The organism is Glutamicibacter sp. NPDC087344 (genome assembly GCF_044744225.1).
In the GTDB taxonomy this organism is placed as follows: Bacteria; Actinomycetota; Actinomycetes; order Actinomycetales; family Micrococcaceae; genus Glutamicibacter.
In genome coordinates, this window is the sequence record NZ_JBIUXY010000003.1 from 97,556 (window position 1) to 212,898 (window position 115,343).

Annotated in this window: 102 protein-coding genes and 1 tRNA gene (2 of these 103 running past the window's edge); 56 read left to right on the forward strand and 47 right to left on the reverse strand. The window is 59.5% G+C overall.

The annotated features are described in order from the left end of the window. Positions 1–327 carry the 3' end of a DUF5719 family protein gene (locus tag ACIOWL_RS05715; RefSeq protein ID WP_400382560.1) on the forward strand. The gene continues 2,049 nt to the left of window position 1, outside the view, so only the last 327 of its 2,376 coding nucleotides appear in the window; the start codon falls outside the window, past its left edge; its stop codon occupies positions 325–327. Positions 328–485: 158 nt separating this feature from the next. Here the strand turns inward: ACIOWL_RS05715 and ACIOWL_RS05720 are convergent, their stop codons facing one another. Continuing rightward, the gene (locus tag ACIOWL_RS05720) at positions 486–944 is read right to left on the reverse strand and encodes a metallopeptidase family protein (protein ID WP_400382562.1); all 459 of its coding nucleotides are present in this window, start codon (positions 942–944) and stop codon (positions 486–488) included. 82 nt (positions 945–1,026) lie between these two features. Here ACIOWL_RS05720 and ACIOWL_RS05725 point away from each other — a divergent pair, with 82 nt between their 5' ends. Then, positions 1,027–1,404: a DUF3499 domain-containing protein gene (locus tag ACIOWL_RS05725; protein WP_400382563.1), complete on the forward strand. Its 378-nt coding sequence runs from the start codon at positions 1,027–1,029 to the stop codon at positions 1,402–1,404. Between the two features lie 270 nt (positions 1,405–1,674). Then, positions 1,675–3,057: a TIGR01906 family membrane protein gene (locus ACIOWL_RS05730; RefSeq protein ID WP_400382565.1), complete on the forward strand. Its 1,383-nt coding sequence runs from the start codon at positions 1,675–1,677 to the stop codon at positions 3,055–3,057. An 83-nt stretch (positions 3,058–3,140) separates the two neighbouring features. On the opposite strand, the gene ACIOWL_RS05735 is transcribed toward ACIOWL_RS05730, so the two are convergent. Together ACIOWL_RS05735 and ACIOWL_RS05740 are read right to left on the reverse strand one after the other, a co-directional pair. Further along, positions 3,141–4,982, reverse strand: coding sequence for an AMP-dependent synthetase/ligase (locus tag ACIOWL_RS05735; protein WP_400382567.1), 1,842 nt, complete (start codon positions 4,980–4,982; stop codon positions 3,141–3,143). A 91-nt stretch (positions 4,983–5,073) separates the two neighbouring features. Then, on the reverse strand, positions 5,074–6,645 hold the full coding sequence (locus tag ACIOWL_RS05740) for a dolichyl-phosphate-mannose--protein mannosyltransferase (protein ID WP_400382569.1): 1,572 nt from the start codon (positions 6,643–6,645) through the stop codon (positions 5,074–5,076). Positions 6,646–6,751: 106 nt separating this feature from the next. Between ACIOWL_RS05740 and rsmI the strand changes: the two genes are divergently transcribed. Both rsmI and ACIOWL_RS05750 read left to right on the forward strand, forming a co-directional pair. Further along, positions 6,752–7,612: a 16S rRNA (cytidine(1402)-2'-O)-methyltransferase gene (rsmI, locus tag ACIOWL_RS05745; RefSeq protein ID WP_400382570.1), complete on the forward strand. Its 861-nt coding sequence runs from the start codon at positions 6,752–6,754 to the stop codon at positions 7,610–7,612. A 136-nt stretch (positions 7,613–7,748) separates the two neighbouring features. After that, entirely contained in the window at positions 7,749–9,233 is a 1,485-nt protein-coding gene (locus ACIOWL_RS05750; protein ID WP_400382572.1) for an NAD-dependent succinate-semialdehyde dehydrogenase, read from the forward strand. 62 nt (positions 9,234–9,295) lie between these two features. Here ACIOWL_RS05750 and ACIOWL_RS05755 read toward each other — a convergent pair whose 3' ends face one another. From ACIOWL_RS05755 to ACIOWL_RS05765, 3 genes are read right to left on the reverse strand one after another with little or no spacing between them, the layout of a single operon-like run. Next, positions 9,296–11,725 (reverse strand): transglutaminaseTgpA domain-containing protein, encoded by a 2,430-nt coding sequence (locus tag ACIOWL_RS05755; RefSeq protein ID WP_400382574.1) that lies wholly within the window; start codon positions 11,723–11,725, stop codon positions 9,296–9,298. Further along, positions 11,722–13,044, reverse strand: a complete 1,323-nt coding sequence (locus ACIOWL_RS05760; RefSeq protein WP_400382576.1) for a DUF58 domain-containing protein — start codon at positions 13,042–13,044, stop codon at positions 11,722–11,724. The genes ACIOWL_RS05755 and ACIOWL_RS05760 overlap by 4 nt, the downstream gene beginning before the upstream one ends. Before the next feature lie 13 nt (positions 13,045–13,057). Next, positions 13,058–14,020, reverse strand: coding sequence for an AAA family ATPase (locus ACIOWL_RS05765; RefSeq protein WP_400382578.1), 963 nt, complete (start codon positions 14,018–14,020; stop codon positions 13,058–13,060). 213 nt (positions 14,021–14,233) lie between these two features. On the opposite strand from ACIOWL_RS05765, the gene ACIOWL_RS05770 reads away from it, so the two are divergent. From ACIOWL_RS05770 to ACIOWL_RS05790, 5 genes are all read left to right on the forward strand, one after another. After that, a complete protein-coding gene (locus ACIOWL_RS05770) occupies positions 14,234–15,205 on the forward strand; it encodes a TatD family hydrolase (protein ID WP_400382580.1) in 972 nt (323 codons plus the stop codon). 254 nt (positions 15,206–15,459) lie between these two features. Further along, positions 15,460–16,656 carry a transglycosylase family protein gene (locus ACIOWL_RS05775; RefSeq protein WP_400382582.1) on the forward strand — a complete coding sequence of 399 codons (1,197 nt, stop codon included), beginning with the start codon at positions 15,460–15,462 and terminating at the stop codon, positions 16,654–16,656. Positions 16,657–16,760: 104 nt separating this feature from the next. Further along, positions 16,761–17,642, forward strand: coding sequence for a 16S rRNA (adenine(1518)-N(6)/adenine(1519)-N(6))-dimethyltransferase RsmA (gene rsmA, locus ACIOWL_RS05780; RefSeq protein ID WP_400383253.1), 882 nt, complete (start codon positions 16,761–16,763; stop codon positions 17,640–17,642). A 4-nt stretch (positions 17,643–17,646) separates the two neighbouring features. Beyond that, on the forward strand, positions 17,647–18,579 hold the full coding sequence (locus ACIOWL_RS05785) for a 4-(cytidine 5'-diphospho)-2-C-methyl-D-erythritol kinase (protein WP_400382584.1): 933 nt from the start codon (positions 17,647–17,649) through the stop codon (positions 18,577–18,579). Positions 18,580–18,692: 113 nt separating this feature from the next. Continuing rightward, the gene (locus ACIOWL_RS05790; RefSeq protein ID WP_400382586.1) at positions 18,693–20,063 is read left to right on the forward strand and encodes an NAD(P)/FAD-dependent oxidoreductase; all 1,371 of its coding nucleotides are present in this window, start codon (positions 18,693–18,695) and stop codon (positions 20,061–20,063) included. A gap of 19 nt (positions 20,064–20,082) precedes the next feature. On the opposite strand, the gene ACIOWL_RS05795 is transcribed toward ACIOWL_RS05790, so the two are convergent. Next, positions 20,083–21,285 carry a DNA alkylation repair protein gene (locus ACIOWL_RS05795; protein ID WP_400382588.1) on the reverse strand — a complete coding sequence of 401 codons (1,203 nt, stop codon included), beginning with the start codon at positions 21,283–21,285 and terminating at the stop codon, positions 20,083–20,085. Between the two features lie 180 nt (positions 21,286–21,465). Between ACIOWL_RS05795 and ACIOWL_RS05800 the strand changes: the two genes are divergently transcribed. The 3 genes from ACIOWL_RS05800 (at position 21,466) to ACIOWL_RS05810 (ending at position 23,933) form a co-directional block, all read left to right on the forward strand. Next, complete coding sequence (locus tag ACIOWL_RS05800; protein ID WP_400382590.1) at positions 21,466–21,891, forward strand: MarR family winged helix-turn-helix transcriptional regulator; 426 nt, start codon at positions 21,466–21,468, stop codon at positions 21,889–21,891. Between the two features lie 96 nt (positions 21,892–21,987). Continuing rightward, the gene (locus ACIOWL_RS05805) at positions 21,988–23,421 is read left to right on the forward strand and encodes an MATE family efflux transporter (protein WP_400382592.1); all 1,434 of its coding nucleotides are present in this window, start codon (positions 21,988–21,990) and stop codon (positions 23,419–23,421) included. Between the two features lie 188 nt (positions 23,422–23,609). Beyond that, positions 23,610–23,933: an HNH endonuclease gene (locus ACIOWL_RS05810; protein ID WP_400382594.1), complete on the forward strand. Its 324-nt coding sequence runs from the start codon at positions 23,610–23,612 to the stop codon at positions 23,931–23,933. A 380-nt stretch (positions 23,934–24,313) separates the two neighbouring features. On the opposite strand, the gene ACIOWL_RS05815 is transcribed toward ACIOWL_RS05810, so the two are convergent. After that, entirely contained in the window at positions 24,314–26,104 is a 1,791-nt protein-coding gene (locus tag ACIOWL_RS05815) for an ABC-F family ATP-binding cassette domain-containing protein (protein ID WP_400382596.1), read from the reverse strand. 199 nt (positions 26,105–26,303) lie between these two features. Here ACIOWL_RS05815 and ACIOWL_RS05820 point away from each other — a divergent pair. The 3 genes from ACIOWL_RS05820 (at position 26,304) to ACIOWL_RS05830 (ending at position 29,010) form a co-directional block, all read left to right on the forward strand. Beyond that, a tRNA-Gln gene (locus ACIOWL_RS05820) sits at positions 26,304–26,378 on the forward strand. A gap of 131 nt (positions 26,379–26,509) precedes the next feature. Then, positions 26,510–27,961 (forward strand): bifunctional UDP-N-acetylglucosamine diphosphorylase/glucosamine-1-phosphate N-acetyltransferase GlmU, encoded by a 1,452-nt coding sequence (gene glmU / locus ACIOWL_RS05825; RefSeq protein ID WP_400382598.1) that lies wholly within the window; start codon positions 26,510–26,512, stop codon positions 27,959–27,961. 68 nt (positions 27,962–28,029) lie between these two features. After that, complete coding sequence (locus tag ACIOWL_RS05830) at positions 28,030–29,010, forward strand: ribose-phosphate diphosphokinase (protein WP_400382600.1); 981 nt, start codon at positions 28,030–28,032, stop codon at positions 29,008–29,010. A 66-nt stretch (positions 29,011–29,076) separates the two neighbouring features. Here the strand turns inward: ACIOWL_RS05830 and ACIOWL_RS05835 are convergent, their stop codons facing one another. Beyond that, positions 29,077–29,502: a DUF1801 domain-containing protein gene (locus ACIOWL_RS05835; protein WP_400382602.1), complete on the reverse strand. Its 426-nt coding sequence runs from the start codon at positions 29,500–29,502 to the stop codon at positions 29,077–29,079. A 281-nt stretch (positions 29,503–29,783) separates the two neighbouring features. Between ACIOWL_RS05835 and ACIOWL_RS05840 the strand changes: the two genes are divergently transcribed. Continuing rightward, positions 29,784–30,068 (forward strand): 50S ribosomal protein L25, encoded by a 285-nt coding sequence (locus ACIOWL_RS05840; protein ID WP_400382604.1) that lies wholly within the window; start codon positions 29,784–29,786, stop codon positions 30,066–30,068. 30 nt (positions 30,069–30,098) lie between these two features. Further along, on the forward strand, positions 30,099–30,680 hold the full coding sequence (gene pth / locus ACIOWL_RS05845; RefSeq protein WP_400382606.1) for an aminoacyl-tRNA hydrolase: 582 nt from the start codon (positions 30,099–30,101) through the stop codon (positions 30,678–30,680). 121 nt (positions 30,681–30,801) lie between these two features. Here pth and ACIOWL_RS05850 read toward each other — a convergent pair whose 3' ends face one another. After that, positions 30,802–31,557 (reverse strand): DeoR/GlpR family DNA-binding transcription regulator, encoded by a 756-nt coding sequence (locus ACIOWL_RS05850; RefSeq protein ID WP_400382608.1) that lies wholly within the window; start codon positions 31,555–31,557, stop codon positions 30,802–30,804. A 29-nt stretch (positions 31,558–31,586) separates the two neighbouring features. Here ACIOWL_RS05850 and ACIOWL_RS05855 point away from each other — a divergent pair, with 29 nt between their 5' ends. The 3 genes from ACIOWL_RS05855 (at position 31,587) to sufU (ending at position 34,977) form a co-directional block, all read left to right on the forward strand. Further along, positions 31,587–32,804, forward strand: coding sequence for an MFS transporter (locus tag ACIOWL_RS05855; RefSeq protein ID WP_400382610.1), 1,218 nt, complete (start codon positions 31,587–31,589; stop codon positions 32,802–32,804). A 432-nt stretch (positions 32,805–33,236) separates the two neighbouring features. Continuing rightward, entirely contained in the window at positions 33,237–34,529 is a 1,293-nt protein-coding gene (locus ACIOWL_RS05860) for a SufS family cysteine desulfurase (protein ID WP_400382612.1), read from the forward strand. 1 nt (position 34,530) lies between these two features. Next, a complete protein-coding gene (sufU, locus tag ACIOWL_RS05865; protein ID WP_400382614.1) occupies positions 34,531–34,977 on the forward strand; it encodes a Fe-S cluster assembly sulfur transfer protein SufU in 447 nt (148 codons plus the stop codon). 73 nt (positions 34,978–35,050) lie between these two features. Here sufU and nhaA read toward each other — a convergent pair whose 3' ends face one another. Together nhaA and ACIOWL_RS05875 are read right to left on the reverse strand one after the other, a co-directional pair. After that, positions 35,051–36,397 carry a Na+/H+ antiporter NhaA gene (gene nhaA / locus ACIOWL_RS05870; RefSeq protein ID WP_400382616.1) on the reverse strand — a complete coding sequence of 449 codons (1,347 nt, stop codon included), beginning with the start codon at positions 36,395–36,397 and terminating at the stop codon, positions 35,051–35,053. Between the two features lie 171 nt (positions 36,398–36,568). Further along, on the reverse strand, positions 36,569–37,063 hold the full coding sequence (locus ACIOWL_RS05875) for a DUF2505 domain-containing protein (RefSeq protein WP_400382617.1): 495 nt from the start codon (positions 37,061–37,063) through the stop codon (positions 36,569–36,571). A 245-nt stretch (positions 37,064–37,308) separates the two neighbouring features. On the opposite strand from ACIOWL_RS05875, the gene mfd reads away from it, so the two are divergent. Further along, a complete protein-coding gene (gene mfd, locus ACIOWL_RS05880; protein ID WP_400382619.1) occupies positions 37,309–40,923 on the forward strand; it encodes a transcription-repair coupling factor in 3,615 nt (1,204 codons plus the stop codon). Between the two features lie 129 nt (positions 40,924–41,052). Here the strand turns inward: mfd and ACIOWL_RS05885 are convergent, their stop codons facing one another. Then, positions 41,053–42,114 (reverse strand): NAD(P)-dependent alcohol dehydrogenase, encoded by a 1,062-nt coding sequence (locus ACIOWL_RS05885; protein WP_400382621.1) that lies wholly within the window; start codon positions 42,112–42,114, stop codon positions 41,053–41,055. A gap of 31 nt (positions 42,115–42,145) precedes the next feature. Next, positions 42,146–43,396 carry an MFS transporter gene (locus ACIOWL_RS05890; protein ID WP_400382623.1) on the reverse strand — a complete coding sequence of 417 codons (1,251 nt, stop codon included), beginning with the start codon at positions 43,394–43,396 and terminating at the stop codon, positions 42,146–42,148. A gap of 134 nt (positions 43,397–43,530) precedes the next feature. On the opposite strand from ACIOWL_RS05890, the gene ACIOWL_RS05895 reads away from it, so the two are divergent. Then, entirely contained in the window at positions 43,531–44,415 is an 885-nt protein-coding gene (locus ACIOWL_RS05895; protein WP_400382624.1) for a helix-turn-helix transcriptional regulator, read from the forward strand. 115 nt (positions 44,416–44,530) lie between these two features. Here the strand turns inward: ACIOWL_RS05895 and ACIOWL_RS05900 are convergent, their stop codons facing one another. The 4 genes from ACIOWL_RS05900 to ACIOWL_RS05915 form a co-directional block, all read right to left on the reverse strand. Further along, a complete protein-coding gene (locus tag ACIOWL_RS05900) occupies positions 44,531–44,788 on the reverse strand; it encodes a hypothetical protein (RefSeq protein WP_400382626.1) in 258 nt (85 codons plus the stop codon). A gap of 34 nt (positions 44,789–44,822) precedes the next feature. After that, positions 44,823–45,509 carry a deoxyribose-phosphate aldolase gene (deoC, locus tag ACIOWL_RS05905; RefSeq protein WP_400382627.1) on the reverse strand — a complete coding sequence of 229 codons (687 nt, stop codon included), beginning with the start codon at positions 45,507–45,509 and terminating at the stop codon, positions 44,823–44,825. Positions 45,510–45,565: 56 nt separating this feature from the next. Then, on the reverse strand, positions 45,566–47,284 hold the full coding sequence (locus ACIOWL_RS05910) for a phospho-sugar mutase (protein ID WP_400382629.1): 1,719 nt from the start codon (positions 47,282–47,284) through the stop codon (positions 45,566–45,568). Positions 47,285–47,362: 78 nt separating this feature from the next. Beyond that, positions 47,363–48,172: a purine-nucleoside phosphorylase gene (locus tag ACIOWL_RS05915; protein WP_400382631.1), complete on the reverse strand. Its 810-nt coding sequence runs from the start codon at positions 48,170–48,172 to the stop codon at positions 47,363–47,365. Positions 48,173–48,297: 125 nt separating this feature from the next. Here ACIOWL_RS05915 and ACIOWL_RS05920 point away from each other — a divergent pair, with 125 nt between their 5' ends. The 3 genes from ACIOWL_RS05920 (at position 48,298) to ACIOWL_RS05930 (ending at position 52,355) form a co-directional block, all read left to right on the forward strand. Next, positions 48,298–49,701 (forward strand): NAD(P)H-quinone dehydrogenase, encoded by a 1,404-nt coding sequence (locus ACIOWL_RS05920; RefSeq protein ID WP_400382633.1) that lies wholly within the window; start codon positions 48,298–48,300, stop codon positions 49,699–49,701. Positions 49,702–50,028: 327 nt separating this feature from the next. After that, the gene (locus ACIOWL_RS05925) at positions 50,029–51,417 is read left to right on the forward strand and encodes an MFS transporter (RefSeq protein WP_400382635.1); all 1,389 of its coding nucleotides are present in this window, start codon (positions 50,029–50,031) and stop codon (positions 51,415–51,417) included. Positions 51,418–51,614: 197 nt separating this feature from the next. Beyond that, positions 51,615–52,355: an SDR family oxidoreductase gene (locus ACIOWL_RS05930; protein ID WP_400382637.1), complete on the forward strand. Its 741-nt coding sequence runs from the start codon at positions 51,615–51,617 to the stop codon at positions 52,353–52,355. Here the strand turns inward: ACIOWL_RS05930 and ACIOWL_RS05935 are convergent. Beyond that, entirely contained in the window at positions 52,349–52,843 is a 495-nt protein-coding gene (locus ACIOWL_RS05935) for a hypothetical protein (protein ID WP_400382639.1), read from the reverse strand. The genes ACIOWL_RS05930 and ACIOWL_RS05935 overlap by 7 nt on opposite strands. A gap of 339 nt (positions 52,844–53,182) precedes the next feature. Between ACIOWL_RS05935 and ACIOWL_RS05940 the strand changes: the two genes are divergently transcribed. Next, positions 53,183–53,530, forward strand: a complete 348-nt coding sequence (locus tag ACIOWL_RS05940) for a hypothetical protein (RefSeq protein WP_400382641.1) — start codon at positions 53,183–53,185, stop codon at positions 53,528–53,530. An 84-nt stretch (positions 53,531–53,614) separates the two neighbouring features. Here ACIOWL_RS05940 and ACIOWL_RS05945 read toward each other — a convergent pair whose 3' ends face one another. Then, positions 53,615–55,402 (reverse strand): acetyl/propionyl/methylcrotonyl-CoA carboxylase subunit alpha, encoded by a 1,788-nt coding sequence (locus ACIOWL_RS05945; RefSeq protein ID WP_400382643.1) that lies wholly within the window; start codon positions 55,400–55,402, stop codon positions 53,615–53,617. Positions 55,403–55,698: 296 nt separating this feature from the next. On the opposite strand from ACIOWL_RS05945, the gene ACIOWL_RS05950 reads away from it, so the two are divergent. Beyond that, the gene (locus ACIOWL_RS05950; protein WP_400382644.1) at positions 55,699–56,142 is read left to right on the forward strand and encodes a hypothetical protein; all 444 of its coding nucleotides are present in this window, start codon (positions 55,699–55,701) and stop codon (positions 56,140–56,142) included. Between the two features lie 11 nt (positions 56,143–56,153). Here ACIOWL_RS05950 and ACIOWL_RS05955 read toward each other — a convergent pair whose 3' ends face one another. Continuing rightward, complete coding sequence (locus tag ACIOWL_RS05955) at positions 56,154–56,669, reverse strand: CGNR zinc finger domain-containing protein (protein ID WP_400382646.1); 516 nt, start codon at positions 56,667–56,669, stop codon at positions 56,154–56,156. A gap of 25 nt (positions 56,670–56,694) precedes the next feature. Between ACIOWL_RS05955 and ACIOWL_RS05960 the strand changes: the two genes are divergently transcribed. Next, entirely contained in the window at positions 56,695–56,904 is a 210-nt protein-coding gene (locus ACIOWL_RS05960; RefSeq protein ID WP_400382648.1) for a hypothetical protein, read from the forward strand. Between the two features lie 64 nt (positions 56,905–56,968). Here the strand turns inward: ACIOWL_RS05960 and ACIOWL_RS05965 are convergent, their stop codons facing one another. Continuing rightward, a complete protein-coding gene (locus tag ACIOWL_RS05965) occupies positions 56,969–57,871 on the reverse strand; it encodes a PaaX family transcriptional regulator C-terminal domain-containing protein (RefSeq protein WP_400382650.1) in 903 nt (300 codons plus the stop codon). A 181-nt stretch (positions 57,872–58,052) separates the two neighbouring features. Between ACIOWL_RS05965 and ACIOWL_RS05970 the strand changes: the two genes are divergently transcribed. Both ACIOWL_RS05970 and ACIOWL_RS05975 read left to right on the forward strand, forming a co-directional pair. Continuing rightward, on the forward strand, positions 58,053–59,423 hold the full coding sequence (locus tag ACIOWL_RS05970) for an MFS transporter (protein WP_400382652.1): 1,371 nt from the start codon (positions 58,053–58,055) through the stop codon (positions 59,421–59,423). A 49-nt stretch (positions 59,424–59,472) separates the two neighbouring features. Further along, complete coding sequence (locus tag ACIOWL_RS05975; protein ID WP_400382653.1) at positions 59,473–61,224, forward strand: CocE/NonD family hydrolase; 1,752 nt, start codon at positions 59,473–59,475, stop codon at positions 61,222–61,224. 115 nt (positions 61,225–61,339) lie between these two features. Here ACIOWL_RS05975 and ACIOWL_RS05980 read toward each other — a convergent pair whose 3' ends face one another. The 5 genes from ACIOWL_RS05980 to ACIOWL_RS06000 form a co-directional block, all read right to left on the reverse strand. Continuing rightward, the gene (locus tag ACIOWL_RS05980) at positions 61,340–61,975 is read right to left on the reverse strand and encodes a Maf family protein (protein ID WP_400382654.1); all 636 of its coding nucleotides are present in this window, start codon (positions 61,973–61,975) and stop codon (positions 61,340–61,342) included. Then, on the reverse strand, positions 61,972–65,466 hold the full coding sequence (locus ACIOWL_RS05985; protein ID WP_400382655.1) for an MMPL family transporter: 3,495 nt from the start codon (positions 65,464–65,466) through the stop codon (positions 61,972–61,974). The genes ACIOWL_RS05980 and ACIOWL_RS05985 overlap by 4 nt, the downstream gene beginning before the upstream one ends. Before the next feature lie 5 nt (positions 65,467–65,471). Next, positions 65,472–66,140 carry a TetR family transcriptional regulator gene (locus ACIOWL_RS05990; RefSeq protein WP_400382657.1) on the reverse strand — a complete coding sequence of 223 codons (669 nt, stop codon included), beginning with the start codon at positions 66,138–66,140 and terminating at the stop codon, positions 65,472–65,474. Between the two features lie 117 nt (positions 66,141–66,257). After that, entirely contained in the window at positions 66,258–67,658 is a 1,401-nt protein-coding gene (locus ACIOWL_RS05995; protein WP_400382659.1) for a heparan-alpha-glucosaminide N-acetyltransferase domain-containing protein, read from the reverse strand. Between the two features lie 155 nt (positions 67,659–67,813). Further along, on the reverse strand, positions 67,814–69,178 hold the full coding sequence (locus tag ACIOWL_RS06000) for a dicarboxylate/amino acid:cation symporter (RefSeq protein ID WP_400382661.1): 1,365 nt from the start codon (positions 69,176–69,178) through the stop codon (positions 67,814–67,816). Between the two features lie 529 nt (positions 69,179–69,707). On the opposite strand from ACIOWL_RS06000, the gene ACIOWL_RS06005 reads away from it, so the two are divergent. Further along, a complete protein-coding gene (locus ACIOWL_RS06005; RefSeq protein WP_400382663.1) occupies positions 69,708–70,097 on the forward strand; it encodes a VOC family protein in 390 nt (129 codons plus the stop codon). Between the two features lie 84 nt (positions 70,098–70,181). On the opposite strand, the gene ACIOWL_RS06010 is transcribed toward ACIOWL_RS06005, so the two are convergent. Next, positions 70,182–71,852: a DUF885 domain-containing protein gene (locus ACIOWL_RS06010; RefSeq protein WP_400382665.1), complete on the reverse strand. Its 1,671-nt coding sequence runs from the start codon at positions 71,850–71,852 to the stop codon at positions 70,182–70,184. Between the two features lie 204 nt (positions 71,853–72,056). Between ACIOWL_RS06010 and ACIOWL_RS06015 the strand changes: the two genes are divergently transcribed. Both ACIOWL_RS06015 and ACIOWL_RS06020 read left to right on the forward strand, forming a co-directional pair. Further along, positions 72,057–73,277 (forward strand): multidrug effflux MFS transporter, encoded by a 1,221-nt coding sequence (locus ACIOWL_RS06015; RefSeq protein ID WP_400382667.1) that lies wholly within the window; start codon positions 72,057–72,059, stop codon positions 73,275–73,277. A 39-nt stretch (positions 73,278–73,316) separates the two neighbouring features. Then, a complete protein-coding gene (locus tag ACIOWL_RS06020; RefSeq protein WP_400382668.1) occupies positions 73,317–73,904 on the forward strand; it encodes a TetR/AcrR family transcriptional regulator in 588 nt (195 codons plus the stop codon). 168 nt (positions 73,905–74,072) lie between these two features. Here ACIOWL_RS06020 and ACIOWL_RS06025 read toward each other — a convergent pair whose 3' ends face one another. After that, positions 74,073–74,294: an acyl-CoA carboxylase subunit epsilon gene (locus ACIOWL_RS06025; protein WP_400382670.1), complete on the reverse strand. Its 222-nt coding sequence runs from the start codon at positions 74,292–74,294 to the stop codon at positions 74,073–74,075. Between the two features lie 46 nt (positions 74,295–74,340). After that, the gene (locus ACIOWL_RS06030; RefSeq protein WP_400382672.1) at positions 74,341–75,951 is read right to left on the reverse strand and encodes an acyl-CoA carboxylase subunit beta; all 1,611 of its coding nucleotides are present in this window, start codon (positions 75,949–75,951) and stop codon (positions 74,341–74,343) included. A 195-nt stretch (positions 75,952–76,146) separates the two neighbouring features. Here ACIOWL_RS06030 and ACIOWL_RS06035 point away from each other — a divergent pair, with 195 nt between their 5' ends. The 8 genes from ACIOWL_RS06035 to ACIOWL_RS06070 all read left to right on the forward strand — a co-directional run bounded on the left by ACIOWL_RS06035 (position 76,147) and on the right by ACIOWL_RS06070 (position 84,429). Beyond that, positions 76,147–77,004 carry an SDR family oxidoreductase gene (locus ACIOWL_RS06035; RefSeq protein WP_400382674.1) on the forward strand — a complete coding sequence of 286 codons (858 nt, stop codon included), beginning with the start codon at positions 76,147–76,149 and terminating at the stop codon, positions 77,002–77,004. 41 nt (positions 77,005–77,045) lie between these two features. After that, complete coding sequence (locus ACIOWL_RS06040) at positions 77,046–77,912, forward strand: biotin--[acetyl-CoA-carboxylase] ligase (protein WP_400382676.1); 867 nt, start codon at positions 77,046–77,048, stop codon at positions 77,910–77,912. Between the two features lie 87 nt (positions 77,913–77,999). Then, a complete protein-coding gene (locus tag ACIOWL_RS06045; protein WP_400382678.1) occupies positions 78,000–78,548 on the forward strand; it encodes a hypothetical protein in 549 nt (182 codons plus the stop codon). Beyond that, positions 78,545–79,753 (forward strand): adenylate/guanylate cyclase domain-containing protein, encoded by a 1,209-nt coding sequence (locus ACIOWL_RS06050; protein WP_400382680.1) that lies wholly within the window; start codon positions 78,545–78,547, stop codon positions 79,751–79,753. The genes ACIOWL_RS06045 and ACIOWL_RS06050 overlap by 4 nt, the downstream gene beginning before the upstream one ends. 20 nt (positions 79,754–79,773) lie before the next feature. Further along, on the forward strand, positions 79,774–80,697 hold the full coding sequence (locus tag ACIOWL_RS06055; protein WP_400382682.1) for a PP2C family protein-serine/threonine phosphatase: 924 nt from the start codon (positions 79,774–79,776) through the stop codon (positions 80,695–80,697). 206 nt (positions 80,698–80,903) lie between these two features. Next, a complete protein-coding gene (ligA, locus tag ACIOWL_RS06060) occupies positions 80,904–83,174 on the forward strand; it encodes an NAD-dependent DNA ligase LigA (protein WP_400382684.1) in 2,271 nt (756 codons plus the stop codon). Between the two features lie 4 nt (positions 83,175–83,178). Next, entirely contained in the window at positions 83,179–83,976 is a 798-nt protein-coding gene (locus ACIOWL_RS06065) for an inositol monophosphatase family protein (RefSeq protein WP_400382686.1), read from the forward strand. 198 nt (positions 83,977–84,174) lie between these two features. Further along, a complete protein-coding gene (locus ACIOWL_RS06070) occupies positions 84,175–84,429 on the forward strand; it encodes an addiction module protein (protein WP_400382688.1) in 255 nt (84 codons plus the stop codon). 374 nt (positions 84,430–84,803) lie between these two features. Here the strand turns inward: ACIOWL_RS06070 and ACIOWL_RS06075 are convergent, their stop codons facing one another. After that, positions 84,804–85,415, reverse strand: a complete 612-nt coding sequence (locus ACIOWL_RS06075; RefSeq protein ID WP_400382690.1) for a hypothetical protein — start codon at positions 85,413–85,415, stop codon at positions 84,804–84,806. Between the two features lie 29 nt (positions 85,416–85,444). Between ACIOWL_RS06075 and ACIOWL_RS06080 the strand changes: the two genes are divergently transcribed. Both ACIOWL_RS06080 and ACIOWL_RS06085 read left to right on the forward strand, forming a co-directional pair. Further along, positions 85,445–85,999, forward strand: a complete 555-nt coding sequence (locus tag ACIOWL_RS06080; RefSeq protein ID WP_400382692.1) for a hypothetical protein — start codon at positions 85,445–85,447, stop codon at positions 85,997–85,999. A gap of 479 nt (positions 86,000–86,478) precedes the next feature. Next, complete coding sequence (locus ACIOWL_RS06085) at positions 86,479–86,796, forward strand: hypothetical protein (protein ID WP_400382694.1); 318 nt, start codon at positions 86,479–86,481, stop codon at positions 86,794–86,796. Positions 86,797–86,854: 58 nt separating this feature from the next. Here ACIOWL_RS06085 and ACIOWL_RS06090 read toward each other — a convergent pair whose 3' ends face one another. From ACIOWL_RS06090 to ACIOWL_RS06125, 8 genes are all read right to left on the reverse strand, one after another. Next, positions 86,855–87,085: a hypothetical protein gene (locus tag ACIOWL_RS06090; RefSeq protein WP_400382696.1), complete on the reverse strand. Its 231-nt coding sequence runs from the start codon at positions 87,083–87,085 to the stop codon at positions 86,855–86,857. Beyond that, positions 87,082–87,546 (reverse strand): cyclase, encoded by a 465-nt coding sequence (locus ACIOWL_RS06095; RefSeq protein WP_400382698.1) that lies wholly within the window; start codon positions 87,544–87,546, stop codon positions 87,082–87,084. Before ACIOWL_RS06095 ends, ACIOWL_RS06090 begins: the two co-directional genes overlap by 4 nt. A gap of 9 nt (positions 87,547–87,555) precedes the next feature. Beyond that, on the reverse strand, positions 87,556–88,362 hold the full coding sequence (locus tag ACIOWL_RS06100) for a glucosamine-6-phosphate deaminase (RefSeq protein ID WP_400382700.1): 807 nt from the start codon (positions 88,360–88,362) through the stop codon (positions 87,556–87,558). A 58-nt stretch (positions 88,363–88,420) separates the two neighbouring features. Then, positions 88,421–89,854: a glycoside hydrolase family 3 protein gene (locus ACIOWL_RS06105; protein ID WP_400382702.1), complete on the reverse strand. Its 1,434-nt coding sequence runs from the start codon at positions 89,852–89,854 to the stop codon at positions 88,421–88,423. A gap of 4 nt (positions 89,855–89,858) precedes the next feature. Beyond that, complete coding sequence (locus ACIOWL_RS06110; protein ID WP_400382704.1) at positions 89,859–90,695, reverse strand: carbohydrate ABC transporter permease; 837 nt, start codon at positions 90,693–90,695, stop codon at positions 89,859–89,861. Then, complete coding sequence (locus ACIOWL_RS06115; protein WP_400382706.1) at positions 90,695–91,645, reverse strand: carbohydrate ABC transporter permease; 951 nt, start codon at positions 91,643–91,645, stop codon at positions 90,695–90,697. Before ACIOWL_RS06115 ends, ACIOWL_RS06110 begins: the two co-directional genes overlap by 1 nt. Before the next feature lie 102 nt (positions 91,646–91,747). Then, a complete protein-coding gene (locus ACIOWL_RS06120) occupies positions 91,748–93,112 on the reverse strand; it encodes an extracellular solute-binding protein (RefSeq protein WP_400382708.1) in 1,365 nt (454 codons plus the stop codon). A 78-nt stretch (positions 93,113–93,190) separates the two neighbouring features. Further along, positions 93,191–94,342, reverse strand: a complete 1,152-nt coding sequence (locus ACIOWL_RS06125; protein ID WP_400382710.1) for an ROK family transcriptional regulator — start codon at positions 94,340–94,342, stop codon at positions 93,191–93,193. Positions 94,343–94,592: 250 nt separating this feature from the next. Between ACIOWL_RS06125 and ACIOWL_RS06130 the strand changes: the two genes are divergently transcribed. Together ACIOWL_RS06130 and ACIOWL_RS06135 are read left to right on the forward strand one after the other, a co-directional pair. After that, on the forward strand, positions 94,593–95,126 hold the full coding sequence (locus tag ACIOWL_RS06130) for a GNAT family N-acetyltransferase (protein ID WP_400382712.1): 534 nt from the start codon (positions 94,593–94,595) through the stop codon (positions 95,124–95,126). Positions 95,127–95,173: 47 nt separating this feature from the next. Then, entirely contained in the window at positions 95,174–97,084 is a 1,911-nt protein-coding gene (locus ACIOWL_RS06135; protein WP_400382714.1) for a penicillin-binding transpeptidase domain-containing protein, read from the forward strand. Between the two features lie 163 nt (positions 97,085–97,247). Here the strand turns inward: ACIOWL_RS06135 and ACIOWL_RS06140 are convergent, their stop codons facing one another. After that, on the reverse strand, positions 97,248–97,538 hold the full coding sequence (locus tag ACIOWL_RS06140; protein ID WP_400382716.1) for a hypothetical protein: 291 nt from the start codon (positions 97,536–97,538) through the stop codon (positions 97,248–97,250). A gap of 462 nt (positions 97,539–98,000) precedes the next feature. On the opposite strand from ACIOWL_RS06140, the gene ACIOWL_RS06145 reads away from it, so the two are divergent. From ACIOWL_RS06145 to gatB, 4 genes are all read left to right on the forward strand, one after another. Continuing rightward, positions 98,001–98,552, forward strand: a complete 552-nt coding sequence (locus tag ACIOWL_RS06145; protein WP_400382718.1) for a hypothetical protein — start codon at positions 98,001–98,003, stop codon at positions 98,550–98,552. A gap of 85 nt (positions 98,553–98,637) precedes the next feature. Beyond that, entirely contained in the window at positions 98,638–98,934 is a 297-nt protein-coding gene (gatC, locus tag ACIOWL_RS06150; RefSeq protein ID WP_400382720.1) for an Asp-tRNA(Asn)/Glu-tRNA(Gln) amidotransferase subunit GatC, read from the forward strand. A 5-nt stretch (positions 98,935–98,939) separates the two neighbouring features. Further along, the gene (gatA, locus tag ACIOWL_RS06155; RefSeq protein WP_400382722.1) at positions 98,940–100,478 is read left to right on the forward strand and encodes an Asp-tRNA(Asn)/Glu-tRNA(Gln) amidotransferase subunit GatA; all 1,539 of its coding nucleotides are present in this window, start codon (positions 98,940–98,942) and stop codon (positions 100,476–100,478) included. A 6-nt stretch (positions 100,479–100,484) separates the two neighbouring features. Then, positions 100,485–101,993 carry an Asp-tRNA(Asn)/Glu-tRNA(Gln) amidotransferase subunit GatB gene (gatB, locus tag ACIOWL_RS06160; protein ID WP_400382724.1) on the forward strand — a complete coding sequence of 503 codons (1,509 nt, stop codon included), beginning with the start codon at positions 100,485–100,487 and terminating at the stop codon, positions 101,991–101,993. A 74-nt stretch (positions 101,994–102,067) separates the two neighbouring features. Here the strand turns inward: gatB and ACIOWL_RS06165 are convergent, their stop codons facing one another. Continuing rightward, positions 102,068–103,174, reverse strand: a complete 1,107-nt coding sequence (locus ACIOWL_RS06165) for a hypothetical protein (protein WP_400382726.1) — start codon at positions 103,172–103,174, stop codon at positions 102,068–102,070. After that, complete coding sequence (locus ACIOWL_RS06170; protein WP_400382728.1) at positions 103,164–103,703, reverse strand: RNA polymerase sigma factor; 540 nt, start codon at positions 103,701–103,703, stop codon at positions 103,164–103,166. Before ACIOWL_RS06170 ends, ACIOWL_RS06165 begins: the two co-directional genes overlap by 11 nt. Before the next feature lie 172 nt (positions 103,704–103,875). Here ACIOWL_RS06170 and ACIOWL_RS06175 point away from each other — a divergent pair, with 172 nt between their 5' ends. After that, positions 103,876–104,367 carry a hypothetical protein gene (locus tag ACIOWL_RS06175; protein ID WP_400382730.1) on the forward strand — a complete coding sequence of 164 codons (492 nt, stop codon included), beginning with the start codon at positions 103,876–103,878 and terminating at the stop codon, positions 104,365–104,367. A 220-nt stretch (positions 104,368–104,587) separates the two neighbouring features. Here the strand turns inward: ACIOWL_RS06175 and ACIOWL_RS06180 are convergent, their stop codons facing one another. Next, positions 104,588–105,115: a GNAT family N-acetyltransferase gene (locus ACIOWL_RS06180; protein WP_400382732.1), complete on the reverse strand. Its 528-nt coding sequence runs from the start codon at positions 105,113–105,115 to the stop codon at positions 104,588–104,590. Positions 105,116–105,476: 361 nt separating this feature from the next. Here ACIOWL_RS06180 and ACIOWL_RS06185 point away from each other — a divergent pair, with 361 nt between their 5' ends. Genes ACIOWL_RS06185 through ACIOWL_RS06195 form a run of 3 tightly spaced genes read left to right on the forward strand, consistent with a single transcriptional unit; the run spans position 105,477 to position 109,764 of the window. Next, positions 105,477–106,064 (forward strand): PadR family transcriptional regulator, encoded by a 588-nt coding sequence (locus tag ACIOWL_RS06185; protein WP_400382734.1) that lies wholly within the window; start codon positions 105,477–105,479, stop codon positions 106,062–106,064. Positions 106,065–106,108: 44 nt separating this feature from the next. Beyond that, on the forward strand, positions 106,109–106,810 hold the full coding sequence (locus tag ACIOWL_RS06190; RefSeq protein WP_400382736.1) for an ABC transporter ATP-binding protein: 702 nt from the start codon (positions 106,109–106,111) through the stop codon (positions 106,808–106,810). After that, on the forward strand, positions 106,807–109,764 hold the full coding sequence (locus ACIOWL_RS06195; RefSeq protein ID WP_400382739.1) for an ABC transporter permease: 2,958 nt from the start codon (positions 106,807–106,809) through the stop codon (positions 109,762–109,764). Before ACIOWL_RS06190 ends, ACIOWL_RS06195 begins: the two co-directional genes overlap by 4 nt. A 177-nt stretch (positions 109,765–109,941) precedes the next feature. Here the strand turns inward: ACIOWL_RS06195 and ACIOWL_RS06200 are convergent, their stop codons facing one another. Beyond that, entirely contained in the window at positions 109,942–110,346 is a 405-nt protein-coding gene (locus ACIOWL_RS06200; RefSeq protein WP_400382741.1) for an NUDIX domain-containing protein, read from the reverse strand. 386 nt (positions 110,347–110,732) lie between these two features. After that, a complete protein-coding gene (locus tag ACIOWL_RS06205) occupies positions 110,733–111,017 on the reverse strand; it encodes a putative quinol monooxygenase (RefSeq protein WP_400382743.1) in 285 nt (94 codons plus the stop codon). A 965-nt stretch (positions 111,018–111,982) separates the two neighbouring features. Here ACIOWL_RS06205 and ACIOWL_RS06210 point away from each other — a divergent pair. Continuing rightward, a complete protein-coding gene (locus ACIOWL_RS06210; RefSeq protein WP_400382745.1) occupies positions 111,983–112,918 on the forward strand; it encodes a phosphotransferase in 936 nt (311 codons plus the stop codon). Positions 112,919–112,949: 31 nt separating this feature from the next. On the opposite strand, the gene ACIOWL_RS06215 is transcribed toward ACIOWL_RS06210, so the two are convergent. Further along, entirely contained in the window at positions 112,950–113,627 is a 678-nt protein-coding gene (locus ACIOWL_RS06215; protein WP_400382747.1) for an HAD family hydrolase, read from the reverse strand. A 33-nt stretch (positions 113,628–113,660) separates the two neighbouring features. Continuing rightward, positions 113,661–114,107: a MarR family winged helix-turn-helix transcriptional regulator gene (locus ACIOWL_RS06220; RefSeq protein ID WP_400382748.1), complete on the reverse strand. Its 447-nt coding sequence runs from the start codon at positions 114,105–114,107 to the stop codon at positions 113,661–113,663. A gap of 118 nt (positions 114,108–114,225) precedes the next feature. On the opposite strand from ACIOWL_RS06220, the gene ACIOWL_RS06225 reads away from it, so the two are divergent. After that, positions 114,226–115,343, forward strand: partial view of an MFS transporter gene (locus tag ACIOWL_RS06225; protein WP_400382750.1) — the 5' portion only. The gene runs 70 nt beyond the window's last position; the window shows 1,118 of its 1,188 coding nt (coding positions 1–1,118); the start codon lies at positions 114,226–114,228; its stop codon lies beyond the right edge, outside the window.

A 115,343-nucleotide genomic window follows, 5' to 3' on the forward strand; every position in this document is an offset into this window, starting at 1 on the left:
GCAGGCAATCAGGTGATGCCTTTGTCCGCTAACGGCACCGGAAAATTTGTGATTGCGGCGACCGACGCGGATTCATCCTTGGACGCTATCGTGGTGGACAAAAACGGCAAGCTTCAAGATACCCAGAAACTCAGCGTGAAGGCCGGGCAAAGCCTGGTGTTTGATCCGCGCGAAACCAGCGAAGACGCGCAGGCGGTGATCTTCTCTTCGGACGCGAACGCGTATATTGCGCAGGTGATCCTGGGCTCTGAACAGTCGCTGGGTTGGGCCGCCATGCCAGCGGCCAACGCTGGCCGTGACGGCATTGTGGTCAACGTGGCGGGATAAACGTTCATCAAACACCGCTCAGGGTCTGAAACCATCACCGGTTTCAGACCCTGAAATGTTTAAACTCAAAACTACGAGCGTCGGTGAGGTGGACACCGCCCATCGCCAGGAACCCCGGTGATTCAACCGAACCACAACATGCCTGGAGACAGGTGGCGCTAAAAATCTGGATCTTCGGGAAAATATTCCGGATCGACCTCGGTGACCGGAATCATCCAGAGCTCGGACACCTCATGCACAATGCATTGATGCACCAGATCCACAAGCTCCACCGGGCTGCTGGCGAGTTGTTCCAGCGGTAAACGGTAGATAGTGATTTGGGCCCGGGCATGAGCCAGCGCTGAGCGTGAGGATGACAGCGGGACCCGTTCTCCGGCACCCTCGGCCCGTGAAAGCAAGGTATCGGAGGGGACCGGTTCAATCAAGAAATCGATTTTCATCATTCGGGATTCCCAGCGTTCGGCTAAACGCTGAGCGCTGGCCATCACCGCGTCATCAAAACGTTCGGGGCGTGAACGGTAGGCCGGAAGATGCATCGGAATCAGCGGCCCGCGCCTTCCCCTGCCGTGGCGGTTGCGGCGTGGTCCGCTAGGTGGCTCCGGCGGTTTGTCGTTCATGCCTCCAGACTACCTCCGCGGTGTCAATTACCGGTCAACCGTCGCCGACGCGAGTAGACTAAAGAACGTGGATGGTCTTCGTATGTGCTCTCGCCCAGCCTGCCGTGAAACGGCGCGTGCAACCCTCACCTACGTCTATGCGGATTCAACCGCGGTGCTGGGGCCGCTGGCGACCTATCCGGAACCGCATTGTTATGACCTGTGTGCCCGGCACGCCAACCGGCTGACGGTGCCCAGCGGGTGGAACCTGATCCGCGGAACGATTCCCGATGTGATTGAGCCCGAAGATGAACTGAACGCGTTGGTTGAAGCCGTTCGGGAGCCGAGGCCCCGGGACCGGAGCCCACGCCATGCGGCCACAACCGAAGCTGATGCCACCGGGTCAGGTGAGCCGCGAGTCTCGCGTTTTGACGCCAGGGTTCGGTTAGCCATGTTGCCCGACACCTCACAGGACAAGTAGCGTCCGGCGCTGCACCCCATCGTTTTCACATTCCTGCCGCTGTAGCAAACCACCTCGTTGAGGGGTTCGCGATAGCGGCGGTGTTGTAGTTGAGACGTTTCGGTGCGACCGCAGAATCGGGTCTCCGACCGACCCTATGAGCAAAACAGGTGTGGCTATCCGCAGCCTGCGAGTTTCTGCTGGATATGCTAAAAGCGCGAGGCCTGTCACTATGCTGGCACGCCACCCCAAAATCATCACTTGATCGTGCAATGTGCAGGAGGACTCCTCATGGCTGAGGCTGCGAAAGACCCCGTAGGGGCCCCGGATCCCGGAACAACGCAGATGCCCAAGGCCTCGTTGAGCCAGAAAGCGGACGAGTTGGCCGCCCGCCTTGAAGCGCACAAAAACAAGGCACAGGCAGATGCCGCTGCCAAGGCAGACGAGCAGCGCCGCGCCGCGGCCAAAGCCGCGATCAAGGGCGAGCCGTCCGCGACGGCGACTGCCGAGGTAGGAAAAAAGGCGGCGACGCAGCCTGCACCCACGAAGCCAGCCGCGACAGCACCTGCTGGCACCACACCGGCCGCCAGCAAACCCACGCCCGCCGCGGCCCCGGCGCAACGTGTAGCCAAAACCTCCGCCCAGCCCGCGGCGAAAGCAAAGCCGGCCGCTGAAGCTGCTGCAGCGCCAGCCCCGGTAGAAGACGTGATCCGGGCGATTAAGTTGCCTCATGAAATTGCGGCGGAGAAAACCGAGCAGGCACCGGCCAGCCCGGCTCCGGCGCCGGTAGCAACTGCAACAGTTCCACCGGTCTCCGTTGCACCCCAAGAGGAAACCAACGCCTCCACCGCCGCGGCTGTGGCCCAAGCCCGTTCGAGGGTGCTCGGGCATTCCGGCCCAGAAGAGGGCCCCAGCGAAGCTGCGCTGAAGCGACGTGTGGCACGCGAACGCGCGTTGAACTCGAAACCCGCAATGGCCCGCCCAGCACAGATTCTGGTTGCCGTGATTTTCCCGGTTCTAACTCTTATTGCGGCTATTCGTTTGGTCGCGACCCCCGGATTCCTTGCGTTTTCGTACGGACGTCCCGGGTTCCCCGCCGATCTCTTCGGATTCAGCGCAGCCGAACGTCTAACCTACGGAAGTTACGGCGTTGACTACCTGAACAACTTTGCAGGCCCCGAATACCTTTCGGGACTGGTGTTGCCCACCGGCTCAAGCATGTTTACCGCGAGCGAAGTACAGCACATGGTGGATGTTAAGAACCTGATTGGTTTTGCCTACATCCTGGGCACCTGCCTCGCGGTGTTGATGATCATCGGCATCTGGTATCTGGCCAAACGTTATGCCGGAGGGGTGCGCCGTGCCCTGTTCTCCGGTGCTGTGGCCACTCTGGTACTGATTGCCGGCTTGGTTGTGTTGGCAATGATGGGCTGGCAAACATTCTTCAGCGATTTCCACGCCTTGTTCTTCTCCGAAGGAACGTGGACCTTCAGCATTTCCGACACCTTGATCCGCCTGTATCCAGAGCAGTTCTGGATCGACTCTGCGGCTGCCGTTGCCGGATTGATCTTGCTGACGGTAATTGTTGTGCTGATTTCTTGTTGGCCGACCGGACGGCGCCGAGAGGCTGCCCGCCTGCGTCAAGAAGCCCGTGCCTTTGGACTCGGGAACTAGCACTAAACGATCCTGAACAAAGGGTGAGGCTGTGTCACCGCCACCGGCGGTGAACAGCCTCACCCTTTGTTTTAGGTCGAAAATCAGCGCTGGTAGAGTGCATCCGTGTTTGCTGCGAAGTCTCGAAGCACGTCCTGGCGTTTCAGCTTCAGGGTGCTGGTCAGGTGTCCCGACTCTTCGGTGAACTCCACCGGAAGCACCACGAACTTGCGGATCGATTCGGCTTTGGAAACCGTGGAGTTGGCCAGGTCCAGGTAGGACTGCACTTCCTGAAGCACCTGCGGGTTCACCGCGGCCTCTGCAAGCGATAATGGTCCAAGTCCCTTGGCCTTGGCCCACAACACCAGTTCTTCGGGATCCAGCGACACCATAGCCGCGATAAACGGGCGATTCTCGCCAACCAGAACACACTGCGCCACGATACGTCCCGCGCGAACCATTTCTTCAAGCGGCCCCGGCGAAACATTTTTCCCGCCAGCGGTGACAATGAGTTCCTTCTTGCGTCCGGTGACCTTCAGGTATCCTGCGTCATCCAGGATTCCGGTATCACCGGTTTTGAAATACCCGTCCTGGTCGAAGGCCTCGGCGGTGGCCCGGGGGTTCTCATGGTATCCGGCGAATACACCGATCCCCTTGATCAGGATTTCACCGTCGTCGGCCAGGCGAACGCTGGTGCCCGGGATCGGGCGTCCTACCGTACCCACCCGGGTGCGTGCGGCTTGGTTGACCGTGGCCGGTGCGGTAGTTTCGGTCAGCCCGTAGCCTTCAACCAACTGGATGCCGGCGCCACGGAAGAAATGCGCCAGATCTTCATTCAGTGCGCTGGCCCCGGAAATCGCGTAGCCGCATTCCCCGCCGAAAACCGCACGAAGTTTCGGATAAAGCACCCTGTTGAACAGGGTGTACCGAGCCAGCAAGCCCAAGGGCATCCGCACCCGGTGGCCCCGGGCCTTGGCATCACGGATCTTGGAGACCTCAATGGCGCAACGTTCGGCCTTCAGGAACAGTTCGCCCTTGCCGCCGGCTTCCGCCGTGGCCAGCGCCGTGGTGCGGATCTTTTCAAAAACGCGGGGGACCGCCAGCAGGAACCCCGGCTTGACCGCGGCCATGTCCTCAACCAGGGTCGCGGTGGAGTTTGAATGCGCAATAATGGTGCCGCCGTGGATGCATGTCTGTTGAACGGCCCGGGCCAGCACGTGGGCCAGCGGCAAGAACATCAGTGTGCGACGCCGATCGCCGAGGACGTCGCTCATGTGCGCGGCCAGGTTGTGGGCGACCAAGGCGAAATTCGCGTGGGTCATATTGCAGCCCTTGGGGCGACCGGTCGTGCCGGAGGTGTAGACCATGGTTGCCACGTCGGCGAGCTTCATCGTGCCACGGCGTTGTTCGATGAGCTGCTCATCCACCGTGTGACGCTCCACCAGCAGTTTGTACAGCCCAACCGAGGGGATAAGTTCCTTGTTTGAATCGGCAGAGCCTTCAAACATGTGGGTGGTGACCGGTTCCCCGAGCTGGGCAGCGGCCTGACGCACGTGTGATCGCAACTCGTGGTCCTCGGCGAAAACTACTCGGGCCCCCGAGTCGCGCAGGATCCACTCAATCTGAAACGGGCTTGAGGTTTCGTAGATCGGCACCGAAACTCCGCCGGCGAACCAGATGGCCTCTTCGGCTAGCGCCCACTCATACCGGGTGCGGGAAATAATGGCGACCTTATCCCCGGGCTGCAGCCCGTCGGAAATCAGTTTCATGGCCAAACGCTTCACATCGGTGAGGAAATCCGTGGCGCTCACCGCGTGCCAGGCGGCACCACGCTGGACCATAAACAGGTCCTGCTCGCCGGATGCCGCGACGCGGTCGACCAGCAGGTTGGTGACGTTCACCTCGGGCGCCAGTTGGGTTAGCGGCTCGACGTGCACTTCTTGCATAAAAGACTTGTCCTTTGACGTGTTCGGCAGGTGCGTTCAAGGCGGTGGGGAGACCAGGTTCATGGCCGGGCCATGGTTTGTGCAGGGAGTTTTAACCCCAGTTCGGGATCCAGCGCAACGAGCGCCAGTAATCATCCGGGACCATCTCTCCGCTCCAGACGGGCCAGAACAACGCGGAAACCAGAAGAAGCACCGCCAAAAATACGGAGACCACAAGGATCCTTGAGCGCGTCACCGCGCCGCTGCGCTGGTTGGTGGAAATGAACTTCCCAATCATATACGTCAGCGCCAGCATCATGGCGGGAACCATTGGCAGGGTGTAGAAGAAGTACATGGTGCGTTCGGGATACATCAGCCACGGCAGGAATCCTGCGGCGCCCGCGGCCAGGATTGCTCCCGCGCGCCAGTCGCGAGCACCGATCCACCAGAGGAACAACAGCAACATGCTCAGCGAGCAGGCCCACCACATGATCGGATTGGGCAGGTCGGTAATGACTTCGGTGCACCGCGAGATGTCGCACCCATTAGTGCCCTGGTCGTAGCCCTCGATATAAAACATCACCGGGCGTCCGGCGAAGGGCCAGGTCCAGGGGGAAGACTGCCAGCCATGGGAGGAACCAAGCCCGGTGTGGAACGTGTAGCCTGCCTGATGGTATTCCCACAGCGAACGCAGGGTATCGGGCAACCAGGTAACTCCTTCGCCCGGGTGCTCCTGCGCCCAGTGACGGTAGCGTCCGCCACTGGTTATCAGCCACCCTGTCCACGTTGACAGGTACGTCAAAAGCACCACAGGCATCATGGTGATAAAGGAATACACCCCATCACGGGTCAGTGCGGAACTCCACCATTTATGAATTCCCGCGGTGCGTCGTGCAGAAAAATCCCACAGGACCGCCATGACACAAAATACCGCGATAAATGAAAGCGCGGACCACTTCACACCCACCGCACCGCCGAGCATCACCGCGGCGATCAACCGCCACGGCCGCCACCAGATCATTGGGCCGTGCGTGAGCAGGAACTCGTCGGGTCTGTTGCCGGAGGGCACCGCGAGTTTTTTGGCCAAGGACAATCTTCCGTGGGCCCGGTCCTTGAGCAATGCATAGAACGCGGCGGCCACAAAAAACATCAAAAAGATGTCAAGCAATGCGGTGCGGGACATCACGATTGAATGACCGTCGATGGCCATCAACAGTCCGGCGACAGCTGCCAGGTAGTGCGAACCGAACAGCAGACGTGCACTGAGGGTGACCAGAAGCACCGCAAGGGTTCCGAAGAGCGCCGTGGAGAAACGCCAGCCGAGTCCGTTGAAGTCGCCAAAAAGCAGCATTCCCAGGCCGATCAGCCATTTGCCCAGGGGCGGGTGCACCACGAAGGACGGGTCGGCGGTGAGCCGCGGGTCGCCGGCGATATATTGATCATTAACATCTTCTTCCCATTCACGTTCATATCCGCTTTGCAGCAGTGAATAGGCGTCTTTGACGTAATACGTTTCGTCAAAGATGAGCATGTGGGGGTGGGAGAGGTTGATAAAACGCAGCAGCGCGGCCAGCAGCGTGACCGCCAACGGGATGATCCACATCAAGGGTCCGCGGGGAGCCGTGGCTGTCAGCAGCCTCGATTTCAGGCTCTCCAAGGTGAAGGCCTGTCGCGCTGATTGCACGTGACCAGTGTCCGGGGTTTGCAAGGCAGTGAGGCTCATCAACTGTCATGCTACCGGCGTAGCGTTCAGAATGTGTGCTTTTCGTAGTTCGCGTAGGCTAAAGAATGTGCAGAACTCAGAGAATGAGGGCGTCATCGTCCTGGGAGCCACCCCTATTGGCAATTTGTCCGACGCGTCACCACGACTGAAGGAAATCATGGTGAGCGCCGATATCATCGCCGCGGAAGACACCAGAAACTTTCATCACCTGGCCCACGCCCTTGGCCTGAAAATCAGCGCCCGGGTCATGAGCTTGCACGAGCACAACGAGGCTCACAAGCTGTCCGAGGTCCTTGAACTGGCTAAGAGCGGGTCAACCATCCTGGTGGTCTCAGATGCTGGAATGCCGGCTGTTTCCGACCCCGGTTATCCCCTGGTGGCCGCGGCACTCGATGAGGGGATTCGGGTGACCGCGGTTCCCGGCCCGTCGGCGGTACTGACCGCGCTGGCCCTCTCCGGCCTTCCCACCGGGCGTTTCACCTTTGAGGGCTTCCTGCCCCGCAAGGCCGGCGAACGCCGCAAACGTTTGGACGCGCTGCTGAGCGAAGAACGCACCATGGTGTTTTTTGAGGCACCGCATCGTGTCGCGGACTTTCTTGAAGCAGCCATCGAAGCTTTCGGGGCGGACCGTCAAGCGGCCGTAGCGCGAGAACTGACCAAAAAGTTTGAAGAGGTCCGCCGGGACAGCCTCGGAGAACTGCACCGCTGGGCGGCGCAGGGGCTTCGCGGTGAAATAGTTGTGGTGGTTTCCGGGGCGCCGGAACCCGAGACGGCCTCCATCCACGATTTGCTGCCGCAGGTCGCAGACCTGGTGGCCGGCGGAACCCGGATGAAGCAGGCGGTTGCGGATGTTGCCGAGAAGTTCGGGGTGAAAAAACGAGACCTGTACGAGGCAGTTCTTGCCGAACGTAAGGAACGTGAAATATAAACACTTTGGCGTAGTCTGAATGCACAATGAATCTGCGCTTTCATAGTGCAACGGGCGATTTACAGCGCCCTCGTGCCAAGAATAGCGTTGGGATCAACGAAGATTAGCTTCATTAAAAGTTTCAGGAGATGTGCGTATGTCGATTACTGCTCAGCGCGAAGCCGAGTTGCTCGCCAAGGTGCCAACCGGCCTATTGATCAATGGTGAATGGCGCGATGCCTCTGACGGTGGCACCTTCGACGTGCTTGATCCAGCCACCGGCGAAAAGCTTCTGACCCTTGCCAGCGCCACCAGCGAAGACGCCATGGCGGCCCTGGACGCAGCCGACGCAGTCCAGGCCGAATGGGCGCTGACCGCTCCCCGGACCCGCGCAGAGATCCTGCGTCGCGCTTTTGATCTGGTCACCGAGCGCAAAGACGACTTTGCGTTGCTGATGAGCCTGGAAATGGGCAAGCCACTGGCCGAGGCCCAGGGTGAAGTGACCTACGGTGCAGAATTCCTGCGCTGGTTCTCCGAAGAGACCGTGCGCCACTACGGCCGCTACCTGACCACACCCGAAGGCAAAAACAAGGTTCTGGTCCAGCACAAGCCGGTGGGCCCGTGCTTGCTGATCACCCCGTGGAACTTCCCGCTGGCCATGGCAACCCGCAAGGTCGGCCCGGCCATCGCCGCAGGCTGCACCATGGTCCTCAAGCCAGCCAAGCTGACCCCGCTGACCAGCCAGCTGTTTGCCGCCACCATGATGGAAGCAGGCCTGCCAGCAGGTGTGCTGAACGTGGTCTCCGGCGCCTCGGCCTCCAAGATCTCCGGCCCGCTGATGGCTGACGACCGTCTGCGCAAGGTTTCGTTCACCGGTTCCACCCCGGTGGGCAAGCAGCTCATGAAGGACGCTGCGGACAAGGTGCTGCGTACCTCCATGGAACTGGGCGGCAACGCACCGTTCATCGTGTTCGAGGATGCCGACCTGGATGCAGCCGTTGAGGGTGCCATGGCCGCCAAGATGCGCAACATGGGCGAGGCCTGCACCGCAGCGAACCGATTCCTGGTGCACCAGGACGTCGCCGAGGAGTTCACCGCCAAGTTCGCCGAAGCCATGAAGGCGCTGAAGCCAGGACGCGGCACCGAAGCCGACTCCACGGTTGGACCGCTGGTTGAAGAGAAGGCCCGCGACGAGGTCCACGCACTGGTTCAGGCGGCCGTGGCCAACGGCGCCACCGCCATCGTCGGCGGCGCACCGGTTGAGGGCCCTGGCTACTTCTACCAGCCAACCGTGCTGGCCAACGTGGCCAACGACGCCCAGATCCTGGGTCAGGAAATCTTCGGCCCGGTGGCACCAATCACCACCTTCACCTCCGAAGAGCACGCCATCAAGCTTGCCAACGCCTCGGAGTACGGCCTGGCGTCCTACATCTACTCCAAGGATTTCAGCCGCCTGTTCCGTGTGGCAGAGCAGATCGAATTCGGTCTGGTCGGCTTCAACGCCGGGGTGATCTCCAACGCGGCGGCGCCGTTCGGCGGAGTGAAGCAGTCGGGACTGGGCCGTGAAGGCGGCGCCGAAGGCCTGGCCGAATACACCACGGTGCAGTACATCGGCATTGCCGATCCGTACGCTGCGAAGTAGCACCTGACGCGGCTGAGGGGGCATTCCATATCGGAATGCCCCCTCAGCCGCGTTTTCGGGTCTTAGCCCCGTGAACCTTGCACAGCAACCAGCTGCCGCAGCTTGGCCACCCGCAATGATGCAGGGAATATGCTCCCCGCCAGGCGCACCCGGACCGGCAAGGACTGCACCAGCTGCATCCGGACAGTATTAAGGTCGTTGATCAGCTGCTGTGCTGAATCAGCCTGAAGATGCCGCGAGGCGTAGAAGCTGGATTCAATCGCCGTCTCCAGACGTTGCAATGGGGCATCGAGCTTCGGGAAGTCGTCGGCGAGCCTGCGTGTGTAGTCGCTGACGGATTCCTGGTCTCCGGCCCGGCGTCCGGCATCCGCGCCGATTGCCTGCAACTCCACCCACAACGCCTCGGCCGCTGGTTCCCCGCCGGCGGTGATCACGCTGCGCCGTTGACGTTCAATGTGCTTGCGACGCAAGGGAGCGGCGGACAATGCACCGGCCAGGGCGATCGCCAGAACCAGCAAGGCCCACCAGTTATTGGCAGGTTCTCCCGGTGGCGTTTGCACCGCGGCCGACGGCTCGCTGGCCTGCGCCGAGGCCGAGGGGGACGCGGTGGCCCGATCCGTGGGAACTTCCTCATCCCCGAACTCCACGGGAGCCGCGGTACTGGTTTCCTGAGGTGCATAGCTTGGCGGCTGCCCCTGGCCAGGGGTTGGCTCGAACGGCACCCAACCCAGACCCTGAAGATATAATTCCGGCCAGGCATGCGACTGCTGGCCGGTGACCGAATAACCGGTCAGCGTGGTCCCGGGTGCAAGTTGTGCTTCGAGTTCACCGCGGGCTGAGTCTTCGGTGATCTGAATCGTCTGCCCATTGGCCTTGCCCGGGGCGTAACCCACGGCGATCCGCGACGGGATTCCAGCTTCCCTGGCCATCAGCGCCATGGTCGAGGCAAAGTGCACACAGTATCCTTGCCGGCGTTCCAAAAATGCTTCAACCACACGTTGGTTCGCTCCGTCATAACCCTCGCGCAGCGGGGTGCGTTCGGAGTACACAAATTTGCGTGAACGTAAGAAGTCTTGGATCGCCACCGCCCGTTCAAAGTCGCTCCCCGACGAATCGGCGTCCCCGTAGGCCTCACGCAAGGCCGAATCCAGGGCCGTGCGCAAACCGTTTTCCGGGTCTTGGGGCAACTGGCGATACACCTCACCGGGTTCGTCCTGCGACAAGCCGCCGAAGAATCCCAGATTGCGAGCCATTTGGGGACTCAGATCCAGTTCGGAATAGGCAACCGAAACGCTCTCGGTCTGCGTCACCGCATCTCCGCTGAGCCGGGCCACCGACGATTCGGGAACCCAGGTCCAATTGCCTACGATTCCCTCAATAAGGTAACTGCGATCCGGCAGCGGCAGCACCGGGGAAGAGATGCCGTTGGCCCATTCCAACCGAGCCACCTGCTCATTGGCGTTGAAGGTGGTGAAATCGTCCTGGACGGCGGTGGTGCCGAAGTAGGTGTCCTTGGGCAACGACTCATTGGGTTCCCACCGGGATTGGGAGAGGTCCTCGATGACCGCGGTGCGCAAATACGGCGCCTGATCCGAACTGGTGTAATAGTCCAAGATGGTGCTGCCGTTGTTCGCCCGCAGATCACGCCCCAAGGTGAGCAAAGGGTCCACATTGCTGGCCAACAGGTCGCCGGAGGGACGGATCCCTTCCGGGAACATGCCCTTGCGGAATCCCGGCATCCAATAGCTGGCCGCGAGCATCGCAGCGATGCACACCAGTGCGGTGGCGCCAAGGAAACCCAGCTGGCGGGGGACCGGGAAGCGGGGGTGGGCCAAAGGCCTGGCATCACGGAACACATAGGGCAACAGCGCGACGTAACCCAGCACCGCGGCGATGAGCACCACCAGGTTCCAAATGCCGGCGCCCTCTTGCTTAAACAGCGAGGCAATAACCGGGGCGAAACACAGCGGCGCGATGACCAGCAGGGCGACCCTGCGGAAGCTGGCGAGCAGCTCGACGATCAGGCTGATCGTGAGGGCACACACCAAGATGGCAAAGGCCACGTAGCGCGAGTGGGCGACGGGTGGGACCTGCGTGGAGAACTGGAGCGCCGCCTCGGCAAGCACCGCGTTGAACCATTGGAACCCGGTGAGTGTATACCCGGTGGACAGCATCGCTTCGTGTTGAACTATCGACACCAAGGCCACCAGCAAGGCCACCGGATAGGCGAGCCAGCGCAATCCGTAGATTCCCCGCAGCACCCCGGCGCTCAGGTGGATTGCCAAGAGCGGAAAAATCAGGGCGGCAAACCACACCCGTCCTTCAACAACCCCGGTCAGGGAGGAGAAACCGGCGAGCACGGCCACGGCCAGGCATAGCGCGGCGAGAGTGCGGGCTAAAAGATTGTGGATGATTTTCTGGGTTGGCGCAGGCGGCTCCGGCTCCGCGTGCGGCGCAGGAGCGGCGGGAGTAGCATCTAGGGTTGTGCTCACTGTGCACCTCTGGCATCGTCCAAGGTCCCGTTGCCGTGCAACAGGTGAATATTCCACCCGGTGCGGGCCATCAACTGATGGATCTGAGTGTACCGCTCTGGGTGGGCTGCCAGCAGATAAAGTTCCACATGGCGTACCGTGCGGGACAGGGCGGCTAACGCCGCGGCCTGGTCGGGGTTGAGCTCTCCGAGAATCATGATCACCGGCTCTTCGCGCAGGCTCAGCAGCTCACGGTGCAGGTTCGCCCCGATCAGGTCCTTTCCCGCATGCTGGTCCGCACCGTTGAGCGGCCCCAACTCGGCGCTAGCCAGATGGAAGTCTTCAAAACTTGCGCGGGCCGCTTGCTCGGAGAGCTGCAGGGTATCCCCGCCGACCAGCGGACTGCCGTCAACATTCCGGAACAGGATCTGGTATCCGCTCTCGGCATAGCGTTGGCCGATGCTGCAGGCCAGGGACAGTGCATTTTCAAAACGGCGGCTGCTGACAAGCTCCGGAGCTTGGCCTTGCGGGATATTCACCCGCAGGTCCGCCCCGCCGGTGTGCCAATGCTCGGCGGTGAGATCCAAGACCAGCAGCGCTTGGGCGGTGGCCACATGATTCTCCTGACGCACCATCAGTTTTCCGTGCCGCGCGGTGGCTTTCCAGTGCACCTGGCGAATTGAATCACCCTGCTGATAATCGCGGGTGGCGACGTCGTAGTAGTCCGCAGTGGTGCTGCGAGAGAAGCGTGCGTCGCCGGTGAGCATTCGTTCACCCAGGGATGCAAAGCGGGCCAACGGGTGGATTTGGGCGCGCACCGGAACCGGCTGTGTTTCCCCCACGGACACCATGCCGCGAATAAGTCCTAACGGGTCGGAGATGACCTGCCGTGCCGGGCCCAACAGGTGAATTCCGCGCGAACGGAAAACCAGTTCGTAGTCCACCGAGCCGGGTCCAACCAGCTCCGGCCCGGGCCCAAACCCATCGGGCAGCGTTTCGCGAAGACGCACCTCATCGGCGCATTCGAGGGTAATCCCGGTTGGTTCAGCCACGGTCGCCGCGGGTGAGTGCAGCGCGCGGCGCAAGCTGGTGGTCCGACGGGCCCGCAGCACAATGAGCCAGCTGGCAACGGCCAGCGCGCACAGGCCCACACCCAGAGCCATCAACTCATGGCGTCCGAGCACGTAGGCCAGGGCAATCAAGGCCGCCCCGGAACCGAGGGTGTACCAACCGCGCGGGGTGAACAGGTCCAGGTGCCACCGCCGCAACGCCTCCGGAGCTTCATCCGAGCGTACCCATGAGAGGGTATTGCGCGAGTCGAAGCGCTGTGGTTTCTCCATGAGACCGCCTGCCCTAACTTACCGGGGTGCTGGCCAGTAGTTCTTGGACGATGCCGGCTGGGTCCACGCCGTCGGCCAGTGCACGGCGGGTGAGAATCAGGCGATGGCTCAGCACCATCTCTGCCACAGCGCGCACGTCTTCGGGCAGCACATGGTCTCGCCCAGAGATCGCCGCGTGCGACTTCGCGGCGCGCACCCATTGCAGCAGGGCCCGTGGCGAGGCCCCCAGCTGCACCTGCGGGTGTTCGCGGGTCGCCCGACCGAGATCTACCACGTAGGAGTTGAGCCGGTCGGTCACGGTGACGAGTTTAACCTGGTCAATCATCTGCGTCAGCTCGGAAATCCGCAGCACCGGAACCAGCGAGTCAAGCGGTTCGGCACGGTGGTGGCTTCCGAGCATGGCAAGCTCGTCCTCCCGCTGGGGGTAGCCCATGGAGATTCTGCCCATGAAGCGGTCGCGCTGGGCCTCGGGCAAGGCAAAGGTGCCTTCGGAATCGATGGGATTCTGGGTGGCGACAACCATAAACGGGCGCTGCAGCGGGTGGGTGATGGAATCGACCGTGACCTGCTGCTCTTCCATGCACTCAAGCAGTGCGGACTGGGTTTTGGCGTTGGCGCGGTTAATCTCATCGGCAATAACGATATTGGCGAAAATGGGGCCGGGATGGAAAGTGAATTCGTGGGTCTGCGGAGAATACACCGAGACCCCGGTGACGTCGCTTGGCAGAAGGTCGGGGGTGAACTGGATACGGTGCACCGAGCCGTCCACACTGCGCGCCAGCGACTTGGCCAGCATGGTTTTGCCGACCCCCGGAACGTCCTCAACCAGCAAATGCCCCTGGGCCAGGAGCACCACCATGGCATTGGTGATGGCCTCTGATTTGCCGCTGATAACCGTTTGAATGGCCTCGAACACACGTTGGCAGTTGTGCCTGAACGTTGAATCAAGCGAAGGCAACGTTGGGTTTGCGCTCATGCGCATCCTCCTGACAGGTTCTGCCTGCTCACAAGGTCGTTGCGCGCAGGCGAATCCAGATAGCTGTTGCACCTATCGTATGGGGTTCTTTTATCCAGTAACAGACTCTAATTGCTGGGCATCGCCCCTAAAGCCACGGGTGGCGGGGGAAGCAATGAGAGAATGGATGGCGGGCTCAGTTCCCGCATAACCAGCAAATACTAAGGACCAGCGGTGCCAGCAAAAAACCAGACAGAGAACTCCGAGGCGATCTATGCAGGCATCCCTGCGGCCTACCGCCCCGACGCGCAGGGTGCCCTGGCCGCAGACGGTGGCCGCGGGCGCTCCGAGACCAATGAAAAAGGCGGCTCCAAACGAAACCTGCGATACCCCGAAGCGCCGGATGCGCTTCCGGTGTCGGTGGTCGACAACCATACTCACCTGGATTTCCTAGACGGCGAGGTCAAGGTCCAGGCAGCCGATGCGCTGGCCGCCGCCGCCGCGGTGGGGGTTAAGGGCCTGATTCAGGTTGGGTGCGACGTGCCGTCTTCCGAATACGCGGTCAAGGCCGCCAACGAGTTCCCCAACGTCTTAGCCGCGGTGGCAATCCACCCAAACGATGCGGCCAGGTTGGCCGAACACCACGCACTTGATGAGGCGATCTCTCAGATTGAGCGTCTGGCCGCCAACGACCGGGTGCGCGCGATCGGTGAGACCGGGCTGGATTATTTTCGCACCGGACCCGAAGGGCACCAGGCCCAAGAATATTCATTCCGCGAACACCTGCGGATTGCGGTGGAGCACCACAAAGCGCTGCAGATTCATGACCGTGACGCACACGACGATGTGGTGCGAATCCTGAAGGATTCTCCGTTGCCCGAACGTGTAGTGTTCCATTGTTTCTCCGGAGGAGCCGAGCTGGCCCGGATCTGCAATGAGAACGGCTGGTATATGTCTTTTGCCGGAACGGTCACCTTCAAAAACTCGCACGACCTGCGCGAAGCATTAAGCCTTGCCAACCCAGAATTATTGCTGGTTGAAACCGATGCACCGTTCCTCACCCCGCACCCGTTTCGCGGCCGGCCCAATGCCAGCTACATGATTCCCTACACCGTACGTTTTATGGCCGAAGCCCGCGGGGTGGAGCTGGCCGAATTCTGCACGCAGCTGGAGGCGAACACCCAAGAAGTTTATGGAGCATTTTAGACCCGCAGCGTGTGTTGAGGGCCATATGACTATTGCTTGAAATATAACAATTCGGTTACGGTAGAAGCAGATGTGTTGCACGGTGGTGCCCAATTGAGGGGTACCTCGCTGAGGCGCAGCCTGATCCTGGTTCTCAAAGCCTGGGAAACACGGCGCAGAAACTGAATGATAGACAGGCGGCCAAGCCGCCGGGCCAGATAGTTGTTCCGGAAGTTTCCGGAGTCCGGCCTACAAACGATGGGGATCTCACTACCGTGACTCACTTGCTCAAGAACCGCTGGGCTAAATACCTGGTCCAGGCGCTCGCCGTGGCCCTGGTGATTGCAGGCACCGTTTTTTATATTGCCGGACAGAAATCAATCACCATCTCCGTGGACGGTGAGAGCCAGGTGGTCACCACCCGCGCTGCCACGGTAGCTTCGGTACTTGAGCAGCAGGAGATCACGCTCGATCCGCGTGATGAAATTTCGGTGGCACCCGATGCTCCGGTTGTTGATGCTCAGAACATTGAGATCAAACGCAACAAGTCGGTTCAGGTTAATCTGGATGGCACGGAACGGGTCGTTCACACCACCGGCATGACCGTTGCCGATTTGGTGGAAGAACTGGATCTGGAAAAGGGCACCGAAGTTTCCCTCGACGAAACCCAGAACCTTGCCGCCGTCTCCAGCGATATCCAGATCATCACCCCCAAGGCTGTCACCCTTGTCGTGGAGAAGAAAAAGACTAAGGTCTCAACCACCGCGCAGACCGTCAAGGAATTGTTGGCTGACGAAGAAATCTCCCTGGGCGATGACGATGAGATCAACGTCAAGGTTGAGGACGACACCGAGAAAAACGTCGAGTCCAACGTCAAGATTGCCGATGGCCAGCAGGTAGAGGTCATCAAGGTCAGCATCAAGACGTGGGATGAAACCCGTGCGATCGACTTTGAAACCGAAAAGGTTGACGACAAGTCCCTTGCCAAGGGCAAAACCAAGGTTGAGACCAAGGGTGAAAAGGGCGAACGTGAGCTGACCCTGCGCCAAGAGACTCGCAACGGCAAAAAGGGCGAGGAAGAAGTCCTGAAGGCCAAGGTCACCAAGAAGCCTGTTGTTGAAGTAATCAAGGTCGGCACCAAGGAAGAAGAGAAAAAGGAGAAGGAAGAGAGCAAGGATTCCTCGTCTTCCTCCTCGAAGAGCACCAAGGCCCCGACCGGTAGCGTTTCGGCAACCTGGGCCGCCTTGGCCAAGTGCGAATCCGGTGGCAACTGGTCGATCAACACCGGCAACGGCTACTACGGCGGCCTGCAGTTCTCCGCCTCGTCATGGCGCGCAGTCGGCGGTACCCAGTACGCACCATTGCCACACCAGGCAACTCCGGCGCAGCAGGTTGCCGCGGCAGAGAAGCTGCGTGCAAACGGCGGCTGGGGCCACTGGCCAGCCTGCTCCTCCAAGTTGGGTCTGCGATAAACACCTCCCCAAAAAACTTATAGTGCGCAACGCGTCGGTTTCTTCAACCGGCGCGTTGCGCCTTTTCTTCGCCCGACTCAGGCTGAACTAGAATTGAGAACGTGATGTCTAAGGAATCTTTGCCGCTGCTTGGGGCCACCGAAATCCGTCGACTGGCTGATGAGCTGGGAATCCGACCTACCAAGACGCTGGGCCAAAACTTTGTGATTGATGGAAACACCATCCGTCGAATTGTCGCGGCCGCCAATGTCTCCCCGGAGGAGACGGTATTGGAAGTCGGACCGGGGTTGGGCTCGTTGACGTTGGGCATCATGGATGCGGCGGCCAAGGTTGTCGCCGTGGAGATCGACCCTCCGCTGGCTAAACGACTGCCGCAGACCATGGCCGAGTTCCGTCCGGGGCGTGAGAAGGACCTGACGGTGATCCTGTCGGACGCCATGAAGGTGACCGAACTTCCCGGCGAGCCAACTGCCCTGGTGGCGAATCTTCCCTACAACGTCGCGGTTCCCGTGGTGTTGCACCTGCTGGAGCATGTCCCCTCAATCCGCCACGGTCTGGTGATGGTGCAGGACGAAGTTGCCGACCGCATGAGCGCTGGACCAGGCAGCAAAATCTACGGTGTTCCTTCAGTTAAGGGCGCCTGGTATGGAACCATGCGCAAGGCCGGGGTCATCGGCATGAACGTTTTCTGGCCCGCGCCAAAGATCCATTCCGGCCTCGTGGGGTTCACCCGTGATCAGGACCGCAGCGGTGCCCCGGCGCGCCAAGAGGTTTTCGCGATCATTGACGCCGCGTTTGCCCAGCGACGGAAAACCTTGCGGGCCGCCTTGTCTGGCTGGGCCGGATCCGGTGCCCGGGCCGAGGAAATTCTCACCCTGGCAGGAATTGATTCCAAGGAACGTGGCGAGAAGCTGGACATCGACGCCTACATCGCTATCGCCCGGGCCGCCGCGCAGGTTCCGGCCGACCCGAAACCAGGGCTGTAGCTCCATGGCCAAACAGCGTGTGGTCGCAACCGCTCCGGGAAAAATTAATGTGTATTTCCGTGTCGGTCCGCCTCGGGAGGACGGTTATCACGAGGTCGCCAGCCTCTACGTCGCGGTGTCGTTGCTGGAGCAGATCGACGCTACCCTGCGTGAAGACGGTGCGCTGCAATTAAGCCTGGAACCAGGCTCATCGGTGGTTTCCGACCCGGAGAATTTCCCGCTGGGCGAGCACAATTTGGTGTACCAGGCCGCGCAATTGCTGCGTGAGCATACCGGCTGTTCCTTGGGCGCCAACCTTCACATCACCAAACGTGTGCCGATTGCCGGGGGCATGGGTGGTGGTTCGGCAGACGCCGCGGCTACCTTGGTGGCCTGCAACGAGTTATGGGGCACTGGATTGGACCGTGAAGAACTTGGCCGGCTCGGTGCCCGGCTGGGTGCCGATGTTCCCTTTGCCCTGATGGGCGGCGCGGCCATTGGGCTGGGAGTGGGGGACCAGCTGGCCCCGCTGCTGACCCGCGCCAAAACTCAATGGGTGTTGATTCCAGCTAGTTATGGGCTTTCCACACCAAGGGTGTACGCCATGCTTGACCGGTTGCGCAGTGGACAGCAGGTGGCGGTACCTCAAGAGGTGGATCCGGATGTGATCGCGGCGTTAATGCATTCAGATGCGCAAGCGCTCTCCCAGGTCCTGGTCAACGACCTGACTCAAGCGTCCTTGGCTCTTGCCCCGGAGTTGGGAACCGTGCGCGACCTGGCCGAAGGTGCCGGAGCATTACGTGCAATGGTTTCCGGTTCCGGGCCCACCCTGGCGTTGCTGGTAAATGATGCTGAACATGCCGAACAGGTTCGAGCCCAGCTGGGAGACGAAGTTGGGGTGGCAACCTTGGCGGTCAGCGCGCCTGCCCCCGGGGCCAAGGTCGAATTCTCCGAGTAGCAGTACATCGTCTTCTTGTTGCGCTCTTGAAAGAAGGCAGGCTAGATCATAGGGTGAATCCCAAACGCATAAAGTGAAATGCATTCATTTGTGTCACGGTATGAAGGATTCTCATGCTCAATGGTCACGTGTCCCATTGGTGGGAGCAGATCGGACTGCCTGAACCGCGCCCCTCCCTCGCCGGCCACCACACCGCCGATGTGGTGATCGTCGGTGCCGGCTTCACCGGGCTGTGGAGCGCCTACTATTTGGCCAAGGCGCAGCCGGGGCTTCAAATCTGTGTGCTTGAAGCACACCATGTGGGGTATGGAGCCTCCGGCCGCAATGGCGGTTGGCTCACGAATACCGTAACCGGTGGTCGCGAACGCTACCTCAAGACGTCGGGGTACCACGCGGCTCAAGCATTTCAGCTGGCCATGAATGCTACGGTGGCCGAGGTTATTACCGTGTGCCAGGTTGAAGGCATCAGCGCCGACATCCAACAGGGTGGTGAGTTCGAAGTTGCCTACACCGAGGCGCAGGAAAACCGTTTGCGCGACCAGGCCCGCGCCGAGGCCCAATGGCTGGGGACGGACTGCCAGCTTTTGGAGCGGGAGCAGGCCACCGCGAAAATTCGAGTTGCCGGAACCCGCGCGGCCTTATGGCACCCGCACGCGGCACGCATCCACCCGGCCAAACTCGTCAAGGCTTTGGCTGAGGTTGTCGAAAAACTTGGTGTCAAGATCTATGAAAACACCAGGGTCAATGTCATCCGACCACGCCAAGTTGAAGCAAGCGCAGGGACGGTTAACGCCGAATATATCCTTCGGGCCACGGAGGGATTCACCGCAGGAATCAAGGGACATAAAAGATTATGGCTTTCCATGAACTCTTCGATGATAGCTACCGAACCGCTGAGCCAAGGCCTGTGGGATGAGGTGAACTGGAGCCAAGGAGAGGTGTTGGGTGATTTCGCCCATGTGTACATGTATGCCCAGCGCACCGCGGATGACCGTATAGCCATCGGCGGGCGCGGGGTGCCGTACAAATTCGGTTCACGCACGGACATCGACGGCCAGACTCCTCAGGTTACCGTCGATAAACTGCGTGATGTTCTGCATCGGATGTTTCCGCAGACGGTTTCGGCGCGTATTGATCATGCCTGGTCTGGGGTCTTGGGAGTGCCGCGCGACTGGGCGGCCACCGTAGGGCTGGATCCGGCTACCGGGCTTGGGTGGGCCGGAGGTTATGTCGGTACCGGGGTCGCCACCACAAACTTGGCCGGACGCACCCTGCGGGATTTGGTATTGGGAGAATCCACCGCTCTGACAGCCTTGCCATGGGTGAATCATCGAGCGCGCAGGTGGGAACCGGAGCCGCTACGGTGGATTGCCACCAAGGCTCTGTACGCAGCGTACGGCCAGGCTGATCGCCAAGAGGCAAACGGTCGTTCCGCTACGTCGCCGATAGCGCACCTCGCGGACCTGCTCACTGGAAAACCGTAGCGCAATCGGCTGATCAGGATTAGGCGAGTCCCTCCGGTTCGCCGCTCAAGATGAAGTCGGCTTGCTCGGATTTTAGGCCGTTGGCCTGCACGGTCACCGTATGAACTCCGGGATAGTACCTGCGTGTGGTGATGGGCCTGAACGAGTGGGATTTGCGCAATGTGACGGTGCCACCCGGCTCGATTTTTCGGGTGGCGAGCTTAAAAGTTTTGGTGCCGAGGGTGCCGTTGGCGCGCTGGAAACCGATGTTGTAGTCGATGGCGACGTTTGCCTCGCTGCGGCCATGGTTGGTCACGTGTGCGGTGAATTCGACCAGCCCATGCCATTCAATGCGGTGATGGGCCAGCTCTGGGACGGTAATCGACAAGTTCTCTCCGGAGAACCCCAAAAGGCTCAGGGCTTGGCTGTTGCCTTGTTTGGTGAGGGTCCGCAGCCCGTGCCTGAGGATCCAAGCGGTGTTGTGATCTGCTTTGCCAGCCCAGGCGGTAGCGGTCTGAAGCAGCGCGTCCGGATCGACTCGGCTCAGGTCATTGAGGTGATTGGCCACGGAGCGGCGTACATACTCGGCGGGATCTTGATAGCTCCCATCGAGAATTGAACGTGTTGCCCGCGGGTGGGCAACGAGCCAGGGGACTCGTTTGGCCCAGGGGAGGAAGGCCCGGGTACCTTCGGTGGCTAAGCGCCGGACGTGTTCGTCGTGGTGGTCTGTCCATTCGTTGGCGTGGTCCAGCGCGCGTTCTGGCCGTGCGATGATCAAATCGCGAATCGCGAATTCACAGGTCAGCCTGCCGGTGAGCAGAGCAAGTGTGTCCATCGCCGCGTCGAAATCTTCGCTGGTTCCGGAGGCCAATGCCCGGGTGGTGATCAGTTCCGAGACCGGCCAGATCATCCACCCGGTGAGCTGCGGGTCATTCAGCGCCTCGTGGATCAGCCTGCGGGTCGCGGTGAAGTCCTCGGGAAGGTCGGCGGCTAACGCATCCCGGACAACATTAACCCGGTCCCGCAGGCGCATTCCTGCCAGTCCGCTGGCCGAAAGCTTGAGTTGGGTTAGTTCTTGAGAAGCGCTCACGGCATGCAACGACGCGCCTAGTTGCGCAATGACCTCGGAGTTGATGAGCTCATCCATGGCTCCCATAAGGTTGTCCTCCAGGTCTTGGTGAATTGGCCGTTGGCGGCAATGTCGCAGGGGTTGCTGGCGCACGTTTGCGCGGTACGTAGTCATTTGGATTTTAGCCATTCACGGGGTGAAGAGATGCTCCGGCGCACGTGACCAGGTGGCGATAATACCGAGCGGTCGACATTGCAGTCGCCGATAGACTCTGTTTTTTCGGTTGGGACTATCCAAGACTTGATAGTTAGAGTTCTAACCATTAGAGTTCTAAGTATGAAGGATTTTGATGAAATGACAGCAAGCAGCCTCAACCTGTTTCGATGGGTTGGTTGGGCGTTGACCAAGGGCGGGGAAGACTGGATTCGCGAACGCGAGCTCAGCCACGCGCAGAGTTTTGTGTTGGGGTATCTGGTGCAAAACCCGGGGGCGATCCAGCGTGATATCGCCATGGCCTCGCGAACCACGGCAGCCAGCGTGACGAGCCTGCTCAAAGGGCTCGAAGCCCGCGGGCTGATTGAACGCCGCAGTGAATCCGGCAATGAACGCAGTAAAAATGTTTACGCTACGCCGGAGGGGGCGGCCCTGATTAGCGGGTTTGAATCCGCCATGCTGGCCGTTGAGGAATCGATTTTAGCGCCGCTGGATGAGACGGAGAGGACTACCCTTCACGAACTCCTGAGCAAAATCACCGCAGAACTGCCCCGCCCAACCCGCTAGCACTCCAGGGAAAACCACCCGCAAAATCCAAGAGAAAACTTTTTCGCGCCGGCACCTGCCGGCGCGCGCTTCACCCTGCCCAGAAAGGGGCCACCGATGAACAACACAACAATCGAAGAACCACCGGCTGGAAGCATCGAACGGGACCGCTGGTTCCTTTCTTCGGCACCCATCGTTCGGTCTCTGGTGCATTTATGCATCCCCATGGCCGCGGCGATGATTGTCGGTGCCATCTACAACCTGATCAACGCCGGGGTGATCGGTTCGCTACATGTCACCGCCTTTCTGGCCGCGGTGACCCTAGGCTCGCCCATCTTGGGGCTCATCATGGCGATCGGCAACGTTTTTGGTGTTGGTGGCGGAGCCATGATTTCTCGCCTGCTTGGCGCCACCGAACACGGCCCCGCGAGGGCCCAAGACATCAAACGTGTCTCAGCGTTCTCCTTCTGGGGCGCCCTCCTGACCGGAGCGGTTGTTGGCGGGGCAGGGCTGTTGTTTCTGGATCCGATCGTGTCGCTGCTGGGTGCCACCGATGACGTAGTGAGTGCAACACGAACATTCGTCGGCATTCTATTGGCATTTGTGCCGGTTCTCGCCGCCGCGGTCTGCCTCGAACAGCTAGTGCGCGCCGAAGGGGCGGCCCGCCAGGTCATGATCGGACTGATTATCTCCACCGTTATGAACCTCCTCTTTGATCTGTGGTTCATTCTGGGGCTGGGATGGGGAGTCGCCGGCGCGGCCCTGGCCACCGGAACGGCGAACCTGGTCCTGGTACTGTATTTCGCGCTGTGGCTGTCGAAGAACAGTGAATACGCCAGTCTCGCACCGCGGTGGCTGACCCTGTCTGCTTCCGTGACCAAGCCGGTGCTCGGCGTTGGTGTGGGAACGCTGCTGCAGTCGGCATTTCTCATTCTCACTGCGCTAGTTTTGAACAACCTGGCGGCAACGTATGGTGATGGTCCCTTGGCGGCTATGGGAGTCGCCGTACGAATCGCTCAAATCCCAGAGTTTCTTTTAATGGGTATCACCATGGGGGTCCTTCCGCTCTTGGCCTACTCCTATGGCAAGGGCGACGCCGGTCGGCTGGCCGAAGCCGTGCGCAAATCAGCGCTCGCAGTGGGTGTCATCGCGGGTGTTTCCTCTGTTGCGGTATTCATTTTCCGTGACCAAGTTTTTGCGTCATTCATTTCAGATCCTTCGGTGTTATCCATGGGAGTGGTAGTTCTTACCGCCCAGCTCGTGGCGATGATTGCCAACGCCTTGACCGGGCTGATCACCTCGCTCTTCCAAGCGACGGGGCGTGCGCTGGCGGCAACAACCATGTCGATGATGCAAGGAATCTTGTTCATCCCAGTGGTGTTTGCGGGCAATTTATGGTTTGGGCTGAACGGAATTATTTGGGCGCTAACGGCCACCGAAATTTCGGTTCTTGCCACCGGGCTGGTACTTGCCCTTGCTTCCCGTCAGGCAATCCGCAAAGGACTCAGCGAAGGTACCGAGGAACGCGCCGAGGCAACACTTGCGGCCTGAGTTCCACGGGCTTCGGCCCTTTCGCTCAGCTCAAAACGGTCTCCTGTCAAAGGCGTCCGGTGAAACACTGATCCACTTGATGGCATGGGCATGGATATAGTGGATAGGTGCCTCCTCGCCGAAAGTTTCCAGCCGCTAAACGGTCTGCCGCGGCTCGCGCGAGATACACACAACGCAGGAAACGCAGGTTGGCAGCCGTTGAGAACGACCTCACGCCGGAGCAGTGGGAAGCGCTTCGCGGGGCTTGGGGAGGATGCGCCTACTGCCAAAGCTCGGCTACTGCCATGCAGCGCGACTGCGTTCAGCCGATCTCGCGTGGAGGCCGCTATACGTTGGCAAATGTGGTTCCAGCCTGCGCCTCATGCAACGCGAGCAAACACAATGATGAAGTCACCGCGTGGCTGCGACGCAAGAAGCTTGATGAACGAGTGTTCCTCTTACGGCACGCAACTATTCTCGGCGCCCTGCTTCCGGCGGAAGACAATGGGTCTGAGCCGGCAGACCTGACGTAATTCCTTGGGAAACGGCAGGTGATGTCAGCATCATTCCCGCCGTGCGGCTGGATTTCTCCAGTTCCTTCAAGCTAATGATGAGACTGCCGGGGTATCGGTGTACGAACACCATCTGCTTCATCGAATCCAGGGTCGGCTTGTGGCTCGGCGCCGGACGAGGTGGACAAAAACTGATCAAAATTTTTGTTCAGCCATGGATCTTCTCACCGCCTGCCAGAATGCGGCATTCGTCGTGGCACCAGAGCACGGTGACAACACACCAAAAACTCTGGGCACCGCCAGTAGGATGCCGAACTTCGTAGAGTCCATGGCCATCCAGTTCTGACGGTGCCCACAATTTCTATTCTGCGGCAAACGCTGAGCCTGAAACGCGAGGGGTCTTAGCCAACGATTTCTGAAAGCTCAAGCCAGCGTTCTTCCAACTCGTCAACCTGATCTTGCAGTTCGTTGATCTGTGCGGTGAGCTTGCCCAGGCCCTCATAATCCGACTGGTCGTGAGAAGCCATTTGTGTGTGGATTTTGGAGATCTTTTCCTGCAGCTGACCAACCTTGCGTTCGTTGGCATTGAGCTCCTTCTGCGCGGCACGTAGCTCGGCTCCGCTTGGCCCCGATGTCTTGGGGGATTGGGTGCCGGAAGACTGCGTGGGGTTGGAGCCTGAACTAGAGCTCTTGGCACTGCGAAGTTCAAGGTACTCGTCCACGCCTCCCGGAACATGCCGGAACGTGCCATCCAGAATTGCATATTGCTGATCGGTCACACGCTCCAGCAGGTAACGGTCGTGGGAAACCACAATGAGTGTTCCTGGCCAGGAATCCAATAAGTCTTCCAAAGCAGCGAGCATGTCGGTATCAACATCGTTGGTCGGCTCATCGAGGATCATGACGTTCGGTTCATTCATCAAGATCATCAGCAGTTGCAGTCGGCGGCGCTGGCCGCCGGAGAGCTCACGGACCTTCGTTGACAAGTGCGCCGAGGAGAAACCCAAACGCTCAAGCAGCTGTGCGGGGGTCAGGTCCTTGCCGTCCACGTTAAACGTTGTCCGGAAACGCCCCAGGACTTCGCGGACCATGTCCTCGCCGATCTGGTCCAGCTCTCGGAATTGCTGGTCCAGCACCGCAAGTTTTACCGTTTTGCCGCGTTTGATCTTGCCGCTGGTTGGTTCAACGGTTCCGGCAATCAGGCCCAGCAAGGTGGACTTGCCGGCGCCATTGGCGCCAAGCAAGCCGGTGCGTTCGCCGGGGCCAATGCGCCAGGTGAAGGGTTTGAGGATTTGTCTTGAGCCGAATGACACCGAAGTGTCCAGCAAATCGATCACATCTTTGCCCAGGCGGCTGGTGGCCATCTGCTTGAGTTCCAGCGGGTTGCGTACCGGGGGAACATCGGCAATCAGCTGGTTGGCCGCTTCGATGCGGAACTTTGGTTTGGCGGTTCGTGCTGGTGCTCCGCGGCGCAGCCAAGCGAGTTCCTTTTTCATCATGTTCTGGCGTTTGGATTCCGTGACCGCGGCGATGCGGTCGCGCTCTACACGCTGCAGGACGTAGGCGGCGTAACCGCCCTCGAATGGCTCAACAATTCCGTCGTGCACCTCCCAGGTGGTGGTGCAGACCGCATCGAGGAACCAACGGTCGTGAGTGACAACCATCAACCCGCCGGAATTTTTCGACCAGCGATTATTAACGTGCTCGGCAAGCCAGGAAATACCCTCCACGTCCAGGTGGTTGGTTGGTTCGTCGAGGATCACAACATCCCACTCCTGCACCAGGAGTGCGGCCAAGGCAACACGACGGCGTTGGCCACCGGATAACGTGCCTACCGTCGATTCCCAATCAAGATCGGCGACCAGCCCCGAGATGATGTCACGGGTGCGCGCGTCACCAGCCCATTCGTGGTCAGCCATCTCGCCGACCACCGCGAAATGGATGGTTGAATCCGAGTCCAAGGTATCGCTCTGGTCAAGCACACCTACACGCAGGCCGTTGCGTTGGGTCATGCGTCCCGAGCTTGGTTCGATTTTGCCCGAGAGCATACCGAGTAAGGAGGACTTGCCCTCGCCGTTGCGTCCAACCAGGCCAATACGGTCCCCGTCGGAGATGCCGATGGTGACCGAGTCGAAAACGACGTGGGTAGGGTATTCCAGATGCAGGGCTTCGCCCCCGAGTAAATGTGCCACGCCTCTAGTTTACTTTCCGGTGCAAATCGAGCCGCCATGGGTGCGTCACTTGGCCACCGTGATGGCGGGAGGGATTTTCGGCCGGTTCGCCTTGGGATCTAAAACGAGTCTCAATACGGCGTTCGGCGATTTCACACAGCACCGCCGGTCATGGCAGAATAATGAACGTGCTGAGTGGGATTACCCACTGATCACATTTTCCGCCCTGGTGTAATGGCAACACGCCAGCCTTTGGAGCTGTGCATTCTAGGTTCGAATCCTAGGGGCGGAACCACTTTCCAAGCGTCGCTGTTGCGACGCTTTCTTGGTATTAAAGTTCGGATGCTCCCGGTGCGCGCGATAGACTGTCGTAGGGGTTTTCTTCACTGCCCAAAACCCCGAAGCGACCCGCAGGAGAAAAGCAACTTGAGCGATCAGGTCAACGCACCCGTAGCCGTTATCGTCCTCGCCGCCGGCGCAGGCACCCGAATGAAATCGGCTAAACCTAAAATCATGCATGAAATTGCAGGTCGCTCCATGGTTTCCCATGCGTTGCATGCGGCCTCGGCGCTCGAACCGCAAAACCTTGTTGCCGTTGTCCGCCACCAGCGCGACCTGGTTGCCGAGCATATCCTGAACCAGTTCCCCAGCGTCACCATCGCGGATCAAGATGAGATCCCGGGGACCGGCCGTGCGGTGCAGCAGGGTCTTGAGGTCATTGATCCGCAGCTTGAGGGAACCGTCGTAGTGACCTATGGCGATGTGCCATTGCTCACCAGCGCGGTGTTGTTGGATCTGGTGGCCACCCATGAGGCCAAGGGCAATTCGGTGACCGTGCTGACCACCGAGCTGGATGACCCTTCCGGTTACGGCCGGATCCTGCGTGATGCCAACGGAGATGTTTCCGGGATCCGCGAGCAGAAGGACGCTTCGCCAGCGGAGCTGGCCATCAAGGAAATCAACTCAGGTATCTACGCTTTCGACGCACAGCTGCTGCGCGCGGCGCTGAGTGAAGTCACCACCGAGAACGCGCAGGGCGAAATGTACCTGACCGACGTGTTGGCGATCTCCCGCTCGCACGGGGGCCGTGTGGCTTCCTCCCGGATTGATGACCGTTGGCAGATCGAAGGCGCCAACGACCGGGTGCAGATCTCCAACCTTGCCCGCATCTACAACCAGCGCCACAACGAATTCTGGATGCGCCAGGGTGTCACCATTGTGGACCCGGCCACCACCTGGATCGACGCTGAGGTCATGATCGGCCAGGATGCCACCATCAAGCCAGGCACCCAGCTTCACGGTGAAACCATCATTGGCTCCAACGCGGTAGTCGGCCCGGACACCACCTTGACTAACGTCGTGGTGGGCCAGGGTGCAACGATCAAACGCAGCGACGCCACCGATTCGCGGATTGCCGACGGAGCCTCGGTGGGTCCGTTCGCGTACCTGCGTCCGGGCACCGATTTGGGCGCCGACGGCAAGATCGGCGCCTTCTATGAAACCAAAAACGTGACCATTGGTCGCGGTTCCAAACTCTCGCACCTTGGATATGCCGGGGATGCTGAAATCGGTGAGTTCACCAACATTGGTTGTGGAAACATCACCGCGAATTACGACGGCGAAAAGAAACATCGGACCAAGATCGGTTCGCATGTGCGCACCAGTTCGAATACCGTGTTTGTCGCCCCGGTGGAAATCGGGGACGGCGCCTACACCGGTGCCGGCGCAGTCGTCCGCAAAAACGTCCCGGCCGGTGCCTTGGCACTGTCCGTGGCTCCGCAGCGCAACACCGAGGGCTGGACGCTGGAAAAACGTCCCGGTACTTCTTCGGCTGACGCCGCGTTCAAATCCTCGCTGAACTCCTCGGTTTCCGAGTAGTCCGGTACGGATACATTTTCCTCAGTACACCTCATTTGTGATAGCGAAGCGAGCGAGAAGACATAACCATGAGTGAACTCAGCCATAACGTCGACCGAAAGCTGGTTCTGGCGTCCGGACGCGCACACCCGGAGCTGGCGGTCGAAGTGGCCAAGGCCCTGAACACCGAACTGCTTCCACTGAACGCGTATGACTTCGCCAACGGCGAGATCTACGTACGTTCGGACGAGTCGGTGCGCGGCAAGGACGTGTTCCTGATCCAGTCCTACCCGGCCCCGCTGAACAACTGGCTGATGGAACAGTTGATCATGATTGATTCGATGAAGCGCGCCAGCGCCCAGCGCATCACCGTGGTTGCACCGTTCTACCCGTATGCGCGCCAGGACAAAAAGGGCCGTGGCCGCGAGCCGATCTCGGCACGTCTGGTTGCCGACCTGTTCAAGACCGCTGGCGCGGACCGCGTGATCACCTGCGACCTGCACACCGCGCAGATCCAGGGCTTCTTTGACGGCCCGGTTGACCACCTGTTCGGTTTCCCGCTGCTTGCCGATTACATCAAGACCAAGGTTGATGTGGACGAAGTCACCGTGGTGTCCCCTGATACCGGACGCGTCCGCGTGGCTGAACAGTGGGCCGAGCGTTTGGGCGGTGCGCCGCTGGCATTTGTGCACAAGTCCCGCGACCTCACCGTGCCGAACCAGGCTGAATCCAAGACCGTGGTGGGTCAGGTTGAAGGCCGCACCGCGATCCTGATTGATGACATGATCGACACCGGCGGAACCATCGCCGGAGCCGTGCGTGTGCTGAAGGAAGCCGGCGCCAAAGACGTGATCATCGCCGCGACCCACGCAGTCTTCTCCGATCCTGCCGCGCAGCGTCTGGCTGAATGCGGTGCCCGCGAGGTTGTTGTCACCAACACCCTGCCGATTCCGGAAGACAAACGATTCGAGAACCTCACCGTGCTTTCGATCGCCCCGATGCTCGCTCGCGCGATCTCCGAGGTGTTCCACGACGGTTCGGTCACGAACCTCTTCGACGGCCGCGCCTAGCAGCCCTCGTTTCGCAAAGCCGTTGGCCGGTACCCCTTGGGGGTGCCGGCCAACGGCCGTTAAACCCTAGAGTGCACTCTCGGATAGCGTCTCCTGCTGCGAACGAAAAATGAGTTCGCGCAGGATTTTTTGATCCACCAAGGACAACCTGGTCAGATAGAGGCACACTTTGCTGCTGCGGTGTTTTCCAAGCTGTTGCATCAGTTCGGGCCAGCGCTCGGCGAAGTCGGTGACCAGGTAAATGGTGTGGTTGCTTGGGCCCGGCGCAAACGCCAGAAGCGGCGCAATACCACCGCGTCCGGAGTCATAGCGGTACTCGTATTGCCCGAATCCTAGGATTCGTCCCGCCCAGACGACCGGCTCAGCGCCTGAAAGCTCGCGAAAAAGCTCAACTAGTTGATCCACCTCGGCACGCCGGGGACCGGAGGCGCGATCCAGCACCGGCCCAAGGGGAAGATCGGACGGCGACATTGCAGGTGCTTTGGAGGCCATGGGATTTCCTTTCCGCCTGGCGTGGCGGTTGATCCTGATTGCTGGTTGCACTCAACGCTACCGTGAGGAGCCAACCAGTGCCTGTGTTCTGCGCAACAGGTTTTTGTGCTGGTGCGGGGAACTGCTAAAATTATTGATTGTGCCCAGGCGAGGGAAACACCAGTGATGGTGGGACCGTTATCGACAAGGCCGGAAAAGCTCTTGCATCTCTTAGATGTTGGTTGCTTCCCGAGTCCACGCAAGGGCCTAAACGAAGCAATTATTCCCTAAGGAGAACCATCATGGCATCTGTCAACCTTGACGCCGTTGTACGCACCGATTTCGGTAAGGGCGCTTCCCGCCAGGCACGCCGCGCCGGCCAGATCCCTGCAGTAATTTACGGTGCAGGCTCCGAGCCGCAGCACGTTCTGCTGCCAGGCCGCGAAACCACCCTGGCCGTTCGCGACCGCGGTGTTGAGCTGGTCCTGAACATCGAGGGCACCGAAGTTAAGGCAACCATCAAGGAAATCCAGATCCACGCGCTTAACCGCACCGTTGATCACCTGGACCTGCTGGTCGCTGCCTAAGCATTGTCAACAGGCATTTAGCTAAGCATCATGAGTAGTGACAATTGGCTCGTAGCCGGGCTCGGGAATCCCGGGCCCGGCTACGCTGGCAACAGGCACAATGTCGGGCAGATGGTGCTCGATGAGCTGGCCAAACGCGCCGGTTCGAAATTCAAGACCCATGCCTCCCGGGCCCAAGTTATCCAGGGGCGACTGGGGGTGGGCGGTCCGCGTGTGGTGCTGGCCAAACCGATGACCTACATGAACCTTTCCGGTGGTCCGGTGGGCAACCTGGCGAAGTTCTTCGGTCTTGGCGTTGAGAACCTCATTGTGGTCCATGATGAGATCGACATACCCTTCGACACCATCAAACTCAAACGCGGTGGGGGAGAAGGCGGCCACAACGGGCTGCGCGATATCTCCAAGGCCATGGGTTCCAAAGACTATCTGCGGGTACGCACCGGCGTCGGGCGACCTCCTGGCAGGATGGACACGGCTGACTGGGTGCTCCAAGACTTTTCTAAGTCAGAAAAGCAGGCATTGCCATTCTTGATCGACAATGCGGCTGACGCCGTTGAACTGTTGATGGCCCAGGGGCTGGAAGCAGCTCAAGGCAAGTTCCACACCGCCTAAGTGTTTCAGGCTCGCCCCGGACTCCGGTTCCGGGGCGATTTCTTAGAAGTGTGTGAAAAATGTCTTCCCCTCATGTTGCGAGGCCAGCTTCGATTCCACCGGTCGCTGTCGCGGCAGCCCTCTAAACGAGCAGCACTTCGATGCCTTGCGTGCGCGCTTCATACAGAACAGCTGGTGGGGCGTCGGCAGTTGTGATGATCATGTCCACATCGGACAGTTCACCGAATCGATGCGCCGCGGTGCGGGTGAACTTGTCTGCCGTCGCCACCAAAATAATTCGCCGGGAGGCCTTGAGGATCGCGCGTTTCATGTGCGCGTCATTCCACTGCGCAACGGTTAACCCATTCTCTGGATCCGCCGCGCAGGCTCCAATGATTGCCGTATCGAATCGCATGGCGGTCACGGCGTCCGCCACTGATGCACCGGTGAAAGACAGATCGTCGTAGCCGATGGTGCCGCCGGGAACGATTACTTCGTTGCCAGGTGTACGATTGAGCGCCGCGGCGGCCCGCAGGGAGAGAGCCATTGCCGTAATGCCGGTCCCGGCCAGTTCATGGGCGACAGCCAGCGCGGTGGTGCCACTATCAATAACAACGCAGTCGCCCGCAGTGATCTGTGCTGCGGCAAGTTGCGCAAGCGCCCGTTTTGTTTCCGTGGACTCTGCCTGACGAAGGTCGAAGGGATACTCCGACCCTCGTGCGACGGCAGGTGCGGCGCCGCCGCGCACACGACGCAGCGCTCCCTGTTCGGCGAGTTCCATGAGATCCCTGCGAATGGTGATCGCTGAAGATCCGGTTAACTCGACAAGATCACCAACACTTCGCGCACCGGCGTCAACGATCCTAATGATCATTCGGAGCCGTTCTGATCGTTGCATGTGATCATTTTGATACATAAATTGCTCATATGGCAACTCAGATCAAATCAAAACTTCGGGCGCCCTTCGGCGTCGGCATGATGTTTGCAAGTAATGGAGCGATTTTCGCAGCACTGCTCCCGTGGTATCCGCTGGTCGCTGAACGGTTAGGGTTGAGCTCTATCGAGTTTGGGTTCATCGTTGCGTCATTTGCCGTCGGCGCGCTCCTCTCCTCAGCGCTTCCAGCGCCACTGATTGCCCGGTTCGGGGCGATTAAGGTGGCGATTGCCGGAACCCTCTTGCTGGCTCTGGCTATTGCTGGTGCAGCTTGGGCTGGCACCGGATGGGCTTTCGCACTGTGTATTTTCCTTGCGGGGTTTTTCGACGCGATCGTTGATGTCGCGCAAAACGTTGCGGGAATTCGTGTACAAGACACGGTCCAACGATCCATCTTGTCCTCAATGCACGCACTGTGGAGTTTGGGAGCACTGTTAAGTGGACTGCTCGCCACTGCAGTGGCCGCGTCAGGATTCATGGATATGCGCAGTTATCTCGCTCTCGTCGCTGTGACTTGTGTCGTTTTGGTTACCGCCGGCGGATTATTGGTTGGCCAGTCAGCAAGCCGCCAGGACCTTGAGACAAAAAACAATGCCGGGTCACACTCCCGCCGGCAACTTTTCCGTTTGGTTTTCCTAGCTTCACTTCCGCTGATCGTGATTGCGATCTGCGGAACCGTTGTCGAGGATATTGCGAACAACTGGGCCGCCATGGCTGGAGTTCAAATTGGCGGGTTAACTCCGCAAACCGCTGGTGTGGTGTACTCGGTTATGGTGGGCAGTCAATGTGTTGGGCGCTTCACCGGGGATCTGCTGATCCAGCGTTACGGATCATCACTTGTTGCACGTCTTGGGGGACTGCTCACGGCGACCGGTGGGATCTTGGTGGTCGCCACAACCGGAAACACCCTCTTGCTCTTCCTGGGGCTTGCATTGGCCGGGTATGGTTCGGCGACCCTCGTGCCAAGTGCGCTGAGTGCCGCGGCAAAAATTCCCGGGGTGACTGAAGGCGCTGGGGTCACGCTTGTCAGCTGGCTCATGCGGGTGGGGTTCTTGGCGACAAGCCCAATCATTGGCACCGTCACCAACAGCATCGGTTTACGTTGGGGCTTGGGTGCGCTGATGATCGTTGGTGTCGCTACCTTCTTGCTCGCGCCGTCGTTGAGAACTGCGGGGGAGCCGATTGCCGCCGATACCGAATCGCTTACTTGAGAGTCACAGGTGTTTTCGTCACAGAACGCAACAATTTTTGAGAGGTTCTCCACGTAGCCCGGTGGCCGTTCGGGGATGCATCCCCGCATCGTTGACGATGTCCTTCCCGCGTGTTCACGTTCAAGGATCTGTTCACCGCAACGCGGTTGAAGACGTATCAGCGCACGCACCTCGGAAAAATCCGCTGGATGCGGGTTACTGTCACCACCCTTAGTGACCTGCACGTCGAGTCGCAGGGGTTGCCTGCAGGTTGTTTTCGAACTCCGCGTCAGCAACCTTAAGGCAGAACTTACTAAGGACTAGCTTAGGTGTGTATCGAGTAGCGGAGTGGAATAATTACCTAATGTACCTATTGCCTAATCGCATAGAAGCTGGTCTGACGGCTGAGTGCGGGGTGATTCACGACGATAACTCGGAGGACCTGTGCACACCATGACTGGTCAAACTGGAGCGACTGAAGCGCTCACCGCCAAAGAGGTAGCACGGATCAAGGCGGACTTCGAGATCCTTGAGCGCCAGGTCAACGGCACCGATGTCGTCTACCTGGACTCCGGTGCCACAAGCCAGAAGCCCCGGTGCGTTTATGAAGCAGAACAGCACTACTACGAGAACGCCAATGCGGCGGTGCACCGCGGTGCACACACTCTTGCTGTTGAAGCCACGGACATTTTTGAACAAGGCCGCGAAACTGTGGCGAAGTTTATCGGAGCCAATACGAACGAGCTCGTGTGGACTTCCAACGCGACCGAAGCGCTCAACCTGATCAGCTACTCGATTTCCAATGCGTCGCTGGGACGTGGGGGAGAAGCAGCCGCGCGCTTCCGAATCGGTCCGGGTGACGAAATCCTCACCACCGAACTCGAGCACCACGCAAACTTGATTCCGTGGCAGGAACTCGCGTTCCGTACCGGTGCCACCTTGCGCTATGTCCCGATCGCCGAAGACGGCTCGCTGCGATACGACCTGATTGATTCCTTGGTTACCGAGCGCACCAAGCTCGTGGCCTTTACCCATGTCTCAAACGTCTTGGGGACCATCACCGACACCAAACGATTTGTGGATGCTGCCCGCAAGGTTGGCGCATTAACGGTCTTGGACGGTTGCCAGTCAGTTCCACACCTGCCGGTGGACGTCAAGGCCCTAGACGTGGACTTCATGGCATTCTCCGGGCATAAGATGCTCGGTCCCACTGGGATCGGCGCACTCTACGGCCGAGAAGAACTGCTGAACACGATGCCGCCGTTCCTTACCGGCGGCTCCATGATCACCGTGGTGGATATGGAGCATGCCGAGTACCTCCCAGCCCCGCAACGCTTTGAAGCCGGCACCCAACGGACCTCCCAGGTTCACGGCCTGGCCACCGCAGCCAGCTACTTGGACGAAATCGGCATGGACCGCATCGCCGTGTGGGAAGAGCACCTTGGAAGCATGCTGTACCAGGGGCTATCGCAGCTGGAAGGGGTCCGCGTTTTCGGACCGGTTGATGCCAAACGTATCGGTACCGTGCCATTCGAAGTTATTGGAGTGCATCCCCACGACGTTGGGCAGTTCCTCGATTCACGAGGCATTGCGGTACGTGTTGGCCACCACTGTGCACAGCCGCTGCACCGCGCACTGGGAGTCACTGCAACCACCCGTGCCAGCACCTATCTGTATAACACCGAAGAAGATATCAAAGCCTTGATCGAGGCAGTGGCTTCGGTGCGCGAATATTTTGGAGTCTAAAGTGAACGAACTCGATCAGCTTTACCAGCAGGTCATACTTGACCATTCCAAGCGCCGCATTGGCTCGCCTCTTGTTGATCCTGCTGACGGCCACCGCCACGGTGAATCGCACCAGCATAATCCCATCTGCGGCGACCAGATTCGCGTGCGTGTGGAGTTGGATGGCGAACAATTCACCTCGATGAGCTGGGAAGGTGAAGGCTGTTCAATTTCCATGGCCTCTGCCTCAGTCCTTAGTGAAATGCTGCCAGAGCTCACCCGTGAACAGTTCCTGGACAAGCTCGAAGTCTTTCGCGAAATGATGCGTTCCAAAGGCGCCATGACACCTGATGAAGAGGTCTTGGAGGACGCTGTGGCCTTTGTCGGGGTCTCTAAGTTCCCAGCGCGCGTCAAATGCGCCATGCTCGCCTGGGTGGCCACCGAAGTCGCCATGCTGCAAGCGGCGTAACGTCAAAAGTACAACAAAACGTCACCGGCTCCAGAGGAACGGGTGACGTTTTGATTCAACAGGCGATCAGTAGTTAGTTGTTGTCATCCTGTTGGTAAACATCCGGGATGCCGTCATGATTATCATCGCGACTCTCGCGGGCGGCGATCTGCTTGTAACGGCGATTGCGAGGAACTAGCCATAGGGCACCGAGGATCGCAGCAACAAAGGAGCCTGCCAGGATGGCAACCTTCGCATGTTCGTAGTGTGCGGATTCCAGGCCAAAGGAAAGCTCCGAAACCAACAGCGAAACGGTAAAACCGATACCTGCCAACAGCGTGACTCCAAAGAGATCACCCCACTTGGCATCCTTGTCCAAGGACGCTTTGGTGAATTTCGTCAGCACCCAGGTGGAGCCCATGATACCGATCGGCTTGCCCAGCACCAGACCCAGCACGATTCCCCAGAAGACCGGATCCGAGAGCAAACCGCCACTGCCGGAATCGGGGGCAATGACAGTCACGCCAGCGGCGAAGAACGCGAAGACCGGAATACAGAAACCTGAAGACAACGGGCGGAAACGGTGTTCGAACTGCTCGGCTAGACCGACACCCTCACGTCCGTCGGTGCGTTTTACCGGAACACAGAAACCTAAGACCACGCCGGCAATCGTTGCATGGATACCTGAACCGAAAACGAAGATCCAAGTGATGACGCCCAGCGGCAACAAGATGACCCAGGCGGCCCACAAACGGGTGGCAAAAAATTTGCCCAGGGTGCGTGCCAGCACAGTGAACAAGATGATTGGGATCAATGACAGGGCCAAATAACCCAGTTTGAGGTCGTCGGTGAAAACAACTGCGATGATGACAATCGCGATCAGGTCATCAACGACGGCCAAGGTCAGCAAAAAAATGCGTAATGCGGTTGGCAAGGACGAGCCGATCACCGCTAAGACCGCCACCGCAAAAGCAATGTCTGTGGCTGTCGGGATGGCCCAACCTTGCATCAGTTCACCGCCACCGGAGAGCGAGGCGATGGCGACAAAAATTAATGCCGGGACTGCAACGCCGCCAAAAGCAGCGGCCACAGGTACCGCTGCGGTTTTGAGGTTGTGGAGATCGCCGATGACAAATTCTTTTTTCAACTCCAAACCGGTGAGGAAAAAGAACACCGCCAGCAGCGCGTCTGCCGCCCAATGTCCAACGGACAGATTCAGATCAACACCGAACAACGTGGGACCAAAATGGAAATCACGTAACGCAAAATAGGACTCGCGGATTGGTGTATTGGCCCAGATCAGGGCGAGTAGCGCACCGACAATCAGTACTAGACCGCCGACGGTCTCCTTACGCAGGATATCTCCAATACGTACGGATTCGCTGTAGCTAGGTCGGGAAAACAGGTTCTTAGATGAACCCGACGTTGGGGTGTTGGGCATGTGTTGCACTCGCTTTTTCGTTAAATGAACATGTCACGCCGACCAGACTTCCCGGCACACCTATACCAACCCTAACGCATGAAACGGCCCTAAACACTGATCCCCGGATAACCGCTGCAAACCAGCGGGTCCGGGGATCGGTGTTCAGACGTTTCGACTACCGTCGGATTCCTACTTTGAAAGCCAGGCGTTAACCTGAGAAGCCTGCAAGTTCAGGGCCTTGCCGAGGTACGGTTCAGCTGCCGAGGCCAGCTTGCCACCAATGAATGGGATCGACGAGGAGACTTTCCCCTCAATGGCGAATTCGGTGGTCTCGCCCTGAGCGGTCAGCTTTTCGCTTCCCGAGACCGATACAGGTACACCGGCTACATCGATCTTCACCGTTGCCGAACGGTTACCTGCCGCATCCGGAGCGCTCCACTGCTCAACCTGGGTCACCTGGATCGAGGCACCGACAAACTTGCGGGCAATGTCCGGCACACGGTCGGTGGGCATGGCGCGAACGGTGGTCAGGGTGAAAGCTCCGGCGGTATCACCACTGACGGTGAAGTCCTGCAGGGTGCCGTTGGCCAGCGAGGTCAGGTGCTCAGCGAAGCCGCGGTCTGCCAAGGTGGCGATTACCTGATCGGCTGGGTGTGCGATCTGAGTGCTTGCGTTCAATGCCATGAATGAATATCCCAATCTAGAAATCTGGGCGGCCCGGGCAGCCGGCGATTACCGGTCCCAGGTAATGGACACTCCTAACCCTATCCGTTCACCTCGATTAGGTAGGCTAGGAAAGCACCAAAACAAAATATTGGCATCGTGTCCGGCCGCTTAGTAGCTAAGCGGTCGGTGTTCGTGGTGTCATACCGGGCTCAACACCTTTGGCGTGTTGACCCATAACTTGCCCGAGAGGACACGAAAGCCGCATGAGCCTAGTTGGACTTCATGATTTCCTGCGCGAAGAATCATCATTCCGCCGTATCCGTCAGGGCGCGTCGCAAAGTTTTTCAACGCGGAGCGAAGAGCTGGAGATCGCCGCTCCGCAAGGCATGCGTCCCATTCTCGGCGCGCACATTAGCCAAGGTCTTTCTCAGGGGCATGAGCGAGCGGTCACCTTGATTGTCACTGCCACCGGACGCGAAGCCGAAGATGTTTCGGCCTCGCTGGCTGCCTACCTTCCGCCACAACACATTGCCGAATTCCCGTCATGGGAAACCCTTCCTCACGAGCGTCTTTCCCCACGCAGCGACACCGTCGGCCGGCGCTTGGAAGTGCTGCGCCGCCTGCATGATGGCGATCCGGACCTGAAGGTCATCATTGCGCCGATTCGTGCAGTGCTGCAGCCATTGGTTGCTGGTCTGGGTGAACTGCGCCCGGTCAGTTTGGAACTAGACGCCGAGCCCGGTTTTGATACAGTCATTCGTGAGCTGGCAGGTGCCGCCTACGCGCGCGTGGATATGGTGACCCACCGTGGTGAATTTGCGGTGCGTGGCGGAATCATCGATGTTTTCCCACCAACCTTGGAACATCCGGTCCGTGTAGATTTCTTCGGAGATCAAATCGATTCGATGCGGTACTTCTCCATCGCTGACCAGCGCTCCCACGATGGCGCCGGACCAACCTCGATCATCGCGACACCCTGCCGCGAAATGCTGATCACCCCGAAGGTCATGAGCCGGGCAGCGAATCTCAAGTCAAACTTTCCTGCCGCCACCGAGATGCTCACCAAGATAGCTGGCGGCATCGCGGTAGAAGGAATGGAATCACTGGCTCCACTGCTGGTTGATGAAATGGTGCCACTGCTCTCGCTCCTTCCCGAATCCTCCATTGCCCTAGTCATGGAACCAGAACGGGTGCGTGCGCGCGCCCACGATCTGAATGAAACCAACGCCGAGTTCTTGGCCGCTGCGTGGGCTTCGGCCTCCGACGGAGCCAACGCGCCCTTGGACCTGAGCACCGCAGAGTCCGGGCGCAAACTAGAGTCAGGCGATTTTGCCTCACTGGCCCAGACCGTTGAGCACGCACGCCAAGCCAAGGTGTCATGGTGGGCGGTTACCTCGCTGGGAGCCGATGAAGAACTGGCGCTCGGCGCCGCTACGATCCGTGTGCCGGCCCGCGAGCCGCACGGCTACCAGGGCGACATCGAGTCAATGATGGAATTTATCGCGTCTCGAGTAGCGGATGGGTGGCGTCTGGTGGTGGCCACCGAGGGACCCGGCCCCGCTGCTCGCCTCTCGGAGCTGTTTGGGGAATACAAGATTCCGGCGCATCGGGTTGAGAACCTCACTGAGGAACCAACCGCTGGACTCATTGAGATCACCCAGGCCGCTGCCGGTCGTGGTTTCGTTTTTGACGAGTTGAAAACCGGGCTGCTGACCGAAGCCGACCTCCTGGGCCGTTCCAGCGCCTACCCGAATCGCAAGTCTCGCAAGCTTACGGTCAAACGCAAACGAAATGCCGTGGACCCCCTGAGCCTTCAGGCAGGGGACTTCATAGTGCATGAGCAGCACGGTATCGGTAAGTTTGTTGAATTGGTATCGCGCAAGGTCAATGGTGCTGGTGCGGACGCGAAACGTGAATACCTGGTGGTTGAATACGCTTCCTCCAAACGCGGTGCGCCGGGGGACAGGCTTTTTGTTCCCATGGATCAACTTCATATGATCACCCGCTACGTGGGTGGCGAGGCCCCGACCCTGTCCAAGATGGGTGGCTCGGATTGGGCCAGTACCAAGTCCAAAGCACGCAAGGCCGTCAAAGAAATTGCCGGAGATCTGATCAAACTTTATTCCGCGCGAATGGCCAGCCGTGGACACGCATTCGCCGGTGACACCCCATGGCAGGGTGAACTTGAAGAGGCCTTTGCCTTTATTGAAACCCCTGACCAGCTCACAGCGATCAATGAGGTCAAAGCCGACATGGAGAAGGAGATCCCGATGGATCGCCTCATCTCCGGTGACGTGGGCTTCGGCAAAACAGAAATTGCCGTACGCGCGGCTTTCAAGGCGGTTCAGGATTCCAAACAGGTCGCGGTGCTGGTGCCCACCACACTGCTGGCTTCCCAGCATTACCAGACCTTCACCGAGCGTTACTCGGGCTTCCCTGTTCGAGTGAAAACACTCTCACGATTCCAAACCGCCAAGGAATCCAAGGATATCTTGGCCGGGCTCAAAGAAGGCAGCGTAGATATCGTTATCGGCACCCACCGGTTGTTGTCCAAATCCGTTGAGTTCAAAAATTTGGGTTTGGTGATCATCGACGAGGAACAGCGTTTCGGTGTGGAGCATAAGGAAGAGCTAAAGAAGATGCGCACCAACGTGGACGTGCTGGCGATGAGTGCGACCCCGATTCCACGAACCTTGGAGATGTCGCTAACCGGTATCCGCGAAACTTCAACGCTCGCGACCCCTCCCGAAGAACGTCACCCGGTGCTGACCTACGTAGGGCCGCGCAGCGACAAGCAGATTAGCGCCGCGATCAAGCGAGAGCTCATGCGCGACGGCCAGGTCTTTTTTGTGCATAACAGGGTCTCTTCCATCGACCGGGTGGCTGCGGAGCTACGCGAGTTGGTTCCGGAAGCACGGGTTGAAGTTGCCCATGGAAAGATGAGCGAATCGCGCCTTGAACGGATCATTCAGGACTTCTGGGAAAAGAAATTCGACGTATTGGTCTCCACGACCATCATTGAAACTGGCCTAGATATTTCTAACGCCAATACCCTGATTGTGGATCGGGCCAATAACTACGGCCTCTCGCAGCTTCACCAGTTGCGCGGTCGCGTGGGCCGTGGACGTGAACGCGCCTACGCCTACTTCCTCTGGGACGCCGAAAAACCGTTGGGTGAGGTAGCTTTGGAGCGGCTCAAGGCCGTGGCCGCGCACAACGAACTGGGCTCGGGCTATCAGTTGGCAATGAAGGATTTGGAACTGCGCGGGGCAGGCAACCTGCTCGGTGGCGAGCAGTCAGGTCACATTGCCGGTGTCGGTTTTGATTTGTACCTTCGCTTGGTTGGTGAGGCAGTTGCCGATTACAAGGGTGAAGGTGAAGAAGAAGCCACCGAAATGAAAATTGACCTACCGGTCAACGCGCACCTGCCGCACGATTACGTTCCGGGGGAGCGGCTGCGCCTCGAAGCGTACCGAAACATCGCCTCTGCAGAGAGTAATGAAGCGTTGGCTGAGGTCCGCGAAGAACTGGAAGACCGCTACGGCAAACTTCCGCTGCCGGTAGAAAACCTCTTGCGTGTTGCGGCCCTGCGGATTCGCGCCCGCGCGGCGGGACTGCACGATATTCAGCAAGTGGGCAACCACATCAAGGTGGCACCGGCGAAGATCGAGGATTTGCCGGCCAGCCGCCAGGTACGTTTGGAACGGTTGTATCCGGGCTCCGCCAACAAACCTGCCCTGAACTCAATCTTCATTCCGAAACCGAAAACTTCTCCGGTGGGGGGCCGCGATCTTGCCGATGAGGCGATCTTGGAATGGGCCGAGAAGCTGCTCTACGCGATCTTTGAACCAACCCCGCCGGCAGAAGGTAAGAAGTAATTGCCCTGCGGCTCACGAACTTCGGTGAGTTCGTGAGCCGCAGGTGGCTGAAAGGTTAAACACCGCAGGCCGGACCGGCAACGTCAAAAGTTCATTGCCGGCCCGACCTGCATACTCGGTGCCCTGGCTTTAGGCCATGGTCGCGGTGTCGATCACAAAACGGTAGCGTACGTCAGATGACAGTACCCGTTCGTAGGCTTCATTGATCTGCTCGGCGGAGATGAGCTCGATATCAGCGCTCAGCGAGTGTGCCGCACAGAAATCCAGCATCTCTTGAGTTTCGGCAATGCCGCCAATCATGGAGCCGGCAAATGAGCGACGTCCACCAATCAGTGCCATGGCATTAACCGGCAGTGGTTCGGCCGGTGCGCCGACATTCACCATGGCTCCATCCACCCGCAACAGTCCAAGATAGGAACTGATCTCCAAGGGAGCGCTGACGGTGTTCAAGATGAGGTCGAAACTTCCGGCCAGCTCTTTGAAGGTCTCCGGGTTTGAGGTTGCGTAGTAGTGGGTTGCACCCAGTCGAAGCCCGTCTTCCTGCTTGCTGAGGGTTTGTGAGAGCACGGTGACCTCAGCGCCCATGGCAGCTGCGATTTTCACTGCCATGTGCCCCAAACCGCCCAGCCCAACGATTGCAACTTTTCGGCCAGCTCCTGCGCCCCAGCGTTTGAGCGGGGAATAGGTGGTGATCCCGGCGCACAGCAGCGGGGCCGCGTTCTGAAGGTTGATGCCTTCCGGAATGCTCAGCACAAAATCTTCCGTGACCACCACGTGGGTCGAATACCCGCCTTGGGTGGTGCTGCCGTCCCGGTCAACGGCTCCGTAGGTTCCCACCATGCCCTGGCGGCAGTACTGCTGGTCGCCTGCCAGGCAATAGTCGCACTCCCCGCAGGAATTGACCATGCAGCCTACGCCTACGGTGTCACCGATCTGGTGTCGGGTGACCTCTGCTCCGATTTCGGTGACAACTCCAACAATTTCATGTCCTGGAGCCAAGGGAAAAGACTGTTCACCCCATTCACCGCGAACGGTATGGATGTCCGAGTGGCAGATTCCCGAGTACTTGATTTCTATCAGTACATCGTGCGCACCGACGGCGCGTCGTTCAATTTGTGTGGCAACCAAGGGCGCGGCCGCAGCGGGCGCTGCGTAGGCAGTGACAAGACGGGTGCTGACAAGTTGTGTCATGATTTCCTTTTTCAATCGAGATATTGAGAATTTAGCTTGCGGAGGTGTCTGCGGCATTCGGTTGCCGCAGATAAGCAGTTCGCGCGCGCCAGGCCAAGACGGACACTGGAATGAGTGTCAACACCGAGCTGGCGATGCCCAAAACGATCGGGCCGAGCATTCCGAGCGGTGATTCAAGGCTTCGGCCACCGAACCACGAGGCTGCCATGGTTCCGAGGTTGAACGCGGCGACGCTGAGGGCCGACCCCAGGGTCGGTGCATTTTTGGCGTAGCGCAGGGCCAGGGAGATCAGCACGGGGTTCGCGCTGAGTCCCACAAGGCCCAGACCCGTCAGGGCCAGCACCAGGACTAGCGGACTATGAGCGGTGAGCAGCATCGTGGTCAGGAACAGCACCGTGAATGTCGGGACAATGACGGTCAGCATGTGGGGGTGCCTGTCGCCGACCCGTCCGCCTAGGAGGGTTCCGATAAAGGAGCCGATTCCGAAAACAGCTAGGATCCAGGGAACGGTTCCGGCATGGAAACCGGCGGTCTGTGTCAGCAACGGCGAAACGTAGGAGTACGCGGCCAGCACACCACCGGTGGTGGTTGCGCAGGCGGCTAAAGCCAGCCAGAGCCGTTTTGAGCGCAGCGCCGCAAATTCTGCACGCAGTGGGACGTGATGCTTACTTGTGTGAATTTCGGGTAACCCGCGCCAGATGAGGATTGCGGCCACCAGGGCCAGCAGACCCAGTGCGCCAAAGGAGCCGCGCCAACCTGCCAGCTGAGCGAAAAATGCTCCGAGTGGAACACCCAACACGGTGGCCAGCATGCCTCCCGCGGTAACAACACCCAGCGAACGGGAAGTCATTCCGGCCGGTGCTAACCGCGCGGCCACAACACTGGCCACCGCCCAAAAAGCACCGGTAGCCAGCGCGGTCACAAATCTTGCGGCGAGCAACACCGTGAAGTTGGCGCATAACGCGACAATCGCGTGGCCTGCCGCGAAGATCAGCAGTGCCAGGATCAGGGTCAACCGTGGCGAGATTCGTCGTGTGGCCATGGCCATGGTGGGGGCTCCCACCACCATTCCGGCGGCGAATACGGTGATCAGCGTTCCCGCGTCAGCCAGGGAGATCTTTAGATCGGCGGCGATATCCGGCAGTATGCCGGCAACAATGAATTCCGTGGTGAGCATCAAAAAGGTCCCCACAGCCAAAAGGTAGACCGGCACCGGGAGCCGTGCCGGCCCCTGGGAATCAACGGCCTGACGGTTTTGGTCGTGGATGGAAGATAAGGTCAAAAGCTTCTTTCTGAGGTGGTGCTAGTAGTTCCGTATTCAAGTAGACCGTCATCGAAGACGGCAAAGAAGGCTGAGTTTATAGGGGGTAGATGTTCTACCCCCTTAAATCAGCTTTAAAGGTTTACCGTGGTCTTATGAACGAGTCCAGCAATGACCGCGCCAACATCAGGGAATTCCTCACGAGCCGGCGCTCACGTATTACCCCGGGCCAGGTCGGACTACCCGAAGGCAGCCGACGCCGAGTCCCGGGTTTACGGCGCGAGGAAGTTGCCGTCCTAGCTGGTGTCAGCCCCGAGTGGTACACCAGGCTGGAAAAAGGGAACATTGCCGGGGTCTCGGTTGAAGTTCTCCAGGCGGTAGCCACCGCCTTGCAGCTCAGCGAGGAAGAACGAACCTACCTCTTGGAACTCGCCCAGTCGGCGCGGGGAACCTACCGCCGCAGCACCCGCAAGAAGTCGCAGGAGCAGCCTGCCGAACACCGTCAGTGGCTGCTTGACTCAATGACCGGCTCGGCGGCGCTGATCCGCAACGGGAGACTGGACATGCTCGCGTCCAACCACCTCAGCCGGGCCCTGCTGCGACCGATGTTCGACAGCGACACGTCCAAAGCCCACGGCTATGTGAATTTCGCGCGGTTCCACTTTCTTGATCCCGCAGCCAAAGAATTTTTCGCCGACTGGGAAGGCGGCGCGCATGCCACGGCGGCCCTGCTGCGGGTGGAAGCCAGCCGGGAACCGCATGATGCCGCCCTGCGTGAACTCATTGGTGAACTCTCCACCGTGAGCCGGGAATTCGGCGAGCTCTGGGCCAAACACGACATTCGATTCATCCATGAAGGGCTCAAGAACCTGAACCACCCGGAGGTTGGGCCACTGGAGCTTTATTATCAAACGCTGAGCACCCCGACCCAGCGCGGTTCAGAAATGCAGCTCACCACCTATACAGCCCGCCCCGGCAGCGCCGACGCGGACAAGCTTGCGTTGTTGTCCAGCCTCGCGGGAAACCATATACAAGCCTGAGCGCTTACGAATCGTTTGGGCAAAAAAGCTGCTTGGATAAAACTGCTTGGATAAAACATCAGGTTAAAACAACAGCGGGCAGGCCCGAAGGCCCGCCCGCTGCAATAGAAAACTATTACTTCTGGAACTGGGAAGCGGCTGCAACCAGTTCTTCAGCCTTGGTGCTCCGGGTCATCAGGTGCATTGGGACCGCGAAGGCAACCAGGATCAGCGCGAAGCATACGATGGTTGGAAGCCATGCGTTCTCAAGGGTCCAGAACGAGAGTGAGTACAACGCGCCAACGAAGGCTACGAAGAAGATTACGAAGGCGACCAGGTTGCCAACCAGGCGACCTTCACCGGAATGGGCAGTGTTCTTGCCGTTCGAGTACACTTTTGCTCCTTGTTGAACTTTTCGGTGCGGTTGCTCAGTAGCTGGAACCGCTTTGCTCTCCTTCTAGGATAGCAACTCCTGAGCTGGAACCTAGCCGTGTTGCACCCGCGGCGATCATCGCCCGCGCGGTTTCCACGCTGCGCACCCCGCCCGAAGCCTTGACACCCATCTCGGGCCCCACGGTGCGGCGCATCAACGCGACATCTTCCACGGTCGCCCCGCCGGTGGAGAAACCGGTGGAGGTCTTAACGAAGTCCGCGCCCGCGGCCTTGGCCGCTTCGCACGCCAGCACCTTGGCTTCTTCGGTGAGCAAGCAGGTCTCGATGATGACCTTCAAGATCGCACCGCCGTCGTGGGCGGCCTGGGCGATGGCGAAGATCTCGTTCACCAAGGCATCGCGGTCACCGCGCAGGGCGGCCGCAATATCGATCACCATATCGATTTCGTTCGCTCCATCGGCAACCGCCGTGGTGGTTTCGAATACCTTGGTTGCGGTGGCCGAAGCACCCAGCGGAAAGCCGATCACCGAACAGGTCAGCACCCCCGAATCAGCCAATTCACGGGCGACGGTTGAGGTCCACAGCGGGTTCACGCAGACCGATTTGAATTCGTACTTTTTTGCTTCAGCGCAGATCTCTACGATCTGCTCACGCGATGCGTTCGCGGCCAGCAGGGTGTGGTCAATGTAGCCAGCGATCTCGCGGGCGCTTAGTTCAGTCATGTTGTCCTCAAATTGGTGGTGCCGCAACGGCTGCGGCACCAATGCTGCAGGAAAAGTCAGTTGGTGTTCAGATACGCGGCCAATTGCTCCTTGATGGCCAGAACCTGGGTGGTGGCATCGAGGCGAGCCTGCGGGACCTCGGAAATCTCGGTCACCGGTTCAATGGTTTCCAGATAACACTTCAGTTTTGGTTCGGTTCCCGAAGGGCGGATGATAATTCGCGCCCCGGAGAAGGTGTGCAGGACCATTGCATCGGTGGCGGGGAGCTTGTCTGAGCCCTGGGAGAGGTCGCTCACCTCGCTGACCGCGGAGCCGCCCAAATTCGCCGGGGGATTGGTGCGGATCTTGTCCATCAGCACCGGGATCTGCGCCAGATCGGTGAAACGCAACGACAACTGGTCGGTCACATGCACCCCATGGCGGGCGGCCAACTCATCAAGGCGCTGCGGGATGCTGCTGCCAGCAGACTTCAACTGGGAAGCTAGATCTGCAAGCATCACCCCGGCGGAAATTCCATCCTTATCCCGCACCAGATCCGGGGCGACACAATAACCCAGCGCTTCCTCGTAGCCGAACCCCAGGTTTTCCACGCGGGAGATCCACTTGAATCCCGTGAGGGTTTCTTCGTGTTCACGTCCGGCATCCTTGGCGATGGCCGCCAGCATGCGGGAAGAAACGATGGAGTTACCCATTTTGCGCCCCTCGGGCAGGGCAGTGGCCAGGTGGTCGCCCAGAAGCCAGCCCACCTCATCCCCGCGCAGCATCCGCCACACACCTTGGTCCTGGATGGCGGCGGCGCAACGGTCAGCATCTGGATCATTGGCGATCACCAGGTCGGCGGACAGCTCGCGAGCCAGCTCCAAGGAGAGGTCGATGGCTCCTGGCTCCTCCGGATTGGGGAACTTGACCGTGGGGAAATCCGGATCCGGATGTTCCTGGGCCGCAACCATGTGCACGTCGCTGAATCCTGCATTCAGCAACGCCTGGCGCATGGTGTGTCCACCCACCCCATGCATGGCGCTGACCACCACCCGAAGCTCATCGCGCTGGGGCTGCGGTGCAACAACCGGGCCGATCGCCGCCAAGTACTCGGCTTCGATATCTGCGGTGGTTCCCGGCGCCGGGAGCACCTGCCACCCTGAGGCGGCCTGCGCAATGGCGGAGACGGGCTGCTCATGGTCAATGAGCTCGGCGATCTGGGTGTCAACAGGGGAGACGATCTGTGCACCGCGCCCGGTGTCATCGGCGGCCCGGCCACCGATGTAGACCTTGTAGCCGTTATCGCGCGGTGGATTGTGGCTTGCGGTGACCATTACCCCGGCTTCCGCGGCGAACCGGCGTACCGCCCAGGCAAGCACCGGGGTCGGCAGCGGTGCCGGCATCAGCAGGACCTCGAAACCGGCAGCGGTGAAGACTGCGGCTGAATCACGGGCGAAGACATCCGAGTTGTAGCGGGCGTCAAAACCGATCACAACCTTCGGGGTGTACTCGCCAGCGGACTGCCGTTCAAGGAAACGGGCAATCCCGGCGGCGGTACGCAGCACCACCACGCGGTTCATCCTCATCGGCCCGGCACCCAGCTCGGCGCGCAGCCCGGCCGTGCCAAACTCAAGGACACCGCTGAAACGATCCGCCAGATCCTCCAGCGCCGCCGGCTCGTTGGCCGCCCGAGAAATCAGTTGCCGCAGCTCACCGCGGGTCGCCTCATCCGGGTCGGCGCTCGCCCAAGCCGCCGCGGTCTCCAACAGCTGATTCGCTCCGGAATTGTTCACCATGCTTCTCCCTGCTTCGATTGTTCACGCATCTCTTGACTTTTTGGGGCAGCCAGCGGATTCGGGCCGCCCCGCAGAGGGTTAGAGTCGAGCGATGATCTGCGCCAGAAGCTTGGAGATCCGCGGGCCGGCAGCCTGGCCTGCCTCGATCACTTCTTCGTGGCTCAAAGGCACCGGGCTGATGCCGGCGGCCAAGTTGGTGACCAGCGACATGCCGAAGATTTCCATGCCCGCATGGCGTGCGGCGATGGCTTCCAGCGCGGTGGACATACCCACCAGATCGGCACCGATACGTTTGGCCATCTGCACCTCGGCCGGGGTCTCATAATGAGGTCCGGTGAACTGGGCGTACACACCCTCGTCCAGGCTGGCGTCAACCTCCCGAGCGATACCCCGGATGCGTGAGGAATACAGGTCGGTCAAATCAACAAAGGTTGCACCCTCCAAAGGGGAGGACGCGGTGAGGTTGATGTGGTCGGAAATCATCACCGGGGTACCCGGGGTCCAATTTTCATTCAGGCCACCGCAACCGTTGGTGAGCACCAACTGAGTGCAGCCGGTGGCCGCCGCGGTACGGATTGGGTGCACCACTGCACGCACACCGCGGCCTTCGTAGAAGTGGGTGCGGGCGCCAAGGACCAGCACACGTTTGCCGGTCTCGGTCAGGATCGAAGAGATGGTGCCCTTGTGTCCCGGCACCGCAGCCGCATGGAAGCCCGGAATGGTGGTGGCATCCAGGGTATGGGTAGTCTCACCGACCAGCTCGGCTGCCTGCCCCCAACCGGAGCCCAGAACCAGAGCGATGTCGTGTTTTGCTACGCCGGTCTGCTCAGCGATTGCCGCGGCAGCTTGGGCCGCGAGAACTTGTGGGTCATTATCGATATCAGTCACGTGAAATACGCTACCTTCCGCGGGGCGCTTTGTCAGGTGAAACTAGTGCTTCACAACCAAAATCACGCCCGAACGCCTCCATCGAGGATGTGCGCATTATCCGCCCATGGTGAACAATAGAATGCGTGAGCGCAGAACGTAGGAATGAAGCAACCCGATTGGTAATTCTCGGCGGCGGCCCCGGCGGATATGAGGCTGCCATGGGCGCGGCCCAGCTGGGCGCTAATGTCACCGTGGTGGAACGTGCGGGCATGGGCGGTTCAGCCGTGTTGACCGACGTGGTGCCGTCCAAGACCCTGATTGCCACCGCAGACGCGGTGCGTCGCGTGAAGCACGCCGAGACCTTCGGTGTCCACGTGGATGGACTGGATTCGGCGGTGACCGACTTCTCGGTGGTCAACCACCGATTGCTGGACTTGGCCAAGGAACAGTCCGGTGACATTCGTACCACGCTGGAACGCGCGGGCGTGCGCATCATCATCGGCGAGGGCCGTTTGACCGACAACCGCACGGTGCTGGTCTCCCGCCCCGACGGATCCGAACAGACCGTTGAAGCCGACGCGATCCTGCTTTCGGTTGGCGCCCACCCACGCGAACTACCCACCGCGAAGCCAGATGGCGAACGAATTTTCAACTGGACCCAGATTTACAACATGAACGAGGTGCCAGAGCACCTGATCGTGATCGGTTCCGGTGTGACCGGTGCCGAGTTCGCTTCGGCCTATAACCTGCTCGGAGCCAAGGTGACCTTGGTCTCCTCGCGCGACCGTGTGCTGCCGGGCGAGGACGCGGACGCCGCCGGTGTGCTGGAAGACGTCTTCAAATCCAACGGGGTCAACGTAGTTGCCCAGGCACGCGCCGAGGGCGTGGAGCGCAAGGGGGAGAAGGTCTTCGTAACCCTTGCCGACGGCCGGGTGCTGGAAGGCAGCCACTGCCTGGTGGCTGTCGGCTCCATCCCCAACACCGAGGGTCTGGGGCTGGAAGAAGCTGGCGTGCAGCTGACCAGTTCCGGGCACATCCAGGTTGACGGGGTATCCCGTACCACCGCAACCAACATCTACGCCGCAGGCGACTGCACCGGAGTATTCGCCCTGGCCTCGGTGGCGGCCATGCAGGGACGTATCGCGGTTGCGCACCTGCTCGGTGATTCGGTGAAACCGCTGAACCTCGACCTGGTGGCTTCCAACATCTTCACCTCGCCGGAGATCGCAACCGTTGGCGTGACCCAGCGGGCTGTGGCCGAGGGGCGCTACCAGGCAAATATCATCAAGGTTGACCTGAATACCAACGCTCGCGCCAAGATGATGAACGTTGACCAGGGTTTCGTGAAGATCGTCTCGCGCAAGGGGTCGGGCACCGTGATCGGCGGTGTCGTTGTGGCTCCGCGAGCCAGCGAGTTGATTTTCTCGCTGGCGCTCGCCGTACAGAATTCTTTGCACGTGGATGATGTCGCGGAGACCTTCACCGTTTACCCGTCGCTGTCAGGCTCGCTGGCTGAGGCCGCGCGCCGTTTGCACCGGCACGGCTAATAACCGAACGCAACAGGTAAAACCGCCAGCTTTCCGATGCCCGGAAAGCTGGCGGTTTTTCTCATTTGTGACGCGAATGAAATCTGACTTGTTGGCAGGCTCTTCACAGGATGATTAGATTCTGATAAAAGGAGATTAGAGTCACTGTGCCCGCCGCTCATAGTCTCGGGCGAACATAATCGACGCAAGTCGTAGGCTAAAGCGAACTTGAGTAATTGAGGAAACCGAATCTGATGTCCAAATAGTGGACATCGAAATCCGCATGCTGGTCACGCGGGTTTAGGATTGTTACATTCATTTCTTGTTCATCTCAAAGGAGGCGCCTCCATGTCGAAGGCTAACCCCACGGCAGCGCCAAAGGAGAATACCCGTGGCCGGGTGCTGTTCGCCAGCATGATCGGCACAACGGTAGAGTTCTTCGATTTCTACGCGTATGCCACCGCATCGGTGCTGGTGTTCCCGCAGCTGTTCTTCCCGAACGCTTCAACCATCAACGCAATCCTCTCTTCGTTTGCCATCTTCGGGGTGGCCTTCCTGGCCCGCCCCCTGGGTTCCATTGTTTTCGGGCACTACGGAGACAAGCTGGGCCGTAAGGGAACCCTGGTGGCCTCGTTGCTGCTGATGGGTATCTCCACGGTCCTGATCGGTTTCCTTCCTCCGGCGGCCGGCATGTGGACCGTGCTGGCTCCGCTGGCGCTGGTGCTGTTGCGCTTCGCCCAGGGACTTGCCTTGGGTGGCGAGTGGTCCGGGGCCGCGCTGCTGGCCACCGAGAACGCACCGAAAAACAGGCGCGCCGTTTATGGAACCTTCCCGCAGCTTGGTGCACCGGTCGGTTTCATCATTGCCAACGTCATGTTTGTGGTCCTTCAGACCTCGCTGACCGCGGAGCAATTCCAGGACTGGGGCTGGCGCATCCCGTTCTACTTCTCCGCCGTGATGGTCGTTATCGGCCTGTGGGTTCGCCTGAAACTGGTTGAATCGCTGTCCTTCCAGAAGGTTGTTTCGCAGGACAAGGTCCTCAAGTCGCCGTTCAAGGCGACCATGAAATACCACTGGCGCCCGGTTGTCGCTGGAACCTTCATCATGGTGGCCACCTACGTGCTGTTCTACCTGATGACTTCCTTCACGCTGACCTATGGCACGGCTCCGGCCACCGAGGAAGCCGCCCGTGCGGCGGCCGAGGCCAAGGGCAAGGTTTTTGATGCGGCTGGCTTCGTCCCCGGTCTGGGAATCGACCGCCCGGTCTTCCTGACAATGCTGATCATCGGTGTGGTGTTCTTCGGTATCTTCACCGTCGTCTCCGGGCCGTTGGCCGAGAAGTTCGGGCGCCGCAAATTCTTGATCTGGGTTACCTCTGGAATCCTAGTTTTCGGTGCCGCCTGGACGCTGTTCTTCGGCCCGGGCCAGGGCGCGGCCATGGCCGGCCTGATTGTTGGATTCACCCTGATGGGTCTGACCTTCGGTCCGATGGCTGCCTACCTGCCGGAGCTGTTCCCGTCGAACGTGCGTTACACCGGCTCGGCAGTTGCCTACAACATGTCTTCGGTGATTGGTGCGGCACCGGCTTCCTTTGTGGCCATCGCGCTGTGGAATGCCGGTGGCGGCAACACCGTGGGTGTTGGCATCTACCTTGCCATCGGTGCGGTATTGACGCTGATTGCACTGTTCATGACCCGTGACACTACGGATGTGGACATGGAAGAGTTCGTTTCCTAACTCGTTCCTGCGTCACTCACACAATACTTCGGAAAGGCTCGCATCAACTGTCACGGTTGATGTGGGCCTTTCCTCTTGCCCGGTGGGTTCGCACGAAGAAAACTTAAGCGATCAATACGCCGATGCCCTTACAAACAACTGCAGAGCATGGAAGCATGGCACGTAGGAACCAATCGTCAAAAGGGTGAGGAACCAGTATGAAAATCGCGGTCGCTGGCGGTACCGGAGTCATTGGCAAACAGGTTGTCCAGAAGGTTGGCGACGCGGGACACGAGGCGGTGGTTTTGTCGCGTTCGGCGGGTTGCGACCTGACCAACGAGCATTCGGTGCGTCAGTGGCTGGTTGACTGCCAGGCGGTCATTGACGTGTCCGGCTCGTCGACAACCAGCGCTTCAACGTCCATGCGATACTTCACCCAATCCACCGCGAATCTTTTGATCGCCGGCCGCGAGGCAGGGGTGGAGAACCATGTGGCCCTGTCCATTGTGGGCGCCGCCCAAATCGATTCAGGCTACTACGCTGGGAAAGCGGCGCAGGAACGGATGTTGCGTGTTTTGCCTGGTGGATACACGTTGCTGCGCACCACCCAGTTTCACGAATTTGTGGGCCAGAATATCAACCGGCTTTCTGCGGGACCGGTGCAGATGGCACCTAAAATGCGCCTGCAGCCCATCGCTGGCAGCGAGGTGGCCCGGGCCCTGGTCGACCTGGCGACGCAGCCGGCGGCGGGCGTTGTTGACGATTTGGCGGGCCCCCGTGAAGAGTGGATGCCCGAGCTTTTCGCACAGTATCTGGCCAAACACAACCAATCACCCAAGGTCATCGAGATTCCTCTGCCAGGTGCCATGGGCAAGGCGATGCGTGATGGCGGAATACTCCCAGGACCCTCAGCGAAACGCGGGATTGAAACCTTTAGCGACTGGCTTGAGCGTCAATGACCGTCTGGCAGGCTTCCTAGACGTGTCCTGGGCCGCAGCAGGCCAAGGAGCAGAGCGCCTCCCGCGAGCACTAGCGCCAGGCCGCTGACGATATACAGCGGCATTCCCACGGCGAAGGCGGCTTCGGAATTCCAATCGTAGAACGTGTCGCCAACGTTGTTCAGGTTAGCGAAGGACGCGAAAAAGTAGGCTGGGGCACCCAGCATGATGATGGCTCCCCATGTGGCGACAGCAGCCCACGGCCGGATCTTCAGGCGTTGAGATGAAACGAAGTAACCCCAAGCGAGCGCCAGCAAGATACCCAGCACGGCAAAAATGATGCCGCCGCTCGTCGAGTAATTTTGTCCGGCCCGGTTCATTTCGGCGATCGTCGTGTCCAGGGGCAACCTGCTTGCAGCGGTCACGGCCCAATCATTCACGCTGATTGCGCCGTAAACCGCGTAAATACAGATGGTGACTACACCAAAAATCATCCCAACGATTCTCATTAGGCCAGCATACTTGCCCGGTGGTGTCGTCAGACCGTTTGTGGAACCCTGCCGTGTCGTGGTGGATGACCGGTGATGGGCGGGTAGGCCAGCTGACAAAAACTCGCAGTGATGTGCCGCTATCACCGGTAGCGGTGCGCCAAGTGCACCGCCGAGGTCTTGGATGCGCGAGGACTGCGACGGGCGTATTGCCTGCGTGGCTGACCGTTTAGGCGACGCAGGTTCCCTGGCCGATTACGGGTCCAAAGTTTTGTTTCATCACTGCCGCCAAACCAGGCTTCCGGTGAGGCGGTTGCACCAACTTTCGCTGCCATTGAGCTGAGCAGCTAGGGTGGAATCATGGACTACCGCGCACCACACCAGTTGCAGTGCGACTTTCTGAACATGATTGTTGCGGCTTCTGAGCCGGAGCTGGCGAGGGCCTTGGAAAGCCAATTTCAGGGTGCCTTGGTGGCCCCGGAGGATCACTGTTCGATCTGTTTCACCCTTGAATTAGTGAATCGAACCCTCCGCCTTCCATCAGGATGTGGCAAACCGCTGATTTACGGCGTCTGGGACTCGAACTTCGAATCGCAGGCAACGGAAGTGCTGTTGTGGCATGAACACGGTTTTGTTGACGCAGTGGAAATCAGCTGGGTGGGTGATGAGCACCCTGAGTTGAACAAAATTTTTGTTCAACACCGGTGACGGATGATGGCCACCCCCTCTGCGTAAACAGGTGGGATGGCCATCACTAGATTGTTGGCATCAGCAGCAAGGCTGCGGCCGCGGCTACTTTTCGTCGTTGATCGAAGCGATCACGGCACCCGAGGACAGGGTTTCGCCCGGAGCGACGTCTAGTCCGGCGACAATACCGTCACGGTGGGCGGTGATTGGCTGTTCCATCTTCATGGCTTCGAGCACCACAATCAGATCGCCTTCGGACACGGCAGCCCCGTTCTCCACGGCGACCTTGACGATTGTGCCCTGCATGGGGGAGCGAAGCTCTGCGCTGTTGCCCCCGGCAGCGCCGGCGGCCTTGCGGCCTGGCTTGCGCTTCTTCTTCGCGGCGCTGCCCTTGTCCGCACCGTTGGAGGAGAGCGAGCCCAGCGAGGCCGGAAGGGTGACCTCCAAACGCTTTCCACCGACCTCAACGGTCACGGAGGTACGCTCGGTGTCCTGTTCCTCTGCCTGTTCGGTTGGGAACGGGTGAGGCGCGATAAAGGTGTCGAATTCGGTTTCAATCCAACGGGTGTGCACCCGGAACGGACCCTCGGCGGGGACGAAGGCTTGATCGCTCATGACCGCGCGGTGGAACGGCAAGACGGTGGCCATGCCCTCGATCTGGAATTCCTCCAGGGCGCGGCGGGCGCGGGCGGCGGCGATTTCGCGGGTCGGCCCGGTGACGATCAGTTTTGAAATCATTGAGTCAAAATTGCCGGAGACGCTTTCACCCTGTTCAATACCGGAATCAACACGCACACCCGGGCCGGCTGGCAGGGTCATTTTGGTGATGGTGCCGGGGGTGGGCATAAAACCGCGTCCGGCGTCTTCGCCATTGATGCGGAACTCAAAGGAGTGCCCGCGTAGTTCAGGATCGCCGTAACCCAGTTCCTCTCCACGGGCAATACGGAACTGCTCACGGACCAGGTCGATGCCGGCAACTTCTTCGGAGACCGGGTGCTCAACTTGAAGGCGGGTGTTGACCTCAAGGAAGGAAATGACTCCGTCTTGGCCTACCAAAAATTCGCAGGTTCCGGCGCCGGAATAGTTGGCCTCGCGCAAGATAGCCTTGGAGGACTCATAGAGGCGGGTGATCTGCTCTTGGCTCAGGTAAGGAGCTGGAGCCTCTTCCACCAGCTTCTGGTTGCGGCGCTGCAGCGAGCAGTCGCGGGTGGAGACAACCACCACGTTGCCGTGCACGTCGGCCAGGCACTGGGTCTCCACGTGGCGTGGTGCGTCGAGGAAACGCTCAACAAAACATTCGCCGCGGCCAAACGCAGCCACCGCTTCGCGAACGGCAGAGTCGTAGAGCTCACCGATGTCCTCGCGGTTGCGAACCACCTTGATGCCTCGTCCGCCGCCGCCGTAGGCCGCCTTGATGGCCAGCGGCAGGCCGTGGGCATCGGCGAAGGCGTACACTTCCTCGGCTGACGCCACCGGATCTTTGGTCCCGGGGACCAGCGGGGCTCCAACCTTTTCCGCGATATGGCGGGCCTTGACCTTGTCGCCCAGCTTGTCGATCGCTTCAGGAGCTGGGCCGATCCACGTCAGTCCAGCATCGATGACAGCCTGGGCGAATTCTGCGTTTTCGGAAAGGAAACCGTAGCCCGGGTGGATCGCGTCCGCTCCGGAGCGTTCTGCGGCGTCGAGGATCTTTTCAATACGAAGGTAGGATTCAGCCGCGGTGGTTCCGCCCAGTGCATAGGCTTCATCGGCCAAACGCACATGCAAAGCGTCGCGATCGGAGTCGGCGTAGACGGCAACCGACTCGATTCCTTCATCGCGGGCCGCACGGATAATGCGCACTGCAATTTCACCGCGGTTGGCGATAAGTACCTTCGTCAATGGATTCATCATGAACCTTGTCTTCAAAAATTAGGGATTCTCACCTAGGAGCCTATCGTTTTTGTGGGAACTATCTGTAATTCACCGCTCAAGCCGGGGTGTTTGGCCCAAAACTTTGGAGGATTCCTACAAAAAATGATCCGGTGGTTCCATTGGGCGCCAGGCGTGGTGGCCAGCAGCGTGCGGTGCCACGATGCTGGCCGAGCTGTTTAGTTGTCTGCGCGCTGACGTGGGGGATTTTCGGTTTAGGTGCTTGCGGTTTTTCTTTTTGTCGATAGGCTTTGGATAACTTCAGCTCAGGGGGTTTGATGCGAGACGAACTCAAGTTCACGTCAAGGTTAGGGATGGTGCTGGTGGGAACCGCGCTGGCGCTCACGGGGTGCTCAGCTGGATCTCCCATTGCCGCGTTGGAGCGTGACGCGCAACCAAGCGATGCTTGGCCCGGTGACACATCGATGCTTGAAGGATTTGATCCGGCATCGGTTCGAAATCTGGGAACCCATGAGGGAACGGATTACTTTGTGCTTGCTTCCGAAGACCGGAAGAGCGCATGTATTTACCGCTTTAGCGGAGATGGCTCCGCCGAGGATGGCATGGGTGGTTGCGGTGGCCTGGAAGGCGGCCAGGTGATCGTCACCGTTGGCGCTCTGGATACAAGGATGTCCTTGGTGGCTGACGATGCGATGGTTGATGATTTGTTGGACACCGGATGGATCAGGATCAACCAGAATGTCCTGATTCCCGCGTCGTAGCAGGCAGGAGGTCAGTAGCGGGCGCGGTGCCGGCGAACTGCGGCGCGATTGGCGCAGCGCACCGAGCAGTAGCGTTGACGCCCATTGCGTGTCACATCGACAACAACATGTGTGCAGGGTTCAGCCTCGCAACGCCGTAGTCGCTGCATGCCGCGTGTGGTCAGGTGCAGTGCGGTTCCTACGCAGATGACCGAACGCAGCACCTGCGGCATGCTTTGTCCGTTGTCACGGTAGTGCAGGTGCCATCCCTCGGCGTCGTGGTCAACCAGCCTGGGATAAGCGGCGGCCCGCGCCATCTGGAGGTTCAGCAGGGTTGCGCGTTCCGGATCTGTTGGGGCATCGACGATGGCCAACCAGTCCTGGATGACTGCCCGGGTGTCGGAATGGTCTGTGGCCAGCGTGGGAAAAGGCATGGTCATGCCAAAGTCCCGGGTCCGTTCTTCGATCCCGTCCCGGTCCTCGGGCCACTCATTAGCCAGGGACGCGGCGAGCAAAACCGCATATTCTCCGTAAGGGTTGAGTTGCATATGGTCATTACATCATGCTGAAGTCATGACACAGAAGACCGGTTCCATGCGGACAGAAGAATTTATCCAGGCAGCAAAACACACCCATGAATGGGGGATCGAATCAAGCCATTCAACCTCGGCTGGGCAGGTTGAATACCTGCGGTGCCTAGTGTGCGCCTCGCGCCGTGTTGAGCTAAAAACCACTGCGGAACAAGCCGTCCTTCAAAGCAGGGCCATGGGAGGTTGGAACTAGGATCTTAGATCCGGACACTGGCCTGGTCGAAAACCATCGCCGGGCCGGGGAAGGTCGGCAACTCCTAGAGCGAATGAAGTTTGATGCCCTCGATGAGTTCCGGGCAAAACTTTTCGAAGATCGTTTCCAGATGCGAATGAGTTGCGCGGGCCAAGCTCGTGTGCAGATCAACAAAAATCTCACGGGCCGGTGCCAACGGCCAATGCTCGGGAAGCATTTCCGCCGGTAAATCCGGATCATCCCAAGGAAAAGCACGCCACAGATCCATGGATTGGACCCTGATCTTAAAGGCCTCGCTATCTGAGTATTCATGATTTTTGACCCGCTCAAGTACGGGTTTGTAGGTCTCGATGAAATCCAGGTATCGTTTCGGAGCCTCGTCGAGATCCCAGGCATCGCCGGGATATCTGCCGTGCCGCTGACTCTCGTCCATTCGGAAAACCATGTAGTCCTCCAAACCGAATCCGCGACAGGCCGCCAGGACCTCGGAGGTGCGGTCGTGGGGGCTGACCCAGAGCGCGCCATAGAGCGGGGCAAAACCAAGCCAACGAAGTCGTGAGCGAAAGGACTCACGCAGATCCCGAGAAGTCTCCGGGATGGTGAAAGCCGTGGCGGTCCATCTTTTATCCCAGTGGCGCGCGGGGTCGCCGAAGGTGGAGAACTGCTCAAAACCCGCTTCGAGTCGGGCCAGGGCATCGGAAGTGAAGCGGTAGGTTGAGCTGCGCGCACTGCCTGACTGTTCCAGCACGCCGCGGGAAGCCAGGCGACTCAGCGCGGTGGTTGTTGCCGGCTGGCTCAACCCGAGATCGGCGGCCAAGGACTTGACCACCTTGGTGGGGAGCCACAGGTTTGTGTGCCTCCAGAATTCGCCAAGCATGGTCGCCAAGAGGTGTTGGGTGTTTCCGCCCTTTTGCGGGCGAGGGAAATCTACAACGTGTTCATCGGTCTGACTGGTGCTTAAGCGCATGATGCATTATCCCCGGAAATGAATTGGGCGAGCAAGCCGAAAAATATCGTTGCACTTATCTTGACGTACGTTGAAAATCTCTCGTACGATTGATTTCTGCCGGTGACGGACACCACAACACCACGTGGTTCACGCCACCGCCTCACCTCTTCGCCCTCATTTTTTGCCCAGGAGAACACCGATGTCTTCGCACCACACCGCACCCGAAACGGATGCTTCAACACAGCCACCAGAAGGTGGTGCCCCTGTGCCAGCGGAAGGAACTCACGCTCGCAAGGCGGCCACCGCTGCATTTATCGGAAGTACGCTGGAGTACTACGACTTTTTCATCTACGGCTCCGCCTCGGCCTTGGTCTTCAACCGGATATTCTTCCCGGACATTGATCCGTTTATCGGCACCATTTTGTCCATGGCCACCATCGGTATCGGCTACGTGGTCCGGCCCATTGCCGCAGCGGTCATTGGTCACTTCGGCGACAAGGTGGGTCGCAAACAGATGCTGGTGCTCACCCTGATCATGATGGGTGCCTCGACATTCCTCATCGGATGCCTGCCCCCAACGGCCGCGATTGGGGTGCTCGCCCCCATCCTGTTGGTCGCCTTGCGTGTGGTCCAGGGGATTTCGGCCGCCGGTGAGTCGGTCGGAGCGGTGACCATCTCGTTGGAACATGCACCGAGCAATAAACGGGCGTTTTACGCCAGCTGGGTGAATACCGGCGCCGTGGCTGGAATCCTGCTTGCTTCCCTCGCTTTTATGCTGGTCGCCATGATGCCAGATGAGCAGCTGCTGAGCTGGGGCTGGCGCATCCCGTTCCTGGCGAGCATCATCGTTGCCGCGGTGGGACTGTACATCCGGGCCAGCTTGCCGGACGCGGAAGTATTCGAGCAGACCAAGGAAGAGCAAACCGAGTCCGAGATGCCGCTGAAGGTCGTCTTCCGCGACCACTGGCGCACCGTTGTCAAGGTGATCGCCTTCGGCCTATGGGCGGTTGTCTCCTCCATCGTCTCGGCCTTCGCCCTGTCCTACGCAACCGGCGAACCCGGGATTTCGGGCAGCCTGATGCTCGGGGTCACCATCACCACGGCGGTGGGCGGTATCATCACTCAGCCGCTGTTCGGGATATTGGCCGACAAAATTGGACGCAAACCCGTTTTCATTACTGGAAACATCATCTGCGCCAGCATGATTTTTGTGTACTTCGGGGCCATCAGCGTCGCCAACATCCCATTGATCTTCATCAGCGGCATCATCGTGATGTCGGTGGGCTACGGCATGGTCAACCCGCTGGGCCCAGCGATGACCGCAGAAATGTTCCCCACCAAGATCCGCTACTCCGGCGCGGCGACCGCATCCCAAATGGGGCTGGTGGTCACCGGGTTCGCACCCACCATCGCGGCGATTATGGTTCGCCCCGGTCCCACTGGGTGGGTTCCGGTCGCGGTGTTCACCGCAGCCTGCTGCCTGATCTCGGCAGTGGTCACCCTGGTATGGGTCAAGGAAACCTACAAAACACGGACCGAAGACCTGGGTAAAAAACCAGAGACGGTTTAACCCGGTGAACCACAAACTAGAACTCTCATTTCCCGGAAGAAGAACAACCATGGTTTCACCCTTGCCCGTACTGATTGAACCCGATGTCGAGACCACCATGGGCGATGGAACGATACTGCGCTCCACGGTGTATCGGCCGGCGGTAGACGGTGCACGCTACCCCGTCCTGCTTTCTCGCACCCCGTACGGACGAGATCTCGCGGTGAACAGCGCCTACCTGAATCCAGCCACCATGGCGGCCCACGGCTACGCGGTGATCATCCAGGACTGCCGTGGCCGCTACGGTTCTGACGGCCATTTTGTCCCCTCAGCCAATGAGGCATCCGACGGAGCGCACAGCGTGCGGTGGGCCTCGCAGCTTGAGTACTGCGACGGGAGGGTGGGCATGTTCGGCCGCTCCTATTTCTCCGAGACCCAATGGCGAGCGGCCCAAACGGCACCAACCGAACTCCGCGCGCTGGCGCTAGGGATCTCAGCTGGCTCGAACGCGAATAACGGATCGCTCTACCGCGGGGGAGCCTTCGAGCTCGGTTCGCGATTCGGGTGGGGACACGCGTCCGCGTCGCTGAACACCATGGTGCGCGAGCATGCAGGGGACCACCTGGGGTTGGATCGAGAACTTGCAACCTGGCAGGAACTGGATTCGGCCTTCGCCGACGGCAGTGTTTTCGAGGCACTTCCGATCAATAGCCTGGCCGCGCAAATGAACAGTTTTATGAATACCCACATCTTGCCCAGTGCGGGAGACGAACCAGGTAATGACTTCACCCGGTTATGGGACACCGCGGCCGACAAGGCGGTTGAGATTCCCACCCTGCACATTGGCGGCTGGTTCGATATCTTCTGTCCAAGCACCCTGGAGCAGTACGAGCGCCAGCTGGAAGCCAGCGCCGGCCGGCCCGAGTTACGCCCACGCCTGGTCCTCGGGCCGTGGAGCCACACGAACCTCTCCGGGACTTTCCCCGATATCAGTTTCGGCCTGGGCGCTTCGTCCAACGAAGTGGCCGGCTACGGGGACCTGTCGGCAATTCATCGGGCCTGGTTTGATGCAACACTCAAAAATGAACCGGAATCGTTGGCGAAAATCCCTGAGGTTTTGATCTTTTTTATGGGAGAAAACCGCTGGCGCGGTTTTGAGCAGCTGCCGCAACCGACCCGGAGCCGCAACCTGTATCTCGGGGCTGACGGATCTCTTCGGGACACCGCGGACCGGGTAGGAGTCGTGTCCTATACCTATGATCCACACAACCCGGTCCCAACCGTTGGCGGCGCCACCATGATTCCCGGGGCTCTCCCGGCCGGCCCGGCACGCCAGAACGAGGTGGAAGAACGTGAGGACGTGCTGGTGTTTACCAGTGACCCGTTGGAGACGGAACTGACGGTATTCGGCGAGATCACCGCACAGTTATTCGCCTCATCCTCCGCGGTGGACACCGACTTTGTGGTGCGTTTATGCAAGGTTGCCCCGGACGGAACATCCATTGGCCTTGCCGACGGGATAGTGCGGGGGCGCTGGCGTGAAGCCTGCGCCGCGGATGGAAAATTCACTCCAGGGCTCGCCCCGAGTCTCCTGGAACCGGGTACTGCCTACCAATTCAGTGTTTCGTTGTGGGCCACCGCCTGCACCTTCGAGGCGGGGGAGCGCATCCGGGTGCAGGTCACCTCAAGTTGCCATCCGCGCTGGGACAGGAACCTGAATACCGGGGCGCTGGCCTACGACTCATCCGAGACCGTGGTGGCGCATCAGCAGATCTTCACCGGCGAACAGATGCCGAGCCGCATCACCCTAGGGATCTTATAGGCTGCGCACAAAGCCCGCCCCGAAAAGTTCGGGGCGGGCTTTGCCAAGCTCAGGTGAGCCACTGATCCGAGCACTGCTTCAACCAGCAAGTGGTGCCGGAGATTGTGGTGCCTGGCTACTTCCAGAGGTCGATGATCTGGATGCCGGATGCGGCCAACAGCTCACGCAGCACGAAGACATCCAGTCCCACCACGTTTTGGAAGTTCCCTTCGATGGACTCGATAAAGGTGGCGGCCAATCCGTCGATGGTGAACGCCCCCGCACACGGCAACGGCTCACCGCTGGCCACATAGGCCTCGATTTCCTGCGCGGTGACCGTAGCGAAGCGGACTGTGGTGGAGGAAATCCTTCCGTGGGCCTGCTCCGGCTCCTGGGTGTTGATCAACCAATGACCCGAATGCAGCACCCCGGTAGCGCCGCTGAGTTGCTGCCAGCGTTCGCGGGCAACCTCGGCGGTGTGCGGTTTGCCGTAGGCCGCACCGTCCAGTTCGAAAACCGAATCGCAGCCCAGCACCACGGTGCCAGCCGGATGCGTGCCTGCGGCTACATCCTCGGCCTTGGCCCGGGCCAAAAGCAATGCCGTCTGCGCCGGGGTGCGCTCGCCGAGCTCTGCGATAGCGCGCTCCAGCACCGCATCTTCATCCACCGCGGAGACCTGGGTTTCAAAGGCCAAACCGGCGTCGGTCAAAACCTTTTTACGGCCCCATGAGGCCGAGGCAAGAAGCAGCCGAGCTTTGGACGTGGGTGTCATGCGTTGGATTCCTCTTTGGTCTTTGACTCGCGGTCCATGCCGGCATCTTCGGCTTCAAGCATTGCATTGAGCTTGGAGCCTTCCACATCAACATCCGGCAGGATCTTATCCAGCCACTTCGGCAGGTACCAGGCCTTGTCTCCCAGCAGGTGCATCAACGCCGGAATCAGCGTCATTCGAACCACAAATGCATCAAAGAGCACCCCAACCGCCAAGGCGAAACCAAGCGGCCGGATCATTGCCAGGTGGGAGAAGACGAAGCCGGCGAACACCGAGATCATGATCAGCGCGGCGGCAGTCACCACCGGGGCGGCCATGGAGAAGCCAGAGCGGACCGCGTCACGGGCCGGCTCGCCGTGCGCATAACGCTCACGCATCGCGGAGACCAGGAATACCTGATAGTCCATGGCCAATCCGAAGAGGATACCGGTGAGCAGGATCGGCAGGAAGCTGAGCAGCGGGCCGGGCACGTTCACATCGAAGAAGCCACCCATCCAGCCGAACTGGTAAACCATCACACTGGCGCCGAAAGCCGCCGCCAGGGAGAGCAGGAACCCGCCGGTAGCGAGGATCGGGACCACCACGGAGCGGAAGACCAGCAGCAACAGGATCAACGACAAGCCGACCACAATAGCAAGGTACGGAGCCAGCGCCTCGGTGACCTTTTCCGAGACATCGATCTGGGCGGCAACCTGACCGGTCACCGCAATGGTGGCGCCGGTGGCATCATGGAATTTCGGGTAGTCCGCACGCAACTGGTGAACCAAAGCCTCGGTGGCTTCGGAGGACGGGCCATCGGTGGGGATCACCTGAATGGCGGCCAGCATCCGGTCCTCGGTCAGGGTCACCGGAATGGCGGCCACCACACCGTCGTACTCACGCAGCATGTCTGCCACGTCCAGGGACATGGTGTCCGCTTCGCGCTGTGTCAGGCCTTCGGGCAGGTCGGCCAGGACCAGCAACGGCCCGTTGTACCCGGCGCCGAACTTGTCACTGGTCTGTTCGTACGCTTGGAAAGCCTGCGAATCGGCTGGTTCGGCACTGCCATCGGGCAGGGCGGTGCGCATCTGCGCCGCGGGCAGCGCAATGGCGCCGAGCACGATGACCACCAACAGTACCGCCGGGATGGAAACCTTGGTTACCAAACGGACCCAGCTGGCCGAGATTGGTTCCTTGATGGTTGGATTCTCCGCCTCGGCGGCGGCCTTGGCCCGAGCGCGCTTGGAGACCAGGCGTGCACCGGCGAGCGAGAGCAGCGCCGGGAGCAAGGTGATGTTCAGCAATACCGAGCAGAGCACGGTGAACGCGGCGGAAAGTCCCAGTACGCTCAGGAACGGCAGGCCGGGCACGGTCAGCGCGGCCAGGGCGATGATCACGGTGAGGCCGGCGAAAACCACCGCGTTGCCGCTGGTGCCCACGGCGCGGGCGATGGACTCACCCACCTCCATGCCACCCAGCAGCTGGGTTCGATGCCTGTGGATGATGAACAAGGCGTAGTCGATACCCACCGCCAGACCCAGCATCAACGCCAGGGCGGGGGTAATCGAGGCCATGTCGATCAGGGAGGAGAACGCCAGGGTTGTTCCCACGCCGGCGCCCACACCAAGGATGGCCAGCAGCAACGGGAGCCCGGCGGCGACCAGCGTGCCAAGCATCACCAGCAGCACAATCGCGGCAATAACCACACCGATGATTTCGGCTGCCCCGAAGATCGAGGACATGTCCTGCATGATTTCCTTGGAGAACAAAACCTCCACACCGTTGGCTTGGGGGCCGGCGGCGATGGCGGTGATCATGTCTCGTTCGGAGGTGGTCAGCGCGTCGGTTTGAACCTTGAAGGTCACCTGGGCGACAGCGGTGCTGCCGTCCTCGGAAACAAAGCGCATGCCGTTGCTGGAGTTCACCTGGCGCGAAGCGAATTCAAGTTCGGCCCGGCCGGACTCCAGATCCTTCTCAGCGGTGACAATATCCTTTTCCGCCTGTTCCAGCTCGGCGGTTTTTTCCTTGAGAGTCGCCTCTCCTTCTTCGAGTTTGGTTTTGGCCGCGGCCAGCTCGACCTTGCCAGCCTCGAATTCGGCCTTCTTTGAATCGAACTCGGCTTGGCCGGCTTCCAGCTGGGATTTACCGGCTCGCAATTCCGCCCAACCGTTATTGAGTTTGGTGCGGTTGGTGGCCAGCTCTGACTTCGCGCTGTCCAACTGGGATTTCGCCGTGGTCAGCTGGGTTTTGGCCGAGACGAGTTTGCCTCGGTTTTTCTCCAATTCGGCCTTGCCGGTTTTAAGCTCGGCCGCCCCGGAATCAAGCTGTTTGCGGGCGGCGTCAAGTTGGCTCAGGCCGTCTTGTGCCTTGGCGATCTGATCAAGCGCGCCTTGGGCCTGTGAAATACCTTCCTTCGCCTGGTCGCGCCCGGCGGTGGCCGTTGCCTTGCCGGTCTGTGCCTTGTCCAACCCCGCGTTCAGCTCGGTCAGTGCACCGGTATAGGTGGCGATGTCTTCTTCATTGTTCGCTGCAGTTGCCTCGTCAAGCAGCTTCTGCGTTGCGGCGATCTGGGTGTTCAGCCCGGCAATGGCCGCGTCCGCTTCCTTGATGCCGGCCTCGGCCTTGGTCAGGCCGGACTCAGCCTGCTTCAGGCCGGCGGTGGCTTCGGTTTTGCCTGAGCTCAGCTGCGTTTCAAGTTTGTCGCGCGACTGGCCCTGCAGGATGGCTTCCATCCCGGCCTGGTATTCCTTCTCACCGGCATCGAGTTTGTCCTGGGCCGCGTTGAGTTTCTTTTCTCCGGCTTGGAACTGGCTTAGCCCCTTGTCGTATTCGGCGCGACCCGCGGTGTATTCCTTGAGCCCGGCATCGTATTTTTTCTGCCCGGCATCCAACTGCGCCTGCCCACTGGTCAGCTGTGCTTCGGCATCGGCCAGTTCGGCACGGCCGCTGGCCAACTTCGCGGCCGCGGCATCAATCTGCGGTTGCGCCTCGGCGATCTGATCCTGGCCCTTGTGGTACTCGGCCCAGCCGTCGGTGATCTCCTGTTTGCCGTCTTCCAGCTGCTTTTTACCGTCAGCGATCTGCGTTTTGCCGTCGTCCAGCTGCTTTTGACCGTCAACCAGCTTTTGCTGGGCCTTGTCGAGTTCTGGCTGGGCCTCGTCAAGCTGTTCTTGCAAGGTGAAGGGGCTGGTGGCATCCACCACCTGCGGGTGCAGATTCAGTTGCTCCAGTGAGTCGGCAATGGATTGCTCCTGGGCCTCGTTGAGTTCCTTGCCGGTGCTTTCGCGGAACACAATCGAGCCGGAGCCACCGGCCAGGTCCGGGAGCTCTTCTTTCATCCGGTCCAGGGTGCGCTGGGTTTCGGTTCCCGGAATGGTGAACGTGTTGGAGAGCTGACCCATAAAGAGGCTGGCGGAGAGCCCAATGAAGATGAACGCGGCAAGCCACATCGCGATGACACGATAATGGTGCCGATGAGCCCACCGGGCGAGGCGGTAAAGCATTGAAGCCATGAGAGTTAGTCTTCCTGGATGGGTAGCGCGGTGGTGGGCAAGGCGGTGAAGCCCTCGTTGAGGGTTTTCATCGCTTGGGTGATCAGGTGGTGGAACTCCGCGATCAGTTCATTGGACAGTTCTAGTGGAGCTCCATGGGGATGCGGCAGCCGGTCGATCCATTCATCGAAGGCGGCTTGTCCGGCTCCCAAGATCGCGTGGGTGAAGACACGGATTGAAAAGTTATCGGCCTGCGGATACCGGCGGGCGACCCGTTCGATGACGTCCGTGGTGGCGATCTGCCACTCGGCCATATTGGTGGGGTAGCAACCGTTGGGGGAGTCAGCCTTGAGATAAGCGCCGAACAATGCGACCTGGCCCAGAAGTTTGGAGACTTCATCAGATTTGAGGGCCAAGACGATCGCCTCAATCAACGGAATCGAGTCGGGAAACTCATTGATTGACTCGACCATGGTTTCCAGCACGGTATGCAACGGATAGGACAGGATTGCATCCACCGTGGGGAAGTAGTTAAACAGCGTGCGCCGGGAAATGCCGGCGGCGTCCGCAATCTGCGTGGCGGTGATGCTGGCGCCGTGGCCTTCATGCAGCAGGTCGGCGGCGGCGGCGACAATTGCCTGCAAGGTGGCCTGTTTGTTTTTTTCGCGGCGGTTGCCGACGCTCAGGGAAGTCACATACTTACACTATGTGCAAAGTTGCACTCTGTGCAAAGTGAGGTTCTGTGAGCTCAGACGCAAGTGGCCGGATCCCTTGAGGGGAACCGGCCACATAAGTGGGTCAATATGGGAGGTCTAAGACGTGGACATGGCCCGGGCTGCTTTTGCAGTGAGCCGTTCAAGCGGGCCTTGACCTAGGAAAATAGCCCAAGCGGTGGAACCGAGCAGGAAAACGGCCGCCGTCGCTAACCCTAGATAGGCCGGTGCCGCCATGCCGCCTGGTCCGGTGACTAAAAAGTAGCTGACAACGTGCACGCAATAAGCGGTCAGCGGCATGGTGCCAAGGGCCGCGAACGGAAGCAACGGCCATCGTAGCGGACGTGCGGCAAGCAGGCAGAGGCCCATAACAACCATGGCAAAACCGCCGGAACCGATAATTTCCAATGATCCGCCGGTGTGCGGCGCACTGCTAACCAAGCCACGCTGAACGGCTGATCCGAGGGCTGGGAGAATGGGGCCTGTTCCGTAGTCGGCCCATCCGGAGATGTCGTCCATTGGCTCCGTGTAGTCAGCGGACTTATCGAGCGGTAGCGAACCTGCGGAGCCCACATCGCTTAGTGAGCTGTTGCTCGCCGAGTAAAGTGCTGCCTCTTCTTCGGGAATACAATTCAGATACGCCCCGGGCTCTCCTTCGCAGAGCATGCCGCTGAAATCAAGGTCCTGCGGGGACTGGTAGGTTGGCAACCACCCCGAATCCCCGCCATAAGATCCCGGATCACTGCCGTACGAGGAACTGCTTGTACCCATTTCTTGGACCGCTGGTATGGCTCCGATGCCGTAGCCGAACACCGTGCAGGCGATGCCGGCCACGAGAATTTTCAGGGCCGTCTTGGCGGAAGCCAGATTCAGCTGGCCGAGCGCCATGCCGACACACATGAGTGCAATCCACACCGGTGCTTTATAAACTCCTTGAATTACCAGCGCAACCCCGCCGCCGCCGGAGTACGGCAGCAGCGTGGTGATGGAGTTCAGCAACAGCGGCCCAGCCAACGTGATTCCGGCGGCCAAGATCAGAAGGCGTCCCGGCGTCCATCGAAGCAGCGGGAGGGCAACCACGTACAGCAAGCCATAGAAGGTGAGGATCACCGCGATGGGAGTACCTAGTAACTCGAGTCCTAAGCCCAACAGAAAGATGACGCTTCCCCGGCCCACCAGTTGCAGGCGAAGCCGCGGCAGATCCGCAGGCTCCGGGCGGCTGCTGCGTCCGGTCATCAGGGCAATGGAGATACCGGCCAATACAGCGAAGAGCACGGAGGACCGGCCATGGACGATGGCTCCCCAGGTCGCGGGGTCCAAGACATGAAAATCTTGCGGAGCACTCAGGTGCGCCGCGGCCATTCCCAAAATGGCCAGGCCGCGGGCGATGTCTAGGCCCATAATCCGTGGTGGGCGTCCGAAGGCTGCTAGCCGTTCGGTGATAGTTGGCCGTGGTCGTGGGGTGAGCACAGGTTCGTCACGGCTTTCGATAAGCGTCATACCGTGAGTTTATCCATTATTTATTTATCTGTGTGTAACAATTTGGTATAGGTCAATCACGATTTTCGACTAAGGGTCAACTAGAACCGATCGGGATACGACAAAGGCCGCAACTCGGGAAAATTCCCGGGTTGCGGCCTTCCATGCAGGCGAGATTAGGCCTTGGAGCTCTGCAATTCCTCGACGCTGTCATCGGCAAACGGGTTGCCATTGCGTGGAGCGTTGTAGAGATCCAGATCCAAAATTCCTTCGCGCTTGGCCACGATGGTTGGAACCAGTGCCTGCCCAGCGACGTTGACCGCGGTGCGGCCCATATCGACGATTGGGTCTACGGCCAGCAGCAAGCCTACGCCGGCAAGTGGCAGACCCAGGGTGGACAGGGTCAAGGTCAGCATCACGATAGCGCCGGTCGTGCCGGCGGTAGCGGCCGAACCCAGCACCGATACCAGTGCAATGAGCAGGTAGTCGCTCAGGGTCAAATCAACCTGGAAGAACTGAGCCACAAAAATGGCGGAGATGGCCGGGTAGATGGCTGCGCAACCGTCCATTTTGGTGGTGGCGCCCAGCGGCACCGCAAAGGAGGCATAACCCGAAGGCACACCCAGGTTGCGTTCGGTCACACGCTGGGTCAGCGGCAGGGTGCCGATCGAGGAGCGTGAGACGAAACCCAGCTGGACTGCGGGCCAGACGCCGGAGAAGTACTGCTTGATGGACAGGCCGTGCAAACGAACCAGTACCGGATAGAGGGCGAAGAGCACCAGTGCCAGGCCAACGTAGATCGCAAGGGTGAACTTGCCCAGGGCTCCGATTGTGTCCCAACCGTAGGTGGCTACCGCGTTGCCGATCAGGCCTACGGTACCGATTGGCGCGATGCGAATGATCCACCAGAGAACCTTCTGGATGATGGCCAGAATTGACGCGGAGAAGTTCAAGAACGGTTCGGCGGCCTTGCCGACCTTCAGTGCTGCCACGCCCACGGCGATGGCTATCACCAGAATCTGCAGCACATTGAAGCTGACCGAGGTGCTTGCAACACCTTCCTTGATGCCGGTGCTGGCGCCCAAGCCGAGGAAGTTCGATGGGATCAGCCCGGTCAGGAATCCGAGCCAGTCGCCTGTTTTGCCGGTGTAGTCATCCGGGGTTCCCTGTCCGGTATTGGCGCCCGGCTGGAAGATCAGGCCGAGGGCCATGCCGATCACCACGGAAATCAGCGCGGTGATGGCAAACCACAACAGGGTTTGCCAAGCCAGGCGTGCGGCATTGGTGACCTTTGAAAGGTTTGCAATGGAGGCGACCACGGCGAAGAAGATCAGCGGAATAACGGCGGTGCGTAGCAGTGCCACGTAGCTGGAGCCAATGATCTGCAGGGCTTCACCCAGACCGTTGGGTTCTTCGGCGGTGCTGCCGGTGTACTTGGCTACCAGGCCAAGCAGCAGGCCGACAATCAGGGCCGCGATGATCTGCGGCCCAAAACTTGTCATCCAACGTGGTAGTCGGGAAGAAGGTGCGGTTTTTGACATGTCACAAACCGTAGGCCTTATTTTCGCCGCGTGTGCAGTTTTCGTTACGCCATGTGACGAGTCGGGATTTTTTGTGATTTGGGACAAGTTCTGAAGCGGTGATTGAGGGGTAGATCACTGAATTTCAGGGAATTTCTGGCCTCGATTGCGCAATGTGACAATACAAATCTTCCGGTGGGACAGATGCTGTTAAGCCTCATTTTTCCTCGGTGGTTGACAAGGGGGCCGAAGTTGGACTTCGACTCCAAAGCGTCGCGGAGATGACCGCTGGGAAGTCTTGTCCGGCCAGTGGATCCGTGCCTATGGTCGAGGGGCGGCTTACTCGTTCGGCGCACCTGCGATTGCTACTCGGCAGGCCGTCGTGGATGGGCAGACTCGCAGTGCCCGAATATTCTGGACTGTTGGATGAAACGGGCTTGGTTTTTTCCTTGTCCAGGGCGGCACGTGGCTTAACTTGAACACCGAGCCACTGCGGGAGATTATCGAAGGGTGGTGACCACCCATCCTTGACGAGCGAAAGGACCAGCCAATGAAAATCTATATCACAAGCGTTTTTGTTGATGACCAGGCCAAGGCGAGGGATTTTTATACCTCGGTGTTGGGATTTGTCATTAAGCACGAAATTCCCCTGGGAGAGGATAGCTGGCTGACGCTCACTGCGCCTGATGCGCTTGATGGCCCTGAACTCTTGCTGGAACCATCCGGGCACCGGGCGGTCGGACCCTTCCGGGAAGCCCTGCTCAGTGACGGGATCCCCTTCGCGTCCTTCGAGGTTACCGATGTCAACGCCGAGTATGAGCGATTGCTTGGCTTGGGAGTTGAATTCACCCAAACACCCACGGTTATGGGACCGGTGACCACCGCGGTTTTTAATGACACCTGCGGCAATCTGATTCAGATCACCAACTACCAGGACTAACTAGTGGGTGGTTAAACACGTTGGGATCTCTGAACCGAAAGTTCAGAGATCCCAACGTGCTCTGGAGGCTTTCCCTAGAATCTTTTAGCCATCAAGCAATGCGCGTTTCAGGGTGTCCAGACCCACAGAGCCAAGTTTGAGGGCTCGGGTGTGGAACGCCTTGATGTCGAAGTTTTCACCGTCGCGGGCGGCCAGCTCATCACGAATCTGTTCCCACAGCCGCTGCCCAACCTTGTAGCTCGGGGCCTGACCGGGCCAGCCGAGGTAGCGGGTGAATTCGAAGTCCAGCTGACCGGGGGAGTCGTCAAAGTTCGCACGCAGGAACTCGTACCCCTTTTCCGGGGTCCAGGTTCCCTCGCCCCAAGCGGCGGGAACTTCCAATTCAAGGTGGACGCCAATATCAAAAACCACACGGGCCGCACGCATACGCTGCGCGCCGAGCATGCCCATATAGTCTCCGGGATCATCCAGGTATCCCAGCTGCTGCATGAGTCGCTCCGAATACAAGGCCCAGCCTTCTCCGTGCCCCGAAACCCAGCATAGGTTGCGACGCCACTTGTTCAGCGTCTGGGCCTGGAGCTGCGCTGTTCCAACCTGCAGGTGGTGGCCCGGCACACCCTCGTGATACACAGTGGTCAGCTCGGACCAGGTGGTGAATTCATCTTCTCCCGGCGGGATGGACCACCACATGCGCCCTGGTCGAGAGAAGTCTTCGGATGGTCCGGTGTAGTAGATTCCGCCGTCCTCGGTGGGGGCAATCATGCACTCGATGCGGTCCATCGGCGCGGGGATTTCGAAGTGCGTCCCGCTCAGGTCCCGGACCGCCGAGTCGGCCTTGTTTTGCATCCATTCGCGCAAGGCGTCTTTCCCGGCAAGTTTGCGTGCAGGGTCGGCATTGAGGATCTCTTTGGCCTGAGCAATCGAGGCGCCGGGTTTGATCAACTGCGCAACACGCTCTTGTTCGGAGATGATCCGGTCAAGTTCTTCAACACCCCAGGCGTAGGTTTCCTCCAAGTCCACGGTGGCGCCGAGGAAATCGCGGGAAGCCAAGGCATACCGCTCGCGGCCAACAGCATCCTTGGCGGGAGCCAGTGGTAGGAGTTCATTTTCGAGTACCGAAGCGAGCTTGCGGTAGGCTCCTTTGGCGGCCTCGGCTCCTGCTGCGAGGGTCTCGTGCAGTGCCAGATCCACGGTGCGGCCTTGGGTGGCCAAATCGTCAAAAAATCCGCCGTCCTTGGCGTAGTCAGTTGATTGTTCAATGACGATTTTGACCTGACGTTGTGCGGCGATCAGGGAGTTGGACGCCGAGAGACGCAGGGATTCAATGTATCCATCCATGGCCTCTGGCAGGTTTTTCAGGCGTTGGGCGACGTGGGCGAAGTCCTGTGCGCTCTCTTGCGGCATGAGGTCGAAGATCGCGCGGATTTCTTGGGCCGGACAAGCGATGTTGTTCAGCTCGGTGCGCCCGGTTTCGATGATCTCCACCTCGAGACCCAGCCGTTCCTGCATGGCGTCGAGGGTGACCCTGTCGATGTCATCTTCGGGGTGCACCTGAGCGAGGTTGGCTAGGGTTGCGCGGGCGACTTCGGCATAACGTTGTGTGCCGGCCGGGGAGTAGTCGCCGTACAGGCTTTCATATCCTGGCAGGCCAAGCTCTGCGCCGAGCTCCGGATAGATTTCAAGGGTCCGCTCAAAATGCTCATCTGCGACAGCATCAATGGCCGTGGGAGTGCGAGGTGTGCTTTGGGTGTTCATGCGGTAAGCCTAGTTGATCTGAAACAAATGTTGAAGAGATGAACTTGAAATGAATCAACACGATTTGTGGGCTGGGTTGTTTGATGTAGCGCGGGGGCTGGGTGGCGTATTTGAGCCAAAGAGGTTATTGTCATTAACCATCACCTACCTAACGGTAGGTAGGAATCGAGAATCGACTCGCATCAATCTCTTGAGGAGAAGTAGATGTCTACGACCCGGACCACCGCGAAGCTCGGTGCATGGTTTGCAATTTCGCTGGCCCTGATCACCATCCTGGGGCCCGCCGGAACCGATATGTACCTGGCGTCGCTGCCTGACATCGTGGCCGACCTGAACGGTACCGAGGCCATGGGGCAACTGACGTTGACCGTGTACCTGCTCGCAATGGGTGTGGGCCAGCTGGTTTTCGGCCCGCTGACCGACGCGTACGGCCGGCGCAAGCCGCTGATCATTGCCCTGATCACGTTCCTCGCCGCGTCCCTATGGGCCGCGGGCAGCGAGAACCTTGAAATGTTGTTGGGTGCGCGAGCGCTGCAGGGTTTGGCTGCGGCGTTGACCTTGGTTGTGGCCCTGAGTATGGTGCGCGACGCCGCCCAGGGTGTGCGAGCGGCCCAATTATTCGCCCTGCTGATGACCATTGAAGGCCTAGCCCCGGTGCTGGCCCCTACCGCCGGCGGGTTTATCGACCAACATTTCGGCTGGCGTATGGTTTTTGTGGTTTTGGCCGGGCTGACTGCAATCACAACGGTGAACACCACGTTGCGACTGGGCGAGACGTTGCCCAAATCCTCGCGTATACCGCTGAGCCTGGGGGAGATCCGGCGGACCTACACACGGATCGCCAAGGATCCTGCGTTTTTACTCCCCGCACTTGGGTTGGCGGCAGTTTTCTTTTTCCTGTTCGGGTACATCGGCGGTGCACCTTTCATCTACCAAGGTGCTTTCTCGCTGGATGCAGGAGCATTCGGTCTGCTGTTTGGCTGCACGGGTCTGGCAGTGATGTTCGGTGCAATTCTCACCGGGCGAATGGTCCGGCGAACGGGTGCCGCCAAACTTGCGGTGATCGGAACCTCGCTGGTGCTAGTCGGAGCGGTGCTCGCCCTGATCCTGACGCTCGTGGGAACCGGCCTAACCGGCATCGTGATAGGGATGTTTGTGTCCCTGTTTGGTGTGGGAATCGCGGAATCAACGCTGATGGCATTGGCCATGGGCTCGCAAGACACGTCCCTGGGTTCAACGGCCGCCCTGCTCGGAGCGCTTCAACTGACCATTTCCGCGGGCGCGACACCACTGTCGGGCCTGGCGGTGGCTTCCGGTGCACCCGCTTGGCTGGGATTCCTGATAGCCGCCGGAGCGGTTGCCCTTGTTATTGTGAGTATCAGCGCCAAACGGGCGCCGTTGCTGACCGACCTGGAAAGCCACTAGGGACCGCTAGTTCAAATCAACCGGAGAATACCGCATACGATGTCACTTTCCCGTTCGGCACTAAAGATCTGCGAGGTTGCAGTTAAGCACTTCGCCCAATTTGGATATGACGCGTCCTCATTGGCCGCCATCGCCGAAGCCGCGGGGATGCGCAAACCCTCGCTCTATGCGCACTTCGCGGGGAAAGACGCGTTGTTCCTTCAGGTGTTGGAGATTGCCTTAACGCAAGAGAAGCAGGTGATCCGAACAACGTTGGTTCCAAGTGCGCAGCACCTGGAACTCCCGGGATTTGTGTATCTGGACGGGCTTGAGCAACGTTACGCGGACTCGTCGAATTTCCGGTTTTTGCTGCGGACCGTGTACGCACCTCCGGTGGCGCTCCGCGAGGAAATCATCACCAAGTTCCACGGTTATGAATCCGAACTGCGGCAGTTCTTCGCCGCGGGGATGGGTCCTTCTGTCTCGGAAAACCATGCGAAACTGCTGACCGAAGCGTTCCTCGGGGTGGTCGACAGCCTGCAGGTCGAGTTGATCTACAACGCGCCGCAGACCTACCGGGCCAGGAAAGAAGCGATGTGCCAGATGCTGGCGGTATTTGCCGGTTCACTCCTGCCGCCGCAGAACTGAGATTGCGCATGGTCTGGTTGAGCGAGACCAGGTCAACGTTCAATAGCTCTCATTACCCGGTGTTCCGCTGCGGAAGTGAGCTGTTCAGCGAGGTGATCCCTGACTGTGGAACCAAAAGCGCCGGAGCACCCACGAAGGGGTGCTCCGGCGTTTGCGGCTTTCAGGGATTTAGCGCCGCCCCAGGTTCCACGACAGGCGAGGCGAACTCAGCGCACTGCGCTTGCGCAGCCGTGCCACACGTTTTGGCGCTTGCTCCGTGTGACTGGTTTCCGGCTCCTGGTGATCGAACGCCATGATCAAGGCGGTGACTGCCGCGAGCTCTTCGGGCGTCGGGTTGCCACGGGTGACGGTCAGCTGCGGGGCCGCCGAAGCAGGGTTCTGCTGGTCCATGGAAATCTCCTTGTAGGTCGTAGAAGCAGTGGGCACGCGGTGCCGCTTACAGCGGGATGTTCCCGTGCTTCTTCGGAGGCAGGGTGGCGTGTTTTTCACGCAGTGCGCGAAGCCCGCGAACCAGCTGCAACCGGGTGTCGCTTGGTGCGATGACCGCGTCGACATAACCCAGCTCGGCGGCCTGGTAAGGGTTGAGCAGCTCTGCCTCGTAGTCGTCGATAATCTGCTTGCGGCGTGCCTCGACATCTCCGCCCTCGGCCTCAACGGCTGCCAGGTCGCGGCGGTAAAGGATGTTGACCGCTCCCTGTGCGCCCATCACGCCAATCTGCGCGGTTGGCCACGCCAGGTTCAGGTCAGCACCCAGTTTCTTGGAACCCATCACGATGTACGCTCCGCCGTAGGCCTTGCGGGTGATGACGGTCAGCTTCGGCACGGTGGCTTCCGCATAGGCATACAGCAGCTTGGCGCCACGACGGATGATGCCCTGGAATTCCTGGTCCTTGCCCGGCAGGAAGCCCGGAACGTCGACCAGGGTCACGATGGGAATGTTGAAGGCATCGCAATTGCGGACAAAACGCGCAGCCTTCTCCGAGGCGGCAATGTCCAAGGTTCCGGCGAACTGCATTGGCTGGTTGGCGACAATACCGACGGTGCGGCCCTCGATCCGGGCATAACCGATCAGCACGTTGGGTGCGTAGAGCGCCTGCATTTCGAAAAAGTGGGCGTCGTCAACCAGCGACTCGATGACGGTGCGCATGTCATAGGGCTGGTTGGCGGAATCTGGAATCAGGGTGTCGAGCTGCAGGTCTTCCTCGGTGTGCTCCAGCTCTTCATCGAATTCGGAGATCAGCGCGTCGGAAAGATTGGACGAGGGCAAAAAGTCCAGCAGTTCTTTGCAGAACTCGATGGCGTCCTCTTCATCGGCCGCCAGATAGGTGGCGGTACCGGTGTTGGCGTTGTGCGCCCGGGCACCGCCCAGGGTTTCCATGTCGATTTCTTCACCGGTGACGGTCTTGATGACGTCGGGTCCGGTGATGAACATGTGGCTGGTTTTGTCGACCATGATCACGTAGTCGGTCAACGCGGGGGAGTACGCCGCGCCGCCGGCGCTCGGGCCCATGATCAGCGAGATCTGAGGGACCACGCCGGAGGCATGCACGTTATTGCGGAAGATATCCGCGAACATGGCCAGGGAGGCAACACCTTCCTGGATGCGTGCTCCGCCGCCGTCCAAAATGCCGATGACCGGGCAGCCGTTGCGCAGCGCGAATTCCTGGACCTTGACGATTTTTTCGCCGTTCACCTGCGACAGCGAGCCGCCGTAGACGGTGAAGTCCTGGGAGTAGACGGCAACCTGGCGTCCGTCGACGGTGCCATAACCGGAAACGAGACCGTCACCCAGCGGCTTCTTGCTCTCCATGCCGAAAGCCGTGGAGCGGTGGACCGCCAGGGCATCAAATTCCACGAAGGAGCCCTCATCCAGCAGCAGCTCGATACGCTCGCGGGCGGTGTGCTTGCCGCGTGAGTGCTGCTTCTCAATAGCTGCCTGCCCGCTTGGGGCTTCGGAGAGCTTCTGGCGACGGCGGAACTCGGCGAGCTTGCCGGCAGTGGTGCTCAAGTCAATTGCTTCGTCTGCCTCGGTGCGGCCCTGCGTCATGCCTCGGTCTCCCTCGGATCGGTCTCAATGTGTAGGAATGGCACAAGAAAATTGCCAACTAAGCCAGTCTAACTGGGAAAACAGCTAGTTCGTTTGTAGGAATCTTACAAAATGGCTCAAATCAGAGCGTGACCCGCACCAGAATAAGTTACTCATGAGTAGCTTATCGTGCGGTGTTCACGTAACCTAGATCACATGAGTATCGAATCGCGCACCCGCATCGCTCCCGAACATTCCCGGTTGGCCGGACGTACCATCCTGATGAGCGGCGGAAGCCGCGGGATTGGCCTGGCCATCGCGACCGCAGTGGCCCGCGCCGGGGCCAATGTGGCATTGCTGTCCAAAACCGACACGCCGCAGCCGAATCTTGAAGGCACCATTCACACCGCGGTGCAACAGATCAATGACGCCGGCGGCCACGGCCTGGCCGTGGTGGGTGATGTGCGGGTAGATGAAGATATCCAGCGCGCGGTGCGCCAGACCGTCGAAGCGTTCGGCGGAATCGACATTGTGGTGAACAACGCCTCGGCCATCAACCTGGCCACAACCGATCAGCTGGACATGAAACGTTATGACCTCATGCAGGACATCAACGTACGCGGCACGTTCCTGCTGTCCAAAACAGCGCTGCCGCACCTGCATGACTCCGGGCATGCCCATATCCTGACGCTTTCCCCGCCGCTGAACCTCGACCCGCGGTGGGCTGGCCGGCATCTGGGGTACACCATGGCCAAATACGGGATGTCCATGACCACGCTGGGCCTGGCCGAAGAATTGAAGGACGCAGGAATCGCGGTGAACTCCCTGTGGCCCGAAACGTTGATCGACACCGCCGCGATCCGCAACCTGCCCGGCGGGGAGCAAATGATCCAGGGGGCGCGCAGCGCAGAGATTGTGGCGGACGCGGCCTTGGCGATCCTCGCCAGCGACCCGGCCGGGGTCAGCGGCAACTTCTTCACCGACGCCCAGGTGCTGAACCTCGCCGGCGTGAGCGACCTCAGCGGCTATTCGCTCAACCCGGACGTTGCGCTGGTGGAAGACATTTTCCTTTAAGTCAGCCGTGGCTGGGGGATCGGTGTTCTAGGGTGGACGTTATGAGCATCGAGAACCCCTCCGCCCGCGCGGCATTGGATCCAGCCGTTTTTGACTCCCTCGCCGCAGAGCTGAACCTGGGCTTGGTCAATATCCGTGAAACCTCCGGTTCGACCAATACCGAGTTGGCTACCCTGGCCGCTTCCGGCCACGCGCAAAACCTCAGTGTGTACTTCACCGAGCATCAGCAACAGGGCAAAGGCCGGCTGGGGCGCGGATGGATTACCCCGGCCGGATCTTCCATCACCGTCAGCGTGCTGGCGGTACCCGGGGATAGCATGCCGACCGATTCGCTGTCCTGGTACACCATGCTCGCCGCGCTCGCCTGGTGCCAAGCAGTCGACGAGCAAACCGGGGTGGCCGCACGCATCAAATGGCCCAATGATGTGCTGGCCGGAGATAAAAAGATCTGCGGCATCCTGGCTCAGCTGGTATCCACCCCGAACGGATTTGCTGTGGTTGTCGGCACCGGCATGAACGTTGACCAAGACAGCGCCGAGTTGCCGGTAGCCACGGCCACCTCGCTGCGCCTGGCCGCTGGGAAACAGGTGTCGCGAAGCGACTTGCTGGCCAGCTACCTGCGCCATTTCGCCACCCTGGATATCGCCTTCCGCGAAGTTCGAGGCGATGCCACGGCGGCAATGAAGAGTTTTTCCGGGGTCAGCCTGGCCGCCATGGTGGGCGCGAAACTGGCCACCCTTGGACACCAGGTGCGTGTTGAATTCCCAGATGGGAGCCTGCTCGAAGGCCAAGCGGTCAGCCTTGAATCGGATGGCGCGCTGCTGGTGCGCGACGGTGCTTCGCACACGCACCGGGTGCTCGCAGGCGATGTTCACCACGTACGGCGCGCCGATGGAAAGTACGCCTAACCGGGTAGTGCAACAACGCCGGGACTAGTATTAGTAGGACAGAGGCTTCACGAACCACTCAGGGCAGGAGGGAGAAGGATACTGACAATGAAGGTGCCGTTGCATGAAAGGGAGCGCGTGATCATTAAAACGCGTGAACATTCCCGAGTGCTCAGACAACCCATTGTCGCGTTCCTGCTGCTGACCGTGATCTGCACGTTTCTGCTTGGTTATCTCACCCGTGCAGACCTTTCCCCGTGGTTGGCTGACAATGCTGGCCTCTGGGTGGTGGTGACCCTGGTGCTATGGGTTGCTCTCACGCTGATCTGGTGTGTCACACCCTGGGTGCGGTGGTTACGCAGCCGTATCGTCTTGACCACCGAGCGAATCCTGTTCCGTTCGTCGTTTGCCTCCGGCAAATTGCAATCGGTGGGCCTCTATGCGGTGCGTGACCTGGTTGCCCATACCAAAAAACAAAATGCCTTGACACGCGCGGGGACCTTGGATGTTGTGTTGAGCCACGGATATGTGCGGATCGCCCATGTTCCTTCGGTCCCGTATTTCAGGTCTTTAGCCATAGAAACGATGAATAACCTGCGCATGAACCAGTCCCCGGTGCAAACCGAGACATCAAAGAGTGAGGGCATAACGCCATGAGCACCGAGCACAGCAGTACGCCACGGGCCGACACTCCGCAGTCTGCCTCCGTCGCGGCCCACCAGGCGCGCGAACATACCACCGTTGATACAGCACCTGAAGCAGACCCGATTTTGGAACTTGCTCAGGCAATGGAGAAACCGCTGCAAGTTCCGGCCCACACTCCGGATGCCATCCGAGATACGGTTGCCGCGCTGGAACGCCGGCTCATCGGGGGACAGCGGGAATTGCGCCGCCGTGAAGTGGCCGCCGAGGCCGGGATCTCGTTGCACTCCGCCCGCAAACTCTGGCGCGCCATTGGGTTCCCGGAACTCAGCGACGACGAGGTATTTTTTACCAAGCGTGACGAAGAAGCCCTGGCCACCATGGTTGGTATGGTGCGTGAAGGCCAGCTGACCGAGGAAACTGCCATCTCGCTAATGCGTTCGGTAGGGCAGATGACCGACCGTATGGTGGTGTGGCAGATTGAAGCGCTCGTGGAAGACATGATCGCCAATCAAAACATGTCCGACCGGCAAGCCCGACGCAAACTTTTTGACATGCTGCCTGACCTGATCCCGCAGCTTGAAGACCTGTTGTTGTATTCGTGGCGTCGCCAGCTGAACTCTGCCGTGCACCGGATGGCACTGCGCGCCGAAGCCGGGGTGGCCGCCTATAACCAGGGAGGCGGTGGCGACGACGATACTCCGCTGCCGTTGGCCCGTGCCGTGGGCTTCGCAGACCTTGTGTCCTATACTTCGTTGTCACGGCGAATGAATGAACGCACGCTGGCCAAGATGGTTCAGCGGTTTGAGTCCAAGAGCGCGGAGATCATCTCCGTAGGTGGTGGTCGATTGGTGAAGACCATTGGCGATGAAGTGTTGTATGTTGCCGAAACTCCGCAGGCCGGAGCCCGGATTGCGCTGTCGCTCTCGCAGGAGTTTGAAGCCGATGAGATGCTGCCGCAGACCCGCGGTGCGGTGGTCTGGGGCCGGGTGCTGTCCCGGCTGGGTGACATCTACGGACCCACGGTCAACATGGCCGCGCGCCTGACATCCTTGGCGCAACCCGGCACGGTGCTCACCGATGCCTTGACCGCCAATACGTTGAAGAATGATGAGCGTTTTGTGCTCACCGCTCAGGAGATCACCGCGGTTCGTGGTTTCGGGGAAATTCAGCCCTATGAACTGTCCCACGGCAAGGGTGCAGGGTTGGTGATTGACTGATGTTAAACGAGAATCAACCGGTGCCATTTAGGCTGGCCGCGGCCGGACGCACCGATGTGGGTCGGCGACGCACGGAGAACCAGGACCGCATCCTGCTGGGCCAGGTAGCCTATGCGGTGGCCGATGGGATGGGCGGTCATGAGGCCGGTGAAGTCGCCAGCCAATTGGCCGTGGAAACCATGGAAGAGTTGTGTACTCGGGCCGCCAAAACTTTTGTGCCCAACCTGCCAACCGTAACGCAGGTGCAGCGCCAGGTGCAGCTGGCGGATGACCGGATTCGTGAGGCCTTGGAATCTCGCGGCGGGACAACACTGTGTGCCTTGGTGCTGATTAAGGCCGCCGGGCAGGGCCGGGACGCGGTCACCGCCCCGGTTGCTATTCCGCCGTGGACACAGAGCTTCGCTGCGCAGGGAACCACGGATGTCATTGCGAAAATCACCCCCGAAATGCTCGCCGCGCATCGCAGGGGTCAGGATCCGGCGACTATCCCCAACCCGGTCATTGAAGAAATTCCAAGCCTGGCACTGGTCAACGTGGGTGATTCACGTGGTTACCGGTTGCGTGATGGTGCCCTGCAGCAGCTCACCCGAGATCATTCGGCCGTGCAGGAAATGGTGGACGCCGGTCAGATTACGGAACTGGAAGCACGCAACCACCCGCACCGGAATCTGATCACCCGTGCACTGGGTGCCGGGGCGGAGAGCCATCCGGATATCACCGTGCTTCAACCACGTATCGGAGACCGGTACCTGCTGTGCTCGGACGGGTTGAGTGGTGAACTTACCGAAGACCTCTTGCAAAGTTTGTTGGTCAGCTACAAAGACCGTGAAGTCGCCGCCGAGGTGCTGACCACGTCGGCGCTGGAGGCTGGCGGGCGCGATAACATCGCGGTCATCGTGATTGACGTGCTGCCAATCCCGGAGACTGACGAAGACCAAACATAGTTCTTGTTGCGTTACCCCGAAACCGATGCATCGCAAAGGCCCCTTTCCAAAGGGGCCTTTGCCATATGCGGTTCGCGCCCTGGTTGGCCACCGGAGCGCGAAACACGTGAAGGTTCCGGATTCCTTGGGAAAAGTGAAATCAACTTCAGATAATCAAGGTGTGGACAGCGCCGTATCCGTCGGTTCTCTGGGGCACAATTGGATACGTGAGTGAAAATGACGTAACGCCAGTTGAGACCACAAACGCTCCACCCGCTCAGGCGCGTGAACGACACGACGAGCTGGTCGAAAAGATCCGTGCCCACCGGGAGGCCTACTACCAGCAGGATGCTCCGCTCGTTTCGGACTCGGAATATGATTCGCTGTTCCAAGAACTAGAAGTTCTGGAGGCCGAATACCCCATTCTGGCGGGCCAAGATTCACCCACCCAAGAGGTTGGCGGCGAGGTCTCTGCGGCCTTCGCCCCGGTAACCCACGCCAGCCGCATGTACTCGCTGGAAGATGTGTTCTCCCTTGAAGAACTGGATGCGTGGCTGGAACGCGCAGGGACCAATGCAACGCGCCTGCACCCGCAGATTCCGGTGCGCTGGCTGTGCGAGGTGAAAATCGACGGCCTGGCATTGAACCTTACCTACCGCGAGGGCAAACTTGTGCGCGCCGCGACTCGTGGTGACGGCACCACCGGTGAAGACGTCACCCACAACGCATTGACCATCGCGGATATCCCGCAACAGTTGGCGGGAAGCGACTGGCCAGCAGAATTTGAGGTTCGTGGCGAAGTTTTTATCGCCACCGATGACTTTAACGCGTACAACGAGGCCCTGATCGAGCAGGGGAAAGCACCGCTGGCCAATCCGCGTAATGCGGCTGCCGGCTCGCTACGCCAAAAAGATCCAGAACAGACCGCCAAGCGTCCGTTGCGGATGTTTGTTCACGGCTTGGGTCGCAGCCGTGACTTCCCGATCACCAAACAGTCAGACGCCTATGAACTGATGCGAAGCTGGGGGCTGCCTGTTTCTCCTTATGGCCAGGTTGTCGACTCGGTGGCCGAGGTACGGGCCTTTATTGCCGAGCATGGCGAGAAACGTCATGAACTGATCCATGACATTGACGGCATCGTGGTGAAAGTTGATGACCTGGCGACGCAGGAACAACTGGGATATACCTCCCGTGTTCCGCGCTGGGCCGTCGCCTACAAGTACCCGCCGGAGGAAGTGCACACCAAGCTGCTTGATATTCAGGTGCAGGTTGGCCGTACCGGCCGGGTGACACCTTTTGGCGTGATGGAACCGGTCCTGGTGGCCGGTTCTACGGTGGCTCGCGCAACCTTGCACAACCAGGAAGTTGTGAAGGCCAAAAACGTCAAAATTGGCGACACGGTGATCCTGCGCAAAGCCGGCGACGTAATTCCGGAGATCGTCGGTCCGGTGCTGGCGCTGCGTGACGGATCCGAAAAAGATTTCATCATGCCCACCGAATGCCCCTCGTGCGGCCAGCCGCTGGCACCGGCCAAAGAAGGCGACGTGGACATCCGTTGCCTCAACGCTGAGTCCTGCCCGGTACAGCTGACCGAGCGTGTTGCTTACCTGGGCGGCCGCAGCGCACTGGACATCGAGGCGCTGGGATATGAGGCGGCCGCCGCACTGACCAGCGGACCGGGCGAAAATCCTGCCGAGCACGGTGGTTTGATCCTGCCCGCTGGCCCAGGTCCGCTGCACAACGAGTCCGAGCTTTTTGATCTCAAGGACAAGGTGGAGTTGCTGGCAGAGGTCAAGGTCTGGCGTGAAAAACGTGTGAAGGGGGAGGGCACCGGCAAGTTCGACCTCGTACCGTACTTCTTCACCAAGGCCACCGCCAAAAAGCCCTCGGTACCCACCAAAACCACTGAAAAACTTTTTGACGAGTTGGAGAAGGCAAAAACCAATCCGCTGTGGCGTGTGCTGGTTGCGCTGTCCATCCGTCACGTCGGGCCTAATGCTTCGCGGGCGATCGCGACCCGTTACGGTTCCATGGACGCCCTACTTGAGGTGATTGATGCCGGCAACGCGGTGGAAGAACTGAGCCAAATCGACTCGGTGGGATCCATCATCGCCGAAGCCTTGGTTGAATGGTTTGGTGTTCCGTGGCATCGCGAGATCGTCACGGCGTGGCAGGCTGCCGGGGTGAAAATGGTTGATGAACGCGACGCGAATATCACCAAAAACCTTGAAGGACTGGCCATCGTGGTGACTGGCACCTTGGAAAATTACTCACGTGACACCGCCAAGGAAGCGATCATCGTGCGTGGAGGCAAGGCCACGGGCAGCGTCTCGAAAAAAACCGACTTCCTGGTGGCCGGTGAAGCCGCCGGATCCAAGCTGGATAAGGCGCAGTCCCTGGGTGTTCCGGTACTAGACGAGGCCGGGTTCGGGGTCTTGCTCGCACAGGGACCAGAAGCCGCCCGCGATGTGGCGCTTGAAGCGCCAGAAGGAGAATAAGAGGATGGATCGTCCTATTGCCCACGACCCGTTGGTCTTGCTGGCACGTAAAGCCGCCGCCGCCGGCGCCGAGGTATTGGCTCGTCGCGACGAGTCGAAGTTCAATACCGATGAAAAGTCTGCAGCCGGAGATTGGGTCACCGATTTTGACCGTGCCGCGGAAGAAGCCATCCGGGCAACCATCGTGACCACCCGGCCAAACGATGAACTGACCGGCGAAGAGTACCCCAGTGCCAAACCAGCGAATCCCAGCGGTTTGCGGTGGAGCATCGACCCGTTGGACGGAACCACAAACTTTGTCCGGAACATCGCCTACTACTGTTCTTCGGTCGCCGTGTGCGAAAAGGATCAGGACGGCACCGAACAGTGGGTCGCCGCGGCCATTGTTGCCCCGGCACTGCACGTCGAGTACTTCGCCGGTCGCGGCTTGGGCGCATTCAAGCAGGACCTGCTGACCGGTAAGATCACCCAGCTCAGCGGCCCGGTGGAATCCGACTCGCGTATTCTGGCCACCGGGTTCGGTTACGATCCCGAGCGCCGTGAATTCCAGGCCTCGGTGCTGCAACAGCTGATCGGCGAGTACGTGAACGTGCGCCGCATTGGCTCGGCGGCCCTTGACCTCTGCCTGGTAGCCGAGGGCGCACTCGATGCCTATGTTGAATTTGGGACCCAGGAGTATGACTGGGCTGCCGGTGCGTTGATTGCGGAAGAAGCGGGAACACTCGTTGGGCGTCCCGTGGGTTATCCCGGTTGGCAATATGCGGGATTGCTTGATCCAGCCAAGCTGCCGATGCCCAACTGAATCAACCTTCGCGTCAACCGCTCGAATGCCTGAACTTGGTGGCGCAGGTTCACATCCTGTCAGGCCGACCAAAAGCAGCGGGAACTGACCGGTTTCCTCCGGTGCCGCTAGAGCGCCGCGCCGATTGAAGGAGCAGGCCTGCGAAGGGTTGTTCGACGGACGATTCCCGTGATCACCGTCGCGACCTATACTCGGGGCATGTCCATGAATGTTGACGAGATTGAGCAGGCGATGCTCGCGCTGGACAAGCGCGAGCTCGCCAAGCTGATCCATCGCGGCATTCAGGCGCTCGATGAGAGCGAGACAGTAACGCCTCAGCCGGAAGTTGACGCGGCATGGAACGCGGAGTTCCGCCGTCGCATCGACGAGGTGGAATCAGGTGAGGTCGAGCTCCTGCCCGATGACGACGTTGACGCGCGCGTGGACGGATTGTTGTCGAAGTTCCGGGGCTGATTGCTCTGCTCCGCGTGCATCCTGAGGCGGTAAAAGAACTCCTCGACGCAATCCAGCCCTATGATGAGCAGGTCGGGCAATGGGAACCACCTTCGCTGGTCCGCAGCCGTCGAATCGGCAACTTCCGTACCGTCTCGTCTACTACTCCCTTGACGAAGCTGTGACCGAGATTGCCTACGCACAGGAGAAATGTCAACCCGGCTACCGGGGCCGTAAGGCAGGGCGAAGATGACGGACGGATACCTGGCGGAATCACCCGCGACGGTTCCCAGACGGCCGTCGACACTCGGAATAGGCGATGCGCCTACTCCCTATGTAAATCAAGGGAACCCAAGACAACCCAACGCAATCAAAATATCCGCTGATCAGGCGTTTTAATCCAAAAATACACCGAGGAGATTGCTCGCATAGTGGATTGCCACACCGACCAGCACACCGCCGCATACCTGTGAGGCGGTGTGCTGTCCACTGCGGATTCGCGCCCAAGACAAAATCGCAATGCCTGCCACGACCACTGGCATCAATGAGCCAATGGAATCAGACGCCTGCAATGCGACGTAAGTTCCGACCGATAAATGTACGGAGACTTTCCACCAGAGATTGATCACCGACACCACCAGCAATCCCAGCAGGATGGCTAGCACTTCACGGAAGATCGCGCCGCCGGCATCCAGCAGCCAGAGCAGGAGCAGCCCGCCGAGGATTGAACCCGCGGTGAGCGCGTAGAGCCAGTGCCGCTGATGGCGTTGCGTGACGTGAAGATCGGTGACCTTGCCGCGCATTTTCGCCACTACCAGTACCAACCACGGAATGATTGTGGTGAACGCGGCCGCGATCAGAGCTTCGGGCCAGCTCACCTGATCATGCCGCAACGGTGCTGAAAGCAATAACAAGGTTGCCAACGTGACCGGGGTCAATACATGAGAAACAACCAGCGCCAGACGACGAATCTTCTGTGCTGCGAATGACTGCTCGGTGAGCTGCATGGAACGTCGCCTCGGGGATTGCTGGGACTGTGTCTCATAAGCTTAACGCGAGTCATCGTCGTCAGTCGTGGTGGGAAACCCAGCCCACGGATTCCACTCCTTGCTCGCTGGCGTTAAACTTCGTCTCAGATGAGGGGGTCACGATGCTCAGATTGGCCAGTGCGGTGATTCGGTTTTGCCTTGGTTCAGCGATCGTTGTTGCACTGGTGGCAATCGGCGTGGTGCTCGCTTCGAGCCTGCCCGAGGTTGGACAAACAGAGTCCTGCGAATTGAAGTCACCGTACCTGATTGCTGACGGCGGAAAATCCTTGGACCAACGTTTTGCAGTGGTAGTGGATCCAGCAGGCTGTGAACTGGGAATGCCCGAAGGGCAAACCATTCAGCTGAGTCTTACGGTGATACATGGTTCAGTGCTCCAACAAATTGAATTCCAGGACCGAATGACCCCTGATGGGTCTCTGCACACGTCGCTGCCCGTAGATCCGAAGCACACCAGTGGACAGGTCCACGTAGAGATTTTCGGCAGTGTTCCGGGGTGCGAAAACGACGGGTCATCGTGTGCTGCATGGATTCACGAACTATAAACGAATCTTGGCACGTCCCCATAACCTTTTTGGATGAAACCGCCATCGTGACAGAAACGAACTCACCGAGGTCAATGGTGATTCCAGCGGGCAGCATTAGCCAGGGCGAGCGACAGCCCAACCAACAAACGTCCAGTGGTAGCGGTGCACGTCGTGGGACCGTGCAGATCTTCTTCGGCTCCGAGGCTTATGGATAAGTGGAAACCTTCCTCTGGAAGCCAAGAGCTGTCAGTAACTGCGAGGCCCAAAAAATTTCCGCAAGACGTGGATTTGATCTGATTACTGCAGATAATCTGGTTTTATGAAATCCGGTTTTTTGCCTCAGCCTCATTGGTTTATTGGTGCTTTCTGCCTCGCTCAGTGCCTGCACGGCAACCAGCGAGCCGCCGCAGGCTTCGCCTTCTCACGGCGCAACGACCCCTGCATCGTCTCCCAGCGAAAGCGCCACGGTTTCCCCTTTTGAGACTCACAGTGAGTATTTGTCAAAGTTCGAAGAACCAACGGAAGTTGTCAGCCAGGTGGAAGTCCGCGGCTCGGCCCTTCTTGAACTTGGTGATCTTCCGGCCGAATATGATTCCGTCGGATTCATCGTTTCATGCACCGAGCCTTCGAGTTGGGAAATTGAATTCAGTGATGGAACTTCGATCAAGGGAAGCGACTGCGGGGACGCGAACAGTGGCGGAACCGACAGTGTTTCCGTGACCATCGGCCAGCTGAGGGAAGAAACCGCGAGACTGAAAACCAGCGATGATGTTGATGTGTGGGCCACGGTGTTCGCAACGGTCGAAACCGAGTAACCAGGTTGGAAGGCTATGGAAGGCACTGCCCTGAGTTCGCGGGCAGCGTTTGCGGCAATTAATCCTTGGTGCTCTGCTGATCATCTTTCTCGAAAGAAATCCGGGGGAGCCAACGCCAGCCCACCCGCAGCAGGAAAGTGACCAAGGTGGCGATGTAGAGGGCGGTGACTAGGTGTTCGGAAACGTTTTCTTCACCAACAACCAAGAGCAGGATCATCAGAACAGTCACCGAAATCCCAAAAAGCCAAAGGAAAATCGCGGCAATGGTTTCATCCAGCTGCTTGCTCACTGAGCCGCCTGACCTGTCGTACCGCGCAGCAGAAACGTGTTGCGGGTTCGGATCAGCCGGGGCATGTACCACCCCAAAACCAATCGTTCGGCCAGCCAACCAAGCGGCCCCCAGCCAGCGGCGAATTCGATGCGATCAATCATGATGGTCTCGGTACCGCCGTCCACAAACTCGTGGACATGCCGGAAGTACTTAAACGGGCCGTGCAACTGCTCGTCGGTGAAGCTGGACGGCTCATCCAGAGCGGTGATTTGTGAGGTCATTCGCAGGGGAAGGCCGAAGTGCCGCGCACGCCATGTGACCTGCTCACCGAGGCCGATGGTGCCGGTCACGACCCCGGCCACGGCCCGTTCGCCGGAATCCTTCATGGATTCGGTATGAGCATCAATGTCCAGGGATTTGTCCCAGAGCTCGCGAACACTCTGGGGCGAGCGGGTCACGCACTCAAAATAGACGGCCATAAGGCCAGACTAGAGGACAACCAGGTGTTCTTCAGAAATCCCGGCCGCCGCGTCGTCATAGTACTCGCGAAGCTTCAGCCTCGACGCTGCCGCATCATCCAACACCACCACCGCATCTGGGTGTAATTGCAGGACCGAGCCGGGGCAGGACGCAGATAACGGCCCCTCCAGCGCGGCGGCAATTGCGTCGGCTTTGCCAAAACCAGTGGCCACCAAGACCAAGCGACCGGCCTCCAAGATGGTGCCCAGCCCCTGGGTAACGCAGTGAGTTGGGACGTGGTTGATACCCGAGAAAAAACGGGCATTGTCTTCACGAGTTTTTGACGCCAAACGCTTGATTCGGGTGCGACTTCGCAAGGCACTGCCCGGTTCGTTAAAACCGAGGTGCCCGTTGGCCCCGATCCCGAGGATCTGCACCTGAACTCCGCCAACAGCGGCGATCGAGGTGTCGTAGTCATCCGCTGCCTTTTGCACCGCGATGACGGAGTTGCCGGTTCCCTGCGGGACAAAGAGGTTTTCCGGCCGCAGCCCAATCACGTTGCAGACCTCGGTAATCAACGTCTGCCGGTAGGACTGGGGATGGGTCTGTGGAATGCCGATGTACTCATCCAGGGCGAAACCAAGGGTATGCGAAAAGTCAGCGCGTGACTCGGAAACCGCCAAACCTAACTCGCGGTACAGCCCCAAGGGAGAAGATCCGGTAGCCAAGCCCAGCACCTGCCGCACAGTCGAACCCGGCTCGGGCAGGGCGCTCAAAACGTTGTCAGCGGCTATGCGTGCTACCTGTTGGGAATTTGAGCCAATCAATACGCGCATGAGGGATGGATCCTAACGTCAAAAGTGGGTGCGCTGGGTAACTCGCATCGGTCGCAATTCAGGGTGAACACTTTTGTTCAACACGAATCTGCAACATCTTGATGACGGCTCGCGCCAACACCGGTGATGCACCGTAGGTAGTGATGTCGGCACCGGCGGCGGGCCAACCGAAGTTCACAACCAGTACACGATGGCCGGCCGAACGAAGGCTGGAGGCGAGCGCGTGCACCGAGTGCGTTTCGGACAGGGCGCGCGCAGCTAAAAGCACCTTGGTCCCGGGATGCACCTCTTGCGGGGCTATCGTTTCTGCAGCACTGGACAGCCCCCAAGGGACATGGCCCACGGCCATGTTGCTGTCCGTGTCCACCTGTACCAGCTGCACCTGGGCAGGATCCGCGGCCCACGGGGCAACCGCATCCGAGATCTCAAAGGCTTGGGACCAGTCGCCGCCGGGCAGTTCGCTCGGTTCACAGGTTTGATCCTGAACTCGGTAGTGCGTTGCCAGCGCGGTGTTTCGGGCGGCGGCCTCTTCAAGCCGTTGCCGATCCAACGTTCCTTCATGCACGGCGTGAAGAATTGCCGTGATGATCTGCTCGTAGTCTTGGCGTTGCAGGTCGGTTCCCAAACACAACAGGTCTGCGCCGGCGCGCAGCGCCCGTACCGCGGCCACGGGAATTCCGGTTTCTGCGCTTGCCCCGGCCATATCCAGGGCATCGGTCACAATGACACCGGTGAAACCCAGCTCGCCGCGCAGCAGATCGGTGAGGATGGCGGGGGAGAACGTGGCAGGGTTGTCGGCATCCAGGGCCGGGACCATGATGTGGCTGGTCATGATTGCCGCGATCCCGGTCTGGATCGCCGCTTTGAACGGCGCCAGTTCGCGTTCGGCCAGGGTGAAGGGGTCCACGGCGACAACTGGCAGCGCCAGATGTGAATCCGTGGAGGTGTCGCCGTGTCCGGGGAAGTGCTTGGCGCAGGCGGCAACCATTTCTCCCTGCAGGCCCACGGTGAACGCCGCGGTGTGGATGGCGACCTTGCGCGGGCTGATGCCAAATGAACGCACCCCGATCACCGGATTCTGGGCATTGGTGTTCACGTCTGCGTCCGGGGCCAGGTTCAAGTTGAACCCGTAGGAGCGCATTTCCCGGGCGATGGCCCGGGCGCTGGAACGTGTGAGCTGCGGGTCATCCAACCGGCCAAGGACCGCGTTGCCCGGCTGATTGGAGCCGTCGCGATAGTGCAGGCGGGTGACGTCTCCGCCTTCTTCATCCAGTGCCAGAATCGCGTGGGGGGACGCGCGGCGGATCTGGGTCATGAGGTCGGCGAGCTGCCCGGTGTCCTGGATATTGCCGCCGTAGATACACAGCGAGCCCAATCCGGCCTCCAGCTCTTCGGCTACCCACCGTGGCAGGGTAGTGCCGATGAATCCTGGCATCAGCACTGCGCGAGCAAGGTTGCGCAGCGCCTGATCATCGTGGTGGTGGTTTTCCATGCTGTTATCCCTTCACTGCACCGCCGACCAGGCCGGAAGACATCCGGGACTGGACCAGCAAAAAGAAAATGATGACGGGCACGGCAACCAGGGTAGAGGCGGCCATCACCATTCCCCAATCGGTTTCGCGTGTGGCCGATGCCTGGATGAACGAGCGCAGCCACAGCGGGAGGGTTTTGGCCTGGTCTTCGGTCATCACCACCAGCGCCACGGTGAACTCGTTCCAGGCCTGCAAAAACGCGTACACCCCGGAGGCCACCAGACCCGGAGCGAGCAGCGGGAAGGTGATTTTCAAAAATGCCTTGGTCCGCGACAAGCCGTCAACCATGGCGGCTTCTTCAAGCTCCACCGGGACCCCGGCCACAAAACCGCGCAGCATCCAGATGGTGAATGGCACAACGGCCGCCGCGTACAGCACGGTCAGGCCCAAGACCGAGTTGAGCATGTTGACGCTGGACATCATCTTGTACTGGGCGATGAACATGCCTTCGGCCGGCAGCATCTGAATCAGCAGCAAGGCCAAAACAAAGGACTTGCGGCCGCGGAATCGGAAACGGCTGATCGCCAGCGCACCGAGGAACGCCACGATCAGGCAGACCGCGACCGTTGCCAGCGTGACGGCCAACGAAACACCCAGTGCCTGCACAAACGCTCCGTCGGAGAGCACGGCGGCGAAGTTGTCGAAGGAACCGCCAATCGGCAGGAACTGCGGGGTGGTGGATTGCAGGGTGGTGTTTGGAAGAAGGGAGGAATTCAGCATCCAATACACCGGGAAAGCCCAAATGAGGGCCGCCGCCAGGGCTACCGCCCCGGTTGCGTAGGTAGCGATCTTGGTGCGCATCAGTTTTCTTCCTTCATCAGCGAACGGACGTAGTACCAGCTGATGCCGACGGTGATCAGCAGCATCAGGATCGACACGGCACTGGCGATGCCGAAGGCTCCGGAGCCCACACCGGCCTGATAGATGTACGTACCGAGCAGGTGGGTCTCGTTGGCGACGCCGCCGGCATCTTGCAAGAGCTTGATCTGGGTGAAAACCCGCAGGTCCCAGATCAGCTGCAGCAACATCACAATGGAGAGCACAGGGGCGATGACCGGAAGGATGATGTGGCGGGTGCGCTGCCAGCCCGTGGCCCCGTCCATGGCCGCGGCCTCCAGCATCTCCTCGGAGATCTGGGTGAGCCCGGCGTAGATGCTCAACGCGACAAACGGTACCGAAGCCCAGATCACGATGACCAACGCGGTGATGAAAAAGGTCTTCGGGTCGGCAAGCCAGTTGTGCCCGGTGGCGTCGACGCCGAGTTTGACCAGCACCCAGTTCAGCAGGCCCCGGCGCCAGTCAACAAGCCAGACCCAAACGGTCATCGAGGCAACCACCGGCATGGCCCATGCCAGCAACAGCGCGATCTGCAAGGTCAATCGCACGGCTTTGTGTACCCGCTTCATCAGCAGCGCCAGCACGAACCCGATGAGGACCGTAAAAAAGGCCGCGAGCAAACAGAACAGGAGAGAACGCGCAAGCACCACCCAGAAGTTCGAGTCGGTCAGCAGCTGCACGTAGTTGGCGAAGCCGACAAATTCCGGGGCCTGGCCGAACTGTTGTTTGAGCCCGAATTCTTGGAAACTGGTGACCAGCTGCCAACCCACGGGGTAGCCCAGCGCGAGCACAAGCAGCACAACGGTGGGAAGGATCAGCAGCCAGGCCCGTGAGCGAGGTGCCCTGGGGGCGCTGGCGCTTGGCGGCCGGTCCCGGTCCTTCGCCGGGTTCGGCGTGGAGAGCTGGGTAGTCATGTCAAGATTCCTTGCAAGATGGTGATGAGGTTCAGGTCTGTGGCGAGCCGATGGCCGGAGCACGAAGGTGCTCCGGCCATCAGCGGGCCCGGGGATCAGTTGCTACTTCAGGTTCAGCATCGGGGTGATCTTGGCATCGTATTCCTCTGCCAGTGCTTTCAGATCTGTCGCGGATTCGATCTTGCCGAAAAATTCTTCCAGCACCAGGTTGGTTTCCACTGCGGCCCAGCCCGGGGCGGCCGGGGTCAGCTTGGAGTTTTTCATTGCCTCAATGGTGGTGGTGGCGAACTGGTCATCACCCAGTGATGAGGAGTATTTCAGGTTCGCCGGGCCAAGACCGTTGGCGCCGAGCATGTTCTGGTATTCCTCGGAGAAGATGATGCGCATCAGTTCCTTGGACAGTTCCGGGTTCTGGCTCTTGGCCGAGATGCCGATGTTTGAACCGCCGGCCAACACCGGTGCCGGGTTGCCGTCGTTGCCGGGCAGCGCGAAGATCCCGAAGGTTTCGTCATTCCATTCGCGGGCGTCTTTACCGTCGACCTTGGTCAGATCGCCAATGGACCAGCGGGCCCAGTTGGGGGCCATGATGGTGGCCGCGGACAGCGAGGTCTTGCCGGTTGGCTTGCCCTCTTCGTCCAGGATCTGGTCGGCATCGTTGATGTACAGCCACGGGGTGACATCCTTGGCATCAGACGGTGCCTTGGATGCATTTTTGTAGAGGTCCTGGAGCTGTTCCAGGCCCTTGAGGGTATTTTCATCTGCCAGGGTGGAGACCCACTGGTCGCCGTCCTTTTTCGCAAGGTCGCCGCCGTTGGCGAAGATCCAGGAAACCCCGTTGCGCCAATCCTGGCCGCCCAGGAAGAATCCTGAGAAGTTCTTGATGTCGCGAGGATTCTTTTCGGTGATGGTTTTCACCGCGGTATTGAATTCGTCCAGGGTTGTCGGGGTTTGAACCCCGGCTTCTTCCCACAAATCCTTGCGGTTGAACATGTACCGTGAGCCGGCATAGTAGGGCAGGGTGAACTTGGCCCCGTCGACGCTGCCCGCTTCGACGAAGGACGGGATCAAATCTGCGCCGCCGAGCTCTTCATACATGTCGCTCAGGTCGAGGAAGGCGCCGATGTTGGTGAAGGTGGGGGACTGGGTGTTGCCCATCTCCACCACATCAGGGGTGTTGTTGGCGTCGGGCAGGGCGGTGGTCATCTTGGTGACCAGGTCACCCCAGCCCTGTTCCTCGATCTTCAAGGTGGCGCCGGTCTGCTCCTTGAAGGTGTCCTTCAAGTAGGTTCGCAGTTCATCCGGGGTATCGCCGCCGGCCAGCCAGAGGGTGATGGACTTGCTGGCGTTGGCTTCCTTGTCCAGCGGAGCGTCCGAGGTGGGCGCAGGGGTGCTGGAACCGCCGGCACAGGCGGTGAGGGCCACGGATGCGGCCACGGTAGCGGCAAGAGACAACAGTGTCTTCTTCACGTCGAGGATTCCTTTCGGGAAGGGGTTTGCGAGTGTTGGTTGGTCGGTGTGGTGTTATCGCGGGAGGCAGGAAATGGGTCAGGCCACCCCCAACTCGTTGAACAGGACGTTCACAGCTGCACCGCGCAAAACGATGTCATCGGGGTTCTGCGAGAGCTGAACCGTGAAATTGGGGCGTTGGGAGGCGTTGGTGCGAGCAGCGATGGTTTCACGCACCGCGCTGAGCAGGTTGTCATCGACATAGCGGGAAGGCCCGGCAATAACCAGATCCTGGACATCTAGCACGGAGATAATTGGGGCGAGCACAATGCCTAAACGTTCACCGGCACGGTGCATCACTTCGCGGTGATGATCTTCCATGCTCGTAGCCTCGGGTTTGGCGGCCAGTGCGCGGCGGATCGAGGGGATCGAGGCCCAGGTTTCCACGCAGCCGTGTTTGCCGCAGACGCATTCCGGACCTTGGTCGGTCCCCACAATCACGTGGCCGAGTTCCCCCGAGGCGGCATTGGCGCCGCGCACCCGCACTCCGTTCACGATGGTGCCGCAGCCGACGCCGCGTCCGAGCTTCACAAGCATCATATGGGCGCTGCCGTTGCCGAAGGTGTGTTCTCCCATGACCGCGCCGTCGGCATCGTTCACCACGTGGGTCGGGAGATTGAAGTGCTCGGAGACCTGGGTCCGCAGGTCCAGGTCGGTCCACCCGAAGTTGGGGGCGGTCAGCACCAGTCCTTGGTCGGTGACGATGCCGGGAGTCCCGACGCCGATGCCGATGATACGTTCGGTGGCAGCTGCCACGGCGCGGGCGGTCAGCTCGATGACTTGAGCGGAGGCGGCCTCGCCGCGTTCGTCGGTGGTTTCCAGCTCGACGCGGGTCAACACCTTGCCGTCCAGGTCCATGACCGCCGCCCGCAGGACAGCTGAATCAGCCAAATCGACCCCGATGATCTGCAGGCCCTGGCGGTTGATATCCAGCAGGATGCTTGGTTTCCCTGGGCGGCTGTCGCTGGAGGTTCCGACCTCAATGACGTGGCCACGGGAGATGAGCTCCACCACCAAATCGGAAATGGTCACGCGTGTCAGGCCGCTGGAACGGGAGAGGTCTGCCCGGCTCATGGGTCCTTGCGCATACAGGTGCTGCAGCAGTAGTGCGAGGTTGTGCTCGCGTCCGTGCGACGGCAGTGAAGCGGTACGCCGGGACATGGTGCTGCGGTTGCCTGTGGTCGAAGTCATGTCTGTTAGTTAACTTTACTAACAAACATTTGGCAAGTGATTTTCGGCTCATTTTTGGCCGAACTGGGTGGGCCCAGTGCTTTGTGTCACTTGATAAAGATTTGGTTAATGCCACCTGACCTCTATGAATGCTCACCTGCGGAGGATGTGGGGAATCCTTGGGGGTGGATCATAACTTTTATGCCTCACTACCTCGGGGGGACTGCCCTCAGCGAGGTTTCGGTGCGGAAGGTGGCACTATTAATGAACCATGTCTTTGCTTGATGACTTTCGTGAAACCCACGACGGCCTGGTGATTGAACCGGCCAAGCCGACCGACTATGACCGGGTCGGCGATATTACCGTTGACGCGTATCTCGCAGCGGGGCATTTTTCCGACCCCCAGCATCAATACCTGCAGTTTGTGCGACAGGTTGCCGAGCGGGCCCAGAAAGCGGAAGTGTATGTGGCGCGGCGCGGCGAGCACACGATTGCCTCGATGACGTTGGTGCCCTTTGGCAATGACTACGCGGATATTGCGCGCGAAGGTGAGCTGGAGATCCGTATGCTCAGTGTTGATCCCTCCGTGCAGCGTTCGGGTGCCGGCCGGGCCATGGTGGTTGCAGCGGTGGAGCGTGCGCGTGGACTGAGCGGGGTTCACACGGTTTCCTTGACCACGGGGGCCGACTGGGTTGCCGCGCGGGCACTGTATGAATCATTGGGATTTGTGCGCCGCGAAGAACGTGATTGGTATGTGCCGAATACCGACATCCTGCTGCTGGTGTACACCCTAACAGTCGAATAATCGTCATGTCGTTGGAGCTTGTCGGTACTGGCCAATAGAATGGCGCCATGAGTGCACTTCGCCGGAAAGTTATTGCCCTGTCAGTTGCGAGCCTAGTCGCCGGGACATTAAGTGCCTGCAGTTCGGCCCCGGCGGATCCTGCGCCGTCGGCTGATTTGTTGGCCGCGGCGCTGAACTCCGGCGACTTCTCCAACATCGTTTTCAGCAACTCGGATGCAAGCGCCGCCGCGGCAACATTGGAAACCGCCTTCGGCAATCTAAAGGGCATCAACCGTGTCAGCACGGTTAGCTCGGTCGCGACGGATGAGGAAGAGCAAGACGGGGTGACCACCGCTACGGCTACGCTTCAAACCCTCTGGGATGTAGCTGACACCGAGACCGACCTGACGTACCAGACCCAGGCGGTCTGGCAGTACGACGAGGAAGGCAAAGCCTGGCAACTGCGTTTTGATCCCTCGATCCTGGCCCCCGACCTGGCCGAGGGAGACTACCTCGCCGCTACTTTCGAGCAGGGGGTACGCGGAAACATTACCGACGGGGACGACGCGAATATTGTCACCGATCGTCCGGTGATCAATGTCGGAATCGACAAGACCCGGGCAACGAGCGACGAATGGGAATCTTCGGCGAAGTCTTTGGCCAAGCTGGTGGATATCGACCAGGATGCGTTCGTGGCGAAGGTCAAGGCCGCCGGTGAGAAGGCTTGGGTGCAGGCGATCGTTTTGCGTGATGATGCAACCCGAGAAGTCACCGACGAGCAGATTTCCAAGATTCCCGGAGCAGTGGGCCAGGCGGATGAGATTCCGCTGGCTCCAACACGTTCCTTCGCCCGCCCGTTGCTGGGAACCGTTGGCGAAGCGACCGCCGAAATTATTGAAAAATCCGACGGAAAAGTCCATGCAGGTGATCAGGTAGGTCTGTCGGGATTGCAGGCAACCTATAACGAGACCCTCTCCGGGGTGGATGGAGTGGCGATTTCGCGGTTCAATGCAGCCAAGGAAGAGCAAGCTGAGCTGTTCTCCAGCGATCCGGTAGACGGCAAAGACGTGCAGCTGACGCTGGATCAAGATTTGCAGAAGGAAGCCGACGAGTTGCTGGAAGACGCCGAATCAAACTCGGCAATTGTAGTCATGCGGCCCTCTGACGGAGCGGTTTTGGCGGCATCCTCCGGTCCGGTGGCTTCCGGGCTGAACACAGCACTGCAGGGCAAGTACGCGCCGGGGTCGTCCTTTAAGGTTGTCAGTGCCTTGTCCATGCTTCGCGACGGAGCCAGTGCGAGCTCGACCTTCGACTGCAAGGCCAGCACGGTCATTGACGGCAAAACCTTTAAAAACTACGACGGCTACCCGTCTTCGGCGTTGGGGGAGATTCCGCTGTCGGAAGCTATCGCCCAATCTTGCAACACGGTGTTTGTTGACGAGGGTGAAAATATTGGCGGAACCAACTTGGCTGAGGCCGCCGCTGCGCTGGGGCTGACCGGAGCAGACGGCACCGGCGTCGGGGCTGTTCTCGGTTCGGTTCCCACCGACTCCGAAGGTACCGAACAGGCCGCAAATATGATTGGGCAAGGTGTGGTGGAAGCTTCGCCGCTGGGTATGGCCACAGTGGTGGCATCCGTACAGGCCAAAAAAACCGTGACGCCCAAACTCGTGATTTCACCTGAACCCGAGGCTCCAGCGGCTGCCAAGTCCACGCTGACCGAAGAGGAAGCCAGCGAACTGGCAACCATGATGGCAGCGGTGATCGATCACGGCACGCTCAAGGACCTGAAGGGTACCGGCAGCGGAAAGATCATTGGCAAGAGCGGCACTGCCGAATACGACAGTGAGCGTAATGCCCATGCCTGGGCCATCGTTGCCCAGGACGACGTTGCCATTGCGGTATTTGTCGAGGACGGCGACGGCGGTGCCCAGACCGCAGGCCCGCTGGCCAAGGCAATGCTTGAGGCGGCGAACTAGAACTCTTACTAGGCAAAGCCAAGCACCTTGGTTGGTGCATGATCACAACCGGGGCAATGAATCCCAAGGAGATTGAATTGCACAGCAAAAACCCTCGGCTTAGCCGAGGGTTTTTGCCGTGGCACCAGACAACACAAGGTTGTTGGCCGGCAGGGGGCTGGAATCAGCGGTGACCGGTCTGCGCCAGGATCTTGCCGGTTGCGGCATCCTGCACGATCACCGATTCAAAACCGTCGATTCTCCCGGCCTCAAGGTGATCGCGGAGGCTGTTAACCGGGGCATCCGGGGACACCAGCGGCCCTGAAATCGGTGCGGCGTCCAAACCCAGCCACTGGGCAATGGTATTTGTGGTGTTCTCCTGCTCAGCGGCCTGGGCCGGGGTGAGTGCCATGGCCGACAGGGCCACCACCGAGGTCGCGAGGAAAACTGCGCACATTTTGAAATTCAGCGCCATATCTGTGTTCTCCTGATATTCGAAAAATCCCTGATGACAAGCGCTTATAACCCTGCAGGGTGGGGATTCTGATCCACTCTCGCCAAGGGTTGAGTGTCGAAATGTGTATCGGAGAACAGAACAGGGCAGAACAAAATAAGGCCAACGGCTACTTCGTTAGGGAAGAATTCGCCGTGCCAAGAACCTGTAGGACCGCGTTCTGCCTTGCTGCAGATTCGCACCGAGGTCAAGTGAACACCGCTGTTTTCTGATGCGTCCAGCGCCGTACTGCTTGTCGGTTTTGCGCCTGCGCAGCACGGTTGCCTCGGCTTGGTGCCGGGGAGTCTCAAAAAGCCGTCTTGGCTTGCGGTTAGCCTGCTCGCAGATAGTTTCGAAGCCGACTATGCTTGGCATAAACGCCCTGGCTCCTAATCATTTGGTGCAGAGCCTGTGCCAAAACAATCCACCTGAAAGTCGATGCGCATGGGAATCATCTATAACACCACGATGACGCCGAGCAAGAACGAGCTGGTTGCCGCCTGGATAGTCAATCAGGATTTTTTCACCGGCAAAAAGAAACCGCAGCTCAATCACGTCGGTGGATTCAGGCTTGAAGATCCTGCCGGAGAAGTCGGTATCGAGTTCCGCCTCTATGCAGACAACGCGGATCTGAGCGACGTGATTTACCATGTGCCACTGACCTACCGTGACGCGCCGCTGCCCGGAGCCGCAAAGCACCTGATCGGCACCGGTGAGCACGGGATCCTCGGGACCCGGTATATCTACGATGCCGAAGGCGACCCGGTCTTCACCGCGCAGCTGCAAGCACTTTCGGAGGGCCGTGCGACCGCCCAGCACCATAGCGAATCCTTCACCACGGAGCCTCGGGTGGTGCTGAGCAAGGATGCAGCGGGCAAGAGGCTTCAGATCATCCGGCGTCCGGTGCGTTCGGACGGAACCCAGCCAGGCGTCGTGGGATATTGGGAGAACGCGCTGGGACAGGACCTCACCGGGTTGGTATTGCGCACAGCGTAGCTATTGCACCACATAACGCCCGGTTGGCAGTCCGGTACGGGATAGACTTGTCTATGAAACCCATCCGCCCATTTTAGGGAGATATATGTCTGCCATCAGCCGTGAGGACCTTGTGCACCTGGCGCAACTGGCCCACATCGAGATGAGCGACGCAGAGCTGGACAAGATGACCGGTGAACTCGACGCAATCGTCGGTGCCATCGCGTCTGTCAGCGAAGTCGCCTCCTCCGATATTCCAGCAACGAGCCACCCAATTCCGCTGACCAATGTCTTGCGTGAAGATGTCGTGGGCCAGACCCTGAGCATTGACGACGTGCTGCTCAACGCTCCGGATGCGGACTCGGACCGCTTCAAAGTCCCGGCTATTTTGGATGGTGAATAATCACCGTGAACGAACTGATTAAGCTTTCCGCCTCGCAGCTGGCCGCCAAATTGCGCGCCGGCGAAGCCACCTCCGTGCAGGCCGTCCAGGCTCACCTGGACCGCATTGCCGAAGTTGACGGCACCCTGAACGCCTTCTTGCATGTGAATGCCGACGAAGCGCTCGCCGTGGCCGCAGAAGTGGACGCGATCCGCGCCGCTGGCGGCGCCGCAGCAGACGCCCTGCACCCGCTGGCCGGTGTGCCGATTGCCATCAAGGACCTGATCGTCACCAAGGGGCAGCCAACCACCGCCGCGTCCAAGATGCTCGAAGGCTGGATGAGCCCGTACGACGCGACCGTGATCGAAAAGATCCGCGACGCCAAGCTTCCGATGCTGGGCAAAACCAACCTGGACGAGTTCGCCATGGGATCCTCCACCGAGCACTCGGCGTACGGTGTGACTCGCAACCCGTGGGACCTGGGCCGCATCCCGGGCGGTTCCGGCGGCGGTTCGGCCGCCGCGGTCGCCGCCTTCGAGGCACCGCTGGCCCTGGGCACCGACACCGGTGGCTCCATCCGCCAGCCCGGTGCGGTCACCGGCACCGTGGGTGTGAAACCAACCTATGGTGCGGTTTCGCGTTACGGCGCGATTGCCATGGCATCCTCGCTGGACCAGATCGGCCCGGTCTCACGCACCGTGCTTGACTCGGCGTTGCTGCAGGAACTTATCGGCGGGCATGACCCCAAGGATTCAACCTCGCTGCCGCAGGACCTCGAAGGCCTGGTGGCCGCCGCGCAAGCCGGTGCCGCCGGAGACCTTGCCGGCCTGCGTGTCGGTGTGATCAAGGAACTCCAGGGCGACGGTTACCAGGAGGGTGTCCAGGCACGCTTCAACGAGTCCCTTGAACTGCTTAAGAAGGCAGGGGCTGAAATCGTTGAGGTTTCCTGCCCGAACTTCAAGTACGCCCTGGGCGCCTACTACCTGATCATGCCATCAGAGGTTTCCTCCAACCTCGCCAAGTTCGACGGTGTGCGTTTCGGCCAGCGTGTTCTGCCAACCGGAGGCCCGCTGACCATTGAACGAGTCATGGCAGCCACCCGCGCCGCCGGCTTTGGCGATGAGGTCAAGCGCCGCATCATCCTGGGCACCTACGCCCTGTCGGCCGGTTACTATGACGCGTACTACGGTTCGGCGCAGAAGGTGCGCACCCTGATCCAGAGCGACTTCGCGGCCGCCTTTGAACAGGCCGATGTGCTTATCTCGCCGACCGCTCCGACCGTGGCCTTTGAGCTCGGCGCGAATGACAATGACCCGGTTGCCATGTACCTGAACGACGTGGCCACCATCCCGGCAAACCTCGCCGGCGTTCCGGGCATCACCGTGCCCGGCGGCCTGTCCGAGGGCTTGCCGGTCGGCATCCAGTTCCTGGCTCCGGCCTATGAGGATGCCCGCCTGTACCGCGCCGGTGCTGCACTGGAGACCCTGCTGGAACAGCAGTGGGGCCACACCCTGATCTCGCAGGCACCGGCCATCACCACCGCTTCGATCGCGCAGGAGGCATAGGGGATCATGAGCAACTACACTGATGAACTAGTTGATTTCGACCAGGCCCTGGAACGGTATGATCCGGTGCTCGGTTTTGAGGTCCACGTTGAGCTGAACACCAAAACCAAGATGTTCTCCGACGCGCCGAATGCCTTTGGCGACGCCCCGAACACCAACGTCACCCCGGTGGACCTGGGCCTGCCTGGAGTCCTGCCGGTGGTCAACAAAACCGCCGTGGAGTACTCCATCTTGATCGGTCTGGCGCTGAACTGCCAGATCGCAGAAAAGTGCGGTTTCGCCCGGAAGAACTACTTCTACCCGGATACCCCGAAGAACTTCCAGACCTCCCAGTACGACGACCCCATTGCCTATGATGGCTGGCTGGACGTCGAGCTCGAAGACGGCGAGGTTTTCCGGGTGGAAATCGAACGCGCCCACATGGAGGAGGACGCCGGCAAGCTGACCCACATGGGTGGCGCGGCCGGACGTATCCAGGGTGCCGACTACTCGCTGGTCGACTACAACCGTGCCGGTGTGCCATTGGTTGAAATCGTGACCAAGCCGATTGTTGGCGCTGGCAAGCGCGCCCCGGAGCTGGCTCGCGCCTATGTCGCCGCGGTGCGTGAGATCGTGAAGAACCTGGGTGTTTCGGATGCGAAGATGGAGCGTGGCAACGTACGTTGCGACGCGAACGTGTCGCTGATGCCCAAGGATGCAGACAAGTTCGGCACCCGCACCGAGACCAAAAACGTGAACTCGTTGCGCGCGGTGGAGCACGCGGTGCGTTTCGAGATCGAGCGCCACGCAGCGGTGCTGGATTCCGGAGCGAAAATCGTTCAGGAAACCCGTCACTGGCATGAGGACACCCGTTCCACTACCTCGGGCCGTCCCAAGTCGGATGCGGATGATTACCGCTACTTCCCGGAGCCGGACCTGGTTCCAATCGTTACCACCGCTCAGTGGGTTGAAGAGCTGCGTTCCCGCCTGCCGGAGCCTCCGGCAGATCGCCGCAAGCGGCTGAAGGCCGAGTGGGGCTACGCGGACAAGGAATTCCGCGACGTGGTCAACGCCGGTGTGCTGGATGAGATCGAGGCGACCATTGCCGCCGGTACTTCCGCCGCCGTGGCCCGCAAGTGGTGGATGGGCGAGATCGCCCGTCTGGCCAAGGCCGCTGAGAAGGAGATCGCGGATCTGGGGGTCACCCCGCAGACCATCGTTGAGCTGAACTCGCTGATTGAAGCGAAGAAGATCAATGACAAGATCGCCCGCCAGGTGCTTGAATTTGTGCTGGCAGGGGAGGGCTCCCCGGCAGAAATCGTTGAGAAGCGCTCGCTGGCAGTGGTGAATGACGACGACGCATTGGGCAAGGCCGTGGATGATGCCATGGCCGCCATGCCTGACGTGGTTGAGAAGATCAAGGGCGGCAAGATGCAGGCCATCGGTGCGCTGATGGGTCCGGTCATGAAGGCCACCCGCGGCCAGGCCGATGCCGGTCGTGTTCGCGAAATTGTGATTGAGAAGCTCGGCCTCTAAGGTTCGCTGCTCAGACTAAGGAGGCTCCTGCCTTCCGTCGTTGACGGAAGCGGGAGCCTCCTTTGTAGTTCAGCCTAGAGCGGTGCAACGGTGACGCTGTTCAGCGTTCCACCGTTAGCGAAGCCGTCCACATTCACCGCGACGTTTTCGAAGGCGTTCAAATGCCCGGTGGCCGAATCAAAAATGAACGAATACCGGTAGGTCAGAATGTCGGTCGGGATAGAGCCCGGGACATAGTCATGGTTAATGGAAAACACGAGACCGGTCCGACCTAGCCGATCGGTCGTTTCACCGTCGAAGGTGATGTCGGTACGCCCCTGAAGCAATTCAAGTACCGCCGCGCTCTGCGCCTGGCTGGGATTCCAATCGACCATATGAAATCCGAGTACTTCGAAGAGCGCCGTCTCGGGGTCGCCTGTGAACATGGCCAGGCCGTCTGCCGAAGTGCTTCGCACTATTGCATCCAGGTCTTTGGCATTGTCAGGGATAATGAAGCGCTCCCAAACCGGATTCGTTTTCTTGAATTCGTTCAGCTCGGCTTCGGTCAAACTAAGTTCCCTGGTGGTTGTTCCAAGCGGAATTCTCTTGCCGGTCTCGATATCTTGATCGGGAATCCGCTCTCCGGTTCGCGCGGAAACAATTCCCAAACTTGTTGAATAGCGTTCAAGCAGGCCGTCCGGTCGGCGTACGCTCACGTAGTCGTATTCGCTGACAGGACTGAAGGCTTCGTTTTCTTCAATCGTCGAAACCCGCTTGGGCAATGAGGTCTCACTCAGGCGTTTCATTTGATAGATCTGTTCGTCGAATCCTGGCGGATCCTTGGTCTCCCGGGCTTGTTCCAAGAGACTTTCAAGTGCTTGCTCACGGTCCTGCCCGGTTGGTGTCGTTATGAGGGCTGGTACCAAACCTGCGGTTGCTTGCGGCGTATTAAGCGATGTCAAGCCGATGGCGAGGATTCCAACGGCCAGCGTTGCAGCAACGCTCCACGCAATACGAGGAAGAACTCTCTTCCGGGGTGCACGAGCATTGGAGATTTTTGTTACGTAATCAGCGAGATCGGAAGTCCGGGTCTGCGTCTCGACCGACATGATTCGGGCCAATAAGTTTTCATCCATGGTTGCGATCGGCAAATTATGGGCAGGATCTGCACCGCGCAGACGTGATTCCAATTCAGTTTCCATAGCGTGTGCCTTTCAGGATTTTGGCTAGCTTGCGTCGGGACCTGCTGGCTAGAGCCCATACAGCCTGTTCGGTACGGTTGGTGATGGCGGCGACCTGCGCAGCGGTAAGCCCGTCCCAATAGAGCAATCTGATGATTTCAGAGCCGGGTTCACCCAAGCTGAGGACGGCTTCACGGATTTGCTCAGCGTCGCCCTCCGTGGCTTTCCGAGTGGTGTGGAATTCATGATCTTGCAGAACACGGGATTCGGCTTCGAAACGCCGTAGCCGGTCACGGTACGCATGCTGAACTAGATTCCAGCAAGTCTTGTAGAGAAAGGGAATCGCAGACTCATCGAAGCGTTCGCTTTTCTGCCAAACGATGCGCAGGGCATCCGCTGCGACTTCACGTGCGTCGCTTTCGGACAGGCCCCGACGGATGCCGTACCGAACTGCTCGGTCGTGATGCTGATGGAAGAACTTTTCGAAGTGCTCTTGGCGGGATTGAACACTCCGCTCCACTTCTGGTGGATCTTCGGTCTGAGTACTCATTCTGTCCTTTGGTGCGAGTTCTTATACTTACTTATTCCCGCTCGGAGATGATTCCTGACAGGTGACCGGAAAGATTTCATTCCTGGTGCACTAGCCTCGGCTCGCAACCCTTTATTCTCCGCTCAGATTGGCTTTTCCGTATCTTGCCAGCCAATCAGGTTATGGTGATCCTATGCAAACGAACCCGATGACGAAGAGAATCTCGCCAGTTGCAGCGGTGGCAATTCTCGTGATGAGCGCAGTGACCAGCCTGACTGGATGCGTGGCTTCGGGGGAATACCCATTCGGTGGCAGTGCATGTATGCCTCCGCAATACTCAGTCTCGCCTTCCGTAGCCAGCCCGGGCTCGGACGTGGTAGTTTCCGCGCCGGGGGCAACTTGTAATCCGCGGTACGGAGAAGAAGCTCAAATCGCTGTTACGGTCACCGATTCTTCGGGGAACGTCGTACTGGATAGCAAGGGGCCAATGAATGACGATGGTTCGTTCGAGTTCTCCTTTGCCCTTCCTGAAGACATGGCCTCGGGAACTGCCACTATCACCGCAGTTCCGGCAGACGTCGATTGGTGTGATGATACGGGAACCAATAATCGGCATAAGTCCGAGGATGACATTGACCGGACCTCGTGCGTTTTGCCGATCAAGCTATTGCAAGTGACGCCGTAGGCTAAGGGTCATGTGTCCGTGGACAAATCACTGAACACCAGCATAAATTGTTCTGTCGTCACCGGGATCAGACAGCTTCTTGAATCTTTGGGCAGAACGAAAAATATCGATGTCAGCGTCTTATAAGCGGCGCCCTCGACAAGGCCCGGTATGGGTTGCTCAACTAACTGGGCCAGCAGTTCTGCGAAGCCAAACTGACTACTTTCCGGCGCAGTCTCCTCTACCGGGACAGATTTTTCTCAAACAATAGATTACGTTCGCCATAATAAGCTTCAGAAACTCCAAGTGGGCGCATCCCAACGCGCTCACACACTCTCTGGGACGCCACATTGTCGGGATGAGTGACGGCGATGACAGACTGGAGCCCGCAATTTGCCGCATCCTTCATAACACTATTGGCTGCCTCGGTGGCGTAACCTGCACCCTGGGCATCAGGATGCAAGTGCCAACCGATCTCCACTGGTGCTTCACCCATTGTGTCGGTCGAGAGAGGGATGGGTTTGAGTAGAACATTCCCGAGTAATTGACCAGTTGTACGGGAGGTGATGGCCCATATTCCGTGAATCGGGTCATCAACCGCGCGGCGACGAATTATGGATTTCACTGCTTCAATTCGTGCGGTCATTGTCCTTGCCTGAGGACCGAGGAATCGAACAACATCCGACCGCGACTCAAGATCAAATAGAAAGTCCGCGTCGACTAGTTCCCACGGACGGATGATTAGGCGTTCGCTGTTAATGGTTCGCATCCGTCCATTCTCCACCAAGTCGAGCGCAGATCCAGTCGGGCGGTTTTTGCAGAGAGACCATAGCCACCTCAAACCAACACCCTGATCTCAGGCATTTGCACAGGCGGGTATAGCCGTCGGTGCGTGGATGATGTGCAGCGCGGCAACTAACGCTGGTTTCTATGAAAACTTTCACGGAATGACGTCAGCGGGATTGATAGTTTCTCTGCGGAAGCATCATAGATGCCGTCACGGAAGCAGCTGTATCGGCAGATCAATGGGTAGTTCGTGGCATCAGTCGTTTAAATGGGTTACTGTGTAACCATTACCGAGTAACTACTTGGGGTTCTTTCTGGGATTGTTGATTCGCTGGAGGTTTGCGATGTCCGTAAAACATGCTTTATTGGCCTTACTCTCATGGAAACCGTCCACGGCCTATCAACTGCGCAAGGACTTTGACGTCTCAACGGCACAGACGCTGCCATTGAACATTGGTCAGGTTTCCACTACGTTGCAACGACTGGAACGCGATGGGCTGATAGCCCAAAGTTCGAACAACTCGGAGGATCCGACAGCTCCCGAGCCTTGGCATCTGACGCAAAGCGGGCTCGACGAGTTGAACGCTTGGTGGGAGCGCCCAGTGTCCAGGGAGACCCGTGGCCGCGATGAACTTGTCATCAAGCTAGCATTGGCCGTTGCTGTACCGGGCGTTGATGTAGCCGCGTTGGTCCAGCGCCAACGTTCCGCCACTCAGCGGGTCCTGCATGACATCGTGCGGGCGCGCAGGGACGTGCAAGCTTCCGACATAGCGGTGCGACTGGTCCTGGACCACCATATCTTCAGCACGGAAGCGGAACTCCGATGGCTCGATGATGTAGAGGAAACGCTCACCCGGACGATTCCTCCGGAGACTCCGTCTTCTGGAAGCCAAGTCAGTTTTCCTGCACCTGCTGTTCGGAGTACCCATTGAGCAAGAGCCTTGGTTCAGCGTTAGCTCTGCCCCCAGTACTTCAAATGACAAAGGCTTCACGAATTCATGGTCGGGATGCCCGCACGGTGTCTGCCTTGGTCGGGGCAAACCTCGTCGTCCAGCCCGGTGAATTTGTTGCCATCATGGGTCCTTCTGGATCGGGCAAATCCACACTTCTGCACTTGGCCGGAGGACTCGACAGTCCGACCTCAGGCACGGTACACGTCGAGGGTGCCGACCTTGCCACGATGACCGTCAAGCAACGAGCGATCATTCGGCGACGGTCCGTGGGATATGTCTTCCAAGACTACAACCTGCTGCCTTCCCTGACTGCTGTCGAAAACGTCTCCTTTCCCTTGGAACTGGACGGATGGCCCATGAAAAAAGCTCGCCGGGAGGCTCTCGCCGCGCTCGTGGAGACGGGCGTGGAAAAACTAGCGGACCGTCGCCCCGAAAGTATGTCCGGTGGCCAAGCGCAGCGAGTGGCGATTGCTCGGGCACTGGTCGGCCCCCGGCGTCTGCTATTGGCCGACGAACCGACCGGTGCCCTCGACTCGAGCACCAGCACTGATATCCTCCGGCTGTTGCGTGATCGCGCAGACAACGGGGCAGCTGTACTCATGGTCACCCATGAAGCCCGTTTTGCCGCGTGGACAGATCGAACACTTTTCCTTCGCGACGGAAAGATCATTGACGAGTCAGGTCCCTCGGACCCCTCCCAGTTATTGTCGCAGGGAGCATTGTGAGTTCTCACGATACCCTGTCCAAATTGATGCCCATGGCGAGACCCGGCTATGCCCCGGGTTTGGTCGAACGTCGTTGGAATCCTTGGGTTGCTTCCCTGCGGCTGGCCAAGAATGATGCCCGCCGCCACTGGGCACGGACTGTGCTGGCTACCCTTTTGGTCTCCCTGCCGGTGGCTGCACTGGTGGGCGGAATCGTACTGACTCAGTCGGCGATCCCGTCACGCGATGTTGCCCTGGACGGGATACCAGATGGAGTGCAGGCAAGAATCACGGCAACTGCTGTGGCCCACACAGGTATGCCGTTCCCGCAGATCCCGGAGGGCGCGCCGGGGCCGTGGAATGATGATGTCGAGACAGTGCCGGCAAGCACTACCGAGATTGCTGCGCTGCTTCCAGTGAGCAGTCGACTGCTCCAGTATTGGAACTCACCAGAATTGATTGCCAGCACCGGTCTGGACCTCGCGCCAGGTGAGCAGACCACCGCAGGGTCAGGTGCGATTCATAATGTGGATCTTTCCTTGGTTTCTTCGGCGACATTGCAGGAAGCAGACCAAACAACCTTGCCACTGCTAGTGCCTCAGCTGGTGGAAGGTACCTTGCCGGGCAACATTTCCGAGGTCGTGATCACGACCGCCATCGCCAAGGATCTCGGAATTGGGATCGGAGACACTCTGGCATGGGTGGCGCCACCACACACCGGTTGGATGAATAGCGATGGGCGGATAGGCGCGGTGATCGAAGATTCACAACGGGCCTACCGGGTTTCGGGGCTCGTGGCACAGGACGACCAGCAAGCGTGGGCGCTGGAGGGGTGGCTCTCTACGATGGTGGCAGCAGATCCTGCCGGTGTGGACACTCACTGGCTCATGGTCGGAGATGAAGGATTGACTTGGGAACAAACCAAAGAACTCAACCAGTTGCAAGCGTTTGCCGTGTCAAGGCATGTCCTGGAAAACTATCCGTCCCCAAATGAGCTCTACCCTGCAGCCATTGATCCGAGAGTCGTCTTTAACCATGCTGTTTCGGTTCTTCTTGCAATCGTGGTTGGTGGCATGTTGGTGCTGTTCCTGATTACTCCGGCGTTCGCCGTTTCCACTGAGCAGTCGCGACGCACACTCGGCTTGGCCGCTGCAACCGGGGCAACACCCGCAGATTTGAAACGCATCGTTACAGCACAAGGACTGGTGGTGGGTCTGGCCGGAGGGTTGCTTGGCTCCGGGCTCGGCTCAATTGCAGGCATTCTTGCGCGAAACTTCATTAACGACGGCTCAAACGCGGCTACGCGGTTTCCCTGGTGGATCCTGCCGGTGGGCATCGGGATGGCGGCGCTTCTGGGCATGCTGGCAACCCTGCTTCCGGCGCGAAGCGCCGCACGGTTGCAACCGGTCGAAGCACTCAAAGACACTCTTGGCTCTCTGCCAAGAGGTGAAACTGGTTCTGCAGCCCGTCGACGGGTGAAGTCAATGGCCGGACCATTCCTCCTTGCCTCCGGTGTCGTGTGCGCAGTCATTTCACGGACGTTGCCCTTACCAGTGACCGATTCCTCACAAAGTGCCCGCGAAAGCGGGCAAAGCATCGGCTTGGTCATGTTCTTCATGATCCTCGCAATACCGCTGACGGTTGTAGGCTTGGTTCGTTGCTTGCATGGCCTGATTGACATGGGTTCCAGACTGGCATCACGATTGCCTGCGTTACCGAGGCTGGCACTGCGTGACGCTGCAGATCACCGCACACGCTTTCTCCCCGCGGCTGCTTGCGTCCTAGTTTCGGTGTGCGCCGCATCATTCTTGGCGGTCAACATCGGTTCGACGGTGTCCAACGAAAATGACCGGACGGGTGCGATGGCGTCCCCTGGCCGGATCGTGCTCGGCGCAAAAGTGCCGGTCAGTGGCGAGTTCGACCGCCTGGTTCTGGAAGATGCCGTACGTGTTCTGGGCAGTAAAGTACCTGTCACTGGGCACGAACCTATTTTTACGGTTCCCAGTGATGGCAAGGTCTTTGTTGGCGCGTTGATGCCGGACTCTACCTCCTGCCCGGATGGGCAAGGACCTAGTACGGCCTCGGCCCTTGAACCTGGTGTTCCGTTGGAATGTGTTGACTATGAACACTCCTTTGTTCCACAGCTGAGCGTGCCGTGGTGGGGCGGCACTGATACTTACATCATGGATGGAAAAGCACTCAGTGCCTCGGGACTGTCTGGGGCTGATGCAGCTGCAGACATCCTGGATGCGGGTGGTGTAGTAGTTAACAATGCGGCGCTGTTGTCCGCAGATGGCACGGTTCGCGTGGCACTATCAGACGATAGAGTTATCGACGAGTCAAACGCCTCCAACACGGTGAGCCTTCGCGGTGCGTTTGTACGGGGCTTCGCACCGCCACTTACAATCTCGGCCAGTACCGCGACAGTGTTGGGCGTTGCAGGGACTGAGTACGTCGGCGAATATGTGCGTACACCAACAACACTTGGAGACCACCAGGTCGCTGATGCCCGCAAAATTATTGAAGACCATACCCAGCTCGTACGGGTGGCTAGCGCTCAATTTGCTCATCCATGGGGGACCACTGCCATGCTCCTGCCACTGGCGTTGCTGGCAATCCTTGCCGTAGCTGCTGCAGCCATTTCACTGCTGTTGGCCCGCACCCAGTCGGTTCGTGACATGGCCACCATGCATGCGGTCGGAGCGACAGGTCCTTTTCTGCGGCGGTTCACCCTCATCCAAGCAGGAGTTGTGTTGCTCGCGGGGCTGCCATTTGGACTGCTGGCCGGCCTCGGACTGGGTTTCTACCAGGTTGCCTGGAACCGGCGTACCGGGGTAGGCGGAGCGTGGCTGGAGACTGTGCCGCTGTGGGGGCCTCAGATTCTTTTGACGCTGGCCGTCATCGGAGCGAGCCTGGTTACTGCCTGGATCATCGGCCGCCCTCCAAGGGAATTCGCCCGGCGTAGCCTGGACTAAGGTTCGCGATTGGGGTGGCATGCCAACGGGAACATGTTGGCGTGCCACCACCGCAGGCCATAGATTTTCGAGTTCATAGCGGCATTTTTGTTTGTTTCGAAGCCGACTGCGCTATCGGTCCAAAGTCCTCTGCACGAAAATAGTGTTCCGCGAACAGATTGCGTTAAGAGTCTGGAATCAGGCGAGTACCTGTTTGAGTAAAGCCTGATACGCGTCGTTGACAAGATCCAAGTGCATTGCCTCATCCAAAGCGAACCAACCGTAATCGTCATGCTCCTGTGGTTCGGCGTTGGTAATCACGCCATCCCACGAAGAGATTCGCCAAATTTCCAGAATGAGATTTTCGTCCTGGCGAGTGGCAAGTAGGTCTTCCGTAGTTGGCTCCGATATTTCTACGTTTAACTCTTCGCGAAGCTCTCGCACAATCGCTTGTCGGCTGTTCTCGGAATCTTCAACGTGGCCTCCTGGAAGATCCCAGACTTTAGGAAATTTGGACCTTGAAGGGGAACGGTGCACAAGTAAGACTTTCCCCGCGCGTACTAGCAATGCGCAGGACACATGGTGTTTCATGAATTCGTCCACGAAATGAGTCTACTGAAGTGAATTACGCGGATATGTCAGGTCTGGCAGGAATAAGCGCAATAAATCTCTATTCGGACCGCACCGGGTCATTCCGAGTATGCATAGAAGTCTATTCATAACCTTGTCCCAAGTGACCTCAGCCAGAAGAATTCCAACCGCTCAATCGTCTGGATCGCCGAAGGTAGCAATGGAACACACCTCGATAAATCTCAGCCGCGATCTACCACGCCCTAAAGTGGGTGAAATCCTGTTCAACCGCCCAACAGATCTGCGCCAGCGGACCGATAAACTGTGTGTCGTGCTGATCAGCTCCGGCTTCCTGGAACCGACCCATTCTGTGTCCACCATTCGTACGCAATGCAAGCAACCGCTATTAGTTTCCTGAACTAGACCACGCTTGTATAGATCAGGGCTGGCGCTGCCGTCTCCAGAGTTTCGAGCTTTTGCATGGCTTCAATGAAATGATCTGTTCGTGTGTGCGCGTCCAGATGCTCTTGAGAGAGCCACCGTTCCGTGAGCATGAGTTCACCAGGATCATCGCGAAGCTGCAGGAGCTCGTAGCTTAGGCATCCGGGCTCTTCACGTGTCGCGGCGATCAGCTCTCTATAGACGCAGAGAGCCTCATCGAGATTCTCCGGCTCAACTGAACATCCCACTAAGACGCTGATCATTCTTCTCCTAGGTTCAAAGACGGCTGGATGATGCTCTGCTGGTACATTCAGCTTCTGAACAAGGCTACCAAGGATGAAGTTTGCCTCGATTGGCCGTGCGCGACTCCTCGCAATTTAGGTTTGCACTTGAAGCAAGTACTGTGTCGGCAAGGGCTCCCCTTGGAAGACACCAAAACCGGTCGATTCCGACGGCTGTTAGAGGTCCGCTCCGCTGGACAGTCCGCTGAGGGCAGCTCAATGCTGAGGAACCGTCGATTCACCTTCGTTCACACACGGCGAGCGATGCTGGCCGGTGAGCGGTCGATCTCCTATTGTTGCAATCTTTTACTGGGAGCAGTGGGGTCATCCGTGGTGCCAGTCTCAAAGTCGAAGAAGAAGGCTAAAGAGGCGAGACTTTCGGCGAGAAAATGAGAATGCGCCGACCGGTTCGTCGAACGAACCGGTCGCGACGACCCATGACAGCACTGGTTCTCCAGTAAGGTATTCCCACGATTTACTCGGCGTCGTGAAGAATTGTGTGGTCAGAAGTACTGATGTCCCCGCAACTGGCCGATTTCGAGAAGTAGCTTGCCCACGCCCACCGGGGTGAACTCTCATAAATAAAAACTGAACGAGCCCGCACTTCGATGAAGAGGGCAATGATACGAGTAACCTTGGTTCCGCTTATGAACAAAATTTTTGATTAGGTTTCATTCCAGGGTTGGATTCAAACAAGTTTGACGGCACACCGAGCTAGCGCATCCTGGGTCACGTTGAGTCAGTTAGGAATGCTGATCAACAATACTGATCAAATCTGCACGGTAGGCTAACCGCATGGGCTTCCAGTGGTCTTGTCGCAGGTTTGAACAAGATTTTTGATCAATCTTCACGAGGGAACCACATCCAATTCAATCAGTGGCCGTTCGGCGGAAATGGCGTGTCTCCACGTGCGTCGGCAAAAGACGCTGTGGAAGTAGGATTGCTGGATGACAATCCCTCAGACACCTTCGGCATTCCCCGTGGCCGAAACCGTCATAGATCTGGCCCTTGTGCGGCGCCTAGTTGCGGAACAAGCTCCGTCGCAATGGGCTCAGCTCCCGGTTAGCTATCTGGCTACGGGCTGGGATAACGAGGTGTATCGGCTTGGGGAAAAACTACTGGTCCGTGTTCCGCGTAGGGCCCTGGCCGCGCAGCTTGCGCAACGAGAATGGTTATGGCTGGGCCGGGCTGCAACCGACAGCGGCTTGGATCTGAGCGCCCCGATGTTTGTCGGGGTTCCTACCGCCGAATATCCGTGGAGTTTTTCCATCTGCCGGTATGTTCCCGGGGCCAGTGCTGCAGGGTTTTCCCGCGAGCAGAGGGACCACTATGCAGGCCAATTGGCAGGTTATCTGCGAACCTTGCACGTGGTGGGCCCGCATGATGCGCCACGCAGCGAGTTCCGGGGACGGCCACTGAGTGAGTTGGATGAGGTGACTCGCGAACGAGTTGAGCAGTTGCCGGTGGCAGAGCGCAATGCAGCACAGGGTATTTGGGAGGCGGGCCTGCAGGTTGCTGATTATGAAGGCGCCGCACGCTGGCTTCACGGCGACCCGCACCCGCACAACACCGTGGTCCAGAGTCGCCAAAGTGGTGTTGAGCTGGCCGCCTTGGTGGACTTTGGTGATCTGTGCGTTGGCGACCCAGCGTCAGATCTTGGGATGTTTTGGCTACATTTTTCGCCCGCGTGCCGCGACAAGGCGCTGGCTGATTACGGGGTGCAGGAGAATTCCGCGGTGTGGCTGCGAGCTCGCGCCTGGGCTCTTCGTTATGCGATGCTGACCGCGCCACTGGGGGACGCGGATCCCTTGGGAAAAATTGGCCGTGAGACTTTGAACCTAATGCTTCGAGACGAAAATTTGCAAGGGCCAAGGCCTGCTTAGCCTTGTACGCAATTGATCTCCGGCGGTGTATCTAGGCAGCATCGATAGCCAAGGACGGTAACTGCTCCATATGCGAGAAGACTGCACTGGCTCCAGCCCGGCGTAGCGTTTCGGGCGAGGTGCTTGTTGGACCGCCCGATGAGTATCCAAACACCGTTGCACCGGCAGCGACCCCGGCAGTGACGCCGGTTGCGGTGTCCTCGATGACCAACGCTAACCGGGGATCAATACCCAGCGAATCGGCGGCCGCCAGATACACATCAGGGGCGGGCTTGCTGCGCGGAAACTCCATGCCGCTAAAAACTCGGTCGTCAAAAAACTTGTCGAGTCCTGTAAGTTTGAGCTGCATTTCCACCTTGGCGCGGTCGGCTCCGGTGACACAGGCAATCCGCGGACCGTAGACCTGCGCTATTGCGTCGACGGCCTGAAAAGAGCCTTCGATGGCTTGCAGCTGGGTGCGCAGCGCAGCATCGCGCCGGGTGCGAAAATCTGTTAGCCAGGCGTCGTCGATGCGTACCCCAGTGTTCTGCAGAATCGGTTCCCACTGATCTTTGAGCGCCTTGCCGATGAAGATCTCCAGGCAGTCTTCCACACTAATATCCCAGCCGTTTTCTTGCAGAATCTCGCGAAGGACCGAGTTTGTGATGAGTTCGGAGTCCACCAAGACTCCATCGCAATCGAAAAGGACTGCTGAGAATTTCTGTTGCACGAAAGGTGACTCCTTGGCGATGGGCAGGTAAGGCTAGGAAACGGGGATCTGGTGCAAGATTCTGGCGAGTGCAGCTAGCTCCGGCTGCTCTTCGGCTTGTTTGAGCACCCGCTCCAAGGTCTTTTCATGGATGGGTTTTGCCCGCTGATAAAGCTCCTGGCCAGCTGGGGTGAGTTCGGTGTAGATGCCGCGGCGGTCATCCGCGCACAACACCCGAGACAGCAGGTTGCGGTATTCAAGGCGTGTGACCAGACGGGTCGTTGCGCTAGGGCTCAACGCCGTTGCACGGGCGAGCTGCGCCATGCGCATGTGCCAGCCATCCTGCCGGCTCAGGGCATCGAGCAGTGTGTATTCGACCACAGAGAGACCTACTTCGGCACCAAGGTCTTTTTCCAGTGCGGCATCGATTAATGAGTGCAATGCTGCCAAAGTTCGCCATCCGCGGGCACGGATTTCGACCGCGTCATCGGCAATGCCCATGGTCGCCTCCTAAGTTAGTTGCTTGCGCAATATAATTGCGTGTGCAACGATTGTTCCTGCTGACGCAATAACAAGCGTCTGCAACTAATCTTTGATCTAGTTTATCAGGAGCTTACGTATGCCGCTCGGACTACTTGCCCTGGCTATAGGAGCCTTCGGCATCGGCCTGACCGAATTTGTCATCATGGGACTGCTGCCCGAGGTGGCCGCCGATTTCGCCGTATCGGAAGCGGCCGCCGGCTGGTTGATTACCGGTTATGCACTGAGTGTGGCGGTTGGCGCCTTGGCGCTCAGCGCGGCAACTGTCCGCCTGCCCCGCAAACCCGTCCTTATGGGTCTGTTGGTGCTGTTCATTCTGGGAAACTCCCTGACTGCGCTGGCCTCCAGCTATGAGCTTGCGATGCTTGGACGCATCATTGCGGCCCTGTGCCACGGCGCATTCTTCGGCATCGGTTCGGTGGTTGCCTCCAAACTGGTTGCACCCGAAAAGAGCGCGCAGGCAATTGCCATCATGTTCACGGGGTTGACTGCGGCCAACGTCCTGGGAGTGCCCTTTGGGACATTCCTTGGACAGCAAGCCGGATGGCGTGCAACCTTCTGGGTGATTTCTGCCATCGGTGTACTCGCGCTGCTGGGCATCATGCTGCTCGTGCCGGTGCTGACTCAGAACACTGCTCAGATTTCGCTGCGTTCTGAGTTCACAGCGTTTGCTTCCGTTCAGGTGTGGTACTCGCTGGGACTAACGATTCTGGCCTTCGGCGGGATGTTCGGCGCCTTCACCTTCATCGCCTATACGCTCACCGACGTTTCAGGTTTTGCCTCAGCTACCGTGCCGTGGCTACTGGTGATCTTCGGTGTGGGCCTATTTGCGGGCAACTGGCTGGGCGGGCGGCTGGCGGATCGAAATATCGATCGCACCTTGACGCTGTTTATCGCAGCGCTACTGATTGTCCTTCTTGGATTTGCCCTGCTCGCCAGCAACAAGCCGGCCACCATCATCGCTCTGCTACTGATGGGCGGTTTCGGCTTCGGAACGGTACCAGCCCTTCAGAGCCGGATCATGCGTTACGCAGGGTCCGCCCCAACCCTGGCCTCCAGCGCGAATATCGGCGCCTTCAACCTTGGTAATGCGCTGGGTGCATGGGCTGGAGGTCTTGGCATCAGCGCAGGACTCGGCTACACCTCGCCGATCTGGATCGGAGCCGCACTGACCGGCACCGCATTGTTGCTCATACT

Bases quoted from the DNA above. Each gene is read 5' to 3' on its own strand.
- ACIOWL_RS05720 (WP_400382562.1), bottom strand. From the start codon at position 944: ATGAACGACAAACCGCCGGAGCCACCTAGCGGACCACGCCGCAACCGC.
- ACIOWL_RS05725 (WP_400382563.1), top strand. From the start codon at position 1,027: ATGTGCTCTCGCCCAGCCTGCCGTGAAACGGCGCGTGCAACCCTCACC.
- ACIOWL_RS05730 (WP_400382565.1), top strand. From the start codon at position 1,675: ATGGCTGAGGCTGCGAAAGACCCCGTAGGGGCCCCGGATCCCGGAACA.
- ACIOWL_RS05735 (WP_400382567.1), bottom strand. From the start codon at position 4,982: ATGCAAGAAGTGCACGTCGAGCCGCTAACCCAACTGGCGCCCGAGGTG.
- ACIOWL_RS05750 (WP_400382572.1), top strand. From the start codon at position 7,749: ATGTCGATTACTGCTCAGCGCGAAGCCGAGTTGCTCGCCAAGGTGCCA.
- ACIOWL_RS05760 (WP_400382576.1), bottom strand. From the start codon at position 13,044: ATGGAGAAACCACAGCGCTTCGACTCGCGCAATACCCTCTCATGGGTA.
- ACIOWL_RS05765 (WP_400382578.1), bottom strand. From the start codon at position 14,020: ATGAGCGCAAACCCAACGTTGCCTTCGCTTGATTCAACGTTCAGGCAC.
- rsmA (WP_400383253.1), top strand. From the start codon at position 16,761: ATGTCTAAGGAATCTTTGCCGCTGCTTGGGGCCACCGAAATCCGTCGA.
- ACIOWL_RS05785 (WP_400382584.1), top strand. From the start codon at position 17,647: ATGGCCAAACAGCGTGTGGTCGCAACCGCTCCGGGAAAAATTAATGTG.
- ACIOWL_RS05790 (WP_400382586.1), top strand. From the start codon at position 18,693: ATGCTCAATGGTCACGTGTCCCATTGGTGGGAGCAGATCGGACTGCCT.
- ACIOWL_RS05795 (WP_400382588.1), bottom strand. From the start codon at position 21,285: ATGACTACGTACCGCGCAAACGTGCGCCAGCAACCCCTGCGACATTGC.
- ACIOWL_RS05800 (WP_400382590.1), top strand. From the start codon at position 21,466: ATGACAGCAAGCAGCCTCAACCTGTTTCGATGGGTTGGTTGGGCGTTG.
- ACIOWL_RS05805 (WP_400382592.1), top strand. From the start codon at position 21,988: ATGAACAACACAACAATCGAAGAACCACCGGCTGGAAGCATCGAACGG.
- ACIOWL_RS05830 (WP_400382600.1), top strand. From the start codon at position 28,030: ATGAGTGAACTCAGCCATAACGTCGACCGAAAGCTGGTTCTGGCGTCC.
- ACIOWL_RS05835 (WP_400382602.1), bottom strand. From the start codon at position 29,502: ATGGCCTCCAAAGCACCTGCAATGTCGCCGTCCGATCTTCCCCTTGGG.
- ACIOWL_RS05840 (WP_400382604.1), top strand. From the start codon at position 29,784: ATGGCATCTGTCAACCTTGACGCCGTTGTACGCACCGATTTCGGTAAG.
- pth (WP_400382606.1), top strand. From the start codon at position 30,099: ATGAGTAGTGACAATTGGCTCGTAGCCGGGCTCGGGAATCCCGGGCCC.
- ACIOWL_RS05850 (WP_400382608.1), bottom strand. From the start codon at position 31,557: ATGCAACGATCAGAACGGCTCCGAATGATCATTAGGATCGTTGACGCC.
- ACIOWL_RS05855 (WP_400382610.1), top strand. From the start codon at position 31,587: ATGGCAACTCAGATCAAATCAAAACTTCGGGCGCCCTTCGGCGTCGGC.
- ACIOWL_RS05860 (WP_400382612.1), top strand. From the start codon at position 33,237: ATGACTGGTCAAACTGGAGCGACTGAAGCGCTCACCGCCAAAGAGGTA.
- nhaA (WP_400382616.1), bottom strand. From the start codon at position 36,397: ATGCCCAACACCCCAACGTCGGGTTCATCTAAGAACCTGTTTTCCCGA.
- ACIOWL_RS05875 (WP_400382617.1), bottom strand. From the start codon at position 37,063: ATGGCATTGAACGCAAGCACTCAGATCGCACACCCAGCCGATCAGGTA.
- mfd (WP_400382619.1), top strand. From the start codon at position 37,309: ATGAGCCTAGTTGGACTTCATGATTTCCTGCGCGAAGAATCATCATTC.
- ACIOWL_RS05885 (WP_400382621.1), bottom strand. From the start codon at position 42,114: ATGACACAACTTGTCAGCACCCGTCTTGTCACTGCCTACGCAGCGCCC.
- ACIOWL_RS05895 (WP_400382624.1), top strand. From the start codon at position 43,531: ATGAACGAGTCCAGCAATGACCGCGCCAACATCAGGGAATTCCTCACG.
- deoC (WP_400382627.1), bottom strand. From the start codon at position 45,509: ATGACTGAACTAAGCGCCCGCGAGATCGCTGGCTACATTGACCACACC.
- ACIOWL_RS05910 (WP_400382629.1), bottom strand. From the start codon at position 47,284: ATGGTGAACAATTCCGGAGCGAATCAGCTGTTGGAGACCGCGGCGGCT.
- ACIOWL_RS05925 (WP_400382635.1), top strand. From the start codon at position 50,029: ATGTCGAAGGCTAACCCCACGGCAGCGCCAAAGGAGAATACCCGTGGC.
- ACIOWL_RS05930 (WP_400382637.1), top strand. From the start codon at position 51,615: ATGAAAATCGCGGTCGCTGGCGGTACCGGAGTCATTGGCAAACAGGTT.
- ACIOWL_RS05935 (WP_400382639.1), bottom strand. From the start codon at position 52,843: ATGAGAATCGTTGGGATGATTTTTGGTGTAGTCACCATCTGTATTTAC.
- ACIOWL_RS05940 (WP_400382641.1), top strand. From the start codon at position 53,183: ATGGACTACCGCGCACCACACCAGTTGCAGTGCGACTTTCTGAACATG.
- ACIOWL_RS05945 (WP_400382643.1), bottom strand. From the start codon at position 55,402: ATGATGAATCCATTGACGAAGGTACTTATCGCCAACCGCGGTGAAATT.
- ACIOWL_RS05950 (WP_400382644.1), top strand. From the start codon at position 55,699: ATGCGAGACGAACTCAAGTTCACGTCAAGGTTAGGGATGGTGCTGGTG.
- ACIOWL_RS05955 (WP_400382646.1), bottom strand. From the start codon at position 56,669: ATGCAACTCAACCCTTACGGAGAATATGCGGTTTTGCTCGCCGCGTCC.
- ACIOWL_RS05960 (WP_400382648.1), top strand. From the start codon at position 56,695: ATGACACAGAAGACCGGTTCCATGCGGACAGAAGAATTTATCCAGGCA.
- ACIOWL_RS05965 (WP_400382650.1), bottom strand. From the start codon at position 57,871: ATGCGCTTAAGCACCAGTCAGACCGATGAACACGTTGTAGATTTCCCT.
- ACIOWL_RS05970 (WP_400382652.1), top strand. From the start codon at position 58,053: ATGTCTTCGCACCACACCGCACCCGAAACGGATGCTTCAACACAGCCA.
- ACIOWL_RS05975 (WP_400382653.1), top strand. From the start codon at position 59,473: ATGGTTTCACCCTTGCCCGTACTGATTGAACCCGATGTCGAGACCACC.
- ACIOWL_RS05980 (WP_400382654.1), bottom strand. From the start codon at position 61,975: ATGACACCCACGTCCAAAGCTCGGCTGCTTCTTGCCTCGGCCTCATGG.
- ACIOWL_RS05985 (WP_400382655.1), bottom strand. From the start codon at position 65,466: ATGGCTTCAATGCTTTACCGCCTCGCCCGGTGGGCTCATCGGCACCAT.
- ACIOWL_RS05995 (WP_400382659.1), bottom strand. From the start codon at position 67,658: ATGACGCTTATCGAAAGCCGTGACGAACCTGTGCTCACCCCACGACCA.
- ACIOWL_RS06000 (WP_400382661.1), bottom strand. From the start codon at position 69,178: ATGTCAAAAACCGCACCTTCTTCCCGACTACCACGTTGGATGACAAGT.
- ACIOWL_RS06005 (WP_400382663.1), top strand. From the start codon at position 69,708: ATGAAAATCTATATCACAAGCGTTTTTGTTGATGACCAGGCCAAGGCG.
- ACIOWL_RS06010 (WP_400382665.1), bottom strand. From the start codon at position 71,852: ATGAACACCCAAAGCACACCTCGCACTCCCACGGCCATTGATGCTGTC.
- ACIOWL_RS06015 (WP_400382667.1), top strand. From the start codon at position 72,057: ATGTCTACGACCCGGACCACCGCGAAGCTCGGTGCATGGTTTGCAATT.
- ACIOWL_RS06020 (WP_400382668.1), top strand. From the start codon at position 73,317: ATGTCACTTTCCCGTTCGGCACTAAAGATCTGCGAGGTTGCAGTTAAG.
- ACIOWL_RS06025 (WP_400382670.1), bottom strand. From the start codon at position 74,294: ATGGACCAGCAGAACCCTGCTTCGGCGGCCCCGCAGCTGACCGTCACC.
- ACIOWL_RS06030 (WP_400382672.1), bottom strand. From the start codon at position 75,951: ATGACGCAGGGCCGCACCGAGGCAGACGAAGCAATTGACTTGAGCACC.
- ACIOWL_RS06035 (WP_400382674.1), top strand. From the start codon at position 76,147: ATGAGTATCGAATCGCGCACCCGCATCGCTCCCGAACATTCCCGGTTG.
- ACIOWL_RS06040 (WP_400382676.1), top strand. From the start codon at position 77,046: ATGAGCATCGAGAACCCCTCCGCCCGCGCGGCATTGGATCCAGCCGTT.
- ACIOWL_RS06045 (WP_400382678.1), top strand. From the start codon at position 78,000: ATGAAGGTGCCGTTGCATGAAAGGGAGCGCGTGATCATTAAAACGCGT.
- ACIOWL_RS06050 (WP_400382680.1), top strand. From the start codon at position 78,545: ATGAGCACCGAGCACAGCAGTACGCCACGGGCCGACACTCCGCAGTCT.
- ACIOWL_RS06065 (WP_400382686.1), top strand. From the start codon at position 83,179: ATGGATCGTCCTATTGCCCACGACCCGTTGGTCTTGCTGGCACGTAAA.
- ACIOWL_RS06070 (WP_400382688.1), top strand. From the start codon at position 84,175: ATGTCCATGAATGTTGACGAGATTGAGCAGGCGATGCTCGCGCTGGAC.
- ACIOWL_RS06075 (WP_400382690.1), bottom strand. From the start codon at position 85,415: ATGCAGCTCACCGAGCAGTCATTCGCAGCACAGAAGATTCGTCGTCTG.
- ACIOWL_RS06095 (WP_400382698.1), bottom strand. From the start codon at position 87,546: ATGGCCGTCTATTTTGAGTGCGTGACCCGCTCGCCCCAGAGTGTTCGC.
- ACIOWL_RS06100 (WP_400382700.1), bottom strand. From the start codon at position 88,362: ATGCGCGTATTGATTGGCTCAAATTCCCAACAGGTAGCACGCATAGCC.
- ACIOWL_RS06105 (WP_400382702.1), bottom strand. From the start codon at position 89,854: ATGGAAAACCACCACCACGATGATCAGGCGCTGCGCAACCTTGCTCGC.
- ACIOWL_RS06110 (WP_400382704.1), bottom strand. From the start codon at position 90,695: ATGCGCACCAAGATCGCTACCTACGCAACCGGGGCGGTAGCCCTGGCG.
- ACIOWL_RS06115 (WP_400382706.1), bottom strand. From the start codon at position 91,645: ATGACTACCCAGCTCTCCACGCCGAACCCGGCGAAGGACCGGGACCGG.
- ACIOWL_RS06125 (WP_400382710.1), bottom strand. From the start codon at position 94,342: ATGACTTCGACCACAGGCAACCGCAGCACCATGTCCCGGCGTACCGCT.
- ACIOWL_RS06130 (WP_400382712.1), top strand. From the start codon at position 94,593: ATGTCTTTGCTTGATGACTTTCGTGAAACCCACGACGGCCTGGTGATT.
- ACIOWL_RS06135 (WP_400382714.1), top strand. From the start codon at position 95,174: ATGAGTGCACTTCGCCGGAAAGTTATTGCCCTGTCAGTTGCGAGCCTA.
- ACIOWL_RS06140 (WP_400382716.1), bottom strand. From the start codon at position 97,538: ATGGCGCTGAATTTCAAAATGTGCGCAGTTTTCCTCGCGACCTCGGTG.
- ACIOWL_RS06145 (WP_400382718.1), top strand. From the start codon at position 98,001: ATGGGAATCATCTATAACACCACGATGACGCCGAGCAAGAACGAGCTG.
- gatC (WP_400382720.1), top strand. From the start codon at position 98,638: ATGTCTGCCATCAGCCGTGAGGACCTTGTGCACCTGGCGCAACTGGCC.
- gatB (WP_400382724.1), top strand. From the start codon at position 100,485: ATGAGCAACTACACTGATGAACTAGTTGATTTCGACCAGGCCCTGGAA.
- ACIOWL_RS06165 (WP_400382726.1), bottom strand. From the start codon at position 103,174: ATGGAAACTGAATTGGAATCACGTCTGCGCGGTGCAGATCCTGCCCAT.
- ACIOWL_RS06170 (WP_400382728.1), bottom strand. From the start codon at position 103,703: ATGAGTACTCAGACCGAAGATCCACCAGAAGTGGAGCGGAGTGTTCAA.
- ACIOWL_RS06175 (WP_400382730.1), top strand. From the start codon at position 103,876: ATGCAAACGAACCCGATGACGAAGAGAATCTCGCCAGTTGCAGCGGTG.
- ACIOWL_RS06180 (WP_400382732.1), bottom strand. From the start codon at position 105,115: ATGCGAACCATTAACAGCGAACGCCTAATCATCCGTCCGTGGGAACTA.
- ACIOWL_RS06185 (WP_400382734.1), top strand. From the start codon at position 105,477: ATGTCCGTAAAACATGCTTTATTGGCCTTACTCTCATGGAAACCGTCC.
- ACIOWL_RS06190 (WP_400382736.1), top strand. From the start codon at position 106,109: ATGACAAAGGCTTCACGAATTCATGGTCGGGATGCCCGCACGGTGTCT.
- ACIOWL_RS06205 (WP_400382743.1), bottom strand. From the start codon at position 111,017: ATGATCAGCGTCTTAGTGGGATGTTCAGTTGAGCCGGAGAATCTCGAT.
- ACIOWL_RS06210 (WP_400382745.1), top strand. From the start codon at position 111,983: ATGACAATCCCTCAGACACCTTCGGCATTCCCCGTGGCCGAAACCGTC.
- ACIOWL_RS06220 (WP_400382748.1), bottom strand. From the start codon at position 114,107: ATGGGCATTGCCGATGACGCGGTCGAAATCCGTGCCCGCGGATGGCGA.